The organism is Streptomyces sp. JK94, from assembly GCF_053613315.1.
This window is the reverse complement of record NZ_JBSICH010000009.1, coordinates 57,672-173,014: the sequence shown is the minus strand read 5'-3', so window position 1 is coordinate 173,014 and position 115,343 is coordinate 57,672. Positions and strand designations below refer to the sequence as shown.

Genomic DNA, 115,343 nt, shown 5'->3' with positions numbered 1-115,343 from the left:
AGGTACCTCGCGGACGCGGTGCGCCACGGCGACGAGATGCTGCCCCGGTTCGAGACCGGCTGCGCGGCGTACGAGGGCTGGTGGGGCGATGAGGGCGGCGACGACGAGTTCGCCAACGCGGTCGGTGAGCAGGTCCGGCGCGAGCAGCAGCAGGTGGCGGACACGGTCACGTCCATCACCAGCGGTTTCCTGGCACTCGTCGACGCGGTCGCCGCCGAGGCCGACCATGTGCAGCGACCGCAGACCCAGGCGCTGGACGACATCGAGGCGCAGGGCTCCGAGAGCGAGAACAGGCGCTGAATGGCCATCATGTTCCCGCCCGGCCTGCGGGAGTTCATCGAGGTCTGGGTGGGCGCGAACGTCGCCACCGGCAACGAGGACCGGGGCTTCGACAGCCGCAACCCCTACAAGCGGCTGGCGGACGACGTCAGGGACCTGTCCGACGCGATGAAGGGAGCGATCTCCACCGCCGGGAACTCGCTCCCGCCGCGGATCGCCGACGAGTTCGTCGCCGCGATGAGGCTCTTCGTCGACGACAACGGCCAGAACCACCTGCAGAAGTTCTCCGACGAACTGCGGGACATCGGCGCCCGGCAGGTGGACCGCTCCATCAAGCTGTCCGAGGCGAAGTACCAGATCCTCCTCGAGTTCATCCTGATGAACATCGAGCTGGCCCTCATCGCCGCGCTGGCCGTCTTCACGGGCGGTACGTCGCTCACCGAGATCGTTATCCAGAAGGCGCGCACCGCGCTCACCATCCTGCTGCTCCTCCAGCGGCTGGGACGCGCCGTCCCCACGCCGTTGTCGGCGCTGCTGGAGGCGATCCAGGAGGCGTTCGTCTCGTTCGCCGCGCAGCTGATCTCCATGACCGCGCCGGACGACCCCGAGCGCCGGCGCGACAGGTTCGACTGGAAGGACATCGGCCAGTCGGCGGTCGCCGGTGCCTTCGCGGGACTCTTCGGAGGCGTGTTCTCGCAGTTCAGCGACCCGATCGTGAGGAACATCGTCAAGAACGACCGTACGTGGAAGGAACTCTCCGACCTTCCGCTCGGTTTCATCAACGAGGGGCAGGCGGAAACCTTCGCCGAGGCCTTCACCGGCCTGATCTTCCTGGGCACGTTCACGCTCAATCCCAGCACGTTCGTGAGCGCCGGACTCAGCGGCCTCCTCTTCGAAGCGGCCTCGACCGCCGCGGAGTACGGCGGGAAGTGGCTCAACGACGCGTTCTTCCGGGGCCTCTTCGGCCGGGACGGCGTCAACGGCGTGCCGGGCGGCGGAGACCCGGACGGTGACAGGAGCGGACGCACCGACCGGTACGGGTCCGGGAACCGGTACGCGAACCCGTACGACGACGGCAGCCCGTACCGGGACACCTACGGCGACGCGTACAGCGACACGTACAGCGACACGTACGTGGACCGAGGCGGCGCGTACGCGGACCTCGGCACGCACGCGGACCGCGACACGTACGGGAACCCTCTCGACGGCACGTACGGCAACGGCCCCGTCCTCTCCGCCGGCGACACGGGCGACACCGCGCCGTTCCTCGGCGAGAGCACCGGCTCCGGCGACGTCTCGCCTGTCTCCGCCGTCCCGCCCCTCCCGGTCCACGGCGCGGCCCTCGGCGCCGGCACCCCCACCGGCGCGTACGGGCGCCCGGGGACGGCGGACGGGGTCCAGCCGTCGTACCCCGCCCCCGTGCCGAACGGGTACGAGACCCCCTACCGGGACTCCTCCGCGGACACCCCGGACACCGCCACCGTCCTGTCCGCCCTCAACCCGCCGGCCACCGCGCCCCCGGGCCAGGCCGCACCACACGCCGGCTCGCAGCCACGGCCGCAGACCACCTCCTCCGACGACCCGACGGACACCGCCGGGCCGCCCGCCCCGGGTACGGCCACCACCCCGGACGACCTCCGCACTCCCTCGCCCGAGGTGCCCGCGCAGCCCCGCCCGGCCTCCGTGGTGCCGGGCGACGAGACCCGGGCGACGCCCGACGTCCCGCAGCCCCACCGGCCGGTCCGCACCGAGTCCGAGGACCTGCCGGCCACCACCGGCGTCCCACGGGGGACGGCGGAGCAGCCGGCCCCGGCCGTCCCCCGCGGGACGCCGGCCACCCACCCCGTCGCCTTCGACGAGACGCCGCTCAGTTCCCGGGCGCCGGCCGGCACCCCGACCGGCGACCCGTCGGAGCCCGGTTCCCCCGACTCGGTCGACATGATCATGGACTGGGAGGAAGACCAGGATGCGCCCGAGCCCGGGTCCGAGTTCGAGCCCGAGTTCGAGCCCGGGTCCGAGTTCCAGCCCGAGTCCGGGTCCGGGACCGGGTCCGGGGCCGGGTCCGAGTTCCAGCGCGTGCCCGAGTCCGAATCCGGTTCCGGGGCCAAGGCCCAGCCCGGGTCCGAGTTCCAGCCCGAGCCCGAGCCCGAGCCCGAGTTCGAGCCCGGGCCCGAGTTCCAGTCCGAGTCCGAGTCCGATTCCGAGTCGCGCCTCGGGACGTCCCCGGAGCCGGACCCGGCCACCGAGGCGCTGTACGACCGGCTGCTGACGGACGTGTTCGGCCCCGGCATCGCGACGCATCACCTCCAGCCCGCCCTCCGTGACACCCTCGCCCAGCTCGACCAGCTCCGGCAGGTCGTTCCCGCGCTCCGCGACGGCCCGCTCGACCTGGATGCCGTGACCCGCCGGGTGCTGCTCCTGGACACCGCCCAACCGGTGACCGACGCGCAGCGCAGCGAGCTGTTCCGGGTGGCGATGGACCCGGCGGTGGAATCCGCAAGCAGCCTCGCCGCCCTGTCCGCCTTCCACCTCGAACTCCGCGGCGCACTGTCCCTCACCCAGGCGCTGACCGACGACGACGGCGGCGTGCTGGGCCGCAACTGGACGAACACCACGCCCCCCGGCCTCGACCTCGCCGAGGTGGGGAAGGTGGCCCGGCAGCCCGACGGCGCCCTGGTCCGCGGTGACCTGGAGCCCGCGCCCTGGCACCGGCCCGGCGGACCGGAGCCCTACGTGGTGATGGCGCAGGGCGACCACGAACGGATCGTGGTACGCGGCTACGACGGCGCTCCGCGTCAGGTCCCCCTCGACGTCTTCGCCGAACTGCTGGCCCGTGACCCCCGGCTCGCCGCACTGCCCCCGGACACCCCCGTGGTGCTGCTCGTCCCCGACGCCGGCGCGCGCGGGCTCGATCTCCCGCGCCAGGCGGCGGACCGGGTCGGCAGGGACGTCTGGTCGGCCAACGGCACCGTGAAGATCTCCCCGCAACGCGACCCGTCGCAGCCGTACGTCGTCTCCCTGCTGTACGGGGAGGGGCTGCCCCGCGCCGACTGGATCCGCAGCACCCCCGGCCAGGTGCCCGACCCGGCGGAGCTGCGGAACGCCCCGGCCTGGGAGCGCGAGGTGCGGTCGCACAGCATCGTCGGCGAGGGGGGCACCACCATCGGCCGAGGCGTGTTCGAGGACTCCGAGGCACCGCGCCGGATCGCGGCGCTGCGGCTCGCGACGGAGTCGTCGGAGTTGTGGCACTACGACCCGGCCACCGGGGAGTCGGTCAAGGACGACCAGCCCGTCCCGTTCGCCGGCAAGCCCGTGTACGTCTTCGGCGCCCACGCCCGGCCCGGCACGACCCGGGTGCCGACCACGACGGACCCCAGGCACCACACCCGGCGGCGGGAGACCGGCGGGATGCTCAAGCGGCGTCCGAGCCTGGCACAGCTCCCCCAGGACCACGCCGTGCTGATGGAGGCGTGCTCCAGCGCCGAACCGCCGGGCGTGGTCCGCACCCGCAGGGGCATCGACGACACGTTCGTCCCCGACCCGCTGGCGGTGGTCGGCGAGAGCCAGCACGTCGCCAACGAGACCGGGCGCACGACCTACGGCGGCACCCGCATGGTCAGTTTCGCGACGCTGCCGGACGGCACGTTCGTCCACCGCCTCTACACGGACTCCCGGGGACGGCGCGGCAGGTGGGTGGAGCACCGGCCGGAGCCCGCCGGTGCTCTGCTCGACGACCGCGCCCGCGCGGCGGGCCTGCACCCGGACCCCGCGCTGCCGGTCACGGACGCCACCCGCGAACGGGCCCTGCGCCTGGTCCGCGCGCTGCGGCTGGCCTTCGGCGCGGCGATCGAGGACGACAGCCGGTACGGCGACCTCCTCGCCGGGATCGGCGCGCTGGACACCATGCGGGCGGCCGACCCGGTCCTGCGCGAGCTCGGCCCGTTCTCCATGGACCTGTTCGAACGCGCGGCCCACGCGGGCCGGCCGGGCGACCGGGGCCCCGACGCCTACCGCGACCTGCTCGTCCGGGCCGCCGACACCGTGCGCGGGCGGCCGGACACCGTACTCTCCGACTTCGTCGCCCTGCCCCACGTCACCGCCGCCGCACGGCGTCTCGGCGGTCTCCCGGACCAGGACCTGGACACCGAGGCCGCCCGCGTCCTGCGGCTCCCCGACGGCCCGGCGGCCGTCGGGGACGCCGAGCGGGCCCGGCTGTTCTGGGCGACGGTGAAGGCCCTGGAGTGGGAGAGCCGGACCCCCGACCCGGACGCCCTCACCGGCAGGATCCTGCACCTGGACCGGCCCGACCCGGCCCGGCGGCCCGAACTGCTCGACCTGGTCGCCCAGGCGGCGGCCGTCGGCGTCGACGTGGACAACCCGACCGAGCTGGGCGCGTTCCACCTGGAGACCCTGGGCGCCCTCGCGCCGCAGACCCGGCTGCTCGACCCGGGCGGCGTGCCGACCGGACGGCGCTGGTCCCCGTCCCCGCCGGACGCGGCCACGACCACGCTCACCGACCGTGTCGTCGTCGCCGCCCCGCAGCAGGGCGGCGGCTACCGGGCCGTGGGCCAGGAACGCCCGCCATGGAGCGCCCCAGGCAGGTCACCGGCCTACCTGGTGTGGGCGGGCGGCGGCCGGGACCACCTCCTCATGACCCTGCCCGGCGGCTTCCGCGCCCGGGTCCCCTACGACGAGGTCGCCGAGCTGCTGGCCCGCGACCCGGTGCTCAACACCCGCCCGCAGGACACCACGGACGTCGTCCTGGCCGTCCCGAAGGCGGCCCCGGCGGCAGCCACCGGACCGGTCGGCGGTGGCACCCCGGACACCGATCCGCGGGCCGTCGTCAGCGCCGGGACCGGCCGTACCGTATGGGCCTCGCAGGGCAGCGTGAGCCTGGCCCCGACCGGGCCGTCACGGCCGTACGTCCCCTCCCTCCTGCCCAGCGCGCCGGGGCGTCCCGCGGCGGCCGACTGGGCCGCCGTCCGGCCCGGCGACCTGACCGCGCCCGGCACCGGCGACACCGGGGTGGACGACGTCACCTTCGCGGACCGCCACGGGACCGAGGTCCCGTCCGAGCCGCCCGCCGCGCTCGCCGACCTCCTCGATCCCGGACCGGTCGGAGGGCTCGACACGCCGCTGCCGAACCTGGACGGCGTGCTGGACGGCTTCGACACCCCGTTGCCGGACCGCCGGGACGACGGCGTGGGCGGGGACCGGGCGGCGGAACCGACCCCGGAGGAGGTCCGGCACCGGGGAGTGCTGGCGGACATCTACGGCCCCGACGTCATGTCGAGCCCCCTGTACCCGGACATCCGCGAAGGGCTCGCGCGCCTCGACCGGCTCCGCCGGAACGACCCCCTGCTGGAATCCGGCCCGCTCGACCTGGACGCCGTGGCCCGCCGGGTGCTGCTCCTGGACCCCGCCGATCCGGTGAGCAACGTGCAGCGCAGCCGACTGCTGGGGCTGGCCACGGCACAGGCGGCACGGACGGCGGGCGGTCTGGCCGCCCTCGCTGCGCTCCACCTCCTGCGCCAGGGCGTGCTGTCACCCACCCACGCCATGACCACCGGCCTCGACGGGCGCCCTCGCGGCCGCGACTGGACGCGGGGCAAGGGCGCGCTCGACGACCTGGACCTCACCCGTACGGGAAGGACCGGCCCCCGGGCCGACGGCACCCTGTCACGCGACGAGGTGGGGACCGCGCCCTGGCACCGGCCCGGCGGCCCGGAACCGTACGTCGTGCGGGCGGACGGCGACCGCGACCATGTCGTCGTACGCGGCCACGACGGTGCCCCGCGCGAGGTGCCCCTCGACGTGTTCGCCGAACTGATGGCCCTCGACACCGAGTTGAGCGGACTCCCGGCGGACGTGCCGGTGCTGCTGCTCGTCTCCGACGCCGGCGGAGGAGGCCTGGAGCTGCCGCGGCGGGCGGCGGACCGGACCGGCAGGGACGTCTGGGCGGCCGACGGGGACGTGGACATCGCCGAAGGCCCGGACGACAACGCCTCCCACCCGTACGTCGTGCCCCTGCGGAGCGGCCGGGGCAGTGACCGCACCGACTGGATCCGCAGCTCCCCCGGCCTGCTGCCAGACCCCGCGGAGTCCGCCCGCGCCCCCTTCTGGGAACAGGACCTGCGGTCCCACACCATCGTCACCGACCGGGGGCCGATCGGCAGGGCCGTGTTCGAGGACGGCGAACGCGTGCGACTGCTGCCGGGGATCCGGCACTCGGCGACGGCGACCGAGCTCTACCACGTCGACCGGCAGGACGGGACCTGGACCAAGGACGACCGGCCCGTCCCGTTCGCCGGCAAGCCGGTGTACGTCTTCGCCGCGCACGGCCGGCCCGGCGAGACGGCGCTGCCGACCCGGGCGAACCCCCGCCACCGAAAAGGGGAGCGGGCGGCGGGCGGCGTGCTCAGGCGCCGTCCGAGCCTGGCGCGGCTCCCCAAGGACCACGCCATCGTGATGCAGGAGTGTTTCGCCGCGACACCGCCGGGCGTCACCCGCACGCGCAGACTGGTCACGGACGTCTTCGTCCCCGACCCGCTGGCCGTCGTCAGCCAGAGCCAGCAAGCGGCCGACGAGACCGGCCGGACCGTCTACGGCCCGACCCAGGAGGTCGGCTTCAAGTACGGGAAGGACGGCCGGGTCTCCCACTACATCCTCACGGACTCACGGGGCCGGCAGGGCCAGTGGGTGGAGCACCGGCCGGAACCCGGCGACGCCGCGCTCGACGACCGCGCCCGCGCGGCGGGCCTGCACACCGACCCGGTGGGACCGGCTTCGGAGGAGGTCCGCGAGCGGACGCTGCGGCTGGTGCGCGCGCTGCGGCTGACGTTCGGGGCGGCGATCGAGGACGACGGCCGCTACGGCGAACTCCTCGCGGGGATCGGCGCGCTGGAGTCCCTGCGCGCCGCCGGCCCGGCGCTGCGCGACACCGTGCCCTTCTCCATGGACCTGTTCGAGCGCGCGGCCCGCGAGATCCGCGCGACGGAACACGGCGAGGTGGACGGCGAGCCGGGACCCGACGCCTACCGGGACCTGCTGGCCAGGGCCGCCGACGCCGTGCGCCGGGACCCCGGCGCCGTGCTCACCGACTTCGTGACCCTGCCGCACGTGACCACCGTGGCCGAGGGACTGGACGGCCTCACGGACGAGGAAGTGAACGACGAGGCCGCCCGGTTCCTGGGGCTGGACCCGGACCGGGTGGCCATCGGGCCGCCCGAGCGGGCCCGGTTCTTCTGGGCGACCGTGAAGACCCTGGAGTGGGAGAGCAGGACCCCCGACCCGGGCGCCCTCACCGGCAGGGTGCTGCACCTGGACCGGCCGGACCCGTCCCGGCTGTCCGACCTCCTGGACCTGGTGGCGCGCGCGGCGGCCGTCGGCGTCGACGTGGACGACCCGGTCGCGCTGGGCGCGTTCCACCTGGAGACCCTGGGCGCCCTCGCGCCGGACACCCTGCTGCTCGACGACTCGGACGCCCCGGCCGGCCGGAGCTGGACACCCGGTCCACCGGGTGCGGCGGTGGACGTCGACGCCGCCCTCGTCATGGCGGCGACACCGGACGGCGGCCACCGTCCGCTGCGCCGGGCGAAGATGCCGTGGACCACCGGCACCGCCGAGCCCGCCCCGTTCCTGGTGCGGGGCGAGGCCGGTCCTGACCACCTCACCATGGAGCTGCCCGGCGGATTCCGCGCCAAGGTTCCCTACGAGGAGATCGCCGAACTGCTCGCGGTGGACCCGGCGCTGAACGGCTTCCCGCGCACGGCCGACATCGTCCTCGCCTCCACGGCCCCCACCCCGACCCCGACGGACCCGCAGGCCACCGACCGGCGGGCCCTCGTCGGCGCCGGGACCGGCCGCGGTGTGTGGACCTCGCCGGGGCCCGTGGGCCTGCTCGCGCAGAGCGCCCCGTCGCTGCCGCACGTCCTCTCCCTGCTGCCCATGGCGGACGGCCGGCGCCAGCAGGCCGACGACTGGTCGGCCGTCCGGCCGGCCGCCGCGTCCCCGGCGGACGCCCGCCTGTCGCCCACCACGGTCACGACCGGGGGCGAAACCGGCGCTCCTCCCGGCCCGCCTCCGCCCCCGGAGCCGGACCCGACGACGGCCCTCGTCACGCCGACCACCGAGCCGGACCCGCCGTCTCCTGACGCCCCGCGCCTCGACCCCGCCATGGCGCCCCCACCGAGGCGTCGCGCCCCGGCCCGGTTCCAGGACGGCCGGCGGATGCCCGCGTACGTCGACGACCTCCCGTCGCTGCTGCCGCCCGGCCTGACCACCGCAGAGATCGAACAACTCCTCGCCAATCCAGGCACGTTCGGTCAGAGCACGGTCGTCCTGCGCGGCCCCGAACAGGCCCTGGACGCCATCGACCGCGAACTGGGGCGCAGGCCGGACGCCCGGCCCGCGGACGACACGAAGCTGCTGGACGACATCCGGCAGACGCTCCGGGACAAGCCGAAGACGCTGGCGGACGGCGAGGGGCGCCCCTTCCCGTACGTCAACGCGGACGGAAGGGCGCGCGTCCTGTGGGTCAGAGCGCGTCACTACGGCAACTGGGCCCCGTTCGACGACGGCATCGGCGACTCGACGAAGATCGACAGCATGCACCGGGCGGCCGCGACCTTCGGGCTGACCAAGAACATGCAGGCCAACTCCCAGTACGGCCTCGGTGGACCGATCGGCCCGGCGGGCACCGCGGCGTTCGGCGGCTTCGGCCGTCTCGCCCTGCGGTTCGGCTTCATCAACAAGGTCGGCTACACCCTGACCGACCAGCGCATGAACCAGATGGAGACCCGGACGCTGGACAAGTCGCGGGCGTTCCTGGACGACATCCACTACGAGATCCGCGTCACCGACCCTGCCGGACGGGTCGTCACGGGCATCGACCCCGAGCCCGGCACCGCCCCCGATCCCAGGACCGACCGGGCCGTGCCCGCCCGGTTCTCCTTCGGCGTCCGAAAGGGCCTCCTGGTCCGCCTGCCCGACAGCGTGACGAAGATCCCGAAGCCGGGCCGGATCCCCCGCTCCATCGACCTGGACCGCAACTCCCAGTACCGCTTCGTCCGTATCGAGGGGTTCGGCCCCGTCGCGGCGATCCGCGACTGGGCGGCCCGGCAGATCGGAGCCCTCCCCGGCAGCTCCGCCTACACCGAGCTGGACATCTTCTTCTCCGGCGACAGCTTCCAGCGGCACGGCGGCACGATGGCGCGCGGCCGCATCACCACCCCGCCGCTGTTCGCCGACGACAAGAAGAAGTCACCGCTGGGCGTCTTCGTCGTGGAGGAGCTGATCCCGCGGACGGCGATCCTCGTCGGCGAGACCGACCAGGCCGAGATGCGGGACATCAACACCTCGACGGTCCGCAGTGAGCGGAGCCGGGCCAACGGCAGGAACCTGCTGCTGCAGGCCGTCGCCGGACCCGCCTTCAACTTCTTCGACCCCGGCACGGCCCCCTTCGACCTGCGGCTCCAGTTCGGGCCGACCGCCCAGTACTCGTACGCGAAGACCTGGTCGGTCGGACTCGGCGCGGCCGGCACCCTCAAGTCGGCCGGACAGGTGAAGGGCCCCAAGACCGCCCTCTACCTGGTCGTGAAGTCGGTGCGGGTGCGGCGGGCCGGTGACAACGCGCCGCCGACGCGCTTCCTCACCTGGAGCCTGGACCGGATGACCAGCTCCGAGGCACGGCGGCTGGCCGGATGGGACGACGGGACCACACTCGCCCTGCGCAACGGCGCCGCACCGCCGTTCGTCCCCGCCTATCTGACCGTGGACCGCCCGCGCACCCTGGGCATGCACCGGGTGAAGGAGTTCACCTTCGACGACGGCCGGCGCACCCGGGTCACCCCGGACGCGGCGGACGGCGTCGGCCGCACCCTGCTGGACCAGTTCGCGGACGGCGTGGTCGACGCCGTCTCGAATCTGAACCAGGACCTGGTGGTGCCCCTCGACCAGCTGCTGCCGCCGAACCTGCCGAAGGGCTGGCGCACCCGCTTCAACGACCTGCTGGGGCGCAAGCCCGACCAGGTGCTCCAGGCGGCCCAGAGCCTGCCCATGCCGTCCCGGTGGACCGATCCCGTCAAGTACCGGATCGCGCTCCAGAACACCCTGCAGATCCTCGGTGTGCTGTCCCAGCAGAGCGTCACCGCGAACCTGGAGGCGCTCACCACGGTCGGCCTGCCGGTCAGGCTCACGGACCCCGACTCCGTCGGGACGACCTACTACACCCTCCGCGTGCACGGGTCCCTGACCGGGCGCCGCTACGAGGGCAAGGACGTCGACGAGGGCATGCGCTTCAGCGCCCAGGGCATCGACCGGCTCGACGGCCAGGCGGGCGCGAAACGAGGCCTGGAGCTGGGCTTCGAGGGCACGTTCTCGGGCCGTGACAACAATGTCGACGAGCTGGCGGGCCTGCGCCGGAACACGCTCGGGCTGACCCTGGGCGCACGCGGGGGCTGGCAGTGGGAGACGGAGACCACCTTCGGCTCGACGGTCACCAACGAACCGATGTCGGTGACCAACCAGCCCACCCACCTGTACCGCTACGACCTCGCCCTCATCGCGAGCCTGAGCGGCTACTGGCGGCCCCGCGGCCTGATCCGCGGTCTCGGCCTCGGGCTGCCGGGGCTGCTGGTGCTGGACGAGCCGGTCAACGTGCTCTTCGGCCGGACGCCGCGGGGCCACCTGCGGGGCGGCGGCCCGATGACCGGGCAGGTGCTCATCGGTGTCCCCGTACAGCACACGCCCGAGGCGGACCCGTACGCGGACGGGGCGCTCAACCCGTACCTGTCCGACGAGCCCGCACCGACGTCCATGACCACCGAGCGGGCCCTCGCACTGGCGAGTGGCGACCTCGTCCTGCCCGCAGGCCCCGGCCCGCAGCAGCCCGCCGGACGGCTCGCCGACCGCGGGACACCGCAGTTCAAGGAGTTCCGGCAGCACCCGTTCGTCATCGTGAACGTGGTGCTGTCGCCCACGCTGACCGAGGAGGTGGACCGGGTCCTGCGGACGGCGTCGGGCAGCGCCTGGCAGATGGTGAAGGAGGGCGCCCCCACCCGGGACGCCATCGTCCGCACCTTCACCCCCCAGTACCTGACGTCGAGCTTCGACCAGAGTTCGGGGCCGCTGGGCCTGGTGGGCAGCGGCCTGCTGGGCAAGGGGCCGTACGGTGAGCTGTGGGGAACCTTCCGGTACACCACGACGGTCGGGAACCTGCGCGCCCTCACCCCGCCGATGTCCATGGACACCGAGATGACGCTCGGCGGCACCCGCCAGGCGGCCGGCAAGACCAGCAACAGCACCAGCTTCGTCTTCGGCGGCCAGCTGATCTACTCCGTCGCCCAGAATCCGGGACACGGACTCATGGGCGCGTACGGAATCGTCGCCAACCCCGTCTCGAGGAGCGGCACGCACAGTCTCAGCGTCGTCCGCACCGTCGTCGCGGACATGAACCGCAAGGGCTTCACCCACCAGGTGCTCGTGGCCGGCGATGTGCAGCACTGGTTCGCGCTGTTCTCCAGCCGGCTGGGCACCGGCCGCACCGGAACGGCCGCGGCGGGCAGCGCCCTCGTGCCGCGTTCCCTCGCCGGGGCCGCGGGGACCGCACTGACCAGCCCGGGCGGTCTGCTGGGGCATCTGCCGGAGAAGAGCGCCCACCGGATGCGGCTGATCGACGACGGGCTGGGCGACATCCCCCGTTACACGACTCAGGTCTGGACACCGCAGCCCTGGATGCGCGGCGCCGCCTTCGGCACGTACGCGGTGAACGCGCTGGACCCCACGGACGTGCTGCTCGCGTTCGACAAGCGGATCGGGAAGCTGGGGCTCGACGACGAGAGCCGGGAGCGGATCCGGCAGCTGGTGACGGGCCGTGCCACCCGGGCGCTCAAGGGGGAGATGACGACCACCGGTCCGTCGACCCTGGTCAAGGCCGGCGGCTGGGGCTGGGACAGCGTCCGGATCGGCAGCCGGCGGGTGCGGGCACGCGTCGAACTGATCCCCGGGACGCCCGTGTTCGACGGACTCGACCACAGCGCCGAACTGGAGGAGAACCGGCGGGCGATCGAGACCGCCCAGCAGAACTCCGAGTTCTCGGCCGGCGCGGACCTGGGCTTCCTGACCAGCCAGATGGTGTACACCGGCAACCCCCAGGTCCCGGCCGCCGGACCCACGTACACCGAGGGCGGCTCCAACCGGAAGACGGTCGCGTCGAGTCACACGGTCACCACCGTCACCATCTACCGGGCGGCGTCCACCGAACCGCACGCGGAGGTCGTCACCCCGTACCGGATGCGCATCACCCTGGAGGCCGACGACACCCCCAACACCGGCGCGCCGGCCGACCCGGACCTGGAAGAGGCGGAGTCCACGGCCCTCGACCGCTTCCGGGGCCGGCTGACCATCGTCGAGGAGGACGACGTCGGCGAGCTGCGCGAGCACGTGCCGCTCAGCCTGATGGAGCCGGCGCCGTCACCGACGGGGGCGGACGGGACCGGTACCTCCGGGGCCGGCCGGCTGCTGCCCGCGCCCGACCCGGCGGCCGACCCCGCCCTGGCCGGTCCGCCCCGCCCGGTGCCGCTCTCCGGGGTGGAGGGGAAACTGACGGTCCGGGACGGGGACGGCGTCACGCGACCGTTCGCCTTCCCCGAGAACGGCATGCACCCGCGCGGGATCATCGGTATCGAGAACATCCGCATGGCCGGCGACCTCCTCCTCACCAAGGCCTACGACGTCGGCTTCTCCCTCCGGGCACTGGAGGCCGAGGACGGTCCCGACGACGACGCCCTCACCGATCTCCTGCGCCGGACCAGGGAGACCGGGCTGACCCGCCTCGGCACCGGCTCGGCGCAGGCGCTGGAGGACGGCACCAGCTCCACGGCGGTCACGGCGTTCTTCCCGCGCACCACCGAACCGGACGGCTACCAGGTGGCGGGGCTGACCGAGAAGTCCCTCGTGGGCACCGACACCGGACGGCTGACGCTGCGCTCGGCGCCCGACTTCAGCCGCGCGCTGCTGCTGACGGTCGCCGACGGCAAGAAGCTGGAGGTGCTCAGGCGGTACGGGGACAACGCCGGCACGTCGTCGTCCGTCGAGCACAGCCAGTCCTCGAGCTTCGGCGGCGGCTTCCTGTACGACTCGCCCAACAACGCGGGCCTCAACCAGATCGGCGTCTTCGGCCCCGGCCCCAACGACCTCGACGGTGACATCATGCCGGTCGGGGACGACCACCTGACCTCCCGCAACCTCAAGCCCAAGACGGGCCGGTCCTTCCTGTTCGCCGTCCCGGCCACCTGGATCGGCGTCGGCGACGTGCACCGAGGCATCCTGGACTCCAGGCTCGCGAACCGGATCCGGGGCGGGACCTTCGCCAAGGCCCGGTCGGGTCCGCAGGCGATGGAGTCCGAGGCGTACGTCGTCACCTGGATCCGGGAGGACGTCGCCCGCGACCTGCGGATCATCACCGACACGAACTTCCCCGAACGCGTCGCGAAGGCGTGGGACGCGGTCGAGAGCGCGAGCAAGGCGTGGGTCGACGCCGACAAGGCCTACTGGAAGAAGCGGCGTGCCTCCGGCGGCCTGCGCACCGCCCTCGACGCCGCGCAGGCCGCCCTCGACGAAGCCGCTCGGGTCGCCCGTGCCGCGGCCCGCCCGGTCGACCGGGCCCGGGCCGGCGTCGACGCCGCGGACACCGCCCTGCGGCAGGCCGAGAGCGACGCGCGCCGGGCCCACGGCCTCGCGGACGAGGCCGTGGCCGCCGCGCGGGCGGACGTCGACGCGCTCGCCGCCAACGAGGACGGCGCCGCACCCGAGCACGACGGCTGGGCGGACGTCCTGCGGGACGACCGGGAAGCCGCCCTGGCCCGCCTGGCCGAGGCGACGGCGGCGGCCGAGGCCCGGCGCAAGGCGGCCGACGCGCTGCTGGAGACGGCGCGCGCCGAGAAGGCGCGGGCCGACACGCGGCTCGACGCGGCCCTGCTGTCCGCGAGAGCGCCCGGCCGGGACGCCGACGCGGCCACCGCCCGGCGGGACGCGGCACGCGACGCCTTCGACACCCGGCGCGCCGAACTGGACGCGCTCGACGCCACCGCCGAGCGGGCCGCGGTGGAGTACCACCGGGTGCGGGCAGGGGCAGACCAGCTCACCCGCTGGCACCGGCTGGCGGCCACCGAGGAGGGCCGCGAGGAGCTGGACGGTCTCGCCGAGCCGCCCCCGGTGACCCATCGGGCCCCGCCCAAGACGCCCGCCGCCCCGCCCCCGGCCCCGCTCCGCTACACCAGGACCGGGGAGGGACCGGGCACCGTCCTCACGTCTCCCGACAACGAGACCTACACGCTCCAGGAGGTACCGAGGGACGGGGACGCCTTCTTCCACGCACTCGCCCAGGCCCTCGAACACGCCGCTCCGGGGCTGGCGGCCGCGGAGGGGATCGACCTCGCCGGCCCGCGGGTGGCGTACGATCTGCGTCGCAGAATGGCCTCCTGGCTCACCGACCAGGCCGACGAGGACCTGCTGGCCGTCGTCGTCCCCGACGACACCGACGCCTTCAGCGCGGAGGAGATCGCCGCGGCGGGCCTGGACCTGGGAACCGACACGCCCGCACGCCGTGAGTTCGACGGCCTCGGCGGTCTGATCCCGCACGCCGTCGGCCTGACGCCCGAAACACGGGCCGAACTGGCGATCGCCCAGCTCCTCCGCCGGGGCGACGCCCCGTCCGAGGCCGGCTGGAACCACGCCGCGTCGGACCTGCTCCCGCTGCTCGCCGCCCGGACCTTCGGCGTGCGCGTCACGGTGGTCAGGAGCGACGGCGGCTTCCAGGTCTTCGCCCCCGAGGACCCGGCGGGCGCCGACGGCCTCCGGGCCCTCGCCGGGACGTCCGCGCCCTCCGGTGCGCACGTGGTGCTGAGCCTCGACGACCGCCACTACGAACCGGCCATGCCGCAGCCGCGGGGTGCGCTGTCGCCGGAGGGCACGCGGCCTCCGGTACCGGAGGCGAAGGCGCCGGAGCCGGGGTCCGAGGCGTCGGGCGTCCCGCCCGCCCCGCCCCTTCCGGCACCACCGCCGGGGGACACGCTGCTTCCGGAACCGGAACCGGAACCGGAGCCGGGGCCCAAGGTGCCGGAGCCGGGGTCCGAGGCGTCGGGTGTCCTGCCCCTGTCGTCGCTGCCGCCGGGGGGCACGCTGTTCCCGGAAGCAGAGGTGAAGGCACCAGTACCGGAGGTGAAAGCCCCGGAGCCGGAGGCGAAGGCGCCGGAGACGGGGCCCAAGGTGCCGGAGCCGGGGTCCGAGGCGTCGGATGTCCCGCTCCTTCCGCCCCTGCCGCTCCTTCCGCCCCTGCCGCTCCTTTCGCCCGTTCCGCCTGTTCCGCCCGTTCCGCCCCAAGGCGACGGCGGCGGGAAGGACGCCGGGCCGCGGAGCGCCGACGGACGGCCGAGAGGCCGCCGGGTGCCGGTGCCCGGCACGGGCGAGTGTCTCCTGTACTCCTTCATGGCCGGCGACCCCGTGCACCTCCGCAGCCGTCTGGGCGGTCTGGCCGCCACCGACCGGGCCGCGTACGACTTCCTCGGCGACCCCGACGCCGTACACGCCGAACTGCACCGTCTGAGCGCGCTCCGCACCGGGACCGGCGGGCTTCCGGCCGGACCCGCACAGGCCGTGCTCCGGGCCATGCGGTCCCACGTGGAAAACTACGTGGGCCGCACCGCGGGGCGGCTGCATCCGCAGGTCGTCGGCCAGTTCCGGCAGACGGTCACCGACGCCTTCGCCGCACGCGTCCGGGAGATGGACCGGGCCGAGATGCTCGCCCTCCTCGCCCACCACGGCGTCCGGCACGTCCCCGTCCCCGAGGCCCTCGATCCCGCCGGACTGCTCAGGCGGTACGTCGACGCCCGCGTGGAGTCGTGGCCCGCCGGCCCGGGCGACTCCTCGGGGGACGCCCGGGACGCCCGGGCCGTCGTGGAGGCGGAGGCCGAGGAGCTGGGTCCGCGCGGGATGTTCGAGTACCTGGAGGAGCACGGCCTGCTGCCGGTGCCCGAGGACCTCGACGACCGCGCGCTGTCCCGTCTGCTCGCCACTGTCTACCCCCAGAGCACCGCGCCGTTGGACGACACGGAACTGCCCGTGCTCCTGGACGCCGTCGCCCACTGGGAGCGGCGCTGGTGGACCCCGGCGGGGGAGATCTTCCTGCCCCTCCTCGCACACGTGTTCGGTCTGCGGGTCGACGTGGTGCGGGCGCTTCCCTCGGGCGCCCGGCGGGTCAGCAGTGCCGGACCGGACGACGCCACCCGGCAGGCGGAGGTTTACTACGACGGCGGCAACCACTACGACGGCAGTGACGCCGGCCCCCGCGACCGGTTCGGCGGCCCGGTCCTGCCGAAGCGGATCAAGGCGGAGGAGCGGGACCAAGACGGCGACGTACGGCTGAACCCCCTGTGGGTGCCGCTGGACGAGGTCGATCCGGACCTGCTGGTCACCGGAGACCGGGACGCGGTATGGCTGTACACGGTCACCGATGACGGGCGGGTGGTGCTGGGCACGGAGGACCTGAGCGGGATCATCACGCCGGAGCAGTTCGACGCGCTGCTGGCGGGGATGCGGGAGAAGACCCCCGAACTGACGGCGGAGGAGCTGCGCACGTCGCTGGACGGCCTGGGCCACACCGGCATCGCCGCCGGTTTCACCGACGGCGGGGAGACGGCCGGCCGGACGCTGCCGGGCCGCAGCCGGGTGTCCGGCGAGTTCCGCTGGAGCGCGGCGCGGGGTTCCTGGGTGGTGAACGACAAGTCGGGGCGCTACATGAGCGAGACGGTCCGCCCGGACCTGGACGCCGCGGAAGCCGCCGAGTGGCTGACCAACGTGGCGGCCCTGTTCAGCGCCCGGCTGGGCGTCGTCGTCCGGACCGACCAGGTGAAGACCGCCGCGGCCGTACCCGCACCCCCGGCTCCGCCGGAGACCGGCCCGGGGCCGGAGGCGGTGCGGGCGATGGCACTGGGCCCCGCCACGCCGTCCGGGGAGCGGGACACGGCCGCCCCGGCGCCCCGGCCGGAAGCCGGGGCCCAGGACGCCCCGCGCGACGCCGCCGTCGACGACGCGGCCGGGAGCACGGCGGTGGTGGAGGGCGACGGAGTGCCCGCCGAGCCCGCCGCGCCGCAACTTCCCCCGGCCCGGTCCCGGATCGCCTTCGAGCACCGTCACCGGGAGGTCACCGATCCGGACCAGCGCCGCCGGCTCGCCGACCTGGCCGGGCAGGTGGTGGTGTCCGGTCTGCGGGACCTCCGGGCCGGTCTCCGTATCCCCCGGATCACGGTCACCGGTTACAGCAACGGCCCGCGCTTCGCGCTGTCCGGTGACGCCGTCGAGCACGCCGGGACGGTCGGCCGGCAACGGGCGGAGGCCGTGCGGGCCCTCCTCCTCGACGAGATCCGACGGCACCTGGAGGCGAACGAGGGGGCCGTGCGCGACGTCGCCGACGTACGCGGCGGCACGGTCCGGGCCGAGGACTTCCCGATCACCACGGAGAGCGGCGGCCGGGACCTCGGTGCCGTCGGTCCGGTCGACGGCACCAGCGGGAGGGCGGCACGGCGACAGGCGGTCATCACGGTCGACCGCTCCCCGCTGTCGGGGGCGGTCGCCCGGCTGGCGGAACTGAGTCCGGAGGACTTCGGCCGCGCGGACTACTTCACCGGCCCGGACCGGCTCGCCACGGCCCTCCTGCACCTCGACGACAACCCCGACGACGACCCCGACACGGACGAGGACTCGGACGACGGCTCGGACGGCGAGTCCACGGACGGCGACTCGGACGGCGAGTCCACGGACACCGCCCCCGCGCCGGTGCGCTTCGACGCCGACGACCTGACCAGCCGCGTACGCAGGTTGTACGAGCTGGTGGACGACGCCGTCGCGGCCGGCCGGGCGACCAGCAGGGTGTCGCTGACCGCCTACCACCTGGGCAGGCAGGGCCTGCTGTCCGACGCCACCCGGCTGACCGCACCGGACGGCACCACCCCGCTGGGCCGGAACTGGACGGGCCGGCCCGCCGGGGACATCGACGTCTCCTCGTACGACGTGGTGGACGGCGGCGGACGCACCCCCCAGCCGCCGCCGTGGGCCCGTCGGCCCGGCGCACCCCTCCCGTACGTGATCGGGACGAAGGACGGAGACCACACGAAGGTCGGGCTGACCCTGCCGGACCGCAGCAAGCGGTGGCGGCTGTCGCCGGAGGAGTTCGCCGAACTGCTCGCCCAGGACGCGCAACTGACGGGTCGTGAGGATGACGCCGAGGTGGTGCTCGTCGCACCGAACGCCGGTGCCATGGGACTGGACCTGCCGCGCAGGGCCGCGGCCCGGTCCGGAAGGACGCTGTGGGCGCACAGCGGCGAGGTCGCCCTGAAGCCGCCCCCCGGTACCGGCCGGCACCGCATCGAGGTGACCGACGACCGCGCCTTCGACGACGAGACGGGCGAGTCGATGGGCGAGCCGGTGGGCGAGTGGATCGCCAGTGAACCCGGCGACCTGGGACCGGACGAGGGACGGCCCGGAACCGACGAGGGCGTCCTGCGCACCGTCGACGGCAGAACCCTCCGCGACACGGAGGTCATGTCGGTCACCCTCACCGACGAGGGCCGGCCCGTCGGCCGCGCGGTGGTCGACGGCTCGGACCTGCTCCGGCGCGAGCCGTTGCTTGGGCAACTGACCCGGTCGACGCAGTGGTCCGTCTACGACCCGGTCACCGGTGAGCCGGTCGGGAGTCCCCGGCCGGTGCCGTGGAAGGGCCGGCAGCCCTACTTCTTCCTGGTCCACGGCCTGCCGGGGCAGACCCTCATGGTCGAGCGGATGTTCCAGAACAGTGTCCCGGTCCGGGGCACGGAAACCGGCGGCTACCTCCGGCGGCGCCGCAGCGTGACGCGGCTGGACCAGGACACGCCTCTCGTGTTCCTGTCCTGCTGGGGGAGCGGCCCGGAAGGCCACACCGCCACCGCCTTGAAGCGGAGCCGCCCGTTCGATCCCGACCCGCTCGCCGTCACGTCGGCGGCCCAGGACGTCTCCAACGCGACACGACGCGACGTCTACGCCCCGAACAGGGAGCACTGGAGCCGCTACGCGCACGGGAAGCTCTACGACCACGGCATCCCCACCACGCCGGCGAACGACCCGGTGGACTGGGTGAAGCTGCGTCCCGAACCTGCCCCGGAGGAACTCGACGCCCTGGCCGCGCGGGCCGGTCTCGGGACGCCCCCGGACCTTCCCCCGGACACGGCCCGGGACACGGCGCTGCGACTGGTGCGCGCCCTCCGGGCGACGTTCGGTGCCGACGTGGAGAGCGACGCCGACGACCCGGCCGGCAGGTACCGCCGGCTGCTGCGCGGCATCGGCGCCCTGGAGGTCATGCGCCGCGGGGACGAGAGCCTGCGGGAGTACGGGGAGCTGACGCTCGGCCTGCTCGACCGGGTCACCCGCGCGCACCACGGCCTGACGGCCGACCCCGGCGCCCGGCCCGCGCCACCGGACCCCGAGGCCGTACGGACGATGCTCGAAGCGGCGTCGGCGCGGCTGGCCACCGACCCCCGCGCCGCGCTGTCCGACTTCACCCCCCTGCCCTCCGTGGACCGGGCCCGCGAGGTGATCGGACAGCACGGTCCGGACCGGTGGGCCCGCCTGGTGCTGGGGCTGCGCGCCTCGGAGCCCGTCACCGCCGTCCACCGGCAGAACGCGCTGTGGGCCACGGTCCAGGCCGTGGAGAGCGTGGAGCACCATCCCGACCCCGACGCCCTGACGAGGAAGGTGCTCCACCTGGGCACCGGCGGGCATCCGCCGGACGAGACCCTGCGGGCGGACCTCCTGCGGACGGCGGCCGAGGCGGCGGCTCTGGGCCGCGACGCCCACGATCCCACCGTGCTCGCGGCGTACGACCTCGAACGCAACGGCGCGCTGGACGACCGCACCCTCCTCACGTCCGTGCACGGGACGCGGACCGGCCGCGGCTGGTCGGGAAGGCCCGCCCCGAGCCCCTTGTGGGCGGACCGCTACGTCATCTCCCCCGACGGCGGACTGAACGGCAACCGCGGGGCCATGGCCCCCTGGCACCGGAAGGGCGCGGGGAGGAGCACCCATCCCGGCGGCTATCTGCTGGACCTGAGCGGCACCACCCCGGGGCGGGTCGACATGCCCTGGCCGGACGGCACCACCCGGGCGGTGCCCTACGACGAGATCGCCGTACTGCTCTCCCACGATCCCGTCCTGGCCGGGCTGGACCGGGACGTCGCGGTCGTCCCCGTCGGGGCGGGGACGGGAGACGCCGGCCTGGCCGAGGCGATCGCCGCCCGGACGGGGGCCGCCCGGACGGTGTGGCTGCCGGCGCGGCCCCTGAGGCTCCTCGACCGGCGGCCGGCGGTGGCCGAGAGTCTCCTCGTACTGACCTCGCCCCAGGACGACACGGGAGCGCACTGGTCACGGACCGTTCCGCCCGCGCTTGCGGCCCAGCCCTCCGGCCCCGCCCCCGACGTCCTCACGGCCGGCGACGGCCCCCTGCCCGAGGGGCCGTCGTCCGAGGGGCTCCCGTCCGAGGGGCCGTCGTCCGAGGGGCTCCCGTCCGAGGCGCCGTCGTCCGAGGGGCTCCCGTCCGAGGCGCCGTCGTCCGAAGGGCTCCCGTCCGAGGCGCCGTCGCCCGAGGGGCTCCCGTCTGAGGCGCTCCCGTCTGGGGGGCCGTCGTCCGAGGCGCTGCCGCCCCAGGCGCCGCCGTCCGACGGGCTCCCGTCCGAGGTGCCCCCGTCTCAGGCGCCGCCGTCCGAGGAAGCCCGACGCCGGTGGATCGCCGGGCAGGTGCGGGCGGAGGATCTGCCCGGCAGCCCGCCGGGGCTCTCCGGCACCGAGACCGTCACCCTGGCCGCACTGAGGGACGCGGGTGTCGGGATCACGCCCGGAATGGACGTCGAGGCACAACTCGGCGGAGGCGTGCGGGGCAGCGGACTGGCACCGCTCGACCAGGTGCGGTTGCTGTTGGCCCGCCCCGGCCTCTGGCCGGACGCCCTCGACACCGTCGCGTCCGCGGTGTCCCGCCGGACCTGGCACGCGGCGTTCACGCGGTTCGAGAGCGCGGCCCCGGACACGCGTACCGCCCGGACCTGGTACACCGCCCTCGGGCTGCTCCTGCCCGGCGAACCGGAGTCCGCGCTCGCCGACTGGCGCTACGCCGGGCCGGAGTACCGCGACGCCGTGCGCCGGCTCGCCCTCCTCCTCGCGGCAAAGACGACGGACCCCCGGACGGTCGCGCGCCTCGCCGCCCGGCTCCGGGAGGACCTCGGCCTGCCGCCCCTCGGGGCCACCGGCCCGAGCAACGGATGGACGAAGCAGGCGGACGACTGGGAGGCCGAACGGCAGTGAACAGGGTGAACGAGCGCAACCCGGCGGCGATGCCCACGCCGCCCGAGGACATCGTCGCGGCCGCACGGCTCGCGCCGGACCACTGGATCAGCATGGTCGACCCCGGCTGGGACGGCGAGGGCGTGCCGCCCGACCGCGTCGTGGTCGGCCGCTGGCGCACCGGAGCGAGTGGCGAGATCGAGGAGTGGGAGGACAACGAGGCGTACCGCCCCTCCCCGGAGGCGCAGGGCTGGCCCGAGCCCACGGACGACGTCGACGCGGCCCTCCAGCTCGCCGTCACCGGTTACGGACCGGTCGAGGACGCGCTGCGCGCCCTGGCCACCGCCGAGGTGGCGGTGCTCACCCTGCCGGACGGTACGCCGGTGACCGCCGCGGTGCGGGACGGCAGGCGCGTGGTCCCGGTCTTCACCGCCCCGCCCCACCTCGACGGCGTCGGCGGCCTCGCCTTCACTCACGTCACCGTCCCGTCCCTCCTGGACCGCCTGCCGCCCGGCCACGCGTTCTACGTCAACCCGGCCGGCCCCGCGGGCACCGTGCTGGAGCCCGGGCAGCTCCGGGCGCACCTTTCCTAGCCGGGGGCGCGGAGGCGTCGCCCCGGCCGAAGGCGTCGCCCCGGCCGAAGGCGTCGCCCCGGCCGAAGGCGGAGCCTTCCGTCATGATCCGGTTCCGGGCCGGTCCGCGGCTTCGGCGGTGAGCGGTGCCCCGCCGTGCCCGGCCGCCAGCAGCCGCCGGCGCTTGCCGCCCCCCGGGATCCGGTGCAGGCCGTACGAACCGGGCTTGCGCGCCTCGGCCGCCAGGTGCCTGACGGTCCCCGAGCACACCATCTCCTTGAGCCGCGCGCCCGGCCGGCCGTCGATGTGGAACCACACCGCGACGTCGTACCGGTGGGCGAACTGCAAGATGCCGCCGCCCCGGCCCAGGCTGATGCACTGACCGGCGAACGCCTGGTTGAGGGGCGAGGGCGGCTCGCCCGCGATCCGGCTGAGCACCGTGTCGGCGGCGCGTGCGCCCAGCGGAATGGCGGCCTGGCAGCTCATCCGCAACGGCAGCCCCGACGGCGCCGCCGAGTCCCCGGCCGCGACGATCCGTACGTCGTCCACGCTCGTCAGCGTCTCGTCGGTGAGCAGCCGGCCCACGGCGTCGGTGCCGAGCCCGCTGCGCGCGGCCAGGTCCGGCACGCCGAAACCCGCGGTCCAGACGGTCACCGCACTCGGCAGCTCGCGGCCGTCGTCCAGCCGCACGGCATCACGGGTCACCTCCGTCACCTTCGTTCCGGGCCCGTCGAGCACGGTCGCGCCCAGTGCGGCCAGCCGCCCGGCGACCGAGCGGCGGCCCCGGGGGTGCAGGTACGGGCCGAGCACCCCGCCGCAGACCAGGGTCACGGCGTGTCCCGCCTCGGCCAGCTCGGCGGCGGCCTCGATACCCGTCGGACCGGCGCCGACCACCGTCACCGGGGCCGTGGCGGGCGTCGCGTCGATGAGCGCCCGCAGCCGCTGGGTCTCCTCCAGGGAGGCGATCGGATGGGCGAACTCGGCCGCGCCGGGCACGCGCGGGTCGGCGCTGCCGCTGCCGGCCGCGTAGACCAGGTAGTCGTAACCGAGCGTGCCGCCGGCCGCCAGCGTCACGCCGCGTGCGTCCGCGTCGATGCGTGTCACGGTGTCGACCACCAGCCGGACACCCTCGGCCAGCACCTTCCGGTAGTCGACGACCGCGTCGTGGGTCCCGCCCGCCATCAGCTGGTGCAGGCGGATGCGCTCGACGAAGGCCGAACGCGGATTGACGAGCGTCACGGTCACGTCGTCGCGCTGGGTCAGGCGGTTGGCCGTCATGACCCCGGCGTAACCGCCGCCGATCACGACCACCTGGGTGTTCCCGGTCATGGTGTCTCCTTCGCTTGGGGCCTACAGCCTCAAGACACCGGAGGACCGTCCCGTGTGACAGGTGTGACGCGGATCGCAGGCGGTGGTCGGCGGGTGACGCGGCCCCCGACTACTCGACGAAGCCGGCGACGGCGTCCAGCCCGGCGTGCCGCAGGGTGCGGTGCACCGCCGGACGGGCCCCGCGGACGGTCAGGACGGCCGGTACCGGGGCCCGGGTGACCGCACGCAACAGTGCGTAGGCGCAGGCGAGGTCGATGCGCGCCAGGTCGTTCATGTCCAGGGTCCACGCGCCCGGCCGCCGCAGCCGGTGGTCGAGGAGCAGCTCTTCCAGGAGGCGCAGCGCGGACGCGTCCAGGTCGCCGGCGAAGGCCAGAACGGCGTGCTGCTCGTCGGCCTCGACGATCGTCACGGGGGCGGGCCGGCTCGGGCGATGAGGGTCGACGGTCACGACGGCCTCCTCGGCGGCGCGTTGCGGGCGGGCGTGCGTGTCTCCCATTGTCCCTCCAACGGCGCCGGACGGAGCGCCCCGGAGGCTGCCGGCCACGAGAAGGTACGGCGGGCGTCCCGCCGCAGGCCCCCGCCACTGCCGGGGCACCCGGCGCCGGCCGGCTCGGCGGTCGTACACGGCTACCGCGCGCCGCGTCGGCCGGTCGGTCGCCGAGCACCTGTACCGCATCCGTACGGCGTACGGTCCGCGCGACGCGGAGGGCGGCCTGCGGGAGGCCGGGGTCACCATGCGAGGAAGACGGTCCAGGCGTCGGGCGCGACGGTGATGGGGGGGGCGGTGGGGGAGTCGGTCTTGGAGTCGCGGATGTGGATGGTGGCGGGTTGGTAGGCGACTTCTACGCAGTTGCCGCCTTCGCTGCCGCTGTAGCTCGACTTGACCCACTCGAGTGCGGTGCTGCTCGTTGCTCTCCCAGGAGACGGCCCAGAAGACCTCTCGTGCTCCTCGGGTGTGAGGGCCTGTGATCGCAGCATCGCACGTTTCCGGGTGAGGACCGCCACCTCGTCCGGGTCGGCGACCAGTTGGCCGCCGCGTTGGGTTTCCGTGTAGGCGAGTCGCTGATGTTGGGGTGTCTCCAGTGATCGGCGGTTCCTCGCGGTGCAGGATCGCCTGTCGTTCGATACGTGCCGTCGCCAAACTGGGCGATCCTGTCTTCGCCGTAGAACGGCACACGGCTGCGGAACACCGCCCAGGCGTACGCCTCCCTCTGAAGCAGGCCGGGCAGCACCTGGTTCCCGTACGGCGAGATGGCGAGGGCCTCCCGTTCCCGGTCCAGGTACTCCTCGGCCCACAGGGAGACCAGATCCACCTCCGGCATCTTGCTCGGCGCCGGCGACAACACCCCTTGCGTGCCGAGGAGTTCGTCGAGCTGCGTGCACGACAGCGGGGCGGCGTGCCGGTGGTGCCGTCGGTGTTCGGCGGGGAGCCTCGAGAGGGCGGGCGGGGGTTGTTGCTCGTGTCGGAGCCGGCGGACGCGTGGGGCGTGGGGGAGCGGGACCCCGGCAAGGTGGTGTGGTGCGAGGTGGGTTTCGCCCAGGGTGCTGGAGGAGGGGCCGTGGGGGCCGCCCGCTTCCTCGTCGGTGTCGTGCTTCCGCGACCCGAGTAAAGGGCGCTGCGCGTCGCCTTCGGCGATGGCCCTGCGGGCCACCCTTGACTCGGCCCGCTCCAGCACGGGTGAGAAGCGGGCGGGCGGCCCGGGGAGACGGGTGGCCGAACCGGGTTCGCGGTCGGGCGCAGGTTGTGCCGTGGCCCGGCGTCGGCGGTGCGCGCTCGCGCCTCGCCTGCACGCCGGGCCGTCTCGGCGGCTGACGGCGGGTGAGGGGTGCGGTGGTGGTGCGATGGTTCCGGTGGCGGCACGCCGGGTTGCTTCGGCGGCTGACTGCGGGTGGGCGGGTGAGTGAGTGGGTGGTGTGGGAGCGCGGCGGTCGGGTGGTGGTGCACCGGGTCGTCTCGGTGACTGGCGTCACGGTCCGCTGCCGACAGTCCGTTCCTCCTGTACGGAAGGGCCGGGCGGGGGCCTGTACGGCGGACCCCTCTCGAAAAGCGTGAACACTTCGGCCCGAAGTGTTCACGCTTTTCGAGAGGGGTGGGGGACCGGCACCCGCCCGCCGCCGTCGTCATCGTCGGTGCGGCGGGAAGGGCGCGCGTGCCACTGTCTGCCGTCGACCTGACCGCACGCCGCCCACGCAGCGCCGGGTGGCGCGGCCTGCCGTCCCGGCGGGGGCGTCGCGTCACCGCACCATCCACCATCCGTCAGCCGCCGAGACGGCGCGGCGTGCTGGTGAGGTGCCGGCGCGCCTCGGCGTCCGGGGACTGTTCAACGGCGGACGGGACCGTCGGGGAAGGGCCACCGCCTTCCCCGGGCCGCCCGCTCGCTTCTGACCCGTGCCGGAGCGGGCCGGGGCCAGGGTGGCCCGCAGGGCCGTCGCCGAAGGCGACGCGACCGCAGGGAGCGCCCTTGACGCGGCCCGTGGAGGCACGACACCGACGAGGAAGCGGGCGGCCCCACGGTCACGGCCGACGAACGGTGAGCATCCGCGCGATCGACGTGATCGTGTCCGGCCCCACCCGGCAGCAGCCGCCGACCACTCGGGCGCCGCCCGCCCGCCAGGCCCGTACCTGCTCCGCGGCGAACGACGAACGCCCCCGCCACGTCCTGGCGTGCGCGTCCCAGGCCTCCCCGCTGTTGGGATACACCACGACCGGCTTGCCGGTGACCCGCGCGGCGGTCCCGACCGCTTCCGCCACGTCCTCGGGGGCGCAGCAGTTCACCCCCACCGCGATCACCTCCTCCGCATCCGCGGCCAGGGCGAAGGCCTCCTCCAGCGGTTGGCCGGCGCGGGTGCGGCCGCCCGCGACGGTGTACGACAACCAGGCCGGCACACCCAGTCCCCGCACCGCCCGCAGCAACGCCGCGGCCTCCTCGGTGTCGGGGACCGTCTCCAGTGCGAGCACGTCCGGCCGGGCGGCGGCCAGCACCTCCAGGCGGGGCCGGTGGAAACGCTCCAGTTCCCCGGCGCCGAGTCCGTACCGGCCCCGGTACTCCGAGCCGTCCGCGAGCATCGCCCCGTACGGGCCGGCCGAGGCCGCCACCCACAGGCGGCGGTCCACCCGGGCCCGGCGGGCGGCCTCCCGGGCCGCTTCCACGCTGAGCGTGAGCAGGTCGGCCGCCCGCTCCCGGCCGATGCCGCGTCGGGCGAAGCCCTCGAAGGTGGCCTGGTAGCTGGAGGTGATCGCCACGTCCGCGCCCGCCTCGAAGTAGGCGAGGTGGGCCGCGGTGACCGCCTCGGGCTCCTCGGCGAGCAGCCGCGCCGACCACAGGTCGTCGCTCAGGTCGTGCCCCGCCGACTCCAGCTGGTTGGACAGGCCGCCGTCGAGCACGAGCGGGTGGCCGGAGGCGAGGGCGTCGGCGAAGTCGCTGGTCATGTCACGAGGCTAGACGGGCCGGGGACGGCGGTCTTGTCCGGGCGCCGCTCCTTCCCTCCCCGCCGCCGGACGCCCGGCAGCCGACGCGTCGCGGACGGCCGGCGCCGGACCCGTTGACCTCTCCCTGCCACGCCCTTACCTTTTCGACGTTCGTCATCGCAGATGGCGTTCGGCATGACGAACGAGCTGTGTCGCGCGCCCTGTCGCCCCTCGACGCCACCACCTTCACCCACCGCGGCGTCCGCTGGCTCGCCTGGGCGCAGCACGAGCCCGGCATGGACAACAACACCGCCCTGTGGCTGTCGGAGAGGGCGAACCCCTGGACGCTGAAGGGCCCCCAGGCACGCATCTCCACGCCCGAGTACGACTGGGAGTGCGTCGGCTGCAAGGTCAACGAGGGCGCGTCGGTCGTCGCCCGCGACGGCCGGCTGTTCATGACCTGCTCGGCCAGCGCCACCGACGCCAACTGCTGCATGGGCCTGCTGACCGCCGACGCCGACGCCGACCTGATGGACCCCGCGAACTGGTCGAAGTCGCCGGTCCCCGTCTTCACCAGCAACGACGCCAACGGCCAGTACGGCCCCGGCCACAACTGCCTCACCGTCGACCGGGACGGCCGCACCGACGTCCTCGTCCACCACGCCCGTTAGTACAAGGAGACCGACGGAGATCCGCTGCACGATCCCAACCGGCACACCCGCGTATCCAGAGGCTCCGCCGGAAGGCGGACGGCACCCCGGACTTCGGCGTTCCGGTCGCCGGCACGGCGGACACGCCCCGCCGACCGGGCGCCCGGGGACGGGGCTCAGGCCCGCAGCCGGTGCCTCATCTGCGTCAGACGCCGGTCGAAACGGAGGTGGGACCAGGTCATCCAGCCGAGGGAGACGAGCGCGAGGACGAGGGTCAGGCTCCCGGCCGTGACGGACCCGACGACGAACCACAGGACCGACGTACCGAAGAAGATGAGGGCCAGGAGCGGGAACGCCCACCAGCGGTGGCGCCGCAGTCGCCGCTGACGGGACTCGACCAGCACGGCCATGGCCTGCCGGCGCCGCGGATCCTCGGGGGGCGGCCCGCCCTTGAGGATCCGCCGCTCCATCGCGGGCACGTCCTCCGGCTCCGCGCCGGTGTCCCGTGCGTCGTGCCGGCGGCGGCGCCGCACCAGGAACACGGCCCAGACGCTCATCAGCGCGGCACCGAGGAGGGCCGACGGCCACGCCGCCGCCCCGTCGAAGAACAACCGGACCACGACCCCGACGGCCAGGGCCCCCAGGCCGATCGCCCACAGGCTGTCCCGCCGACGCCGCGTGAAACCGTCGTCGCGGTGCTCGGGCCTCTCCATGCACACCCCTCGGGTAGTAGTGGCCTCGTGATGACGTCGCACGACGGTGCGGGTACCCGCCCGGGGACCAGGACACTTCGGCCGCCACCGAAGCAACCGGCGCATAGCGTCGGGGAGATGAGCGACACGCACACCGCCACCGCCCGTACGTCCGCCGGCGCCGTCACCGGCATGGTCGACCACGTCCTCGCGCTCGCCGCCACCTGGCCCGGCCGGGACGGGCGTCCCGTGCACGCCGACGGCCGCGTCCACACGCCGCACAAGGCGATCCGGCGGACGGCCGACCACGTGACCGACCACCTCGCCGAGCTGGAGGCCCGGTTGGCCGGACAGCGGACGCAGCCCGACCACTGGCACGCCTCCGCGGTCACCACGGCGGCGGACCGCGCCCCCTTCACGCCGCAGGACCTCGACGAGGCCCGCAGCCGCCTCACCCGGCTCGCCCGCATCTGGGCCAACCGCCTCGACGCGCTCACCGACGAGCAGCTCGACCGCTCGCCGGGCGAGGGCTGGAGCTTCCGCGAACTCGCCGCGCACCTGGAGGAGTCCGTCCACTACGCCGACGCGGTCGGTGACCTGTCGTGACCGCCTTCGCCCGCCTGCACCGGGCAGGCGCGCCGCTGCTCCTGCCGTGCGCCTGGGACCACGCCTCGGCCCTCGCCCTCGCCGGGCGGGGCTTCGCGGCGGTCGGCACGACCAGCCTCGGCGTCGCGGCGGCGGCCGGCCTGCCCGACGGCACCGCGGCGACCCGTGACGAGACACTGCGGCTGGCCCTGGCCCTGGGGTCGGAGCCGTTCCTGCTGTCCGTGGACGCGGAGGACGGCTGCAGCGACGACCCCGACGAGGTGGGGGAGTTCGCACGGGAACTGGCGACGGTCGGGGCCGTCGGCATCAACCTGGAGGACGCTCTGGGCCCCGTCGGCCGGCACGCCGCGAAGATCGCCGCGGTCCGGTCGGCGGCCCCGGGCCTGTTCGTCAACGCCCGTACCGACACGTACTGGTCGGGCGACGGGTCCTTCGCCGAGACGATGCGCCGCCTCGACGCCTACCGCGAGGCCGGTGCCCACGGCGTCTTCGTCCCCGGCCTCACCGACCCCGGCCGGATCGCGGCCCTCGTCGCCCGTCTCGACGTACCGCTCAACATCCTCCACTCGCCCGCCGGCCCGACCCTGGCGCACCTCGCCGACCTGGGCGTGCGCCGCGTCAGCCTCGGCTCGCTGCTGTACCGCCGGGCGCTGGGCGCCGCCCTGGAGACGGCGGCCGACATCGCCGCGGGCCGCACCCCGGGCGGTGCGGCGCCCACGTACGAGGAGGTGCGGCGGCTGAGCGGCTAGCTCCCGCTCCCGCCGGGCCGCTCGCGGGGCCAGTGCTCCAGCGCCACGTGCAGGGCGTCGACCGCCTTGTCCCAGGAGGCCTGCACGTCGCGCGGGGCACCGAAACCGCCGGTGGCCTCCAGGGCGCAGTAACCGTGGAAGGTGCTGCGCAGCAGGCGGACGGCGTCCGTGAGGTCGGGTTCGGTCAGGCCGTAGGCGCGGAGCATCCCGTAGGTGATCTCGGCGGTGCGGCGCAGGGCGGGGGAGCCGGCGACGGCGGACTGGCCGACGCGGATCCGGGTCGCGGCGTACCGGCCGGGGTGGCGCAGGGCGTAGGCGCGGTAGGCGCCCGCGAAGGCGGCGAGGGCCTCCTTGCCCGTCCGCCCGGCCACTGCCGACGCCATCTCGTCGATCAGCTCGCCGCCGGCCAGCAGCGCCACCCGGACGCGCAGGTCCTGGAGGTTCCTGACGTGCGTGTACAGACTCGCGTCCTTCACCCCGAAGTGCCGGGCGAGCGCGGAGACGGTGACGCTCTCGAACCCGGTCGCGTCGGCGAGGTCGGCGGCGGCCGCGACGACGCGGTCGGTCGTGAGACCGGCTCGGGGCACGGACCACCTTCCCGTTTCCTAGGAATCCTAGGTTTCTTGTTAGGGCAGGCAGGGTGGCAGGTGGGGCTCATCCCCACGTCGTTCAACGTTCATCTTTTGCGTCGATTCTCCTCGAAGCCGCGCACGGCGGCGGTATCCAGGAGGATCTTCATGGGGCACGGACACGGGCACACGCACGGCCATCACCACCACGGACACGCACACCCGCACGACCACGAGACCGCGCCGGCCCTGCCCGCCGCCTTCGACACCAGCGTCCCCGACGAGGCACTCAACCCCGAACAGCAGTCGCGCCGCGGGCTGCTGCGCCGCGCGGGCCTGCTCGGCGCCGGACTCGCCGCCGGCTCCGTCCTCGCCCAGACCGCGACCGCCGCCCCCGCGCAGGCCGCGGGCAACGGCCGCAGCAAGAAGGGCTTCCTCTGGCTCGCCGGCGACCACCACATCCACACGCAGTACAGCAGCGACGGCAAGTACCGCGTCGTCGACCAGGTCCGCCAGGGCGCCCGGCACGGCATGGACTGGATGGTCATCACCGACCACGGCAGCACCACGCACGCCAAGATCGGCGTCGAGAAGGTCAACCCGGACATCCGGGAGGCCAGAACCGCCCACGAGGACACCCTCGTCTTCCAGGGCCTGGAGTGGAACATCCCGGCCGCCGAGCACGGCACGGTCTTCGTCCACCCGGGCAAGAACGAGGTCTCCGTCCTGAAGCAGTTCGAGACCGACTACGACGGCAGCGTCAAGGGCGCCGGCGACTCCACGCCCGCCAACGAGGCCCTCGCGGTCGCCGGTCTCTCCTTCCTCGCCGACCAGGTGAAGCGGCGCAAGGTCGAGGACGCCCTGATGCTCGCCAACCACCCGGCGCGCAAGGGCATCGACTCCCCGCACGAGATCCGCGCCTGGCGCGACGCCACCCCCCGGCAGCACCAGATCGCCGTCGGCTTCGAGGGCGCCCCCGGCCACCAGGCCGCCGGCCTGCCGCAGCCGCTCGGCATGGGCCGCGCCCGCGGCATCTACGACGGCAGCCCCGGCGCCAACTCCTTCGCCGGCTACCCGCTGGAGAGCTACCGCACCTGGGGCGGCTTCGACTGGATGACCGCCACCGTCGGCGGCCTGTGGGACAGCCTCATCGCCGAGGGCCGCCCCTGGTGGATCACCGCCAACTCCGACTCCCACCAGGTGTACGCCGACACCGCCGCCCGAGGCGGCGGCGACTTCGCCGCCAACGGCCGTTACGACGACCCCGTCTACGCCGGGCAGATCGACGTCACCCAGGGCGACTTCTGGCCCGGCCAGTACAGCCGCACCCACGTCGGCTCCGACGGCTTCTCCTACGCCGCCGTCATGGACGGCATCCGCGCCGGCCGCATCTGGGTCGACCACGGGCAGCTCATCAGCGGCCTCGACGTCCGCGTCTCGGGCGGCGGCCGCTGGGCCACGCTCGGCGGCGCCCTGCACGTCCGCAAGGGCACCCGGGTCACCCTCTCGATGGACGTGGCCATGGCCGGCGGCCCCAACTGGGCCGGATTCACCCCGAAGCTGGCCCGCGTGGACGTCATCCAGGGCGACGTGACCGGCCTGGCCGCCGACAAGGACACCTTCACCGCGCCGACGGCCCGGGTGGTCAAGTCGTACGAGGTGAACAAGGACTCCGGGACCGTCCGGCTCACCTACGACCTCGGCCGCGTCGACCACCCCGTCTACCTCCGCACGCGCGGCACCGACGGCAACCGGTCCGCCGTCGGCGCGCTGGGCGCGAAGGTCGACCCGGCGGGCCCCGCCATCGACGTCGTCGGCGACGCCGACCCGTGGCGCGACCTGTGGTTCTACTCCAACCCGGTATGGATCCTGCCGTCGTGACGCCGCCCTCCGCGCCGTACGCCATCGGCATCGACACCGGGACGACGACGCTGCGCGAGGCCGATCACCTGCTCCAGGCCCTCGCTGCCGAACTCGCCCTCCCCGAGGACGTCTTCGGCTGCACGCACCTGGTCCGGGACGACCGCCCGCGCGTGGTCCTGTCCCTGGCCTCCGATGCGGAGCCGGTCCTGCGCACCGCCCGGGACCGGCTCACCGCCCAGGGGTACGACGTCCGCGACGGGGCCCCGGACGAGGCCGGCCGCGCCGTCCTCTACCCGGGCGCGGACGCCCTCACCGGCACGCTCACGCTCGCCGAGCTGCTCGCGCGCTCCGCGATCGACCGCGTGACCGTACTGGGCACCCCGGACGAACCCTCCCCGGACACCCGGCTGGTCACCCGGGAGCACGTCCGCCCGCAGTGGCGGGACGGACGCCTGGTCCTGGCCGCCATGCCCGCCGCGGGCGGCGCCCTGGTGCCGTTCGAGGACCCGGACCCGACCCCGTGCTGCGCGGACCACTGAGGGCCGGGGGACGACGGGAACGGGGGCCGGCCCGCTGACGGCGACCAACGGGAATGCGGGCCGGAGACTAACGGGAACGCGGGCCGGTGCGCAGGACGGCGAACAGCCCCCGCGCGCGGGTGCCGTCCGGCAGCCGCCAGGAGCCGGCCACGTGACCGGCCGCTTCCGGCGGCAGGGCGGACGCGACGTCCGGGACGGGGTGCAGGACCCGGTACAGGCGCAGGCTCGCGCCGTGCGGTGCGTGCAGCTCGGTGCCCGACGGGTCGTCGGCGGGCGGGCTGCCGACGACCGTGGGGACGGGACCGTCACCGGTGCGGGAGCGGGTGACCTCCCGGTCGGGGAGGTCGCTGGTGTCCTGGTCCTGGGCCTGCACCCGGCCCTCGACCAGGGCCGTGAACTGGGCGGCCCACACCGGGTCGTGGCAGCCGTCGTACACCCAGCGCCGCCCCAGCACCCCGTGCTCCATGGTGCCGACGAGGGCGTGCCCGGCCCCGTCCAGCGGGGCACCGCGATAGGTGAGAGGCACCAGATAGGTGGCCGGGCGGGCGCCGGAGGCGTCGTTGACCACCAGGAACTCGATCCCGACCTCGCCCCGCGGGTCGTCCAGCCGGAAGCCGCCGGCCTTGGACAGCTCCGGTTCGTCCCCGCCGGAGTACCACGGCCGGGAGGGCAGCCAGGCGGCGAGCAGCTCCAGCTTGGTCGGACGGAGCGTGGTGTGGTGGATGACGGCCATGCCGGCAGTCCCCTTTCGTCGACCGGACGCGTGGTGCCCACCCTGCCATCCACCGGACCCGGCCGCGCGGTGCCGCCTCCCGCCGGACGCGCCCCAGGACGCGCAGGACCCGCAGGTCGCGCAGGTCGCGCAGGACCCGCAGGACGCACACGAGGTGCCGGCCCGCGCCCGGCCGCGGCGACCGGAGCCGCTCAGCCCTCCAGCACCCCGCGCACGAACGCGTTCGTGAACTTCCCCGCCGGGTCCAGCGCCCCGGCCAGCGCCCGGAAGTCCCCCAGCCGGGGGTAGAGCGCGCGCAGCCCGCCCGCCGGCGTCGTGAACACCTTCCCCCAGTGCGGCCGGGCCGCGAACGGGGACAGCGCCTCCTCCAGCCGCCGCACCACCGGCAGCACCGCCGCCGTGTCCTCGACCCAGGTGAAGTGCGCCGCCACGGTGTCCCGCCCGTACGCCGGGCTCAGCCACTGCTCGTCGGCGGCGACCGTGCGCACCTCACAGGTCTGGAGCACCGGCGCGACCGTCTCCCGTATCGCGTCCACCGCGCGCAGGGCGTCCAGGGCGTGCGCGCGGGGCATCAGGTACTCCGACTGCAGCTCGGCGCCGCTGCTCGGCGTGAACTCGGCGCGGAAGTGCGGCAGCCGCTCGTGCCACGGCCCCGGCACGCCGAACTGCTCGGTGCAGTTGACCGCGGGCATGCCCGGCACCGGATGCGTCTTCACGGCCGCCGGCGCGGCGTACGGGAACTCCGGCAGCGGCTGGTCGGTGCGCCGCTTCAGCCACACCTGCCGGAACCCGGGGGCCCGCCAGTCCGTGAACAGGCTCACGCTGTACGCCGCCGCCATCACCGTGTCGAAGACCGCCGTGTCCAGCCCGGCGAGCGGCAGCTCCGTGAAGACGTGCTGCTCGACCTCGTAGGCGGGCTCCAGGTCGAGGGTGAGCGCCGTCACCACGCCCAGCGCGCCGAGCGAGGTCACCGCGCCGCCGAACCGCTCGTCGCCCCGCGCGACGGTCACCGTCGAGCCGTCCGCCGTGACCAGCTCCACCTCACGCACCGCCGACGCCAGCGAGCCGTTGCCCACCCCCGAACCGTGCGTGCCGGTCGCCACCGACCCGGCGACCGAGATGTGCGGCAGCGACGCCATGTTCGCCAGCGCCAGCCCCCGCCCGTGCACCCGCCGCGCCAGCTCCGCGTACCGGACACCGCCGCCCACCCGCACCGTACGGGCCGCGGAGTCGACGTCCACCTCCGCCGGCAGGCCGGCCAGCGACAGCAGGACGCCCTCGGCGCCCGGCTCGGCGATCTCGTTGAAGGAGTGCCCGCTGCCCAGCACCCGCACCCGCGCGCTGTCCGCCACCAGGGCCCGCAGCGCGCCCGGTGAGTCCGGCCGGAGCAGCTCCTTGGCCGCGTAGGTGATGTTGCCGGCCCAGTTGGTCACGGTGATGTCGGTCATACCGCGGAAACCTACCCGGCGCGCCTGGAGGGGCCCCGGGCGGGAAGCCGCACGGGCGGGGGCATACCGTGAGAAGTCGAACGCCTGAGCCGGGAGGAGACACGGATGGGCAGCCGCACCGCGCTGGTCGAGGATCTTATGGAGCGCTTTCCGCATGTGCCGCGGGAAGCCGTCTTCAAGGAGGACCTGCTCCGCGGCGGGGTGGCCTTCGACCCCTCCGCACTCAGTGACAACGAGGACGGCGAGGTCAAGCCGAAGTCGTACTTCATCTTCTCCTTCGACCACGGCACCCTGCCCGAGCTGGGCGAGGCCGCGCTGCGCCGCCCGCCCGAGGAGATCATCCTCACCGGCGGCCCCTACGACCTGCGCCGCACCGTCGTCTCGGTCCGCGTGAACCCGTCCTCCCCGTACCGCGTCGCGGCCGACGAGCACGACCAGCTCGGCCTGTACCTCGACGGCAGGCGGATCTCGGACGTCGGCGTGCCGCCCATGCCCGAGTACTACCGGCACACCCTCTCCAACGGGAAGTCGGTCATGGAGGTGGCCCCGACCATCCAGTGGGGCTACCTGATCTACCTGACCGTCTTCCGGGTCTGCCAGTACTTCGGGGCCAAGGAGGAGTGCCAGTACTGCGACATCAACCACAACTGGCGCCAGCACAAGGCGGCCGGGCGGCCCTACACGGGCGTCAAGGACGTGGAGGAGGTGCTGGAGGCCCTGGAGATCATCGACCGCTACGACACGGCGAAGGCCTCCACCGCCTACACCCTCACCGGCGGCGCGATCACCAAGACGGTCTCCGGCCGCGACGAGGCCGACTTCTACGGCCACTACGCCAAGGCCATCGAGGAGCGCTTCCCCGGCCGCTGGATCGGCAAGGTCGTCGCCCAGGCACTGCCCAAGCCCGACGTCCAGCGCTTCAAGGACTACGGCGTGCAGATCTACCACCCCAACTTCGAGGTGTGGGACGAGTACCTGTTCAAGATGTACTGCCCCGGCAAGGAGCGGTACGTCGGCCGCGACGAGTGGCACAAGCGCATCCTGGACTCCACCGACGTCTTCGGCGCGCGCAACGTCATCCCCAACTTCGTCGCGGGCGTCGAGATGGCCGAGCCCTTCGGCTTCAAGACGGTCGACGAGGCCATCGCCTCCACCACCGAGGGCCTGCGCTTCTTCATGTCGCAGGGCATCACCCCCCGCTTCACCACCTGGTGCCCCGAGCCCACCACCCCGCTCGGCAAGGCCAACCCGCAGGGCGCGCCGCTGGAGTACCACATCCGGCTGCTCCAGGCCTACCGGCAGACCATGGAGGAGTTCGGCCTCTCCTCGCCCCCCGGCTACGGCCCGCCCGGCGCCGGCAACGCGGTCTTCTCCGTCAGCTCCTTCATGGACAGCCTGCCGGAGGACGCACCCGTCGAGGTGTGAGCCGACGTCCCTGCCGGCGGGCCGCGCCCCGCCCCGCCGGTTGCGGGCACCCTGCGCACGGCGGCCGGCTGCCCGGGGCCCTCGCCGCCGTCGTGACCGGCTGGGGCGGTCCCGCGCACCCGGCACAGCGCCGCCGCGCCGCCGAGGCGCGCCCCGGCGCCGGGAGCCCGGCGACGGACGACGACCGCGCCGACCGGACGCGACGGACGGCGGCCACCGGGCCCGCGTCGTGTGCTACGGCCGCCTCGCCCCTCGTCCGGCCCCGGACGAGGGGCGAGGCGGCCCCCCTGCCGGGCCCGCTGCCTCGTCGACCAGTGGCCCGACGGCTTCCAGGACACCACCGCCACCGGTCACCGCCACCACCGTCGGCGCCCTCGCGTCCTGGCGCGGCAGGAAGGCCCCGCCGTACGACGTCACGCTGAACGGCCGGGAGTGCGGGAGAGAGCGGGAGCGCGGGAGCGCGGGAGCGCCTGACGCTGCGGGCCCGGGACGCGGACCGGAAAAAGCCGTTGACGGGCCGTGGCGCCCACCGGCTACTGTGGCGGCACACCATGCGGTGATCGCCGTGCGGTGGGGGCACAGGATCGAGAAGGAGGTGTCGACCGATGGCTGTCGTTGCGACGGGCGCTGCCCGCAACCAGGAAACCATCAAGTCCACCTCCGTGGCCGCCGGCTGACCTCAGCCTTCCTGAGTCTCGCGCCGGGGCCGCCCCTCGAAGGGCCACCCCTTGACTTCCACCTCCGTCTTCACCGCCCACTCCGCTCTGACCCCCTACGGCTGGGACGAGGACTGGGCCGACGCCTTCGCCCCGTACACCGCCGACGGGCTGCTGCCCGGCCGCGTGATCCGGGTCGACCGCGGCCAGTGCGACGTCGCCACCACCGGCGGGGTCCTGCGGGCCGACACCGCGTTCGTCACCCCGCACGACCCCCTGCGCGTGGTCTGCACCGGCGACTGGGTCGCCGTCGAACCGGACGGCACCCCGCGCTACGTACGGACGTACCTGCCGCGCCGTACCGCCTTCGTGCGCTCCACCTCCTCCAAGCGGTCCGAGGGGCAGATCCTCGCGGCCAACGTCGACCAAGCGATCGTCGCCGTGTCGCTCGCGGCCGAACTCGACCTCGCCCGCGTCGAACGGTTCCTCGCCCTCGCCTGGGAGTCCGGGGCGCAGCCCGTGGTCGTCCTCACCAAGGCCGACCTCGTCCCCGACCCGGTGACCCTGGCGCACCTCGTCCAGGACGTGGAGACCGCCGCGCCCGGCGTGCCGGTGCTGGCGGTCAGCGCCGAGCGCGGGGAGGGGCTCGACGTCCTCGCCGCCGTCGTGTGCGGGGGCACGGCGGTGCTGCTCGGGCAGTCCGGCGCAGGCAAGTCCACCCTCGCCAACGCGCTGCTCGGCGAGGACGTCATGGGGGTCCAGGCCATCCGGGAGGTCGACGGCAAGGGCCGGCACACCACCACCACCCGCAACCTCCTCGCCCTGCCCGGCGGGGGAGTCCTGATCGACACCCCCGGGCTGCGAGGCGTCGGGCTCTGGGACGCGGGCCACGGGGTCGGGCAGGTGTTCGCCGAGATCGAGGAACTGGGACGCGGGTGCCGGTTCCACGACTGCGCCCACGAGAGCGAGCCGGGCTGCGCCGTCCTCGCCGCCATCGACAGCGGTGAGCTGCCCGAACGCCGGCTGGAGAGCTACCGCAAACTCCTGCGGGAGAACCAGCGCATCGTCGCCAAAACCGATGCCCGCCTGCGCGCCGAGATCCGCAAGGAATGGAAGCGCCGGGGCGCCATCGGGAAGGCGGCGATGGAGGCCAAGAGGGGCCGCGTACGGTAGCGGTCCCATGGGACGCGTGCGGTAGCGGCCCCGGGACCGCCCCGCACGCGCCCCCTCGGCGCGGCCTCCGACGCGATGTCCGATTTCCGCCAGCCCGGTCCTCCGGGCCGGCGGAGACTGGACGGCGTGACGGAGAACGTGAGGGAGCACGCCGCGTGCGCGGAGCCCGAGGGCAGCAGGTACGAGGACAGCAGGTACGAGGCCGTGCGCAGCCGGGACGCCCGGTTCGACGGGGCGTTCTTCTTCGCGGTCGAGACGACCGGCATCTACTGCCGGCCCAGCTGCCCGGCGGTCACCCCGAAGCGGCGCAACGTGCGGTTCTTCGCGACGGCCGCCGCCGCCCAGGGCTCAGGCTTCCGGGCCTGCCGGCGGTGCCGCCCGGACGCCGTACCGGGCTCGGCGGACTGGAACGTCCGCGCGGACGTCGTGGGCCGGGCCATGCGACTGATCGGTGACGGCGTCGTCGACCGCGAGGGCGTCGCCGGACTCGCCGGCCGGCTCGGCTACAGCGCCCGCCAGGTGCAGCGGCAGCTCACCGCCGCACTCGGCGCCGGGCCCGTGGCCCTGGCCCGCGCCCAGCGGGCGCACACCGCGCGCATCCTGCTGCAGACCACCGGCCTGCCGGTCACCGAGATCGCGTTCGCCTCCGGATTCGCCAGCGTGCGGCAGTTCAACGACACCATCAGGGCCGTGTACGCGGCCACCCCGAGCGCGCTGCGCGCCGCCGCCCCGGCACGCGACCGGAACGCCCGGCTCGGGGCCACCCCCTCCGCCGGCATCCCCCTGCGCCTGGCCCACCGCGGCCCCTACCGGCGCGGCCCCGTCTTCGACCTGCTCCAGCACGAAGCGGTGGCGGGCGTCGAGGAGATCAGCGGCCCGCCCGGCCGCCGGATCTACCGGCGCACCCTGCGCCTGCCGTACGGCACCGGGATCGTCGCCGTCGACGAACGGCCGGGCGGACCGCGCACCGGCCCCGGCGGCTGGCTCGACGCCCGCCTCCACCTCACCGACCTCCGCGACCTGACCACCTCCGTGCAACGGCTGCGGCGGCTCTTCGACCTCGACGCCGACCCGTACGCCGTCGACGAGCGGCTCGGCGCCGACCCCCGCCTCGCCCCCCTCGTCGCCGCCCGCCCCGGGCTGCGCTCACCCGGCACCGCCGACCCCGGCGAACTCGCCGTACGCGCCCTGGTCGGGCGGGCGCAGGCCGAGCGCCTGGTCCAGCGGTACGGCAGGGCGCTGGACGCGCCGTGCGGCACCCTCACCCACCTCTTCCCCGAACCGGCCGTCCTCGCCGGGGCCGAACCCGGCGGCACCCCGGGCGCGCTCGCCGCCGCGCTCGCCGACGGCACCGTACGCCTGGACCCGGGCGCGGACCGGGACGACGCCGAGCGCGCGCTGCTCGCCGTGCCCGGCGTGGACGCCCGCACGGCCGCCGTCGTCCGCACCCGCGCCCTCGGCGACCCGGACGTCGCCCCGCCCGGAACCGCCGTGCCCGACACCTGGCGCCCCTGGCGCTCGTACGCCCTGAACCACCTGCGCGCAGCAGGAGAGTGGGAGCAGAACCGATGACGACCACCATCCCGACCCCGGTCCCGACCTACTGGACCGAGGTGGACAGCCCCCTCGGCCGGCTGCTGCTCACCGCCGGCCCGGACGGGGCGCTCACCTCCCTGTCCGTGCCCGGGCAGAAAGGCGGCCGGAGCGTCCAGGACGGCTGGCGGCACGACGCCGGGCCCTTCCGGGCGGCCGAGGAGCAACTCGCCGCCTACTTCGCCGGGGAGCTGACGGAGTTCCGGCTGCCGCTGCGCGCCGCGGGCACCGTCTTCCGGGAACGCGTGTGGGCCGCCCTGGACGCCGTCCCCTACGGCGCGACCACGACGTACGGCGAGATCGCCGCGCGCATCGGGGTCTCCCGGCCGGCGGTACGCGCGGTCGGCGGCGCGATCGGCGCCAACCCGCTGCTGATCCTGCGCCCCTGCCACCGGGTGATCGGCGCCGACGGCTCCCTGACGGGATACGCGGGCGGCCTCGACCGCAAGACCCGGCTGCTCACCCTGGAGGGCGTCGGCGCCGCCGGTACGCAGCGCCCTTCGGGTGCGGGGCGGGTGCCGGTGACCGGCGGAGGCAGGGAGGGAGGCGCTCCAGGTCGGCAACGAGACGGCAGCACTCCTAGCCGCCCAGCACCGCCCCGAGCCATGCCCCGGTGATGAGCAGGCAGGTGAAGAGTTCCGTCAGCAGGTCGCCGCCGCCCGAGCGCATCGTCGTCCGCAGCGCCGCCATCGCCTCGCCGTGCCGGCCGAGCCGGATCCGCTCGGCGAGGTAGATGCCGCCCAGGAAACCGGGGATCGCGCCGAGCACCGGGAGCAGCACGAAGCCCAGGAAGGCGCCCGCGCCCGCGTACGCCGTGACCCGGCGGGTGGCGTCGTCCCCGCGCAGCCGCCGGGAGGGCAGCGCCCAGCGCACCGCCTGGGACAGGAGCAGGACGGCCGTGGCGCCGACCAGTACGGCCCACGCGAGCGGCTGCGGATCCTCCAGCGTCCACCACAGGACCCCGGCCCACACCAGCCACGACCCGGGCATGCCGGGGAGCAGCACGCCGCACAGCCCCAGCAGGATGACCAGGCCGGACAGCAGGAGGTTCCACGCTCCCATCTGTCCAGGGTGCCGGAGCCGGGTGCGGTCCGCAGATGTCCGGGGCGGCGGCGGGGGCGGTCAGCGCTTGCGGGCCACCCAGTCCCGCTCGTAGGCGTGCCAGCCCAGCTGGAGCCGGGTGGTGACCCCGGTCAGCTCCATGAGGCGCTTCACCCGGCGCTGTACGGTCCGCAGGCCCAGGTCGAGCTGTTTGGCGACGCTGGCGTCGGTCAGCCCGGCCAGCAGCAGGGAGAGGATCTCCAGGTCGGTGCCGTCGGGCCCGTTCGGGCCGTGCTCGGTCACGCCGGACACGCCGAGCCGCAGCGGCAGCGCGTCCTGCCAGACCGCCTCGAACAGGCCCGACAGCAGCTCCAGCAGGCCGCTGGCGTGCACCACCAGCGCGGCCGGCTCCGAGGAGCGGGCGGTGAGCGGTACCAGGGCGAGGGCCCGGTCGGCGACCACCAGCTTGGTCGGTACCCGGTCCACCACCCGGACCTCCTCGTCGCGGCCGAGCGCGGCGGTCAGCTCCGTGATGCCGGTGGGCAGGTCCAGTACCGAACGCTCGACCACCACCCGGTAGCGGACCCCGCGTCCGGTGGCCTGCTCCTCCGCGTCGTTCTCCATTCCGGTGACGGCGACCGGGTTGCCGGTGACCAGCGCGCACACCTCCTCGCTCGCCCCCAGCTGGAGCTGGAGGAAGCGCTGGGCGACCGCCGCCGCACCGGTCACCACCTCCACCAGGTCGTGCACCGCCGGCTCGGACGCCGCCGCCCGGTACTCCTGGGCCAGCAGCGCCGCCGCCAGTTCCGCCTTCTCCAGCTCGTGCCGCTGCTGGGTGAGCAGCGCGCCCAGTGCCACGCCCGGCGGCGCGGCGACCCAGCGGCCGGGCCGGGCCGAGGACTGGGCCGCGAGCCCGTTCTGTTCCAGCCGGCGCAGGGCACGTTCCGTCTCTTGCTCGCCGAGTGCCAGCCGGCGGGCCAGATCGGGCACGTCGGCCGCGCCCACGGACACCAGCGCGCGGTACGCCGACTCATGGGTGTCCTTGAGCCCCAACACTCCCAGCATCAGGCGTCGTCCCTCCCCGAGAACCAACCTCACCACCATCCGGGCGGCGTCCGTGGCGGGAAACGGCCACGGCGCAAACCCGCCTCCGGACATCATCGCCGTACCACCGGTCACTCTGCCAAGGTGGCGTCGCCGGGCGGTTCTCCCGTGGGGGGTGGGACCGCTCGGCGACCTCGCTGCGCAAGGCCGTGCGACGCGTCGCACGAACGTGTCCGGCGCGTGCCGGTACGCCGGACTTTCCGGATGCCCCGTTCTCCTACGGTCCCCTCGGTGGACAATCGGGAGCATGAGCCAGCAGGGGGGAAACCCCACCGGTCGGGACGACGACTGGTGGACACAGCTGTACGACGACTCCACCGACGACGCCGGTCCCACCGCCGCGCCCGATTCCCTGGACGACCGTTTCGCCTCGGCAGCGGGGACGGTGTCCCGCGGGCCGGGCCACGGCGCCCGGAGCGGTACGACACCGTCACCGCCGACGGACCGCACCCCGGACCCCACTCCACCGGCGGCGCCCGGCCCCACTTCGCCGGCGGCGCCCGGCGTCCCGTCGCCCGTCGTGCCCGGCCCCCGTGCCGCGGGTTCGTCGCAGGCCGGCGACACCCGTCAGGGCGGCGGCACACCACGCCGCCCCGGACCGGCCCGGTCCCAGTCCCAGTCCCCGTCCCCATCCCCGCCCCCGTTCCGGGCCCCGGGGGAACCACCACCCTCCACACCCCCCGGCCCCACGGGCTTCCCTCCCGGTCCTGAACGGTCCGGGGCGCGGCCGACCGAACGCCGGGCCGGCCCCCACGGGCGCACCACCTCGGGAAGCGGGGCCGCCGATCTCACCGAACCCCCCGCCCCGGCCGCCCCACCCGCTCCCGACGCCTCCCCACCCCTGCCCCCGCTCCCGCCTCCGTTCCTCCCGACGCCCCCGACGCCCGCGCCGTCCCGGCCCGGGCGGGCGCAGGACGGCGGGGACGGGTCCTCGTCCTCCCCGCGGGACTACGTCGGCTCCCGGCCGCCGACCTACGACGCCGAGCCCACCGCGCTGCCGGCCGCCGACCCGGACGGGCTCGACGGGCTGGTGGCCGACACCGTGCTGGACGGCGCCCGGTACGGGACCTGCACGCTGCGGGCCGTCTCCGCACGGGGGGACTCCGCGCGCTACCGGGGCGACCCGCGCCGCGACGCGCTGCTCGTCGCCCGCTTCGGTGCGGGCGAACAGGCGCTGGTCCTGGTGGCGATGGCGACCGGCGCCCGCGCGACGGCCGGGGCGCACCTCGCCGCCGCCGAGGCGTGCCGGTGGATCGGCCGTGCCGTGGGCCGCAGCCACGCACGGCTCGCCGAGGACCTCCGGGCCGGCCGGCGCGGTGACCTGAAGTCCGGCCTGCACCGGCTCACCGACCGCAGCCTCGGACGGGTCCGCGCCGCCGCCGCGGAACAGGGCCTGCCCCCGGAGGGGTACGAGGCCACCCTGCGCTGCCTGCTGCTGCCCGCCGACCCCGCATGCCGCACGAGGGTCTTCTTCGGCGTGGGCGAGGGCGGACTGCTGCGGCTGCGGGACGGCGCCTGGCAGAACATGGAGCCGAAGGCCGGTGATGTCACGGGTGAGCCCGTCGTGGGATTCGGCGGCCCGCCCCGGAGCGGTACGGCGAGCGGGGCGCCGAGCGAGACACCCGACGGCGACCGGCTCACCATGGACCTCGGGGTCGCGGCACCGCCCGGCCCGCACCCGGGACCGCCCGCCGGGCCGCCCCGCCGGCCCTTCCGCTTCCGGGCCTCCGTAGCCCGGCCGGGTGATGTGCTCCTGATGTGCACCGCGGGCCTCGCCGAGCCGCTGCTGAGCGAGCCCGAACTGGGCCGGCTCCTCGCGCGGCGGTGGGCGGGCCGTACGCCGCCCGGCCTCGCGGAGTTCCTCGCCGACAGCCGTCTCCGGGTCAAGGGGTACGCCGACGACCGCACGGCCGCCGCCGTGTGGGAGGCGTGACACCGCTCGCTGTGCCATACGTAGAGCCATGGCCAAACAGAACGTCGCGGAACAGCTCGTCGACATCCTCACCCGTGCCGGGGTCGAACGCCTCTACGGAGTCGTCGGCGACAGCCTCAACCCGGTGGTGGACGCCGTGCGCCGCCACCCCGGCATCGAGTGGGTGCACGTCCGGCACGAGGAGACCGCCGCCTTCGCCGCCGGGGCGGAGGCCCAGATCACCGGGAAGCTGACCGCGTGCGCCGGCTCCTGCGGCCCCGGCAACCTGCACCTCATCAACGGGCTCTACGACGCCCACCGCTCCATGGCCCCCGTCCTCGCCCTCGCCTCCCAGATCCCGTCCAGCGAGATCGGCCTCGGGTTCTTCCAGGAGACCCACCCCGACCGGCTCTTCCGCGAGTGCAGCCACTACAGCGAGCTGATCTCCAGCCCGCGGCAGATGCCGAGGCTGCTGCACACCGCCATCCAGCACGCCGTCGGCCGGGGCGGCGTCAGCGTCGTCTCCCTGCCCGGCGACGTCGCGGACGAGCCCGCTCCGGAGAAGGCCGCCGAGACCGCGCTCGTCACCTCCCGGCCGACGGTCCGTCCCGGCGACGAGGAGATCGACCGGCTGGTACGGCTGATCGACGACGCCGACAAGGTCACCCTGTTCTGCGGCGCCGGCACGGCGGGCGCGCACGCCGAGGTGATGGAGTTCGCCGGGAAGATCAAGTCCCCGGTGGGGCACGCCCTGCGCGGCAAGGAATGGATTCAGTACGACAATCCGTACGACGTGGGGATGAGCGGGCTGCTCGGCTACGGTGCCGCCTACGAGGCCACCCACGAGTGCGACCTGCTGATCCTGCTCGGCACCGACTTCCCGTACAACGCCTTCCTGCCCGACGACGTGAAGATCGCCCAGATCGACGTCCGGCCGGAGCACCTGGGCCGGCGCTCCAGGCTGGACCTCGCGGTGTGGGGCGACGCGAAGGAGACGCTGCGCTGCCTGATCCCGCGAGTGAAGGAGAAGAAGAGCCGCCGCTTCCTGGAGCGCATGCTCAAGAAGCACGCGGACGCCCTGGAGGGTGTGGTCAAGGCGTACACGCGCAAGGTCGACAAGCACGTCCCCCTGCACCCCGAGTACGTCGCCGCCGTGCTGGACGAGCTGGCCGACGACGACGCCGTCTTCACCGTCGACACCGGCATGTGCAACGTCTGGGCCGCCCGCTACATCTCGCCCAACGGCCGCCGCCGCATCATCGGTTCCTTCTCGCACGGCTCGATGGCGAACGCGCTGCCGATGGCGATCGGCGCCCAGTTCACCGACCGGCGGCGGCAGGTGGTCTCGATGTCCGGCGACGGCGGGTTCACCATGCTGATGGGCGACTTCCTCACCCTCGTCCAGCACGACCTGCCGGTGAAGGTCGTGCTCTTCAACAACTCCTCGCTGGGCATGGTCGAGCTGGAGATGCTGGTCGCGGGCCTGCCCTCGCACGGCGTGGCCAACACCAACCCCGACTTCGCGGCCGTCGCCGAGGCGTGCGGGGCCTTCGGGGTGCGGGTGGAGAAGCCCAAGGAACTGGCCGGGGCGCTGAAGGCCGCGTTCAGGCACAAGGGGCCGGCCCTCGTCGACGTCGTCACCGACCCCAACGCCCTGTCCATCCCGCCGAAGATCAGCGCCGACATGGTCACCGGCTTCGCCCTGTCCGCCTCCAGGATCGTCCTGGACGGCGGCGTCGGGCGGATGCTCCAGATGGCCCGCTCGAACCTGCGGAACGTGCCCCGGCCTTGACCGGACGGACGGTCGTTGACTTTTCGACAGGACTGTCCGGGCTCCGGATGACTGCCCGGGGCCCGAACGGGCAAGGCTTCTCCCGTGAAGTTGTTCGAAGAGGAGGGGAAGCGACATCGGCGCGCGGACGGGGGACATGGAGAGGGAGACGGCGCCGCAGCTCAGCCGGCGGCTCGGGCGGGCGGACCTGCGGGCGGTGCCCGAGACCCGGCGGGCCCTGCGTGAGCTGCTGCGGCACTGGGGCGGGCCCGGACGGTCGGAGATAGCGGAGCTGCTGACCAGCGAACTCGTCACCAACGCGCTCGTGCACACCGACGAGGGCGCCGTCCTGACCGCCACGGTCGGGCCGCGCGCGCTGCGGGTCGAGGTGCGGGACTTCGTCGGCCGGCTGCCCCGGCCGCGGGATCCCGATCCGCAGGAGAGCACCAACGGCAGAGGCCTGGTCCTGGTGTACTCCCTCGCCGACGACTGGGGCGTGCGGCCCTGCGACGCGGGCAAGTCGGTCTGGTTCGAGCTGGACGCCGAGGCCGCCTGAGCCGCCCGGGACCGGGCGCCCGGGCGGCATCCGGCTAACCGAACTGCTGCTCCAGGTCCTTGAGCTTGCGCTCCAGGGAGTCCAGACGCGGCAGGGCCTGGGTGTCGTCCTCCGCGGTGAGGTCCACGGTGATCTGGTCAGCTCCGTTCCGCACGGGCTGCAGGGAGGGCCGCTGGCGTCCGGGCAGGGGCTCCGGGGCCGCTATGGCAGGCTCCGCGGTGGCTCGCTCGGTGCCGCGCTCCACCTGCTGCACCTCGACCTCGACCTGACGGCCGCCGCGCCCCCCGGGGAAGCCCCGGTGGCCGTGGCCCCGGCTGATCGCCTTGAGCTGCGCCCGCTCCAGACGCTCCTGCTCGCGCCGGCGCTGCTTGGCCTCCTCCTTGCGGCGCCGGTCGTCGCGGACCTCCTCGACCGCCTCGTCGAGGCTGCGCACACCCTCCAGGAGCATCAGCGACCAGGCGCGGTACGTCTCCCGGGGGGCCCGCAGCCAGCGGACCATGCGGATCTGCGGCAGCGGACGCGGCACCAGACCCTGCTCGCGCAGCGCGGCCCGGCGGGTCTGCTTCAGGGCCCGGTCGAACAGGACCGCCGCCGACAGGGACATGCCCGCGAAGAAGTGCGGGGCACCCGCGTGACCGATGCCGCGGGGCGCGTGGACCCAGTTGAACCACGCCGCCGCGAACGCGAAGGTCCACACGAGTATGCGCGAGCCGAGCGCCGCGTCACCGTGACTGGCCTCGCGCACCGCGAGGACGGAGCAGAACATCGCCGCCCCGTCGAGCCCGAACGGCACCAGGTACTGCCAGCCGCCGCTCAGGCCGAGGTTCTGCTCGCCGAAGCCGACCAGACCGTGGAAGGAGAGCGCCGCGGCGACCGCGGCGCAGCAGAAGAGCAGGACGTAGGAGACGCTGCCGTAGAGGGCTTCCTTGCGCCTGCGCCGCTCCTCCATGCGCTCCCACGAGTCGTCCGCGCCCGCGTCCTTCCCCGAGGAACGCTTGCCTCGCGCGAGCACCGCCACCGCCGCCAGCATGCCCAGGAGCAGCACGGCGCCCGGAAGCAGCCAGTTCAGCGATATGTCGGTCAATCTCATCTGGGGTCCCTTGCATTGGGATAGGGCGTAACGCCCGCCATGGTGGCCCAAACCCAGCGGCCCTCAGGGGGTTTCGGGGCAAGAGGCCGCCAAGGGAGTGAGAGGGGGTGCCCAGGGCGGCGTTCTGCTCGAACTGCCGCATGAGGGGCGGGAGTTGAGTTCGATTAAGAATACCCGTACGGGTGGTTCCACGGAAAGTTCCCGCGACGCGTGGGGAAGTTGTGAAACGACATCGATGATCTTAACCGACGTTCGCTCGCCCCGCGGTGGCGGGCAGTTCTCAACCCGCGGTGGCGAGGAGCTTGTTGACGCGGTCCGCGTCGCAGGTGCGCGGGCAGGTGGCGCAGGTGTCCTCGGGGCGCAGCGTGTAGAACATGCAGCAGCTCGCCCGGTCCCGGGTGTGCAGCGGTTCGCCGTCCGGGCCGGTCAGCTCGCGGAACGCCGCGTCGCCGACGTACGGCTTGGTCGCGCCCGGCAGCAGCAGCTCCAGCTCGTGCCGTGCCCGTTCCTGCTCGCCGAACAGGTGGGCGACGTACCAGAGGCCCTCCACGACCTCGTCGGTCGCCATGCCCCACAGAGCGCGTCCGCGCCGCCGCATGCGGGGGCCGAAACCCGCCAGCACCGGCTCCAGGTGCTCGGCGACCGAGGCGCGCACCTCGGCCCGCAGCGCCTCCTCGTCGGCGACCACGCGGGCGCCCGGCAGTGCGGCGGCGGGGTCGCCGGGCAGGCAGGCGAACCCGGCGGAGCGCACGGCCATGCGGCCGAGGGGGAGCCCGGCGGCGCCGCGGTCGTAGGCGACCTGGGCCGCGGGGTAGCGGGGCACCCGGCGGTGCAGGAACCACGGCACGGTGATCAGCAGGCAGGCCGGCCAGGCGTACCGGTGCAGCCCGAAGCTCGCGACCACGTCCGGCCGGGCCCGCTGCCCGTAGTCCCGCAGCACCTGGGCGTCGTCCCAGGCGAGGAACGACTCCAGCTCCGTCCCGCCGGCGGCGAGCGCTTCGGCCCCGACCCATCCGCCGCCGTGCGGGAACGCTCCGGCCGCGTCCAGCTCGGTGACGCCCAGCCCCGGGAGGACCTCGGACAGGCGCGCGTAGGCGTCCGTGAAGGCCGAGCGGGTGACAGGCATGCGGGACCACCGATCCGGGTCGGAAACATCGGATTGCTTGAGGTAAGCCTTACCTTACCCAAGATCTCCGGGATGTGAACTGGCGGCCGGTGCCCTTATGGTGCTTGACGGACAGGCGACAACCCGCCGTAATGACCCCAAGTACCGACACGTCCCGCAGGAGGACCCGTGAAGCCGAGCGCGCAGGGGCCCGCCGGGACGGGCGGCGGGCGGCCCCGCACCGCCGAGCGGGCCGGACGGTCCGGATCGGTACGGCTCCCGGCGCAGCCCGGCGCCCCGGACGGGAACCGGGAGCGAGGCCGCGACCGAGAGCTGGACCGAGACGGCGATCGAGACCGCGACCGGGCTCCGGAGAGCCGGGGAGCGGGCGAGGGCGTGCGCGGTGAGCACACGCACGGCGAGAACGCGCCGCCCCGGCCACGGGGCCTCGTCCAGCGCTCCTCCGTACGCGGGCAGGTCCTCGCCGCCCTGCGCACCGCTCTGGTGGCCGGCGAGCTGCGCCCGGGTGAGGTCTACTCGGCACCCGCGCTCGGCGAGCGGTTCGGCGTCTCCGCGACGCCGGTGCGGGAGGCCATGCAGCAGCTCGCCCTGGAGGGCGCCGTCGAGGTCGTCCCCAACCGGGGTTTTCGCGTCGTCGAACGCGGCGACCGGGAACTGGCCGAACTCGCCGAGGTCCGGGCCCTGATCGAGGTGCCCGTGCTGCTCCGCCTGGCCCGTACGGTGCCCGCCGAGCGGTGGGCGGAGCTGCGCCCGCTCGCCGAGGCCACCGTCCGGGCCGCCTCGTCCGGCTGCCCGGCGGCCTACGCCGAGGCCGACCGCGCCTTCCACCGCGCGGTGCTCGCGCTGGCCGGCAACGACCAGCTCGTCCGGATCGCCGGTGACCTGCACCGCCGCGCCCAGTGGCCGCCGGCCGGCGCCCCCGCGGTACGGGGGCGGGTCGACCTGATCGCCGACGCGCACGAGCACACGGCACTGCTGGACGCGCTGATCGCCGGCGACCTGGACGTGGTGCGGACCCTGGTGGGGGAGCACTTCGCGGGCGCGTGAGCCGTCCCCCGGCCCGTGGACCCCGCCGAGGGGCCCAAGGCCCGGGGACCGGGAGCCGGTCTCCGGCCGGGCGGCTCGACGGCCGGCCGAGCGGCGGCGCACACCGACGTGACCGGGCGCGTCCTCAGTCCCGGCGCGACCGGGCGCGTCCGCGGCCCCGGCGTGACCGGGCAGGCCCCCGCGACGTGCGTCCCGGGCCCCGGCGTGACCGGGCAGGCCCCCGCGACGTGCGTCCCGGGCCCCGGTCCGCCGGTCACGCCGTCGCCGCGCCCGCGGCCGGTGGCGCCAGGTGCCGGGCCAGCCACGTCGGTACTCCGCCGAGCAGCCGGAACAGGCGTCGCGCCTCCTCCCGCAGCCGCGACGCCTCCGGTTCCGACTCGGCGTCCGCGAGCGAGACCAGCGCGGGCGCCGTACCGACCAGGTATCCCAGCTCCTCGCGGATGCGCAGCGACTCGGCGAAGCCGTGCCGGGCCTCCGCCAGCTCCCCTTCGCGCAGGGCGAGTCCGGCCAGATGCCGCCAGGTGGCGGACTGCAGCAGCGGGTCGGCCTGAGCCGTGGCCCCGGCGTGGGCGCGCCGGTACGCCGCTCGGGCGGCCTGCGGCGAGCGGGTCAGGTTCTCCGCGAGGAGCCCGCGCCGGAAGTCCAGCAGTGCCCGCCCCCGGGCACCGGGCGCGATCAGCGCCGCCGCCCGGCCCAGTGCGGCCCGCGCCTCGTCGGACCGGTCGCGCACCCCGTGCACGGTGGCGGCGTACGCGAGCTGTCCGCGTTCGCAGGCGGCGGCCCCGCGCTCGTCGTCGCCGTCGGCCAGCGCCTCGGCGGTGCGCAGCGCGTCCTCGGCGTCCGCCCAGCCCTGCTCCGTGTACAGGCACCGCTCCACCAGCAGCGCGGCCCGCTGCAACGCGGCGGCCGCGGTGTCCGGCGCCAGCAGGGCCGCCGCGTCGGTCCAGCAGGCGCGCGAGCGCAGCCGCCACACGGCGGTCTGGAGCGGATCGTCACCTTCGGTCGTTCCCCAACCAGAACCGGCCATGGCGGAATGCGCCACGTCGCCCTCCCCTTAGCACGCCGTCGAGCTCCCGAGTGGTGGCCGCATCTCAGCACGGATCCGGCAGCCCGGCCAAGAGGCTGGGTGAAACTTTTCACAAAGTCGTGGACCTGACGGCCCCGGGGCGGGGGGCCGCCGCGGAAGCCGTCACGGGCCCGCGGCTCAGCTCATCCGCAGGGCCAGGAAGAAATCCAGCTTGTCCTCCAGGCGCGACAGGTCGCGCCCCGTCAACTGCTCGATCCGCCCGACGCGGTAGCGCAGTGTGTTGACGTGCAGGTGGAGCCGGGCCGCGCAACGCGTCCAGGAGCCGTCGCTGTCGAGGAAGGCCTCCAGCGTCGGGATCAGCTCGGCGCGGTGGCGGCGGTCGTAGTCCCGCAGCGGGTCCAGCAGCCGGGCGGTGAAGGCCCGGCGCACGTCGTCGGGGACGAAGGGGAGGAGCAGGACGTGCGAGGCCAGTTCCTGGTGGCCGGCCGCGCAGACCCGGCCGGGGCGCGCCGCGGCGACCCGCCGCGCGTGCCGCGCCTCCTCCAGCGCGCCGCGCAGCCCCTCCGCCGAGTGCACGGCCGCGCTGACGCCGAGCGTGACCCGCCCGTCGCCGTCCAGCCCGGCCGACAGCGGCTCCCGTACGGCCGCCAGGAGCGCGTCCGCGAGGACGCCGGTCTCGGAGCCGTCGTGCTCGCTGGAGACCGCCGGCAGCGGCACCAGGGCGACGGCCTCGTCGCCCGTGTGGGCCACGGCGATGCGGTCGGAGTGCTCGGGGCCCGTGGTGAGCGGGTCGACCAGGATCTCCTCCAGCAGCGTCTGGGCGACCGGGCCGGTGTCCGGTTCGCCGTTCTCCCACTCGACACGGGCGACGACCACCTGCCAGTGCGGGGCGGCGCCGAGGCCCGGCAGCAGTACCGGCGCCGCGACGCGCAGCCGGGCCGCGATCTCGGCGGGTGCGGCACCCGTCTGCACCAGTTCCAGCACCTCCTGCGCGAGCCGCCGCCGCACCGTGCGCGCCGCGTCCCGCCGGTCCCGCTCGACCGCGATCAGCTGCGTGACGCCGTGCAGCAGGTCGAGCCGCTCCTCGGCCCAGTCCCCGGCGTCCGCCTCCACCACCAGCAGCCAGTCCGACAGCACCGTCTCGCGCACGTCCCGGGCGGCCTGCGGGGCGCGCGCCGCGCCGGCCACCGCCGTACGGTGCCCCGAGGCGCGCACCGGGAAGAGGCTGTACGCCGTGGGGCCCAGGGGCACCCGGTGCGGTGCGCGCCGCCCCGCTCGGATGGCCGCGAGGTGCTCCGCCGCCAGCTTCGCGCACACCTCGGCGGACAGCGCGGGCCCCGCGTCCCTCGGGCCCGCCACCGGCCGCCCGGTCGGGGAGAGCACCCAGGCCCGCAGGTCCAGGTCGGAGCCGAGCAGGTCCAGGACCACGTCGGGGCCGCCGCCCGCCGGGCCGGAGGTCATCATCCGGCGGTGCCGGTCCACCACCGCCGCCAGGTCCCCGGCCCGCTCGCCGGAGACCTGGCGGACCACGTGCTCGGTGATGGTCGCGAAGGCGACCGACTCGTTCACCGCGAACAGCGGCAGACGGTGCCGCGCGCACGCCACCACCAGGTCCTCCGGCACGCTCCCCAGCTCCGCCTCACCGGCGGCGAGGGCGGTCACGCCGGCCTGCACCAGGAGACGGACGAAGGGCTCGGAGTCGTCGGCGTCCCGGCGCCAGGCCAGGCCGGTCAGGACCAGCTCCCCGCCGGACAGGTAGCGGCTGGGGTCCCGCAGGTCGGTGGTCATCACGCCCCGCACGGAGCGGTCCAGCTCGTTTTCGCCGCCGAGCAGCCTGAGGCCCAGCGCGTCGGTGTCCAGCAGTGCGCGCAGCCGCATTCTCGTCGCCGCCGTTCTTTGTCTCGAAGTGTTCCAGGTCACGCGGCTGTGTCGCCCGTTGCCGGAGGAAAGCGAGGAGGTTACTGAGGACCTCCTTTCATACGAATCTACAAGATGCCCGCGCTGGCCAGCCAACTCCTTCATGGTTTCTGCGACTGACCCTGGTGGAGCAGCGGGCGGTGTACTGAGGCCACTCCACGTGAACCGCACATGAACGAGCCGGCCCCGCCGCACACGGATTGGCTCAATCTGCACGACCACCAGACGAAGACGAAGAAGAGAGCCGGTCATGGACTTCCTTCGCCCCGCCAGCTGGGAGGAGGCGCTCGCCGCGAAGGCCGAGCACCCCACCGCTGTGCCGATTGCGGGTGGCACCGACGTGATGGTCGAGATCAACTTCGACCACCGCAGGCCCGACTACCTGATGGACCTCAACCGCATCGGCGACCTCTTCGAGTGGGAGGTCGGCGAGGACGCCGTGCGGCTCGGCGCCTCCGTCCCGTACACCCGGATCATGGACGGCCTCCGCACCGAACTGCCCGGACTCGCCCTCGCCTCGCACACGGTCGCCTCCCCGCAGATCCGCAACCGCGGCGGCGTCGGCGGCAACCTCGGCACCGCCTCCCCGGCCGGCGACGCGCACCCCGCGCTGCTCGCCGCCGGAGGAGAGGTCGAGGTCGAGTCGGTGCGCGGCAGACGCCTGATCCCGATCGACGCGTTCTACACGGGCGTGAAGCGCAACGCGCTGGAGCCCGACGAGCTGATCCGCGCCGTGCACGTCAAGAAGGCCGACGGCCCGCAGCAGTTCTCCAAGGTCGGCACCCGCAACGCCATGGTCATCGCCGTGTGCGCCTTCGGCCTCGCCCTGCATCCCGCAACCCGCACGGTCCGCACCGGCATCGGTTCGGCGGCCCCCACACCCGTACGGGCGAAGGCTGCCGAGGAGTTCCTGAACTCCGCGCTCGAAGAGGGCGGCTTCTGGGACAACGGCAAGATCATCACCCCGTCGGTGGCCAAGCAGTTCGCCGATCTGTGCTCCGCCGCCTGCAACCCGATCGACGACGTCCGGGGCACCGCGAGCTACCGCCGCCACGCCGTCGGCGTCATGGCCCGCCGGACGCTCACCTGGACCTGGGAGTCGTACCGCGGCGCCCGCCACACCGCCGAGGGAGCCGCGTAATGCGTGTCAACTTCACTGTCAACGGACGTCCGCAGGAAGCCGACGACGTCTGGGAGGGCGAGTCCCTCCTGTACGTCCTGCGCGAGCGGATGGGCCTGCCCGGCTCCAAGAACGCCTGCGAGCAGGGCGAGTGCGGCTCCTGCACGGTGCGCCTGGACGGCGTACCGGTGTGCTCCTGCCTGGTCGCGGCCGGCCAGGCGCAGGGCCGCGAGGTCGTCACCGTGGAGGGCCTGGCCGACTTCGCCAAGGAGCGGGCCGAGGGCTGCGCCACCGGCGCCTCCCGGGGCACCACGCTCGACCAGGCCGAGCGCCGGCAGGCCAAGGGCACCGACTCGCAGACCGGCGAGGGCACCGAACTCGCCCCCGTCCAACAGGCGTTCATCGACGCCGGCGCCGTCCAGTGCGGCTTCTGCACGCCCGGCCTGCTGGTCGCCGCCGACGAGATGCTGGAGCGCAACCCGAATCCGACCGACGCGGACATCCGCGAGGCGCTGTCGGGCAACCTGTGCCGCTGCACGGGCTACGAGAAGATCATGGACGCGGTCCGGCTGGCCGCGGCCCGCCAGTCCGAGGGGGTCTGAGCATGGCTGCCAACGGCGCACCCACCGAAATCACCCAGGGTTCGAAGACCAAGGGCGGTGTCGGCGAGTCCACCCTCCGCCCGGACGGCACCCTCAAGGTCACCGGGGAGTTCGCGTACTCGTCCGACATGTGGCACGAGGACATGCTCTGGGGCCAGATCCTGCGCTCCCCGGTCGCGCACGCCGAGATCGTCTCCATCGACACCGGCGAGGCCCTCGCGACGCCGGGCGTCCACGCCGTCCTGACCTACGACGACCTGCCGACCGAGGTGCGCACCTACGGCCTGGAGATCCAGGACACCCCGGTCCTCGCCCACGGCAAGGTCCGCCACCACGGCGAACCGGTCGCCATCGTCGCCGCCGACCACCCGGAGACCGCGCGCCGCGCCGCCGCCAAGATCAAGGTGGAGTACCGGGAGCTGCCCGTCATCACCGACGAGGCCTCCGCGACCGCCCCCGGCGCGATCCTCGTCCACGAGAACCGCGACGACCACCACATCGGCCACGTCCCGCACCCCAACATCGTGCACCGCCAGCCGATCGTCCGCGGCGACGCCGACGAGGCCGCCAGGAAGGCGGACGTGATCGTCAGGGGCGAGTACTTCTTCGGCATGCAGGACCAGGCCTTCCTCGGCCCCGAGTCCGGACTCGCGGTGCCCTCCGAGGACGGCGGCGTCGAGCTGTACGTCGCCACCCAGTGGCTGCACTCCGACCTGAGGCAGATCGCCCCGGTCCTCGGCCTGCCCGAGGACAAGGTGCGGATGACGCTGTCCGGCGTCGGCGGCGCGTTCGGCGGACGCGAGGACCTGTCCATGCAGATCCACGCCTGCCTGCTGGCGATGCGCACCGGCAAGCCGGTGAAGATCGTCTACAACCGCTTCGAGTCCTTCTTCGGGCACGTCCACCGCCACCCGGCGAAGCTCTCCTACGAGCACGGCGCCACCAAGGACGGCAAGCTCACCCACATGAAGTGCCGCATCGTCCTGGACGGCGGCGCCTACGCCTCCGCCTCCCCGGCGGTCGTCGGCAACGCCTCCTCGCTGTCCGTCGGCCCGTACGTGATCGACGACGTGGACATCGAGGCCGTCGCCCTCTACTCCAACAACCCGCCCTGCGGCGCGATGCGCGGTTTCGGCGCGGTCCAGGCGTGCTTCGCCTACGAGGCGCAGATGGACAAGGTGGCCGGGGAACTCGGCATGGACCCGGTGGAGTTCCGCCGGATCAACGCCATGGAGCAGGGCACGGTCATGCCCACCGGCCAGCCGGTCGACTCGCCGGCGCCGGTCGCCGAACTGCTGCGCCGCGTCAAGGCGATGCCGATGCCGCCCGAGCGCCAGTGGGAGTCCAGCGAGGGCTCCGACGTGCGCCAGCTGCCCGGCGGTCTGTCCAACACCACGCACGGTGAGGGCGTCGTGCGGGGCGTCGGCTACGCGGTCGGCATCAAGAACGTCGGCTTCTCCGAGGGTTTCGACGACTACTCCACCGCCAAGGTGCGCATGGAGGTCGTCGGCGGGGAGCCGGTGGCCACCGTGCACACCGCCATGGCGGAGGTCGGCCAGGGCGGCGTCACCGTCCACGCGCAGATCGCCCGTACCGAGCTGGGTGTCACGCAGGTGACCATCCACCCGGCCGACACCCGGGTGGGCTCGGCCGGCTCGACCTCGGCCTCCCGGCAGACGTACGTGACCGGCGGCGCCGTGAAGAACGCCTGCGAGCTGGTCCGCGAGAAGGTCCTGGAGATCGGCCGCCGCAAGTTCGGCTCCTACCACCCGGCCTGGGCCACCGCCGAGCTGCTCCTGGAGGGCGGCAAGGTCGTCACCGACGGCGGCGAGGTCCTCGGCGACCTGGCCGACGTACTGGAGGGCGAGGCCGTCGAGGTCGAGGAGGAGTGGCGGCACCGGCCGACCGAGGCCTTCGACCTGCGGACCGGCCAGGGCAACGGCCACGTCCAGTACTCCTTCGCCGCGCACCGCGCCGTCGTGGAGGTCGACACCGAGCTGGGCCTGGTCAAGGTCGTCGAGCTGGCCTGCGCCCAGGACGTCGGCAAGGCGCTCAACCCGCTCTCCGTGATCGGCCAGATCCAGGGCGGCACCCTCCAGGGCATGGGCATCGCGGTGATGGAGGAGATCGTCGTCGACCCCAGGACCGCGAAGGTCCGCAACCCGTCCTTCACGGACTACCTGCTGCCCACCATCCTCGACACGCCGACCATCCCGGTCGACGTGCTCGAACTCGCCGACGAGCACGCCCCGTACGGGCTGCGCGGCATCGGCGAGGCACCCACCCTGTCGTCGACTCCGGCGGTCCTCGCGGCCATCCGGAACGCGACCGGGCTGACGCTCGACCGTACGCCGGTCCGACCGGAGCACCTCACCGGCACGGCGTGACAGGACCCTCCGGGCGGCGCACGGAACGTCACACACTCCGCGCCGCCCGGAGCACCCCCCGGGTTCCGCTCCGCTCGCGGGCCTCCACGTACGACCACCCATGCGTTCGTCTCGGGCCGTCCCCCGGGTCGTGCACATCCCAAATCCCGCAGCCGCCCCGGCGGACCGCGCGGGTGCCCCTTTGAACCTTGGGAGACGGCCCCATGACCCAGCAGTCAGTGGAGCCCGAGATCACCGCCAAGGACGCGGGAGCGGGTTCCCGCGTCCCCGCCGGCAGGTCTTGGCTCGACCGGTACTTCCACATCACCCACCGAGGATCCACGGTCGCGCGCGAGGTGCGCGGCGGCATCACCACCTTCATGGCGATGGCGTACATCGTCCTGCTCAACCCCGTCATCCTGTCCGGCGAGGACGCCGCCGGGGACACCCTGGGCCAGAAGGCCCTGATCACCGCGACGGCGTTCGCCGCGGCGCTCACCACGCTCCTGATGGGCTTCGTCGGCAAGGTGCCGCTCGCCCTGGCCGCCGGGCTCTCGGTGTCCGGAGTGATCGCCGGGCAGGTCGTGCCCCAGATGACCTGGCCGCAGGCCATGGGCATGTGTGTGATGTACGGCGTCGTGATCATGCTGCTCGTCATCACCGGGCTGCGCGAGATGATCATGAACGCGATCCCGCTCGCCCTCAAGCACGGCATCACCATGGGCATCGGCCTGTTCATCGCCATCATCGGCCTGGTCAAGGGCGGCTTCGTCCACCCGGGCGAGGCGACCCCGCTCACCCTCGGCCCCACCGGGGAGCTCGCCGGCTGGCCGGTCCTGCTCTTCGCCGGCACCCTGCTCCTGATCTTCATGCTCCAGGCGCGCCACACCCCGGGCGCGATCCTGATCGGCATCATCACCGGCACGGTCGTCGCCTCCGTGCTGAACGCCACCGGGGTCGTCGATCCCGGGCAGTGGGCCAACGGAGCCCCCGAACTGCACGGCAGCGCGGTCTCCATGCCGGACTTCTCGCTCTTCGGCGACCTGGAGTTCGGCGGCTGGGGCGAGGTCGGCGCGATGACGGTCGGCATGATCGTCTTCACGCTGGTGCTGGCCGGGTTCTTCGACGCGATGGCCACCATCATCGGCGTCGGCACCGAGGCGAAGCTCGCCGACGACAAGGGCCGTATGCCGGGTCTGTCGAAGGCGCTGTTCATCGACGGCGCCGGCGGTGCCGTCGGCGGTGTGGCGGGCGGCTCCGGCCAGACCGTCTTCGTCGAGTCCGCGACCGGCGTCGGCGAGGGCGCCCGCACGGGGCTCGCCTCGGTCGTCACCGGCCTGTTCTTCGCGGCCTGCCTCTTCTTCACGCCGATCACCGCGATCGTGCCGCAGGAGGTCGCCTCGGCCGCGCTGGTCGTCATCGGCGCGATGATGATGATGAACGCCCGGCACGTGGACTGGGCCGACCGGGCCACCGCGATCCCGGTCTTCCTGACCGTCGTCCTGATGCCGTTCACCTACTCCATCACGGCGGGTGTCGCCGCCGGCGTCATCTCCTACGTCGCCATCAAGGCCGCCCAGGGCAAGGCCAGGGAGATCGGCGCGTTCATGTGGGTCCTGACGGTGCTCTTCCTCGTCTACTTCGCCCTCAACCCGATCGAGAGCTGGCTGGGCGTGCACTAGCCGCAGCCTCGGGAACCCCTTCCGTATCACCGCTCTGTGAGGAGACCGACAGATGCTGGACATCGCCGAAGAGCTGAACCGGTGGGTCGAGCAGGGACGCGACTTCGCCGTGGCCACCGTGGTGGCCGTCGGCGGCAGCGCACCCCGCCGGCCCGGCGCCGCCCTCGCGGTGGACGCCGAGGGCACGGCGATCGGCTCGGTCTCCGGCGGCTGTGTGGAGGGGGCCGTGTACGAGCTGTGCCGGCAGGCGCTGGACGACGGCGAAACCGTCCTCGAGCGCTTCGGCTACAGCGACGAGGACGCCTTCGCCGTGGGCCTGACCTGCGGCGGGGTCATCGACATCCTCATCACGCCGGTACGGGCGGACGACCCCGCCCGTCCGGCACTGGCCGCCGCGCTCGCCGCCGCCGCCCGGGGTGAGGCGGCGGCTGTGGCCCGGATCGTGAGCGGCCCCGCGGAACGGAGGGGCCGCGCGCTCGTCGTCCACCCGGACGGCACGTCCGAGGGCGGCTTCGGGGCACACCCCGAACTGGACCGCACGGTGGCCGCCGAGGCGGGCGCCTTCCTGGACGCCGGCCGCACCGGCACCCTGGAGATCGGAGAGCAGGGCTCGCGTTGCGGAGCACCGCTCACACTTCTGGTCGAGTCCTCCGTCCCGGCACCCCGCATGATCGTCTTCGGCGCGATCGACTTCGCCTCGGCACTGGTCCGCGCCGGCAAGTTCCTCGGCTACCACGTGACGGTCTGCGACGCGCGCCCCGTCTTCGCGACGAAGGTCCGCTTCCCCGACGCCGACGAGATCGTCGTCGAGTGGCCCCACGAGTACCTCGCACGCACCGAGGTCGACGCGCGCACGGTGCTGTGCGTCCTGACCCACGACGCCAAATTCGACGTACCGCTTCTCAAGCTCGCCCTGCGCCTGCCGGTGGCCTACGTCGGCGCGATGGGCTCCCGCCGCACCCACCTCGACCGCAACGCCCGCCTGCGCGAGGTCGGCGTGAGCGACCTGGAGCTGACCCGCCTCAGGTCCCCCATCGGCCTCGACCTCGGCGCACGCACCCCCGAGGAGACGGCGCTCTCCATCGCGGCCGAGATCGTCGCGACCCGCCGCGGGGGCAGTGGTGCCCCCCTCACCGGCGCGCACACGCCGATCCACCACGACGGCCCCTCGGCACCGGCCGGCCGCATCGGCTCGGTGGCGTAGGGCTCCGGGGCCGAGGTCTGGGTGGCGGGTGGTCTCAGTCCTGGCCCGAGACCCGGGCGGCGGGCGGTCTCAGTCCCGGCCGGAACTGCTCCGGAGGAGGGACACGTCCGCGACCACCGGCCGGTGGTCCGAGGCCGCGGCCTCCTCCGGCACGAAGGCCCCCCGCACCCGCACGCCCCCGCCCACGGCCACGTAGTCGATCCGCTTCACGGGCGCCGCGGCCGGATAGGTGCAGCCGGTGCCCGTCCCGGCGTCCCGCACGTCCGCCCACAGCGGGCGCAGCTCGGGCGCCGGGGGCTCGGCGTTGAAGTCTCCGAGCAGTACCTGCCGCGCCCCCGGCAGTGCCGCCCGCTCCCGCGCCATGATCCGCCGCGTGTCGGCCACCTGCGCCGTCCGCACCGCCGGGTCCGACCGGTGGTCGAGATGGGTCACGAACACCTGCACCGGCACCCCGCGCACCCGGAGCGTCACCTCCCCGAACCCGGGCGCGGGGGCCGGCACCGGGTTCTCGTCCTGCGTGGACAGGCGCGTGATCTCGTGGTTGGCCGCCGCACGGACGGGGAAGCGGGAGAGGACGGCCACGCCGTACTCGCGCCGCGGGCCTCCGGCCTCCGCCGGGTCGAGGCTGTAGATCGGCGCGAACGACACCCGCATCCCGAGCCGCCGCGCCAGCTCCCCGGCGACGTCCAGCCCCTGGCTGCGGGAGCCCCAGTGCACGTCGACCTCCTGGAGCCCGATCACGTCCGCGTCGAGCGCGCGCAGCGCGGCGGCCTGCCGGTCGAGGTCGAAGACGCCGTCCGATCCGGTGCCGGCGTGGATGTTGTACGTGGCGACGCGCAGCGGCACGGGGCCCTGCCGGCCGGCGGAGGCGGGCGCCGCCGCCACCGTCAACATCGCTCCGACGAGCATGAGTTGGGCGAGTACGCGTGCTCCGGATGCCATGGCGGCACGGTACGCGGGAAGCGCCCGCGCCGGGGCGCGCGGCGCGCACGCAAGCCGTACTCCGCCGGCCGCCGGTCGTTCACGGGTGCCGCAGCAGGTGGTTGACCGTGCGGCCGAAGACGTACCGCCCCGACCGGCCGAGGACGCCGTCGAAGAGGGAGGGCAGCGGGCGGACGTCCAGGTCCTCGCGCCACAGGACCCGGGCCCGGCCGCCGGGGCCCGGCCGGACCTCGATCTCCGCCCAGCCCCCGACCAGCCGGCCGCGCTTCTCCAGCCGGCACAGGCCGGGGGTGCCGTCGTCCAGCGGTGGCTGCCAGACCGTCACCTCCATCCTGTCGTCGAAGGCGAGCGGGCCGGCGCCCGTGCGGGCCACGATCACCGTGCCCGTGCGCGTGGGCCCGGGGGTGGCGGCGGTGACCCGGGTCAGCGGCACGGTGTCGCCGTGCCGGTGCCACGCGGTGAGCCGGCGCCATGCCTCGTCCAGGGGGAGCGGGGCGGTGCGTTCGAGCGAGAAGGTGACCACGGGCACGATCGTAGGGAACGGGCCGCGAGGAACGGTCGCGGCGGGGCGGGGGCCGGGGGCGCCGGCGCCGACCGGGCGCGTGCCGGGGCGCGGCGCCGACGGGCGCGTCGCTCGCACGCCAACCGGTCCCCGTGTCCGTCGCCTTCCTGGTCGGCGAAGGCACGCGAGGGCATGCGGGGGCTGTACAGGGCGAGTACAGACGCAGTTCATAGTGCCCCTCGAATGGCAGTTCGGGGTAGGGGGTCGTTCGCCGGGCTACTCAGCCGACACGCAAGTGACGGCGAGAGTGAGGAGGACCCCGTGAGCGAGAGCCCCCTGAGCGGCGGCACCGTGGGCGGCCGTGCCTGGCGCCGGGCCCTGGTGACCGGCGGCGCCGGATTCGTGGGATCCCACCTGTGCGGCCGGCTGCTCGACGCCGGCGCCGACGTCGTGTGCCTCGACAACCTGGCCACCGGCTCCCGCGCGAACGTGGCCGAGCTGGAGCGGCGCCGCGGCTTCCGGTTCGTCCGGGCCGACGCCACCGACCCGGCGGCCCTGCGCGGGCTGCCCGGCCGGTTCGACCTGGTCCTGCACTTCGCCTGCCCCGCCTCGCCCGCCGACTACCTCCGGCTGCCCCTGGAGACCCTCGACGTCGGCAGCACCGGCACCCGCAACGCCCTGGAACGCGCCCGTGCCGACGGCGCCCGCTTCCTGCTCGCCTCCACCTCCGAGGTCTACGGCGATCCGCTGGAGCACCCGCAGCGCGAGACGTACTGGGGCAACGTCAACCCGGTCGGCCCGCGCAGCGTCTACGACGAGTCGAAGCGCTTCGCCGAGGCCCTGGTCACCGCCCACCGCCAGGTGCACGGCACCGACGCCGCCATCGTGCGCATCTTCAACACCTACGGCCCCCGCATGCGCACCGGCGACGGCCGCGCCGTCCCCACCTTCGTCGCGCAGGCACTGGACGGCATGCCCCTCACCGTCGCCGGGGACGGCGGCCAGACGCGCTCCCTGTGCTACGTCGACGACACCGTCGACGGCGTCCTGGCCCTCGCCGCGTCCGGTGAGAACGGGCCGGTGAACATCGGCGGCGCCGACGAGATCACCATGCTGGAACTGGCCCGCCGCGTCATCGAGCTCACCGGCTCCGGTTCCCGCATCCGCTTCGTCGACCGCCCCGTCGACGACCCCGGCCGGCGCAGGCCCGACACCACCCTGGCCCGGGAGCGGCTCGGCTGGCGGCCGAAGGTCGGCTGGAGCGAGGGGCTGGAGCGGACCATCGGCTGGTTCGCGCACACCGTCGCCGCGTAGGTCCCCGGGGCCGGCGGAACTCACCGCTGCACACTACTCAGGGTGATTTGTCCGCTCTTCTGTGGAATTGAGTTGTCTCCAAGTGTTTGAGGCGACTTCGCTGCGGCACCCGCGACGCCAGGCAGACCCCAGCAGTCCCCCGGGACGGAGCACACCCCATGCGCATCCTTGGTATCAACGCCCTGTTCCACGACCCGGCCGCCGCGCTCGTCGTCGACGGCCGGACCGTTGCGGCCGCCGAGGAAGAGCGCTTCAGCCGCCGCAAGCACGGCAAGCGTCCGGTGCCCTTCTCCGCGTGGGAGGTACCGGAGCTGTCGGCACGCTGGTGCCTGGAGCACGCCGGGGTACGGCCCGGGGAGCTCGACGCCGTCGCGTACTCGTTCGACCCCAAGCTCGCCCGGCCCGCCCGCGACATGGGCCTGGACGACCCCTGGGACCCGCTGCGGCTGGAGTACGCCCGCCGGGCGCCCGAGTTCCTCGCCGAGGCCCTGCCCGGGCTCGACCCCGACCAGGTCGTCTTCGTCCCGCACCACGTGGCGCACGCCGCCTCCGCCGGACCGGCCTCGCCCCACCCCGACAACGACGTCCTCGTCCTCGACGGACGCGGCGAGTCCGCCTCCCACCTGGCCGGCCGCTACCGCGACGGCAAACTCGACACCCTCGCCACGCAGGCGCTCCCGCACTCGCTCGGCCTGGTCTACGAGGAACTGACCGAGCACCTCGGCTTCCTGCGCAGCAGCGACGAGTACAAGGTGATGGCCCTCGCCTCCTACGGCACCCCCCGCCACCTGGACCGCCTGCGCGAGCACGTGCACGCCACCGGCGACGGCGGCTTCCGCGCCCACGGCGTCGACTGGGTGGCCCTCGCCCCGGCCCGCGCCAAGGGCGAGGACTGGACGAAGGACCACGCCGACCTCGCCGCGAGCACCCAGGCCGTACTGGAGGAACTCCTCCTGGAACTCGTGCACTGGCTGCACCGCGAGGCCCAGGGAGAGGCCCTCACCATGGCGGGCGGCGTCGCCCTCAACTGCGTCGCCAACTCGAAGATCGCCGCCCAGGGCCCGTACCGGCACGTGTGGGTGCAGCCCGCCGCCGGCGACGCGGGCACGGCCCTCGGCAGCGCCCTGCACGTGGCCGCCCAGACGGCCGCCCCCGAGCCCATGCCCGGCGCCGACCTCGGCCGCGGCTGGAGCGACGAGGAGATCCGCGCCTGGCTGGAGACGGCCGCGATCCCCTACGAGGAACCGGACGACATCGCGGAGACGGTCGCCGAGGAACTGGCCCGGGACGGGATCGTCGCCTGGTTCCAGGGCCGCAGCGAGTTCGGACCGCGCGCCCTCGGGCACCGCTCCCTGATGGCCCACCCGGGCCGCGCGGAGAACCTGGAGCGGCTCAACCACGTCAAGGGCCGCGAGGAGTTCCGGCCGGTCGCGCCCATGGTGCTGGCCGACCGTGCCGCCGGCATCTTCACCGGGCCGCTCCCCAGCCCGTACATGCTCTTCGTGCACGACGTCGCCCCCGCGTGGCGCGACCGCATCCCGGCCGTCGTCCACGTCGACGGCACGGCCCGCATCCAGACCGTCGAGGAGCGCCGCGAGCCGCTCGTCGCCCGGATGCTGAACGCCTTCGAGCGGCGCACCGGGCTGCCCGTCGTGGTCAACACCAGCCTCAACACCGCCGGACGCCCCATGGTCGACGACCCGCGCGACGCGCTGGAGTGCTTCGGCTCCGCCCCCGTGGACCTGCTGGCCATCGGCCCGTTCGCGGTGCGCAGGGGGAGGGCGTTCGCATGAGCGGCGCACCCGTGAACGGCGTCCCCCCGACCGGCTACGCCGTCGTCGTCCCCACCCTCGTGCGCGACACGCTGGCCGACTGCCTGGCCGCGCTGGCCGCCGCGACCGGCCCCGGCCCCGACGAGATCGTCCTCGTCGACGACCGTCCCGGACCCGGTGCCGGCCCCGGCGCGCTGGAGCATCCGCTGAGCGTCCTCGGCGACCTGCGCGAGCGCACGGTGGTGCTGCGCAGCGGGGGCCGGGGCCCGGCCGCCGCCCGCAACACCGGCCTCCGCGCGGTCACCTCGCCGTGGACCGCCTTCCTCGACGACGACGTCCAGGTCGGCCCGCACTGGTGCGACCAGCTCGTGCAGGACCTCGCCGAGGCGGCGCCCGACACCGGGGCCGTGCAGGGGGTGATCGCCGTGCCGCTGCCGGGCGAGCGCCGCCCCACCGACTGGGAACGCGGCACCGCCGGCCTCGCCCGGGCCCAGTGGATCACCGCCGACATGGCCTACCGCACCGACGTGCTCGAACAGGTCGGCGGTTTCGACGAACGCTTCACCCGCGCCTTCCGCGAGGACGCCGACCTCGCGCTGCGCGTCCTCGACGCGGGCTGGCGCATCCGCCGGGGCCGCCGCACCACCCGCCACCCCGTACGCCCCGCCTCCCGCTGGGTGTCCCTGAAGCAACAGCGCGGCAACGCCGACGACGCCCTGATGCGTCGGCTGCACGGTCCCGGCTGGTGGGCCAAGGCGGTGGCGCCCAAGGGCCGGATCAGGCGCCACGCGGCGATCACCGCGGCCGGCGCCGTGGCCCTCGCCCTCGCCGCCGCCGGCCGCCCCCGGGCCGCCGCGGCCGCCGGGCTGGGCTGGGCCGCGGGTACCGCCGAGTTCGCCTGGGCGCGGATCGTCCCGGGACCGCGCACCCGCCACGAGGTCACGACCATGCTGGTCACCAGCGCCCTCATCCCGCCCGCCGCGACCTGGCACCGGCTGAGCGGACGGTGGCGGCACCGCGCCGCCCCCGCCTGGCGGGAGGTGGCCGCATGAGCCCCGTCAGGGCCGTGTTCTTCGACCGCGACGGCACCCTCGTCCACGACGTCCCCTACAACGGCGACCCGGAACGGGTCCGGCCCGTCGACGGCGCCCGTGAGGCGGTGGCGCTGCTGCGGGAGCACGGCGTGGGCGTCGGCGTCGTCACCAACCAGTCCGGCGTCGCCCGCGGTCTGCTCACCGGCACCGACGTCCGTCGCGTCAACCGGCGCATCGACGAACTCGTCGGCCCCTTCGACGTCTGGGCGGTCTGCCCGCACGGCCCCGAGGACGGCTGCCGGTGCCGCAAGCCGCAGCCCGGCCTGGTCCTGTGGGCGGCCGGACGCGTCCGCGCCGCGCCCGCCGACTGCGTGGTCATCGGCGACATCGGCGCCGACGTGGAGGCCGCCGGACGGGCGGGCGCCCACGGCATCCTCGTCCCCAACGACCGCACCCGCCCGCAGGAGACGGCCGCCGCCCCCCACGTCGCCCCGGACCTGCTGACCGCCGTACGCGCGGTCCTCGACGGTCCGCCCCGGGGCAGCTGCCTGGTGAACGAACGCCCCTTCGAGGCGGCGTTCACCACGGGCACGGCCACGGATGCGGGCGCGGGCGCGGGTGCGCGTACCGCCGCGGAGACGGGCGTGGCCTCCGCCACCGGTGCGGGCACCACCGTCGCCACGGGCACCGGCCGGAGCGAGCCCGTCCCAGGCACCGGGCAGCGCACCCGCGCTCCCGGGGCGGCCCGGGCGCGTGCCGCCGGCGACACCGGTGGGAGGCCGCGATGAAGGCGCTCGTCACCCGGCTCGACAGCTTCGGCGACGTACTGCTCGCCGGGCCCGCCGTCCGGGCCGTGGCCGCCCGGGCCGGCCACGTCACGATGCTGTGCGGGTCGCGCGGCGCACCCGCCGCCCGGCTGCTGCCCGGCGTGGACGAGGTCCTGGTGTGGGACGCGCCGTGGGGCGGGTTCCAGCCGCCCGACGTCAGCCGGGAGGACGTCGACCGGCTGGTGGACCGGATCGACGCCGACACGGCGCTGATCCTCACCTCCTTCCACCAGTCCCCGCTGCCCACCGCCCTGGTGCTGCGTCTCGCCGGTGTCCGGCACATCGCCGCGGACAGCGTGGACTACCCCGGCTCCCTGCTCGACCTGCGCCACCGGCGCGCCCCGCACGCCCACGAGGCGCAGGCCGCGCTCGACCTCGCCGAGGCCGCCGGATTCCCCCGGCCCGACGACGGGCGGCTGCGGGTGCACGCGCCGCCCGACACCGGGGAACTCACCGGTCCCGGCCCGTACGTGGTCCTCCACCCGGGCGCCAGCGTTCCGGCCCGCGCCTGGAGCCCGGAGCGGTGCGCCGAGGCCGTGCGCGAACTGGCCGCCGCCGGGCACCGCGTGCTGGTCACCGGCGGCCCCGACGAGCGCGACCTCACCGCCCACGTCGCGGGCGAGCACGGCACCGACCTCGGCGGCCGCACCGAGGCCCCCCAACTGTCCGGTGTCCTCGCGGGCGCGGACGCCGTCGTCACCGGCAACACGGCGCCCGCACACCTCGCCGCCGCCGTCGGCACCCCGGTGGTGTCCCTGTTCGCGCCCGTCGTACCGGCCGAACGCTGGCGGCCGTACGGCGTCCCGTACGTCCTGCTCGGCGACCAGGACGCGCCCTGCGCCGACACCCGGGCCAGGGACTGCCCCGTCCCCGGCCACCCCTGCCTGAACACCGTCACGGCGACCGACGTGGCCGCCGCCGTCGAGAAACTCCTGGGGGACGCATGAGGATCCTCATCTGGCACGTGCACGGGTCGTGGACCACGGCCTTCGTGCAGGGCCCGCACACCTGCCTCGTTCCCGTCACCCCGGACCGCGGACCCGACGGCCTCGGCCGCGCCCGCACCTGGGACTGGCCCGACTCCGTCGTCGAAGTACCGCCCGAGCGGCTCCGCGACGAGCACATCGACCTCGTGATCCTCCAGCGCCCGCACGAACTCGCCCTGGTCGACCGGTGGCTCGGCCGCCGCCCCCCGCTGGTGTACCTGGAGCACAACGCCCCCGACGGCGACGTGCCCGACACCCGCCACCCCGCCGCGGACATCCCCGGCGTCACGCTCGTCCACGTCACCCACTTCAACCGGCTGATGTGGGACGCGGGAAGCACGGAGACGACCGTCGTCGAGCACGGCATCGTCGACCCCGGCCACCGCTGGACCGGCGAGCTGGAACGCGCCGCCGTCGTCGTCAACGAGCCGATCAGGCGCGGGCGCACGACGGGCACGGACCTGCTCCCCGCGTTCGCCCGGACCGCGCCGCTCGACGTGTTCGGCATGCGCACCGAGGGGCTCGCCGGCCACATCGGCGTCCACCCCGACCGGTGCCGCACGCGGGACGTCCCCCAGAGCGACCTGCACACCGAGCTGGCCCGCCGCCGCGTCTACGTCCACCCCGTCCGCTGGACCTCCCTCGGCCTGTCCCTGCTGGAGGCCATGCACCTGGGCATGCCCGTGGTCGCCCTCGCCACCACCGAGGTCACCGAGGCCGTGCCCCCGGGCGCGGGAGTGGTCTCCAACCGCATCGACGTACTGACCGACGCCGTACGCGGCTTCCTCGCCGACCCGCCGCACGCGCGGGCCGTCGGTGACGAGGCCCGTGCGGCGGCCCTGTCCCGCTACGGGCTGTCCCGCTTCCTGGACGACTGGGAGCGGCTGCTGAAGGAGGTGACCCGATGAGGATCGCCATGGTGTCCGAGCACGCGAGCCCCCTCGCCGCGCTCGGCGGCGTCGACGCCGGTGGACAGAACGTCTACGTGGCCCGTCTCACCGAGGAGTTGGCCCTGCGCGGCCACGACGTCACGGTCTACACCCGCCGGGACGCCGCGGACCTGCCCGACCGGGTGCCGCTGCCCGGCGGCGCGGTCGTCGAGCACGTGCCGGCCGGGCCGCCCCGGGCCGTGCCCAAGGACGAGCTCTTCCCGCACATGCCCGCCTTCGGCGCCCACCTGGCCCGCGCCTGGGCGGGCGAGCGGCCCGACGTGGTCCACGCGCACTTCTGGATGTCCGGCATGGCCTCGCAGATCGGCACCCGGCCGCACGGCATCCCGCTCGTGCAGACCTTCCACGCCCTCGGCACCGTCAAGCGACGCCACCAGGGCATGCGGGACACCAGCCCGTACGAACGCATCGGCATCGAACGCCAGATCGGCCGGACCTGTGAACGCGTCCTGGCCACCTGCACCGACGAGGTCGTCGAACTCGGCGACATGGGCGTGCCGCCCCGACAGGTCTCCGTGGTGCCCTGCGGCGTGGACGTCGAGCACTTCCACCCCGCCGCCGACACCGGCCGCACCCCCGAAAGGCGCCGGCGGCACCGGCTGCTCGCCTGCGGCCGGCTCGTGCCGCGCAAGGGCTACGACCAGGCCGTCCGCGCCCTGGCCCACATCCCCGACACCGAACTCCTGATCGCGGGCGGCCCGCCCGCCGGCGGCCTCGACGCCGACCCCGAGGCGCGGCGCCTGACCGCGCTCGCACGCCGGACCGGCGTCGCCGACCGGGTCCGGCTGCTCGGCGCCGTCGACCCGGAGGACATGCCCGCCCTGCTCCGCAGCACCGATCTGGTGCTGTGCACCCCGGTCTACGAGCCGTTCGGCATCGTGCCGCTGGAGGCCATGGCGTGCGGCGTGCCGGTCCTCGCCACCGACGTCGGCGGCCACCGGGACTCCGTGGCCGACGGGACCACGGGCCGCCTGGTCCCCCCGCAGGACCCCGAGGCCGTCGCGGACGCCGCCCGGGAACTCCTCGCCGACGAACGGCTGCGCCGCCAGTACGGCAGGAACGGCCGCGAGCGCGTCCTCAGGCACTACACCTGGGCCCGCGTCGCCGACGGCGCGGAACAGGTCTACCGCCTGACCCTCGCCGACCACGCGCTGTCGAAGGAGGTCGCGTGATGACCGTGCACCCGCCCGCCGTCGGGCACTGCGACGAACTCCAGGACGCCCTGGGGGCGTTCCGCGCCTCCGCGCACATCACCGAACGCTGGGGCGAGCAGCTCGCCGCCGTCCTCGCGGGCGGCGGCCGGCTGCTGGCCGCGGGCAACGGCGGCAGCGCCGCCCAGGCCCAGCACCTGACCGCCGAGATCGTCGGCCGCTACCGCGACGACCGGCCGCCGTTCTCCGCGATCGCCCTGCACGCCGACACCTCCAGCACCACCGCCATCGCCAACGACTACGGCGTCGACGAGGTCTTCGCCCGCCAGGTCCGCGCCCACGGTCGCGAGGGCGACGTACTGATGCTGCTCTCCACCAGCGGCGCCAGCGCCAACCTGCTCTCCGCCGCGGACGCCGCGCGGTCGGCGGGGGTGCGGGTGTGGGCGCTGACCGGCTGCGAGCCCAACCCGCTCATGGCGGGCAGCGACGAGTCCCTGTGCGTGGCGGCCCCTTCGACGGCCACCGTGCAGGAGCTCCACCTCGTCGCCGTGCACATGATCTGCGCGGCCTTCGACGCGGCCCTGGAACGGGGTGTACGTGGCACGGGAACACGGAGGTGACGGGACCCATGGCTGACCGGACGCCCTTGGTCGTCGTCGGCGACGCCCTCCTCGACCGCGACCTCACCGGCTCCGCCGACCGGCTCGCCCCCGACGCACCGGTTCCGGTGGTCTCCGAGTGCGCCGAACGCGTACGGCCCGGAGGCGCCGCCCTCGCCGCGTACCTCGCCGCCCGCGACGGCCGCGAGGTCACGCTGATCGCGGGGGTGGGCGACGACCCGGCCGGCGCGGCCCTGCGCGAACTGCTGGAACCCTGGCTGAGGCTGATCCCCCTCCCGCTCACCGGCACCCTGCCGGAGAAGACCCGCGTCCTGGCGCAGGGCACCCCCGTCGTCCGCCTGGACCGCGGCGGCGGCCGGGTCCACGAGACCACCGGGGAAGCCCGCGAGGCGCTGCGCGACGCCCGGGCGGTCCTGGTCTCCGACTACGGCCGCGGCGCGGCGGACGCCCTGCGCGACGTCCTGGCCGCGCGACCGCCCCTGGTCTGGGACCCGCACCCGCGCGGGGGGCCGCCGGTGCCCGGCACCCGGCTGGTGACACCGGCCGAGAAGGAGGCGCACGGCTTCGCGCCGCGCGGCGGTCACCCGGGCGGCGGCCTGCGCGCCGCCGCGCTCGACGCCGCCGCGCTCGTACGGGACTGGCGCGTGGCCGCGGTGACGGTGACCCTCGGCTCCCGCGGAGCCCTGCTGTCGTACGGTGAACACCCGCTCCTGGTCCCCGCCCCCGCCTCCCACCACGGCGACTCGTGCGGCGCGGGGGACCGGTTCGCCGCCACCGCCGCCGGACTGCTCGCCGACGGGGCGCTGGTCGGGGAGGCCGTCGAGGGCGCGGTGGGCGCCGCGACGGCCTTCGTCGCCGCGGGCGGCGCGGGTGCCCTGCCCCCCGCCGGCTCCGGCCCGGTGCACGCCCCCTCGCCCGACACCGACGACCCGCACGCCCTGGCCGCCCGCGTCCGCGCCCAGCACGGCACGGTGGTCGCCGCGGGCGGCTGCTTCGACCTGCTGCACGCCGGACACGTCGGCCTCCTGCAGGCCGCCCGGCGACTCGGCGACTGCCTCGTCGTCTGCGTCAACTCCGACGCCTCCGTCCGGCGCCGCAAGGGCGACGGCCGCCCGGTCAACCCCCTCACCGACCGCGTCCGCGTCCTGCGCGCCCTCGCCTGCGTCGACGCGGTCGCCGTCTTCGACGAGGACACCCCCGAACGCCTTTTGGGCGACCTGCGCCCCGACGTCTGGGTCAAGGGCGGCGACTACGCGGGCGCGGACCTTCCCGAGGCCGCCCTCCTCCAGGAGTGGGGCGGCCAGGCCGTCCTCCTGCCCTACCTGGACGGCCGCTCCTCCACGGCCCTGATGGCGCGGGCGGCAGAGGGGGTCCGGTGACCCCCGGGACGCCGGGCACGGGACGCGGCCGGGCGACGGCGCCCCCGCCGCCCGGCACCACGGCGACGGCCGCGCGTCCCGACCGGCGCATGCCGTCCCCGGGGCCGGCGCGGGACCTGCGGCCGGGGCGGGACCCGGCCGGCGGCGGGGCGCGTCCGCGGGTGCTCGTCCTGCGTGCCCTCGGGCTCGGGGACCTGCTCGCCGGGGTGCCCGCGCTGCGCGCGCTGCGCCGGGCGTACCCGGGGCACGAGCTGGTGCTGGCCACCCCCGCCGAGCTGGCGCCGGTGGTCGCGGCGACCGGGGCCGTGGACCGGCTGCTGCCGGCCGCCGAACCCGGCCGTGCCGTCCCGCGCACCCTCGACTGGACCGGTCCGCCCCCGGACGTCGCCGTCGACCTGCACGGCAACGGCCCGCCCAGCCACCGCCTGCTGGCACGCCTGCGCCCGCTGAAACTGCTGGCCTTCGCGCATCCGCTGACGCCGGAGGTGGACGGGCCGCCCTGGTACGCCGAGGAGCACGAGCGCGAACGGTGGTGCCGCCTGCTGCGGGCCTACGGCATCGACGCCGACCCGGCCGACCTGCGGCTGCCGCCTCCCGGCACGCCGTCCCCCGCCCCCGGAGCGGCGGTCCTGCACCCCGGCGCCGGCGCGCCCTCCCGCTGCTGGCCGGTGGAACGGTACGCGGCCGTCGCCGAGTCGCTGCGCGCACGGGGACACCGGGTGGTCGTCACCGGGGGAGCGGAGGAGGGGGACCTGGTCGCCCGGCTGGCCAAGCTCGCCCGCCTGCCCGACACGGACGTGTTCGGCGGCGGCCTGCCCCACGACCGGCTCTCCGCCCTGGTGGCCGGAGCCGGCGTCGTCGTCAGCGGCGACACCGGCATCGCCCACCTCGCCGTCGCCCACGCCACCCCCTCCGTCACCCTCTTCGGCCCGGTCCCGCCCAGCCGCTGGGGCCCGCCCGGCCACCCCCGCCACCGCGCCCTGTGGCACCCCGGCCCGGACGGCGACCCGCACGGCCGCGAGACGGACCCCGCGCTGCTGCGCATCGGCACCGACGACGTCCTGGCCGCACTCGACGCCCCGGCCATCCTGGGAGAGGCACGATGAACCACGGCACGCCCCACCCCACCCCCCGACAGACCGGGCGGCCCGGTCTGTCGGCCACCCGCGAACGGCCCCGCACCGCCCCCGCCGGGCACGCCCCCGTCGGCGTCGTCATCGCCACCCGCAACCGCGCCGCGAGCCTCGCCGTCACCGTACGGCACCTGCTCGCCCTGCCCGAGCGGCCCGAGATCCTCGTCGTCGACAACGCCTCCACCGACGGCACCCGCGCCATGCTGGCCCGCGACTTCCCCCGGGTCCGCGTGCTCTCCCTGCCGTTCAACCGCGGCGCGCTCGCCCGCACCCACGGCGCCCGCGCCCTCAACACCCCGTACGTGGCGTTCAGCGACGACGACTCCTGGTGGGCGCCCGGCGCGCTCGCCACCGCCGCCCGGCTGTTCGACGAGCACCCGCGGCTCGGCCTGCTCGCCGCCCGGACCCTCGTCGGCCCCGCCGAGGACGCGGACCCCCTCAACGACCTGCTCGCCGCGTCCCCCCTCGGCCCGGCCACCGACCTGCCCGGCACCCAGGTGCTCGGCTTCCTCGGCTGCGCCGCCGTCGCCCGGCGCACCGCCTACCTCGACGCGGGCGGCTACCACCCCCTGCTCTTCTTCGGCGCCGAGGAGACCCTCCTCGCCTACGACCTGGCCGCCCGCGGCTGGGGCGTCACGCACTGCCCCGACGTGACCGCCCACCACCACCCGGACCCCGCACCCCGCACCGGCCGCCCGGCCGTCGTGCGCCGCAACGCGCTCCTCACCGCCTGGCTGCGCCGCCCCCTCCCGCACGCGCTCGCCCGCACCGGTGCCCTCGCCGCCGAGGCCCGCCACGACCCGCACGCCCGGCGCGCCCTGCGCGAGACCCTCACCCGCCTGCCCGCGGCCCTGCGCGCCCGCAGGGCCCTGCCCCCGCACGTGGAGCGCGCCGCCCGCCTCCTCGACGCAGCCGACGGAGCCCACGGAGCCGACGGAGCCCATGAAGCCCACGGAGCGACCTCGTGACCGACACCCGGACCACCGTCGTCGTCATCACCCACAACCGGCGCCCCGAACTCCTGCGTACCCTGGACCGCCTCGCCGAACTCCCCGAAAAGCCCCCGGTGATCGTCACCGACAACGCCTCCACCGACGGCACCGCCGCCGCCGTCGCCCGCCACCACCCGGAGGTACGGCTGCTGCGCCCCGGCCGCAACCTGGGCGCCGTCGGCCGCAACCTGGCGGTCCGGCACGTCCGCACCCCCTACGTCGCCTTCTGCGACGACGACTCCTGGTGGGCGCCGGGCTCCCTGCCCGGGGCCGCCGACCTGCTCGACCGGTACCCGGCGGTCGGCGCGGTCACCGCCCGCATCCTCGTCGAGCCGGGCGGCACCGAGGACCCGATCGTCGGGGAACTGCGCGACTCACCCGTGCCCCGGCCCGACTGGCTCCCGGGACCGGCCCTCGGGTCCTTCCTGGCCGCCGCGACCGTGCTGCGCACCGACGCCTTCCGGGCCGCGGGCGGCTTCCACCCCCGGCTGTGGCTGGGCGGCGAGGAGGAGCTGCTCGCCGCGGACCTCGCGGCGAACGGCTGGTGGCTGACGTACGCCGACGACCTGACGATCCATCACCATCCCTCCGAGGTACGGGACCCGACGCTGCGGCGCGCGCACGGCATCCGCAACACCCTGTGGTTCACCTGGCTGCGCCGCCCGGTCGGTCCCGCCCTGCGCCGCACCCTCCACCTGGCCCGTACCGTCCCCCGCGACACCGCGTCGCTGCGCGCCTTCGCCGAGGCGACGGCCGCCCTGCCGTGGGTGCTGCGCGAACGCCGGGTGCTGCCGCCCGAGGTCGAGGCCCGCCTGCGCTCGCTCGAACCCGCCCAGCGCGCGTCGACGGCCCGCAGCTACACCGGCTGACCGCAGCCGCAGCCGTAACCCGGCGCCGCAGCCATTCAGCCGCAGACCGGCGCCGCACCGGATGGGCCGGCGCCGCACCGGATGCGTCGGCCCCGCACCGGACGGGCCGGCCCCGCGCCGAGGGGACGCGGAGCCGGCCGCCGCGGGGCACACGCCGGGCGGCGGCGGCCCGAGGACGGGCGACGGTGGCCGACGACGGGCGGCGTCGGGCGGCGTCGGGCCCTACCCCTCCGTCCACCGGCACAGCAGCCGGAACGCCGTGAACAGCGTCACCGGCCACATCGCGGCGAAGGCCCAGATCACGGCCGGTGCGGACGTGACGATGCCGGTGACCAGCAAGGCCACCGACAAGGTGAGCAGCAGCAGGACGGCCGGGGTGCGCGGGCGGCACACCATCAGACGGGTGAGGCCGGGACAGCGGTGGAGCCGCAGTGTGCTCAGGCGCCGGTCCAGCCGGCGGTCGCGGCGCAGCTCCCGCTCCACCTCGTCGAGTACGCGTCGCTCGTAATCGGAGAGCCGGTCGGTGCTCATGTCTCCTCCTGGGGGGGGCGGACCGACGCCCGGCCGAGTGCCCGCCCGGCCCGGAGTCAACCGGCCGGCCGTGCCCCGAGCGCCGCCAGGAGCCCGTCCGCGGCGTCCTCGGCCGCGTCCACCGCGCGGAAGGCGGCGCCGATCCGCCCGGCCTCCTCCCGTCCGGTCGTCAGGCACCAGTCCCACCAGTGCTCCAGCACGTCCCGGGCCAGTCGCTCGGCCGCCACCAACGCGGGCCAGCCGCAGGCGCGGACCTGCGCCGTCACCTTCGCGCCGCCCGCGACCGGGTCCACCGCCAGCGCCGGCGTCCCCGCCCGCAGCGCCAGGACCAGCCCGTGCAGTCGGTCGGTCACGACCAGGTCCAGCCGGGCCAGTACCGCCTCCAGCTGCGCCGGCGTGCCGCACAGGCGCCAGTCGTGTGCGTCGAGCCGGGTCTCCAGCTCCAGCCGGGCGCAGTCCTTGCCGGCCAGCCAGCCCGTCAGCTCCGCGGCGACCTCGTCGTGCCGTCGCCGGCCCTCGTACTCGTGCTGCCCGTGAGTGAGGACCACCCCGACGACCGGGCGGACGGGCAGTGCGGGCGCGCGGGCCGCGAGGTCCACGGTCGGCACGGCGCCGGCGGCGTCCCGGGCCAGCACCCGGTGGAAGCCGGTGACGGCCGGGGAACCCGGGTCGACGACGGAGACGCCGACCGCGATCCGCAGGCAGTGGGCGAACCGACGGTGCAGCTCCTCGACGCGCGGGCCGTGCACGGGCCCGCACACGAAGACCAGCCGGGAGTACGCGGCCGGGTCCACGTCCTCGAAATGTGCCCCGTCCGCCCGGAACCCCGGGCTCCACACGACGTCGTACGCGAGCCCCGCCTCCCGCAGCACGTGCTCGACCCGTCGCAGCGCCAGCACGTCCCCGGCGGTCGCCTCCCCGTGCAGGAAGCTGAACCAGCCGGTCACCAGGATCGCGTCTCGTCCGTGCACAGTGCCCCCGGGTGCCCCTCGGGGAGCACGGCAACCCCCCCCCGGGTGCGCACGGCGCTGCACCACCGGCGAGCGGATCGGGCTCACGAGGAGCCGCGAGGCGGCGCGGGCGGCCGGCCCGGCCAGGGAACGCCGGCAGGGAACTCCGGCCAGGGCACGCCGGCAGGGAACTCCGGCCAGGGCACGCCGGCAGGGAACTCCGGCCAGGGCACGCCGGCCCGGGATCACGTCCCGGCCCGCTCCCCGCTGCGGGCCCGGACGTACGCGTCGGCGGCGGGCAGGTACAGCAGCACCACACCGGGGACCGCGAGAAGGACGGCGAGGAGGAGGGTGGCGCCGCCGTACGGCGGGTCGTCGAGCGCGAACGGCGACACGAACACGAGCATCAGCGCGGTCAGGCAGGCGACCGTGGTGCGGGCGACGCGCCGCCCGCGACCGGCTCGGACGGCGAACCAGAGGCAGGCCGCGAAGAGCAGCAGCACGAACGCCGGTGCCTCGTCCGGTTCGACCGCCGTCGACGCCGCCGTCCACGTCCCGAGGACCGACAGCACCACCGCCAGCGTCACGCTGCGCGGCCGGCGGGTCGTGTCCGCCGTCATCGGATCACCTTCTCTCATGGGCCTTCCCTGGGTCCCGGACCGTGCCGACGGCCGTCGGCACGCGCGAAGCGGGCGCGGGGCGGAGCGGCCGTGACGCCCACGGCGTCCGCGCCGCCCCGCACTCCCCCGGCCACCGATTCCACCGCCTCCCACCGTTGTTCAGCAGCCCGGAAACGGCACTGAACAACGCGGAACGACGTGGACACCGCCGAAACGACGCGGAAGCGCGGTGAAGGCGCCGTGAACTCCCCGTGCGCCCTCCGCCGGCGAACCCCTCCCCGCTTGCCCGCCCCACCGGCGGCTCCCTACCGTGGGCGTCCGGAAGGGGACCGAGAGCGACGGCGGGGCGGGCGGGACACGTGAGCGGACGGGGAGCGGGACGCCGGGAGCGGGGGCTCGACCCGGGGGCCGGCCCGGTGCAGCGGTTCGCCGCGGAACTCCGCGTCCTGCGGGAGTCGGCGGGGCGTCCGACGTACCGGACGATGGCCCGGAAGGTCCCGTTCTCGGTGACCGCCCTGTCGCAGGCGGCGGCCGGACGGCAGCTCCCCACCCTCGCGGTGACCCTCGCCTACGTCGACGTCTGCGGCGGCGACCGGCAGGAGTGGGAGCGGCGCTGGCGCGAGGCGAACGCGGAGGCCGCCGCACGCGCCGCCGCCGACGAGGACGCGCGACCGCCCTACCGGGGCCTGACCCGGTACGAACCGGACGACGCCGCCCTGTTCTTCGGCCGCGACCGGCTGGTCGACCGACTGACCGAACTGACCCGCCGGCACCGTTTCACCGCCGTCTTCGGCCCCTCGGGCAGCGGCAAGTCCTCCCTGCTGCGCGCCGGTCTGATCCCCCGCCTGCGCACGCCCGCAAGCGGCACCGACGGCTCGCCGCCGCCCGCCGCCGTACGCGTCCTCACCCCCGGCGCCCTCCCGCTCGGCACCCACGCGGACCGACTGTCCCCCGTGCCGGACACGGACGCGGACACCTGGCTGATCGTCGACCAGTTCGAGGAGCTGTACACCCTCTGTGCCGACCCGGCCGAACGCGACGCGTTCGTCGACCGGCTGCTCGCCGCCGCGGCCCCCGGCGGCTCGTCGCGGGTGGTGATCGCCGTGCGCGCCGACTTCCTGGGACGGTGCGCCGAGCACCCCGGGCTCACCGCCGCGTTGCAGGACGCGACCCTGCTCGTCGGCCCGATGCGCCGGGACGAGCTGCGGGAGGCCGTCGTCCGGCCGGCCGCGGCGGCGGGACTGGTCGTCGAACGCGCCCTGACCGCGCGCCTGCTCGACGAGGTCGAGGGCGCGCCGGGCGGACTGCCGCTGATGTCGCACGCGCTGCTGGAGACCTGGCGGCACCGCACCGGCCGGAACCTGACCGAGTCCGCCTACGAGGCGGCCGGCGGACTGCGCGGCGCCGTCGTCCGCACCGCCGAGGAGGTGTACGGCGGACTCGGCGCGTCCCAGGCCGACCTGGCCCGCCGCGTCCTGCTGCGGCTGGTCGCCCCGGGAGACGGCACCCCCGACACCCGGCGGCCCGCCGAGCACGCCGAACTCGACCTCGGCGACCCCGCCGGCACCCGGGACGTGCTGGACCGGCTGGTCCGCGCCCGGCTGCTCACCCTCGACGACGGCACCGTCGAACTCGCCCACGAGGCCCTCATCACGGCCTGGCCCCGGCTGCGCGGCTGGATCGACGCCGAACGGGACCGGCTGCGCGTCCACCGGGCGCTGTCCGAAGCGGCCCGCACCTGGCTGGCGCTCGGCCGGGAGGGCGCCGCGCTCTACGCCGGCTCGCGGCTGACCGCCGCCCACGACGCCTTCCCGCACGATCACCGGAGCACGGAACTCACCGCGGTGGAGCGCGAGTTCCTGGGCGCCTCGATCCGCCGGCACCGCCGCGCGGTGTGGCTCCGGCGCGGCCTGTCGGCGGCGCTCGCGCTGCTGGTGCTCGTCGCCTCGGGCACCGCCGTCGCCGCTCTGCGGGCCCGAGCCACCGCCCAGGCCGAGCGGGACGACGCCGTGTTCGGCCGGATCACCGCGGAGGCCGACCGGCTGCGCGGCACGAACACGGCACTGACCGCGCGGCTCGACGTCGCCGCGCTCGGCATGCGCTCCACCCCCGGCCTGCGGACCCGGCTCACCACGGACGCGGGCCGGGTGCTGTCCACCCGGCTCCCCGGACACCAGGACATCGGCAGCGCCGTGGCCTTCGCCCCCGACGGCCGGACGCTTGCCAGCGGCGGCCACGACGGCACCGTCCGCCTGTGGAACACGGCGGGCGCGGACGAGCAGCTCGGCGAGCCGCTGCGCGTCAACGGCGACCCGGTGGGCGCCGTGGCCTACTCACCCGACGGCACCCTGCTCGCGGCGGCCGGGCACGGCGGCGGCATCCGGCTGTGGGACGCGCGCGACCGCGCCCGGCCGCAACCCGCCGGCGTACCCCTGGTGAGCCACCGGGGGGAGTCCGTCGTCGCCGTGGCCTTCGCCCCGCACGGCCGCACCCTCGCCACCGCCGGCGACGACGGCACCGTACGGCTGTGGGACGTGCGCGACCCGGACCGGCCCGCGCCGCTCGGCGATCCGGTGTCCGCCGACCCCCGCAGCGTCCGCTCCGTGGCCTTCTCCCCGGACGGCCGCACCCTGGCCACCGCCGGTCACACCGGGACCGTACGCATGTGGCGGCTGGACGGTGCCGACGGCGCCACCCCGCTCGGCGAGCCGCTGCGCGCCCACGACGCGCCGGTCTGGTCGGTGGCGTTCTCCCCGGACGGCCGCACCCTGGCCACCGCCGGCTACGACGAGACGGCGCGCCTGTGGGACGTCTCCGGCACGGGCGGCCCGCGCCCGCTGGACGCTCCCCTCACCGCGCACTCCGCCGCCGTGTGGGCCGTGGCCTTCAGCCCTGACGGACACACGCTGGCCACCGCCGGGCAGGACGACACCGTCATCCTGTGGAACGTGGCCAACCCCGAGTACCCGCAGCAGATCGGCGAGCCGCTGACCGGTCACACGGAGGGCCTGTGGGACCTGGCGTTCGCCCCGGACGGCCGCACCCTCGCCACCACCGGCGCCGACCGCGGCGTCCGCCTCTGGCACCTGCCGGAGACCGTGCTGACCGACTTCACCAACCCGCTCACCTCCGTGGCCTACGCACCGGACGGCCGCCTGCTCGCCGCCGCCAGCACGGACGACGCCCTGGTCCGGCTCTGGGACGTGAGCCGGCCGGGACACCCGCGTCCGCTGCCGCGCCACCTGACCGGCCACGAGGCCCCCGTCCTTTCCGTGACCCTCGCCCCCGACAGCCGTACGGCCGCCGCCGGCGCCGAGGACGGCACCGTACGGCTCTGGGACGTCTCCGAGCCGTCCCGGCCCGCCCCCGCCGGCACCCTCCCGAACGCGCACCCGGGCGGTGTCCTCACCGTCGCCTACGCGCCGGACGGCCGCACCCTCGCCACCGGCGGCGCGGACGGCCGGATCCGGCTGTGGGACGTTCGCGGCCCGGACGACGTACGTCCCGTCGGCACGCCGCTGGTGGCCCACACGGACTGGGTCACCTCCGTCGCCTTCGCGCGGGACGGCCGCACCCTGGCCTCCGGCAGCCAGGACGGGACGGCCCGGCTGTGGGACGTGGGCGACCGGAGCCGGGGCCGGCCCCTGGGCCGCCCCCTGACCGCCCACGGGGACTGGGTCAACGCGGTGGCGTTCGCGCCGGACGGCCGCACCCTCGCCACCGGCGGCCGGGACCGCACGGTACGGCTGTGGGACGTCACGGACCCCGGCCGCGCCCGCCCCCTGGGCGAGGAACTGGCCGGACACCGCGGCGGCGTCACCTCCGTGTCCTACTCCCCGGACGGCCGCACCCTCGCGAGCGGCGGCGAGGACCACGCGGTACGCCTGTGGAGCGTCGTGGACCCCGCCCACGCCGAGCCCTTCGGCCACGCACTCGACGGCCACCTGGAGACGGTCACCTCGGTCGCCTTCCACCCCGGCGGCGACACGCTCGCCTCCGCGGGCAACGACCTGACGGCCCGGCTCTGGACGCTCGACACGGACCGGACGGTACGCCTCATCTGCGCCCGCACGGGCGGCGACCTCACCCCGGCCGCCTGGAGCGGGATCCTCCCGCGACTCGCCTTCCGGCCCACCTGCCGGGACACGTGACCCGGCCCGGCCGCGCGGCACCCGCGCGCACCCGCGCGCCGCGCGGACGGAAGCGGACGGAACCTGTCCGCGACCCCCGGGACCGTACGCGGCCGACATGGAAAAGGGGCGCTGCGGGCCGCTCGTGGAGGCCCGCAACGCCCCCCGGTCTGTTGGCCTGAGGAGTACTCAGGTGTCCCGTGCCCGGGGCTGGGAGGCGACCTGCGCGGCCACCAGGCCCGAGAACGTGGTCAGCCGGGAGTAGACACCCGGCTGGCCGGCCCGGGCGCAGCCCTCGCCCCAGGAGGTGATCCCCGCCAGGACGCCCCCGATGACCAGGGGACCGCCGCTGTCGCCCTGGCAGGTGTCCACGCCGCCGGAGGCGAGCCCGGCGCACACCATGTCGCTCGCGACGAAGCCGGAGCCGTAGGAGCCGCGGCAGCTCGCGTCCGACACGACGGGCACGGTCGCGGTCCGCAGCTGCTGGGAGGCGGCGCCGTTCTCCCGGGTGGTGCCCCAGCCGAGGACGCGGGCGGTGGTGCCGGCCGCGTAGACGGAGGTGTCCGAGGAGGAGACGTACTTGACCGGGGTGTGCGGCATCGGCGCCGACAGGGTCAGTACGGCCACGTCGTCGCCGTCGGTGACGCGGGTGTAGCCCGGGTGCACCCAGATCCTGTCGACCCGGACGACCGTGCCGTCGGTGCCGTTGCGGTAGGTGCGTCCGCCGACGACGCGCACGCTGCGGGGGGTCTCACCGGCCATGCAGTGCGCCGCGGTCACGACCTTGGTGGGGGAGACCAGGGTGCCGCCGCAGAACTGGTTCTGCGAGGCGTCCGTGATCTGCATGACGAACGGGTACGCGCCCGTCGTGGTGGTCGAACCGCCGACGACCGGCTGCGGAGCGGCGACGGCGGAGGGCGCGGCCAGCAGCGCGGTGACCGCGGCGCCGGCGGTGGCCAGGGCGGCGAAGGTCCCTCTGGCGCGGACGAACCCGGACATGAGTCTCCTCAAGGGGGGTGGCCGGTGGGGGGTCGCACGGGCGTGGGGGGTGAGCACGGGGGCCTCGGGACAGACCCCCGTGCCGCCCGGGCGAGCGGCACGTGCTCACGCTAGGACCGACGGCGCGGCCGCCCAATGAGGGAACCCCCTACCGGAACCGGGCAGGGAAAACCCTCGGCCGATTCCCGGCGAACCGCCGGGGACCACCGGCCGGCCGGCGGGTGCGCGTCACTCGGTCCGCCGGCCCGCCGCCAGCCGCACGATGTCCACCCGGGACCGGATCCCGAGTTTGCGGTAGACGCGGGTCAGGGTCGCCTCGACCGTCTTCACGCTGACGAACAGCCGGCCGGCGATCTCCCGGTTGGTCGCCCCCTCCATGACGAGCGCGGCCACCTGGCGCTCCATCGAGGCGAGCCCCGCCAGGCCGTCGGGCACCACGGGGGCCTGCGCGGCCGGCGGGGCAGCCGCCCGCGCCGCGACCGACGCCTCCACCTGCCGCAGCCAGGGCAGCGCCCGGCAGCGCCGGAAGAGCCGGGCCGCGTCGTCGTACGACGCCGGCCCCGGCGCCCGCCCCGGCCGGCCGGCCCGCAGCTCCGCCAGCGCGAAGGCCGTCCGCGCCTCCTCCAGGCCGTAGCCCAGCCCGGCCAGCCGCTCCCGGGCCGACGTCAACCCGGCGACGGCGTCCCGGTGTTCGCCCCGCGCCGCCCGCACCAGCGCCTCGGACCGGTCCAGCACGGCGAGCACACCACCGCGCCCGAGCCGCCGCGCGTGCGCGCGGGTGACCTCGATGACCTCCTGGGCCTGCGCCGGCGCCCCGGTGCGCACCAGCGCCTCGGCCAGGTCGCCCTGCCACCGGCCGCGCGCCGGGTCGACGATGCCGGCACCGGCCTCCAGCTCCCGCACGCGGCTCAGCGCGCGCACGGCCGCCTCCGCGTCGCCCGCCACCAGGCTCGCGTGGCCGAGCGCGGCCAGTGCCCGCGACAGGTACACGGCGTCGCCGTCCTCCTCGGCCCGCCGCACCGCCTCCCGCGCCAGCGCCAGCGCCCGTTCCCGGTCCCCGCCGGCGGCCTCGGCGAGTGCGGCCTGCATCGCGCCCGCGCCCTCGCCGATGCCCGCGTCCCGGGCCAGCGTCAGGCTCTCCCGGGACAGCTCCAGGGCCCTGCCGCAGTGCCCGGAGTGCAGTTCGGTCTCGGCGAGGAAACGCAGGTAGTGGACCTCGCTCTCGGCCATGCCGCGCCGCCGCGCCTCGCGCAGCAGCGTGGTCGCGGCCGTCCGCGCCTCGGCCAGCCGGTCGCTCATCACCAGCCACCGGAACCGGGACGAACCGGCCCCGTTGTGATGGCACGCCACCCGCGGGTCCTGCGGCTCCTCAAGTGCCCGCCGGATCGTCGCCGGGGCGTCCGGATGCCCCATCAGCGTCTCGGCCTGCGCCTGGAACGCCAGCGCGAGCAGCTCGGTGCGCCGGTCCCCGGCCCGTGCCGCCAGCCGGGCCGCGTGCGCCGCCTCCTCCCGGCCCTGGGCGAAGTCCCCCTGCGCCACCAGGCCGCGCCAGGCCAGCTGGTAGTGGACCAGGGCGAGCAGCCGGGGGTCGTGCCCCGCGTCGGCCAGCGCCTGCGGGAAGACGGCGTCGACCTCGCCGATGGCCTGCCCGGCCGCCTCGATCACCACCATCCAGGCCCGCACGCGCTCACCGGGCGCGGTGGCCCGGGTCAGCACCTCACGGGCGATGTCCCGGGCGAGGTCCGGCTCACCCCCGGTGATCGCGTCCTCGGCGGCCTGGAGCCGGCGCTCGTCCGGTCCCGGCGTACCGTCCGCCGGGGTGCGCCGGGCGGCGAGCAGCCCCAGCGACGCGGCCACCGACGGCGCCCCGCGGTCCCGGGCCAGCGCGGCGGCCCCGGCCAGCCGGGCCGCCACCTCCGGATCGGTGCCGGTGGTGGCGAGGGCCAGGTGCCGGGCGCGCTCGATCGGGTCCGAGGCGGCCGTGGACAGCGCGGCGTGCGCGGCCCGCCGCTCCGGCGCCGGGGCCTCCGCGTACAGCGCGGCCGAGATCAGCGGATGCGCGAAGCGTACGGCCGGCCCCTCCGCGGCGGTCGCCAGCAGGCCCAGCGCCGCCGCCTGGGCGGTCTCGGCCTCGGCGTTCTCCCGGCCGGCCGCGTGCAGCAGGGCCGGGGTGGGGCGGGCACCGGCACTGGCCACCAGGAGGGTGCGGCGCGCCTCGTCCGACAGCATCTCCAGGCGGGAGAGCACCAGGGCGCGCAGCGAGGTCGGCACCGGCAGCGGCTCGCCCGGCCGCGGCGGGGTGGGGCTCTCGGCGAGCGCCCGGCCCAGCTCCAGCGCGAACAGCGGATTGCCGCCGCTGGTGCGGTGGATGTCGCGGACCGTGGAACGGGGCAGGCCGACATACCCGCGATCGTCGAGCAGGGCCGCCACCTGGGCGCGGGTGAGCGGCCCGAGCCGCACCGCGCGGGTGTCCGGCGGGGACGCGCGCAGATGGCGGCCGTACTCCGCGCCCTCCGTCTCCGGTCCCTCGGTCCGCACCGCGCACAGCAGCCGCACCGGGGTCCCGCCCAGGCGGCGGGCGGCGAAACCGAGGAGTTCGGCGCTGGCCGGATCGAGCCACTGCAGATCGTCGGCGACGATCAGGACGGGCCCCTCGGCGGCGAGCGCACGCAGCGCGGAGAGCACGGCCAGGCGCAGTGCGAGACCGTCGCGCTGCAGCGTGGACTCGCCGCGGCCGGTGAGCGCCGACTCCAGCGCGGTGCGCTGGGCGGCGGGCAGCGCGTCCGACACCTCGTCCAGCACCAGCCCCAGCAGGTCGGCGAGGGCCAGGAAGGGGAGATGGGACTCGGACTCGGTGGCCGAGCAGCGCAGCACGGTGCGGGCCGTGCCGGCGCATTCGGCCGCCAGGGTCCGCAGGACGGTCGACTTCCCGATTCCGGCGGGGCCGTGCAGCAGCACACTCCCCCCGCGGGTGAGCTGCTCGCGCGCGGCGCCGAACGCGTCCTCCCGCCCGACGACCAGGTCGGAGCGGCACCCGGCGAACTCCGCGAAGTCCCGTCGCACGGTACCGCTCCCCTCCGCACGTCCCGCCCCGGCCCTGTGTCGTGCCCCGGCCAATACTAGGCAACGGCCCTCGCATCACGGAGGGACGCGGAGGTGACGGAAACGACGAGGGGACGGTCCGCAGGCAGCGGGCGGCGCCGACAGACCGGGACGCCCTCCGGCTACGGCAGCCATCCCGCCCGGCGCGCCGCCACGACCGCCTCCCCCCGCGTCCGGGCGCCGAGCTTGCGCATGGCCGAACGGAGGTAGGCCTTGACGGTCTCCGGAAGTACGCCGAGCCGCCGCGCGGCCGTCGCGTTCGTCGCCCCGGCGGCCACCCAGGCCAGTACGTCCACCTCGCGGGGAGCGAGCCGGACCGCGGCGGCGGGCCCACCACCGGCCACCAGCAGACCGCACGCCCGCAGCAGCTCGTCCCGCAGCGCCGGGTCCGCGATCCTGGGCGCCAGCGCGCGCAGCGCGGCGTGCGCCTCGCGCACCTGTTCCCGGGCCGGGGAACCCCCGGGGCCGCACGCGGGGCGCGGCCGGACCGCCGTCAGCAGCGCACCCGCCTCGTCCCGCAGCACCAGCGCCTGTTCCACGTCCCGCGCCGCCTCCACGGCCGCGCTCAGCGTGCGGTCGCCCAGCGGCCGGGCCGTGCGCAGGGCGCCGTAGAGGACCCCGCGCACCCGGCGCCGCACGACCACCGGCACCGCCACCACCGAGCGCAGGCCCTCGGCGGCGACGGGGAGGTCGTACTCGTGGCTGATCTGCCGCGAGGCGGAGTAGTCGGTCACCGCGCACGGCCGCGTGAGCGCCACCGCCTTGCCGCCCAGGCCGTTGCCGGAGGTCACCGCGAGGGCGCTGAGCGCGGCCGTGGCGGTCCCGCTCAGCTCGCTGATGCGCACCCGGCGGCGTCCGGACTCCACCAGCCCGCCGAAGGCGACCGGCAGCCCGGTCGTCCGCCGCAGCCGCACCAGCGCGCTGCGGATCTCCACTCCGTCGGCCGTGTCCACCGCCACCCGCTCCGCCCTCCTCGCGCCCGTCCCGGGACGCACACCCCCGTTCGGGGGTAGTGAGACCTGCATCACGGATTACACGATGGCAGAGAGCCGCCCGGCAAGGTCCGGCACGAAGGAGGACAGATGACGACGGCCACGGAGCTGTTCCGCAGCGCACGGGACTTCCTGCTGGAGCACCGCGAGGACTACGCCGCCGCGTACGAGGGCTTCACCTGGCCCCGCCCCGGGAACTTCAACTGGGCGCTGGACTGGTTCGACGTCATCGCCGAGGGCAACCAGCGCACGGCGCTGCACATCGTCGAGGAGGACGGTTCCGAGGTCCGGGTCTCCTTCGCAGAGATGTCCGCCCGCTCCGACCGGGTCGCGAACCGGCTGCGCGAGTGGGGCGTCGGCCCCGGGGACCGCGTCCTCGTCATGCTCGGCAACCAGGTCGAGCTGTGGGAGACCGCGCTCGCCGCGATGAAGCTCCGGGCCGTGGTCATCCCGGCCACCCCGCTGCTCGGCCCCGCCGACCTGCGCGACCGCGTCGACCGCGGCCGGGTGGACCACGTCGTCGTCCGCGCCGAGGACACCGGCAAGTTCGCCGACGTGCCCGGCGACTACACCCGCGTCGCGGTCGGCGGCACCACGGCGCCGGGCTGGTCGCGGTACGAGGACGCGTACACCGCCTCCGACGTCTTCGCCCCGGACGGCCCGACCACCGCCGACGACCCGCTGATGCTGTACTTCACCTCGGGTACCACGGCCCGGCCCAAGCTGGTCGAGCACACCCACGCCTCGTACCCGATCGGGCATCTCGCGACCATGTACTGGATCGGGCTGAAGCCCGGCGACGTCCACCTGAACATCTCCTCGCCCGGCTGGGCCAAGCACGCCTGGTCGAACCTGTTCGCGCCGTGGAACGCCGAGGCGACCGTCTTCCTGCACAACTACACGCGGTTCGACGCCTCCCGCCTGATGGCCGAGATGGACCGGGCCGCCGTGACCACCTTCTGCGCCCCGCCCACCGTCTGGCGGATGCTCATCCAGTCCGACCTGAGCCGGCTCGCCACCCCGCCGCGCGAGGTCGTCGCCGCTGGTGAGCCGCTGAACCCCGAGGTGATCGAACAGGTGCGCCGCGCCTGGGGCGTGACCGTCCGGGACGGCTTCGGGCAGACCGAGACGGCCGTCCAGGTCTCCAACAGCCCCGGCCAGCTCCTGAAGACCGGCTCCATGGGCCGCCCCAGCCCCGGTTACCGCGTCGAACTCCTCGACCCGGTCACCGGCGCCCCCGGCGCCGACGAGGGCGAGATCGCCCTGGACCTGTCCCACCGCCCCGTGGGCCTGATGACCGGCTACCACGGCGACCCCGACCGCACGGCGGAGGTGATGGCCGACGGCTACTACCGCACCGGCGACATCGGCGCCCACGACGCGGACGGACACCTCACCTACGTGGGCCGGGCCGACGACGTGTTCAAGGCCAGCGACTACAAGATCAGCCCCTTCGAGCTGGAGAGCGCCCTGCTGGAGCACGAGGCGGTCGCCGAGGCGGCCGTCGTGCCGGCCCCGGACGAGCTGCGCCTGGCCGTGCCGAAGGCGTACATCGTGCCGGCGGCAGGCTGGGAGCCCGGACCGGACACCGCCAAGGCCCTCTTCGAGCACTCCCGGCGGACCCTCGCCCCCTACAAGCGCCTGCGCCGCCTGGAGTTCGGCGAGCTGCCCAAGACCGTCTCCGGCAAGATCCGCCGCATCGCACTGCGCGAGGCCACGGCGGCCGGCTCCGCGAACGAGTACCGCGAGGAGGACTTCCGGTGACCGCGCTCTCCTACGCCCACGGAACCAGCACCGCGCCCCTCCTCGGCGACACCATCGGCGCGAACCTCGACCGCGCGATCGCCGCCCACCCCGGCCGCGAGGCCCTGGTCGACGTCCCGTCCGGGCGGCGCTGGACCTACGCCGAGTTCGGCGCCGCCGTCGACGAGGTGGCGCGCGGCCTGCTGGCGAAGGGCGTCGCCAAGGGCGACCGGGTCGGCATCTGGGCGGTCAACTGCCCCGAGTGGGTCCTCGTCCAGTACGCCACCGCCCGCATCGGCGCCGTCATGGTGAACGTCAACCCCGCCTACCGGGCGCACGAACTGGAGTACGTGCTCAACCAGTCCGGCGTCACCGTGCTCGTCGCCTCCCTCGCCCACAAGGGCAGCGACTACCGGGCGATCGCCGACCAGGTCCGCGGCCGGTGCCCGGAACTGCGCGAGACCGTCCACATCGGCGACCCGTCCTGGGACGCTCTGACGGCGGGCGCCGCCGCGGTGCCGCACGAACGGCTCACCGCCGCGGCGGCCGAGCTGAGCTGCGACGACCCGGTCAACATCCAGTACACCTCCGGCACCACCGGCTTCCCCAAGGGCGCCACCCTCTCCCACCACAACATCCTCAACAACGGCTACTGGGTGGGCCGTACGGTCGGCTACACGGAGCAGGACCGGGTGTGCCTGCCGGTGCCCTTCTACCACTGCTTTGGCATGGTCATGGGAAACCTGGGCGCCACCTCCCACGCCGCCTGCATCGTCATCCCCGCCCCCTCCTTCGACCCGGGGGCGACCCTGAAGGCGGTGCAGCGGGAACGGTGCACCTCCCTCTACGGCGTCCCGACCATGTTCATCGCGGAGCTGAACCTCCCCGACTTCGCCTCCTACGACCTCTCCTCCCTGCGCACCGGCATCATGGCGGGCTCACCCTGCCCGGTGGAGGTGATGAAGCGGGTGGTCGCCGAGATGCACATGAAGGAGGTCTCCATCTGCTACGGCATGACCGAGACCTCGCCGGTCTCCCTCCAGACCCGGATGGACGACGACCTCGAACACCGCACCGGCACCGTCGGCCGGGTCCTGCCGCACATCGAGGTCAAGGTCGTCGACCCGGTCACCGGCGTGACCGTGCCGCGCGGTGAGGCCGGTGAACTGCGCACCCGCGGTTACAGCGTGATGCTCGGCTACTGGGGGGAGCCCGGGAAGACCGCCGAGGCGATCGACCCGGGCCGCTGGATGCACACCGGGGACCTCGCGGTGATGCGCGACGACGGCTACGTCGAGATCGTCGGCCGCATCAAGGACATGATCATCCGAGGCGGCGAGAACATTTGTCCGCGCGAGGTCGAGGAGTTCCTGTACGGTCACCCGAAGATCGCCGACGTCCAGGTCGTCGGCGTACCGCACGAGCGCTACGGCGAGGAGGTCCTCGCCTGCGTCATCCCGCGCGAGGCGGCCGGTCCGCTCACCCTGGAGGAGCTGCGCGCCTACTGCGCCGGGCGGCTGGCCCACTACAAGGTCCCCAGCCGCCTCCGGATCGTGGACGCCTTCCCGATGACCGTCTCCGGGAAGGTGCGCAAGACGGAACTGCGGGAGCGGTACGGCGTGTAGCGCGTGCGCGGACCCTCTCACCCGGCCGTGGCGTCCAGCGCCACGGCCGGCGCGTTGACCGGGCGCGGTACGCCCGCCGGGTCCAGGACGCAGAGCGGCACGCCCAGCGAGTCGGCGCGGGCGCGGGCCTCCTCGGCGTACCCGGCGACGGAGAAGCGGACGCAGCTCGCGGACTGCGCCATGGCGGTCAGCCACAGGCACTCGACGTCCCGCGCCGAGGCCGGTACCGCCGTCGGGTCGACCTGGACCACGATGCCGGGTGCGGCCAGGGCGATGCCGGACACGGGCCGCCGGCCGGCGCGGTGGACGTCCCGGTGCCCCAGACCGCGCGGATGCAGCACGGCGGCGGTGACCGCGTCACGGGCGGTGCGGATCGGGACGGCGCGCTGGGCCGGGACCCGCGATCCGGGGGCACGCCCGGCCCGCCCGCCGGCCGCGCGGTCCACCGGCACGCGCAGCACCGTCCCGCAGGGGCAGCCCGGTTCCGGCCGCGGCCAGCGGCTCTCCACCCCGCAGGCCGCGCAGCGCACCCCGATCCACTCCTCGTCCCACGCCCGGTGGGTGACCGCGGTCGCGGCCCCGCGCGGATCGAGCGTGGGGGCGACGGGCGCCCCGCACGCGCAGGGATACGACGGTGCCGTGTAGCGGTGCCGGCGCCCGCAGGCGGTGCAGCACACCGGGACGGTCTCGGACATGCCCCCATCGTCCTCTCTTGACGGCCCTCGGCCGCCCACTTACATTACTTCCAGATCGTAGAAAATACATTCCGCAATATGGAAGTCGCTACGGAAGAAGCTCACCGCGGGGCGCGACGGGAGTGCGAATCCGACAGCCGAAGCAGGAGTACTCGATGGCTCGTATGACCGCTGCCCGAGCGGCAGTTGAGATCCTCAAGCGCGAGGGCGTCACCGACGCGTTCGGTGTGCCGGGCGCGGCGATCAACCCCTTCTACGCGGCGCTCAAGGCCTCCGGCGGCGTCCACCACACCCTCGCCCGCCACGTCGAGGGCGCCTCGCACATGGCCGAGGGCTACACCCGGGCCCGGGCGGGCAACATCGGCGTCTGCATCGGCACCTCCGGACCGGCCGGCACCGACATGATCACCGGCCTGTACTCGGCGATCGGCGACTCGATCCCGATCCTGTGCATCACCGGCCAGGCGCCGACCGCGGTGATCCACAAGGAGGACTTCCAGGCCGTCGACATCGCCTCGATCGCCAAGCCGGTCACCAAGATGGCCGTCACCGTCCTGGAGGCCGCGCAGGTCCCCGGCGTGTTCCAGCAGGCCTTCCACCTCATGCGCTCCGCCCGGCCCGGCCCGGTCCTGATCGACCTGCCCATCGACGTCCAGCTGACGGAGATCGAGTTCGACCCGGACACCTACGAGCCGCTCCCGGTCTACAAACCGGCCGCGTCCCGCGCCCAGATCGAGAAGGCGATCGGCCTGCTCAACGCCGCCGAGCGCCCGCTGATCGTGGCCGGCGGCGGCGTCATCAACGCCGACGCCGCCGACCTCCTGGTGGAGTTCGCGGAGCTGACCGGCACTCCGGTCGTGCCGACCCTGATGGGCTGGGGCCTGCTGCCCGACGACCACGAGCTGAACGCCGGCATGGTGGGCCTGCAGACCTCGCACCGCTACGGCAACGCGACCTTCCTGGAGTCGGACTTCGTCCTCGGCATCGGCAACCGCTGGGCCAACCGCCACACCGGCAGGCTCGACGTCTACACCGCGGGCCGCACGTTCGTCCACGTCGACGTCGAGCCGACCCAGATCGGCAGGATCTTCGCCCCGGACTACGGCATCGCCTCCGACGCGAAGGCGGCCCTGAAGCTGTTCGTCGAGGTGGCCGAGGAGCTGAAGGCGGCCGGCAGGCTGCCCGACCGCTCGGCGTGGGCGGCCTCCGCGCAGGAGCGCAAGGCCACCCTCCAGCGCCGTACGCACTTCGACGACATCCCGATCAAGCCGCAGCGCGTCTACGAGGAGATGAACAAGGCCTTCGGCCCGGAGACCCGGTACGTCTCCACCATCGGCCTCTCCCAGATCGCCGGCGCGCAGATGCTGCACGTCTACCGCCCGCGGCACTGGATCAACTGCGGCCAGGCCGGCCCGCTCGGCTGGACCGTCCCGGCCGCGCTCGGCGTCGCCAAGGCCGACCCCGAGGCGCAGGTCGTGGCACTCTCCGGCGACTACGACTTCCAGTTCATGATCGAGGAACTGGCGGTGGGCGCGCAGCACAAGATCCCCTACGTCCACGTCCTGGTCAACAACTCCTACCTGGGCCTGATCCGCCAGGCGCAGCGGGCGTTCGAGATCGACTTCCAGGTCAACCTGGAGTTCGAGAACATCAACTCGCCCGAGCTGGGCGTCTACGGAGTCGACCACGTCAAGGTCGCCGAGGGCCTCGGCTGCAAGGCGATCCGGGTGACCGACCCGAACGAGCTGGGCGCGGCCCTGGAGCAGGCCAGGAAGCTCGCCGCCGAGCACCGGGTGCCGGTCGTCGTCGAGGCGATCCTGGAGCGGATCACCAACATCTCCATGTCGGGGACGAACGACATCTCGCACGTGGTGGAGTTCGAGGAGGTGGCCACGGAGCCGGGGCACGCACCGACCGCGGTCAGGACACTGAAGGCCTGATCCGCACCACCTGCACTGCCCGCACCACCTGCGGGCGAGGGCGGTCCGTCACCGGGACGGGCCGCCCTCGCGCGTGTCCGGGGCCGGTCCCCGCCGCCCCCGCCCCGAGCCGCCGCCGGATGCGCTCCGGCGGCGGCGCCGGCCGCACGCACGCGGGCGTACGCGCGGTCAGCCCCGACGGTGCTCCTGGTGCTCGTGCAGCCCCGGCCAGTCGTCCGGGCCGCCGCCCCGCCACTCGACCAGGTCGCTGTCCCCGACGTCGGTCACGTACAGGTCGGCCAGTCGCAGCAGCTCGGCGACGTCGTCGGCGTGCGAGGCGACGCCGAGGGTCTCGTCGTCGGAGGTGACCCGGCGGGAACCGTCCAGGGCAGGGGAGTGGACCACGATGTGCGGATGCTCGGGTGGGTGTGCCATGACTCCAGGCTGCTGCGCGGGCACGCGATCCGCACCCCGGCGGGGGCCGGTGACGTCGGTGCTGCACGACGGAGAGCGCCGGATGCGGGACGGTCCGCATCCGGCGCTCTTCGGCCGGTGAAAGGCCTGAGGTCTCTGAGGTCTCTGAGGGTTCTTCACGTGGTGTCCGTCCGACGGCGCGAGGCTGGGCGCGACAGGTCATTCGCGCCGCCGGACGGAGTCGTGGGCCTCTTGTGTGAAGAGGCGGGTGGTGGCTGGGACCGCGACGGTGCGACGGGACCGGAAGCCTCTCCCCTCAGGTCGTAGGAGAAGCCCCGGGCCCTTCACCACCGCACTGGCTCGCAGGCCGTCGCGGTCCTCGCCCTTCCCGCGCCGGCTCCGGGCGGCCACCCCTCATCCGGGCCGTTCCGGTGCCCGCGCGGGCCGCGCGCACGGTCCCGGCCTCCCCGCCGGGTCCCGTGCGCGAGCCTTGCGGTCAGTCCTCGCGCAGGGCGCGGACCGCCTCCTCCAGCCGCCTGCCGTACTCCGGGTCGGCGGCGTGGAAGTGCGCGAGGTTCTTCTCGACCACGTCGTTGCGGGAGACCTGGGACAGGCCGCCGGCGAGGTTCGCGATCAGACGCCGCTTCTCGTCCTCGGACATCAGGCGGTACAGCTCACCGGCCTGGTAGAAGTGGTCGTCCTTGGTGTGCGGCGGCGTCTCGTGGGTGCCGGTGTGGCCGGACACCGGGAGCGGCGCGGCCAGTGGGCGGCCGGTCTCGACCGGGCCGTCGTACGAGTTCGGCTCGTAGTTCCTGGCGCCGCGGCCCTGGGAGTTGGACGCCATCAGGCCGTCCCGGCCGTAGTTGGCCGCTCCGCCGGGCACCGCCTTGGGGGCGTTCACCGCGAGCTGGGTGTGGTTGACGCCCAGGCGGTAGCGGTGGGCGTCCGCGTAGGCGAACAGACGGCCCTGGAGCATCTTGTCGGGCGAGGGGCCGATGCCCGGGACGAAGTTGTTCGGGGAGAACGCGGCCTGCTCGACCTCGGCGAAGACGTTGTCCGGGTTGCGGTCCAGCACCAGTCGGCCCACGCGGCGCAGCGGGTGGTCCGCGTGCGGCCACACCTTGGTCACGTCGAACGGGTTGAAGCGGTAGTCGGCCGCCTCGGCCACCGGCATCAGCTGCACGTACAGGGTCCAGGACGGGTACACGCCCCGCTCGATCGCCTGCACCAGGTCCGTCTGGTGCGAGGCCGGGTCCTGGCCCGCGAGCTTCGCGGCCTCGTCGGCGGTCAGGCAGCGGATGCCCTGGTCCGTCTTGAAGTGGTACTTGACGAAGAAGGACTCGCCCTTGGCGTTCGTCCACTGGTAGGTGTGCGAGCCGAAGCCGTCCATGTGGCGGTACGACGCCGGGATGCCGCGGTCGCCCATCAGCCAGGTCACCTGGTGCGTGGCCTCGGGGGAGTGGGCCCAGAAGTCGAAGACGTTGTCCGGCTCCTGGCGGCCCGAGAAGGGGTCGCGCTTCTGCGAGTGGATGAAGTCGGGGAACTTGACCGGGTCCTTGATGAAGAACACCGGGGTGTTGTTGCCGACGAGGTCGTAGTTGCCCTCCTCGGTGTAGAACTTCACCGCGAAGCCGCGCGGGTCGCGGACCGCGTCCGCGCCGCCGAGCGAGTCGGCCACGGTGGAGAAGCGCAGGAAGACCTCGGTGCGCTTGCCGACGGTGTTCAGGAAGTCGGCGTGCGTGTAGCCGGTGACGTCGTCGGTCACCTCGAAGTGGCCGTAGGCGCCGGAGCCGCGGGCGTGCACCACGCGCTCCGGGATGCGCTCGCGGTTGAAGCGGGCGAGCTTCTCCAGGAGGTGCTGGTCCTGGATCAGAAGGGGGCCGCCGATGCCGGCGGAGGCGGAGTTCTGGTTGTCGGCGACCGGGGCGCCGGACTCGGTGGTGAGCACGCGCTGCGACATCGGGGACCTTCCGTGCGAGGGGTCAGCGGAAAAAGATTTCCGCTTTGTGGAGCCTAAGTTCGGGTGAAGGGCACGTCAACAGTTTGTTGAAGCGGGTTCCGGGCGGCGCCGCCGCTCGGGCGCGACAGGACAGGTGTCGGCGACGGCGCCGCCCGGAGGTCTCGTGGTCCGCGGCCGGTCAGACCTGGGCGCCGGAGAGGCGCTCCACGGCCCGCAGCAGGGCCGAGTGGTCCAGGCCGCCGTCGCCCTGGGCGCGCAGGGAGGCGACCAGCTGGGCGACGACGGCGCCGACCGGCAGCGCGGCGCCGACGTTGCGGGCGGCGTCGGTGACGATGCCCATGTCCTTGTGGTGCAGGTCGATGCGGAAGCCCGGCTTGAAGTCGCGGGCCAGGAAGTTGTCCTTCTTGCGCGTCAGTACGGTGGAGCCGGCCAGGCCGCCGTTGAGGACGTCCAGGGCGGCCTTCAGGTCCACGCCCGACTTCTCCAGGAAGACCACGGCCTCGGCGCACGCCTGGATGTTCACGGCGACGATCAGCTGGTTGGCGGCCTTCACGGTCTGGCCCGAGCCGTGCGGACCGCACCGCACGATGGTCTTGCCGAGCGCCTCCAGCAGCGGCCTGGCCTCGTCGAAGTCGGCCTGCTCACCGCCGACCATGATGGACAGCACCGCCTCCACGGCGCCGGCCTCGCCACCGGAGACGGGGGCGTCCAGCACGCGGACGCCCTTGTCCTTCGCGGCCTCGGCCAGGTCGACCGAGGTCTGCGGGGTGATCGAGGACATGTCGACCAGCAGGGCGCCGGGCCTCGCGTTCTCCAGGATGCCGTCGGGGCCGTAGGCGATGGCCTCGACCTGCGGCGACGCGGGCACCATGGTGACGACGACGTCGGCCTCGCGCACGGCCTCGGCGATGGAGCCGGCCGCGGTGCCGCCGGCGGCGGCCAGGCGGTCGAGCTTGTCCTGCTCCAGCGTGTAACCGGTGACCTGGTAACCGGCCTTGATCAGGTTCTCGGCCATGGGGGAGCCCATGATGCCGAGACCGATCCAGGCGACCTTGGGGAGGGTGCTCATGATGGGTGCCTCTCTGGAAAAAGTGTTCTGCGGGTGGCGCTCAGCGGGCCGCGCGGGCCTCGGCCGGCAGCCAGGAGAAGGAGTCGGCGCTGGGGCCGCCGCCCGGCTTGTACTCCAGGCCCACCCAGCCGTCGTAGCCGGCCTTCCGCAGCCGGTCGAGCAGGTCCGCCAGCGGGAGGGAGCCCGTGCCGGGTGCGCCGCGGCCCGGGTTGTCGGCGATCTGGACGTGGCCGGTCTTCGCGGCGTACGCGTCGATCACCTGCGGCAGGTCCTCGCCGTTCATGGACAGGTGGTAGAGGTCCATGAGGAACTTGGCGTTGCCGAGTCCGGTGGCCTCGTTGACCTTGTCCACGACCGCGACGGCGGCCGGCGCCGACACCAGCGGGTACAGCGGGGACTCGGGCTCGTTGAGCGCCTCGACCAGCAGGACCGCGCCGATCCGGTCGGCCGCGCGGGCGGCGAGGACCAGGTTCTCCAGGGCGAGCCGGTCCTGCTCGGCCGGGTCCACGCCCTCGACGCGGTTGCCGTACAGGGCGTTGAGGGCCGTGCAGCCCAGCGACTTCGCGAAGTCGGCGGCCACGTCGATGTTGGCGCGGAACCGGTCCGACTCCTCGCCCGGCACCGACAGGGCGCCGCGGTCGGGGCCCGGAAGTTCTCCGGCGTAGAAGTTCAGCCCGGTGAGCCGGACGCCCGCGTCCTCGATCGCCTTCTTCAGGGCGGCGAGTTCGGACGGTCCGGGGGTGGGCGAGTCGGTCCAGGGCCACCACAGCTCGACCGCGGTGAAGCCGGCCGCGGCGGCGGCCGCGGGGCGCTCCAGGAGCGGGAGTTCCGTGAAGAGGATCGACAGGTTGACGTTGAAGCGCTGGTCTGCGAAGCCCATCGGGTGCCGCGCTCCTTCCGTTTCGATCACTGTTCCGCATTGCGGAATTTCATTTCTGCCTAATGGAAGATTGCCGGTGGGGTTCGGTCCTTGTCAAGAGGGGGCGGCGGAATACGGGCACCGCGCGTTAGGTTGACCGGGTGCGATTGAGAGTGGAGTTCACGACCGAGCCCTTCGACCTCGACGAGGCGCCCGCGCACGCGGTGGTCGCCCGGGAGGTCCTCGAGGCCGCGGAGCTGGACGCGGTGGACGTCGGCCCGTTCGGCAACACGGCCGAGGGCGGCGCGGACGCGGTGCTCACCGCCGTGGACGCGCTGCTGCGCCGGTCCCTGGCGGCGGGCGCCACCCGCATCTCCCTCCAGGTCAACGTGGTCGGAGAGGGTGAGCGGTGACCGGCGCCGGGGAGGAACCCTTCATCGCGGCGGTCAAGCCCCTGGTCGACGCCATCGGCGGCGAGCTGCTGCCGGCCGACGAGGCGGGCCAGGACGACGTCGTGCTCACCTGGGAGGGCGCCGACGTGGTCGCCGTGCGCCTGCCGCAGCTCGCCGACTCCCTGGACCACATCCTGGCCGCCCTGGAGCGCCGGCAGGGCAGGCCGCTCGCCGACCTGGACCGCCGGGCCAAGCAGGAGGTCGTGCGGATGCTGGAGGCCCGGGGCGCCTTCTCCGTGCGGCACGGCGTGGAGACCGTCGCGAGCGCCCTCGGCGTCAGCCGCTTCACCGTCTACAACTACCTCAACCGCGAGAAGGGTGCCTGAACGGACGAGGGGCACCTGACCAGGCACGACCTCCTGAACGGCAAGCCGCCGCCCGGTGACCGGGCGGCGGCTTTTGTTGCCCCGAATTTTCAACAAAGTGTTGACGCGTTGTTTCCGAGGGCGTTAGCTATCGGCACGCCCGTTCAGCACAAGGCCACGGAGGCTCCCGTGACGTCCACTTCCGCGTCGGGCCTGGCCCGTTTCAACACCCTCGAGGAGGCCGCGGCGCTCGCCGAACTCCACGAAGCGTGTGCCTCCACGGCGTGGGCCCGGCACCTGCTCGCCGCTCGCCCCTTCGCCACCCCCGAGGACCTGTACGCCGCCGCCGACGCCGCCATGGCCCGGCTGACGGCCGAGGACCTCGCCGAGGCGATGGCCGGGCACCCGCCGATCGGCCGTCCCGAGCCGGGCGACCCGACCTCGTCCCGCGAACAGGCGGGCATGGCCGGCGCCTCCGAGGACCTCAGGGCGGAGATGCTCGACCTCAACCTGGCCTACCAGGACAGGTTCGGCCATGTCTTCCTCATCTGCGCCACCGGCCGGACCGGGGAGCAGATGCGGGACGCGGTCAAGGAGCGGATCGGCAACTCGCCCGAGCAGGAGCGGGAGATCGTCCGCACCGAACTGGGGAAGATCAACCGCATCCGCCTGACCCGACTCGTCGAACAGGACGCCCGACCATGAGCACCAGCACCACCGCCTCCGTGTCCACGCACATCCTGGACACCAGCGCCGGCCGCCCCGCCGAGGGGGTCGCCGTCCGGCTCGCCGCCCGCGCGGGCGCCGGTGCGGACTGGCGGAACCTGGGCGCCTCCGCGACCGACGCGGACGGCCGGTGCAAGGACCTCCCGGCCCTGCCGGAGGGCACCACACACGTACGGCTCGACTTCGACACCGAGACGTACTTCGCCAGGAAACAAGCCGCGGCCCAGCAGGACGCCCCCGCGCTCCGGGACAGCGAGAACGGCCGGCCCGTGTTCTTCCCCGAGGTCACCATCACCTTCGCGGTGGTGCCCGGCGAGCACTACCACGTTCCGCTGCTGCTCAACCCGTTCGGCTACTCCGTTTACCGAGGGAGCTGACCGACACATGACCCGTTTCGTCCTGGGACAGAACCAGTACGGCAAGGCAGAGAACCGCGTCGTCAAGATCACGCGGGACGGCGACACGCACCACATCAAGGACCTGAACGTCTCCGTCGCCCTGTCCGGCGACATGGAGGAGGTCCACCGCAGCGGGTCCAACGCCAACGTCCTGCCGACCGACACCACCAAGAACACGGTGTTCGCCTTCGCCAAGGAGCACGGCATCGAGAGCGCCGAGGACCTCGGCGTCAAGCTCGCCCGCCACTTCGTGGACGACAACGAGCCGATCCACCGGGCCCGCATCCGCGTCGAGGAGTACGGCTGGGAGCGGATCGAGACCTCCAAGGGCGGCGCCCGCTTCGTCGGTTCCGAGGAGATCGCGCACTCCTTCGTCCGCACGGGCCAGGAGACCCGCGTCGCGCAGATCACCTACGACGGCCACGGCATCCAGGTGCTCTCCGGCTTCAAGGACCTGACCGTCCTGAACTCGACCAACTCCGAGTTCTTCGGCTACCTGAAGGACAAGTACACCACCCTCAAGGAGGATCACGACCGGATCCTCGCCACCACCGTCTCCACCTGGTGGCGGCACAACTGGGACGGCGTCGACTCGCACGCCCCGGACTGGGACCGCTCGTACAGTGGAGTGCGCAAGCACGCGCTCCAGGCCTTCGCCGAGACGTACTCGTACTCGCTGCAGCAGACCCTCTTCGAGATGGGCGTACGGGTGCTCAACTCCCGCGACGAGGTGGACGAGATCCGCTTCTCCATGCCCAACAAGCACCACTTCCGCTCGGACCTGTCGCCCTTCGGGATCGACAACGAGGCCAAGGACGGCGCCGTCTACTACGCCGCCGACCGCCCCTACGGCCTGATCGAGGCCACCATCCTGCGCGACGGCGCCGAGCAACTCATCCCGGTCGACATGACCAACCTCTGACGCGGAAAGCGCGCCCCCGGCCCGGCTTCGGGACCCGGGGGCGGGCCACACCGGAGGAAACACCATGGCACTGCCTGCGAAAGGGCCCGCCACAGGCCCGGGTTCCACCCCGCCGGAGCACACCGAGGGCGCCGTCACGTCCGTGCACCCGGTGGACGAGAGGCTCCACCCCTCGCGGCTCGTCCCCGCCGCGCTCCAGCACATCGCCGCCATGTACGCGGGCGTCGTCACTCCTCCGCTCATCATCGGCCAGGCCGTCGGCCTCGACGTCGAGGGCCGCACCCGGCTGATCGCCGCGAGCCTGCTCATCGCGGGCATCGCCACCCTGGTCCAGACGCTCGGCGTGAGGAACTTCGCCGGCAACCGCCTGCCCTTCGTCAACGCCGCCTCCTCGGCCGGCATCGCCCCCATCCTCGCCATCGCCGAGACGAACGGCGACGGACGCCAACTCCCCGCCGTCTACGGTGCGGTGATGGTCGCCGGTGTCTTCTGCCTGGCCGTCGGCCCGTTCTTCGGGCGGCTGCTCCGCTTCTTCCCGCCCCTGGTCACCGGTGTGGTGATCACCCTCATCGGCGTCACCCTGATGCCGGTCCCCGTCGTCTGGGCCCAGGGCGGCGACGAGAGCGCCGCCGGCTTCGGCTCCACGGGCAACCTCGCGCTCGCCGCGTTCACCCTCGCCGTCGTCCTCGTCGTGCAGCGCTTCGGCAAGGGCTTCCTGAAGCAGGTCGCCCTGCTCTTCGGCCTGCTCGTCGGCACCCTGGCCGCCGTCCCCCTCGGCATGGCCGACTTCAGCGGCCTGCGGTCCGCGCCACTGGCCGCGCTGCCCCCGCCGTTCGCCTTCGGCGCCCCCGAGTTCCAGCCCGCCGCCATCCTGTCGCTGTGCATCGTGATGCTGGTCCTGATGACGGAATCGTCCGCCGGCATGCTCGCCCTCGGCGAGATCTGCGACCGCCGCGCCGACTCCAGGGTCATCACCCGCGGCCTGCGCACCGACGGCCTCGCCACCCTGGTCGGCCCCGTCTTCGGCGGCTTCCCCACCTCCGCCTTCGCCCAGAACGTCGGCGTCGTCTCCCTCACCCGGGTGCGCAGCCGCTACGTCGTCGCCGTCGCGGGCGCCACCCTGCTGGTCCTCGGCGCCTTCCCGGTCCTCGGCGCGGTCGTCTCCCTGGTCCCCATGCCGGTCCTCGGCGGCGCGGGCATCGTGCTCTTCGGCTCGATCGCCGTCAGCGGCATCCGCACCCTGTCCGAGGCCGGACTGGACGACAGCTCCAACATCATCCTGGTGGCCGTGGCGCTCGGCGCGGGCATCATCCCGCTGGCGGCGCCGGCCTTCTACGCCCAGTTCCCCGCGTGGGCCCAGACCGTGCTCGGCTCCGGCATCAGCGCCGGCGCGCTCACCGCGGTCACGCTCAACCTGTTCTTCCACCATCTCGGCACCCGCAGCCGCCCCGCGGCCGCGGCACTCAAATCCTCCTAGGGTCCTGCCGTGCCCTCCCCGTGGGTACTCACTCCCCGCCCATGGGCCGCACTGAAAGACAAGGAAGCAGCATGGCAGCATCATCGGCAGCCGAGCGCGTGGTCGTCGAGAACTGCGCGATCGCCACGGTGGACGCGAGCGACACCGAGTACGCCTCGGGCCACCTCGTCCTCGCGGGCAACCGGATCGAGTCCGTGGGAGCGGGAGCGGCGCCGCGGGACCTCGCCAACGTCGTACGCCGTATCGACGCGACCGGCCACCTGGCCACGCCCGGCCTGGTCAACACCCACCACCACTTCTACCAGTGGATCACCCGGGGCCTGGCCACCGACCACAACCTGTTCAACTGGCTGGTCGCGCTGTACCCGACCTGGGCGCGCATCGACGAGCCGATGGTGTACGCGGCGGCCCAGGGCTCCCTCGCCATGATGGCCCGCGGCGGCGTCACCACCGCCATGGACCACCACTACGTCTTCCCGAAGGGCTCCGGCGACCTGTCCGGCGCGATCATCCGCGCCGCCCGCGAGATGGGCGTCCGCTTCACCCTCGCCCGCGGCTCCATGGACCGCGGCGAGTCCGACGGCGGGCTGCCGCCGGACTTCGCGGTGGAGAGCCTGGACGGCGCGCTCGCCGCCACCGAGGCCACCGTCGAGGAGCACCACGACGCCTCCTTCGACGCGATGACCCAGGTCGCCGTCGCCCCCTGCTCCCCGTTCTCCGTCTCCACCGAACTGATGCGGCACAGCGCGGAGCTGGCCCGCCGGCTCGGCGTACGGCTGCACACCCACGGTTCGGAGACCGTGGAGGAGGAGAAGTTCTGCCACGAGCTGTTCGGCATGGGCCCGACCGACTACTTCGAGTCCACCGGATGGCTCGGCGAGGACGTGTGGATGGCGCACTGCGTCCACATGAACGACTCCGACATCGCGGCCTTCGCCCGCACGGGGACCGGCGTCGCCCACTGCCCCTCCTCCAACGCCCGGCTGGCCGCGGGCATCGCGCGCGTCCCCGACCTGCTCGCCGCCGGCGTCCCGGTCGGCCTCGGCGTGGACGGCACCGCCTCCAACGAGTCCGGCGAACTCCACACCGAGTTGCGCAACGCCCTGCTCGTCAACCGGCTCGGCGCCCACCGCGAGGCCGCGCTGGACGCCCGCCAGGCGCTGCGCCTGGGCACTTACGGCGGCGCCCGGGTCCTGGGCCGGGCCGCCGAGACCGGTTCCCTGGAGCCGGGCAAGCTGGCCGACCTGGTGCTGTGGCGGATGGACACCCTCGCCCACTCCTCCATCGCCGACCCGGTGACCGCCCTGGTCCTCGGCGCAGCCGCCCCGGTCACCGCGTCGTTCGTGAACGGCCGTCAGATCGTCGAGGACGGCAGGCTGCTCACGGCCGACGAGGACGCCATCGCCCGCTCCACCCGGAACGAGGCCCAGCGCCTGGCGAGGATCGCCGCCCGGGCCTGAACGACGTACACCCCGACACCCCTTGATCTCCGGCCGGGAGGGACGGCTCCCGGCCGGTAGCCGTGGACCCGAGCGGGGTCCATGGCGGCCGTCTCCGGGGCGTGCGCCCATGCGCACGCCTCCGGAGCGGTCACCGTTTCCCCAGACGGTCCGTCACGGTCCCGCACGACCGTCACCACCCGCACCACCTCCATGACACCCGCGTCAGAGCCGACGTGTACCCGACCGGAGGGACGCCGCCGTGGCAGACCACCCCGTAGACGAGAAACTCCCGCCCCTCAAGATGGCGACGACCGGCCTGCAGCACGTGGCCGCCATGTACGCCGGAGTAGTGGCACCACCCCTGATCGTCGGTGCGGCCATCGGCCTCACCGCCACCGAACTCACCTTCCTCACCGGCGCCTGTCTGTTCACCGCGGGCCTCGCCACCTTCCTGCAGACCCTCGGCATCTGGAAGATCGGCGCCCGGCTGCCCTTCGTCAACGGCGTCACCTTCGCCGGCGTCGCCCCCATGACCGCGATCGTCGCCGCCACCGAGGACAAGTCCGACGCGTTGCCGATCATCTTCGGCGCGGTCGTCGTCGCCGGACTCCTCGGTTTCCTCGCGGCCCCCGTCTTCTGCAAGGCGATCCGCTTCTTCCCGCCGGTCGTCACCGGCACCGTCATCACCCTCATAGGCATATCCCTGCTGCCCGTCGCCTTCGGCTGGGCGCAGGGCTCCAGTCCCGAGGCGGACGACTTCGGTTCGTCGACCAACCTGGGCCTGGCGGCGGTCACCCTCGTCATCGTCCTCCTGCTGCGCCGCTTCACCCGCGGCTTCGTCAAGCAGATCGCCGTGCTGCTCGGCCTGGTCGCGGGCACGCTCATCGCGATCCCGTTCGGCGTCACGGACTTCGGGCCGGTCGCGGACGCGAGCGTGGTCGGCTTCCCGGCCCCGTTCCACTTCGGCGCCCCGCAGTTCCAGCTCGCCGCGATCCTCTCCATGTGCGTGGTGATGGTGGTCTCGATGACCGAGTCCACCGCCGACATGCTCGCCCTGGGCGAGATCGTGGACCGCAAGGCCGACGAGAGGACCATCGCGGCCGGCCTGCGCGCCGACACCCTCGGCTCGGCGATCAGCCCGCTCTTCAACGGCTTCATGTGCAGTGCCTTCGCGCAGAACATCGGCCTGGTGGCGATGACGAAGATCCGCAGCCGCTACGTCGTCGCCGCGGGCGGCGGTTTCCTGGTGCTGATGGGGCTGTGTCCCATGGCGGCCTCGCTCATCGCCGTCGTGCCCCGGCCGGTGCTCGGCGGCGCCGGGGTGGTCCTCTTCGGCTCCGTCGCGGCCAGCGGTATCCAGACCCTGGTCCGGGCGAGCCTGGACAAGGACAACAACGTCCTGATCGTGGCGGTGTCCCTGGCCGTCGGCGTCATCCCGATCGCGGCGCCGGAGTTCTACCACTCGTTCCCGGAGAACGCGAAGATCATCCTCGACTCGGGCATCTCGACCGGCTGCGTGGCCGCCGTCCTGCTCAACCTGGTCTTCAACCACACGGGCCGGGGACGGGACGCGGAGGACGTGACCCATCCTATGGAGGCGGGGGAGGAGATCACCGGAGCGTCCCGGGCCCCGGCCACGTCGTGAGGCCCACCCCGGGCGGGCCCCGGGCGTTACGGGGGCCGGCGCCTCCCCCGGAGGCGCCGGCCCCGCATGCCGTCATGGCCGCTTCCGGGACCCCGCGGTGCGGGCAGTGATCGGCCACCCGCCCACCGCCTGAGGCCATGCCTGCCCGGGGAGGTGCTTGACGTCATGCCAGCCCGGGGGGTGCTCGACGTCATCCCTGATCGGGGGAGTTGCCTGACGCCATTCCCGTGCAGGGTGCCTGACGCCACCTCCGCCCGAGGCGCCGGCCCGAGGCGCCGGCCTGGCGGACGGCTGGTGCCGGGCCGGCGGGCGTCACGGGGCACGGCTGCGTGTGGCCGTGTGGCCGTGTGGCAGTAGGGCCGTACCGGACCAGCACCGGGCCGGTAACGGACCGGGGCCGCGGAACCGGTCCGGCCCCCGGCACCGGTTCCGACCGGAGCAGTCGGCCGAGCACCCGCCGCCGGGGGAGGCGCCGGGTCACAGACCGAGCAGCCCCGGTTCCGAGGCCAGTTCCTTGAAGCGCTGCCGCGGATCGGCCACCAGCTTGCGCGCGGTCAGGTCGATGAGCCCGCCGACGCCCTCGATCTCGGCGGCGACGGTGCCGTCCGCCTTGCGGATGACCTGCACCATCCGGAACGTCCTGCCCTCGCCCCACTCGAAGGCGCAGGTCACCTCGGCCTCGTCGCCGGCGAGCAGCTCCCGCCGGTAGCGGACCGTCGTCTCCAGGGAGACCGGGCCCACGCCCCGGGCCACGAGGCCGGCCTGCCGGATGCCGGCCGCCTGGAGCAGCGACCAGCGGGCGTGCTCGGCGTAGTTGAGATACACGGCCTGGTTCAGGTGGCCCTGGGTGTCGGTCTCGTACCCGCGGACGGTCACGGGAACGGAGAACGGTTCGCTCACGGCTGGTGCCTCTCCTCGTACCGGTACGGCGCCTGCTGACCCGCCGATCCTGACACGGCGGTTCACACCTTCCGCGGGGAGGCCAGCAGGTAACGGTCCCGGGTGCGCGGCTCGGTGTGCTCCCCGACCTGCCAGCCCGCCCGCTCCAGCGTCGCCGCACAGTCCCGCAGCGCCGCTCCGTCGGGCTCGTGCACGGCGACGGCCTCCGGCTGGGGTGTCGCCCGCACCCGGTACCCGTCGCCGCCACCGGGCCCCGCCGGGCGGTGCCCGGCCGCCTCCAGGGCGAGCGCGGCGGCCTGTACCAGGTGCGTACGCTCCCATGCGCAGGGCCGGTCCGTGCTCCCGTCGGAGTGGGTCATCCGGCGCAGCTCCAGCAGCCCCTGCCAGGCGCCGCGCACCTCGCGCAGCCGCGCCGGCCCGGCACCGCCCGGCACGGGCTCCTCCCCGCCCACCCGCGCGGCGAACACCCCGTCGGCGGCCGGTGCGGCCGGCTCACGGGCCGGGAGCGCCTCCGGCCCGGCCGGGGCCTGCCGTATCCGGTGTCCGGCCGGCGTCAGGAAGTGGTCGTGCGGCGGCCGCGGATGACGGAAGGCCAGCCCCCGTTTCACCAGTCCGGTGAGCTGCGCCTCGGTCCCTCTCAGGCGCCCGGTCACGGGATCGGCGGCATCGATGACACGCCGCTGCGCGGGGGTGGGCGACAGAGCCACGGCGTCCTCCCTCCCTCACCGGTGACGCCTTCGAAGACTACGCGGGGGGTCTGACATTCCAGGCGGCGACCACCGGCCGCCCGTGCTCCGTGCCCAGCCGGCACAGCGTGCCCGTGCCGAGCTGGAACAGCGCCCCCTGGGCGGGATCGAGCCCCAGGTGCCGGGCGGTCAGCACCCGCAGGAAGTGTCCGTGCGCCACCAGCACCACACATCCCTCGGTGTCGGCGAACGCGGCCTCCACCCGGGCCAGCACGCGGTCGGCCCGCTCGCCCACCTGCTCGGGCGTCTCCCCGGGGTGGTCCGCGGGTCCCGGTGTGACGCCGTCCGTGAACAGGAACCAGTCCGGCCTGGTCCGGTGGATCTCGACCGTCGTGATGCCCTCGTACCCGCCGTAGTCCCACTCGTGCAGGTCCGGATCGATCCGCGTCTCGTGCAGCCCGATCAGCTCGGCCGTCTCCCGGGCCCGTTGGAAGGGGCTGACGAACGCGGCCCCGATCCGGTGCGACCGGATCAGCGGCACCAGGCTCCGGGCCTGCGCCCGCCCCCGTTCGGTCAGTGGAACGTCCGTCAGTCCGGTGTGCCGCCCGGAACGCGACCATTCGGTCTCACCGTGCCGGACGAGAAAGAGATCTCCCATGCCTCCAGGCTATGCGTCCGGCCGTCGGCCGCTCACTGCCGGTACCCGCCCAGGAACCGCCCGATCCGCCCGATGGCCGCCTCCAGGTCGTCCGCGTGGGGGAGGGTGAGGATGCGGAAGTGGTCGGTGCCCGGCCAGTTGAAGCCGGTCCCCTGGACCACCTGGATCTTCTCGCGCAGCAGCAGGTCGAGGACGAACCGCTCGTCGTCGTGGATCCGGTGCACCTTGGGATCGATGCGCGGGAAGGCGTACAGCGCGCCCTTGGGCTTCACGCAGGAGACGCCCGGGATCTCGTTCAGCCGCTCCCAGGCGACGTCGCGCTGTTCGCGCAGCCTGCCGCCCGGCGCGGTCAGTTCGCGGATCGACTGGCGGCCGCCGAGCGCGGCCTGGATGGCGTACTGGGCGGGCGCGTTGGCGCACAGGCGCATGGAGGCCAGCATGGTCAGGCCCTCCAGGTAGTCGCGCGCGTGCTGCCGCGGTCCGGTGACCACCAGCCAGCCGGAGCGGAAGCCCGCCACCCGGTAGGTCTTCGACAGGCCGCAGAAGGTCAGGACCACCAGGTCGGGGGCGAGGGCGGCGGCCGAGTGGTGCACGGCGTCGTCGTACAGGATCTGGTCGTAGATCTCGTCGGCGAAGACCATCAGGCCGTGCCGGCGGGCGAGGTCGAGGATGCCCTCGACGATCTCCTTGGGGTAGACGGCGCCCGTCGGGTTGTTCGGGTTGATGATGACGACCGCCTTGGTGCGATCGGTGATCCTGGACTCCATGTCCGCGAGATCCGGGTACCACTCGGCCTGCTCGTCGCACAGGTAGTGCACCGCCCTGCCGCCCGCGAGCGTGGTCACCGCCGTCCAGAGGGGGAAGTCGGGGGCGGGGATCAGGACCTCGTCGCCGTCCTCCAGCAGGGCCTGTACGGCCATGGAGACCAGCTCGGAGACGCCGTTGCCGAGGAAGACGTCGTCCACGCCCACCTCCAGGCCGAGGCCCTGGTAGCGCTGGGCGACGGCGCGGCGGGCGGAGAGGATGCCGCGCGAGTCGGTGTAGCCGTGCGCCTGCGGCAGCATGCGGATCATGTCCTGGAGGATCTCCTCCGGCGCCTCGAAACCGAAGAGCGCGGGGTTGCCGGTGTTCAGGCGCAGCACGCTGTGCCCCGCTGCCTCCAGCGCGTCGGCCTGCTCGATGACCGGGCCGCGGATCTCGTAACAGACCTCGCTGAGCTTGTTCGACTGCCGGAACTCCATGCGGCGCTTCCCCTCCGGTATCTGATGATGCTTGGTTTTACCAAGCGGGAGCTTGGAAAGTCCAACAACTTGTCTAGACTGCGTCGCATGTCACCTCGCCGAAGCTACGACCAGTACTGTTCCGCCGCCCGTGCGCTCGACGCCGTCGGCGACCGCTGGACCCTGCTGATCGTCCGGGAGCTCCTCGCCGGTCCGCGGCGCTATACCGACCTGCACGCCGACCTGCCCGGCGTCAGCACCGACGTACTCGCCTCGCGGCTCAAGGACATGGAGCAGGGCGGGCTGACGACCCGGCGCCGGCTGCCCCCGCCGGGAGCGGCGTACGTCTACGAACTGACCCCGCGGGGCCGCGGGCTGCTGCCGGTGCTGGAGGCGCTCGGCGCGTGGGGTGCCGGCGAGCTGGGGGAGCGGCGGCCCACGGACGCTGTGCGGGCGCACTGGTTCGCGCTGCCCCTGCGGCGGGCCCTGCGGGAGGCCGGGGCGGGGGAGGGGCTCGTCGAAGTCGGGCTGGACGAGGGAGAGTTCCACCTCCACGCGGGCGCGGACGAACAGGGGCCCGTGTACGGCGACGGGCCCGCGCCGGCGAGGCCCGACGCCCGGCTGGTGCTGGACGCCCGGACCTGCGCGGCGCTCGGCCGGGGAGAGCTGGGCCTGCGGGACGCGGTACGGGACGGCCGCGTCGAGGTGACCGGCGAGGGCACGGCGGCCAAGGCGCTCCGGGAGGGCTGAGACGACGGAAGGCCCGCCGGGGCGGGCCTTCCGGGGAACGTCGCCGTCAGGCGGCCGGAGGCACCCGCGACGGCCGCCCCGAGCCGCGGGTCAGCGCGTACCCGCCGACGCCCGCGAGCGCGGCCAGCACACCCCCGATCCCGGTCCACACCCACCGGTCGGACCACCAGCCGGAGGACCAGCCGTCCTCGGGCTCGATCGCGGACAGCACGGCGACGCGGTCCGAGTCCTCCTCGTCCGCGCCGGACCGCACGGCCACGCCCGGCACCAGCGGCTCGGCCAGCGAACCGTCCACCGCCGACGCGCCGCCCATGTCCTCGGCGTCCACCTCGACCTCCGCGCCCACCCGGACACCGAGGTCCGACGTCGGCAGGTCGACGACCGTCAGCCGGACGTAGTACGTCCCCGGCAGCGGGTCGTTCGCCCACGGCTCCGACCAGGCGCGCACGGTGCGCAGCACGCAGGCCAGCTCCACGGACGCGGCACCCGCCGCCGCCGTGCGGGTCTGTGCGCCGTACTGGCAGGCCTGGCGGCGGCGCAGGCCGTCGTAGACGTCGATGCGCCAGGTCTCGGCGGCGTGCGTGGCGGGCAGCCGCACCGTGGCCCGCACGGTGGGGCGCTGGCCGGCGTCGGCCGGGAACGACCAGTACAGGTAGTCGCCCGCGGCGCCGTTCGCCGTGGCCGGCCGCCCCTGTTCGATCTCGGTCGCCGTCCGGAACGAGGTGCCCGCCGTCGTCGGCGTACCGCCGTCCTCGGACGGGCTCGCGGAGGGGGACGCGTCGGCCGCCGCGGGCGACGCGGCGAGGCCCAGCAGCAGTACCGCCGAGGTCAACGCTCGGGTGAAACGCATCAGTGGGTCCTCCAGACCGCGAACCGCAGGCGTGACAGCCAGCCCCACAGCAGGCCGGCGAGGAATCCGGCGAGCACCAGCACGCCGAGCAGCCACCAGCCGCGTCCGAGACCGAAGGAGGCCACGTCGTCGGCGTCGCTCGGACCGTCCACGACGTCGACGGTCAGCTCCAGCGGCAGCCCGGGCGTGGTCTTCACACCGGAGGCGACGGAGAAGGAGTTGGTCACCTGGAGGCACACGGTCTCCGCGGCCGGCGTGCCGGCGTCCGCGTCGTCGCGGTCCGCCTTCGGGTACCGCAGCCCCGTCGAGATCACGTCCGTACGGCCGTTGCCCGCCGCCTCCCCGCGCACGATCTCCCGGCCGTGCACCGTGACCGCCCGCAGCAGCAGCCCGTAGGACGGGTTCACGGCGCGGTCGGCACCGACGCTCACCGAGGCCCGCAACTCCTGTCCGGGCAGCACGTCCACCCGGTACCAGCGCTGCTGCCCGAACTCCTCGCGGTCGGTGTACAGACCCGACTCCAGCGTCGGCGCCTTCGCGCAGGCGTCCGCGCCCTCGGTGGCGACCGGTGTCACCACCGGGTCGGCCGCACGGTCCACCAACTGGTTGACCCGGTCGGTCAGTTCGTCGGTGTGCTCGATGGAGGTGTACGTCCCGCCGGTCGCCTCGGCGATGCAGCTGAGCTGCTGCCGCATCGCGGTGCTGGGGACCAGGCCCAGCGTGTCGATGGTCAGCCCGATGCCCTGGGCGGCGATCTCGCGGGCCACCTCGCACGGGTCGAGCGGGGCGCAGGTGTCCTCGCCGTCGCTGATCAGCACGATCCGCTTGGAGCCGTCGCCGCCGTCGAGGTCGTCGGCCGCCGCGAGCAGCGCGGGGCCGATCGGCGTCCAGCCGGTGGGCGCCAGCGTCGCCACCGCCGTCTTGGCCTCGGTGCGGTCCAGCGGGCCGACCGGGTAGAGCTGCGCGGTGTCCTTGCAGCCCTTCTCGCGGTCGTCGCCCGGGTAGTCGGCGCCCAGGGTCCGGATACCGAGCCGCACCTCCTCGGGCGTCGCGTCGAGCACCTCGTTGAACGCCTGCTTCGCCGCGGCCATCCGCGTACCGCCGTCGATGTCCCGTGTCCGCATCGAACCGCTGACGTCGAGCACCAGGTCGACCTTCGGCGCGTCCTCACCCGTGGGTTCCCCGGTGCTCGCCGCGGCCGGGAACGCGATCCCGCCCGCCAGCGCGGCGAGCAGGGCACAGGCACCCGCCGCCAGCCGTGTTCTTGTGATCATCGGCGGATCTTATTGATCCAGAGCGCCTCGCTCCAAAACCGCCGCGATCACCGCCCCGGTTCCCATGAAGGCCGGTGTTCACCCGGACCCCGGCGATCCGGTCGTCAGAGGGTTGGGCAGTACGGTCCAGAGGTCGCCCGTACGCCCGGGCGTCAGACGCATCACCGTCAGCGCCTTCACCGGCAGCGGCTCCTCGCCCAGGGCCACCGCGTCGGCGGTGCGCGGGAGTTCGGGCAGGGCCGCCTCCAGGGTCCTGCGCAACGCCGGGGCGGAACCGGCCGTCGCCGCCAGGGCGCCTGCCACCAGTGAGCCGAACAGTTTGCGGCGCAGCGCCGTCGGGTCGTCGGTGAGCATCCGCGCGGGCAGACCGGGGGCGTCGATGCCGTGCCGGGCCAGGCGGGCCGGGGAGACCCGGATGTCGGCCAGGTCGCGGTAGACCAGGCGCACCGGGTCGCCCGTCGAGGACAGGACGACGAGGAGGTTCTGGCCGTGCGCCTCCAGGGCCACGCCCAGCTCCAGCGCGCGCAGCCCGACGGTGAGCGCGAGACGGGCGAAGGCCGCGCGCCACGCGGGGGAGCGGGGCAGTCGGGTGGTCGCCAGCGCCGCCACCGGGACGATGTACTCGCCCGCAGCCGCGTACACCCGTGGCGACTCGCGCAGTACGGCGGCCAGGTCGGGGGAGTGGGCGGTGGCCGCGCCCAGCGTGCGGGTGACGTGCAGCAGGCCGTCCGTGCGTGCCGCCAGCTCCTCCCCGAACGCCGACAGGTCCGCCGACGCGGCGACCGACGCGACCGAGATGTCCCGCACGGAGGACGTCAGCCGGGCGCTCAGCGCGGTCTTGACGTGTGGTCCGCCGGGTACGGCGAGGGTCCGCAGGGACATCAGCGGGTGCGCGGCGAGTTCCTGGTCGCAGGGCCGGCCGAGCACGTGCGCGGACTGCCAGGGGTGCACCGGGACCAGCAGCCGCGCCCCGTCCCGCAACTCCCGCGGCCACGCCCCCGTCACCAGGCACTCGGCCGCCGCCACCGGCATCAGCCCCAGCCCCACCACCGGCCCGTGCTCGGGCCCGTACGCCAGCTGCTCCGCCACCGAGAAGCCCGGCCGCGCACGGCACCCGGGATGGTACGGGTGCCCGTCGACCACCCGCTGCTCCCAGCCCCAGTCGCTGTCCGGCCACTCGTCCGGGTGATCCCTCGGCGTCGTCTCCTTCCCCGCCGGCGGGGGCTGGGCTGCGCGCGACAGCGCCAACGACGCCGTACTGTGCCCGAGTTCGGCGGCGAATCCCGCCGAGTGCGGTACGGCGAGGTCACGCATCAGCCGCTCCGGGGCGTCGTACGGGACCTCGTCCAGCCGTACGACCGGGACGTACGCGTCCGTGCGACAGGGGTCGGCGGCCGGGCCGGTCAGCCGACGGCCGTCCCGAAGACGCAGGGCGAGTCCGTCCCCGCAGGACTCCCGGCCCCCGATCCACGGCAGTGGTTCGAAGGCGAGGGCACGCCACAGCCGGGTCAGCACGGCCGCGCGGGCGCCGGGCAGCTCGGCCGCGAACCGGGCGGCCAGAGTGGGACGGACGGCCGCCAGCTCGTCGGCGACCTCGGCCTCTGCGCTGCGGGGACGATGCACGTTCTGCTCCTCGGGTACGAATGCGGCGGCACGGTGGAGGGACGACGAGAGACATACTGATCGTCGTGATCGTCTCCGTCCTCTCCGCGATGGACCGACCGTAGGGAACGAGTGGAACGCGTGGATCTCCTGCCCCCGCCCGCCGGCGCCGCCCGGGACGCCGACACCCGGGACGACGTCGCGCGCCGCGCCGACGCCTACGCGGGCGCACCGCTGCTGAACTGCCTGCTGCGCGAAGTGGCCGAACCGCTGCCGGACCCCGGAGCCCGGCCGGTGTACCGGCTGCCCGGCGGCGGACTGCTGCGGGTGCGGGGCGGCCGCCGCCCCGCCGAACCGGAGATCTGCACGGCGGACGGCTGGCACCGCGTCGACCACGCCGGACTGGTGGAGCTCGTCGCCGATGAACTGCGCCGGCACACCGGTGTGTCCAACCACGAACTGCCCGCCGAGATGACCGGCAGCCGGGACGCGGTGGCCGCCCTGCTGACGGCACGGGCGCGGGCCACCCCGCCCGGGGACCCGTACCTGCGCTCCGAGCAGGCCCTGCTCACCGGCCACACCCACCACCCCGCCCCGAAGGCCCGCGGCGGCGGCCCGCCCGCCGCCTGGCTGCCGTACGCGCCCGAGGCGCACGCCCGCTTCCCGCTGACCCTGCTCGGCGTGCGCGAGGACACGGTCGTCGACGAGGGCGACACCGCCGCCCTGGACGCCCTCGGTCAGGCCCCGCCCGGGTACCGGCTGCTGCCCGCCCACCCCTGGCAGCTGGAGCTGGCCGCGAGCGCCCTGGCCCCGGCCTTCGCCGACGGGCGGATCGTCCGGTTCGGCACCACCGGCTTCCCCGTCTGGCCGACGGCCGCGATCCGCACGGTGTACGCCCCCGAGTACCTTCCGGGGCGCGACCTGTTCCTCAAGTTCAGCCTCGACGTCCGCATCACCAACGACATCCGCCGTCTGTGGCGCCACGACCTGCTGAAACTGCGCCGGACCGACACGGCGGTCACCGAGGCCTTCGACGCCGTCGGCCCCCCGGCGGCCTGGCTCTCCGACCGCGGCCACCGCACCGCGGACTTCGCCTTCGAGGAACTGGCCGTCGTCGTCCGCGACGGACTGCGCGACCGCGTCCCGCCGGGCGCGACCCCGCTGCTGGCCGCCGCGCTCGTCGAGGGCTTCGAGGGCAGCCCGCTGGAGGCCACCACCGACCCGGCGGCCTGGTGGGACGCCTACCTCGCGGCCGTCGTCCCGCCCGTCCTGACCGCCTTCGCCGACGACGGCGTCGTCCTGGAGGCGCACCTCCAGAACACACTGGTCGCCGTGGACGCGTCCGGAACACCGGTGCAGGCCCTCTTCCGGGACGCGGAGGGCGTCCGGCTCCTCCCGGAGACCTCCCGGGCGGCCGGCTGGGAACGGCTGGTGTACTGCCTGGTCGTCAACCACCTCGCGGAGATCGCCGCGGCCCTCGCCGAGCCCCGCCCCGGCTTCGACCCCTGGCCCGCCGTCCGCCGGGAACTGGCCCGCCACGCCCTGCCCGAGATCCCCGCCCTCCTCGCCTCACCCACCCTCCCCGGCAAGACCAACCTCCTGCTCCGCTGGACGGGCGCGGACGGCGCCGACGCCCGCTACCGGCCGCTGGCCAACCCCCTCCTCGGGGCGTGAGGGCCGGCGGTCCGCCGGGTGCCGCGGCCCGGGACCGCGGGCGGGCGCCCACGGGAGCGTGCCTCGTCACGCCCGGTTGCCACGCGGCCGGGTGCTTGTCGGGCGGGCCCATCGGCCGTGCTTCCGCGCCCCCTTCACGGACGCCCCTGCGCGGGTGGAGGGTGCCGGGGGGGACTGCGTTGAATCGCCGGCTGTCCCGGGCGCCTGGAATCCGGTCCGGATTCCGAAGGCGGGTGCGATGCCCGTGTCGTCCTCTTCTGACCACATCCGTGCTGTGCCTCTTCACCGGGTTCTGGCTGATGTGACGCGTAAGGGCCCTCCGGGGCTGGTGGAAGGGGCGGGCCGGCAGACACGGGGAGGGCTGGTCCGGCTGGGACTGGGGCCTTTTCAACCGCTGTTGATCACACATCCCGGCCGTCCCGCAGCACGTGCTGCGGGACGGGCCGAGCCCCCCGCATCCGGCACCCGAACTCCCACAGCACGCCGTAGAACCAGCCGCGGTGCGCCTCGACCATGCGCGCCACCTGCGCCGGGCTGCCCCAGGCGTGGGCGCGCTCGGCCAGATCACGCACCGCGGCCAGGAACGCGTCGCCCGGCGGCCCCACCACCGCCTCCGGCACCTGAAGAACCCGCACGACGCGCGACGCGGTCTCGGCGAAGTCGCCCGGGCGCACGCTGGCCGCGCCCTCGTCGCAGTGGACGTCGTCGAAGGCGAACATCCGCTACGTACCTGCGACGGCTGAGGGCGGGCGCACGGCGGGGGAGCGTGAGCGCGTGATGCGCCGACGACGAGAGCGGACAGCAGCGCGGCGGAAGCGCCACCGCGATCTCACACGCTCCCTTGCCTTCTCGTACCGTCACCGTGAGGCCCTCCCGCCGACGGTCAGTCGCTGCCGGCGTTTGTGGTCGGCGAGGGCGTGTTCGACGGTGACGCGCGCGGGGACGGCGGTGACGGGCCCGCGGCATCCGACGCCCTGGAAGCACCTGACGAGCGCCGGGCGCGGGTACGCGGGTCTTGCCCGGTACTCAGGAGCCGTCGATCTCGTCAAGACCAAGGGGCCGAAATTTCTGCGTGGAGCAGGTAACGCGATGATGGTCAGCCATGACACAGCCGACGACCTCGCGGGTGGCCAGGTCCAGCCGGCAGGCGAGGCAGAGCCAGCCCGCGGCGGTGGAGGCAGGTGGGTGATGTCACCGACCGGCTTGGTCCCGGGCCGCTCGGCGTGGAAATCGCGGCCGATCAGGTCCGGGGCCGGCGTCGCTCTCTTGTCCGGCCGGTCGACCGACCTGGCTGGGCAGTACAGCTAGGTCAGCGACGAGTGAACCCCGTGAGCTCTTGGTCAACATTTGGCCCTATGTAGACAACCTTTACTGAAGCTTTGACTCGGACATATTCGAGGAAGGACCACGTGGGGCCACATCCGGAGCACCAAGATCTTCAGGTCGGCCGTGTCAGATCAAGTCAGAATATCGGGGTGGCCTGTTGCGGACGATCGAGCATCGGCTAGCGTGATCCGCGCACCTTGGGAACAGACGCTCGAAAGGTGGATGGTGACGCCTTTACGAGCCGTCGGGCATTCGTTCTGGGTGGCATCGATGTGGAACCGGATTGTAAGTCGTCGCGCGTTGATGAAACCCTCGGAATCGGAAATTCCGATCTGTTTGTGCCGTGCGTAGGTAAGAGCCGTGTACCTCGCTCGACGAGCTCTCCGGCTTTTCCAGCTCAGTGCGGGGGGCAATCCATTTCATGTCGCGTGGCCCAGGGAGGGCTGTCGGTCCCGGATCGGACGTCCAATTCGCTATCAACAGACGGGAGATACAGGTAATGGAGCACAAGATCGCCGTATTCATGAACACGCAGGACCTCGGAACCCTGGAGCAGGGCTACCAGGACGACGACGCGGCGCCGGTCCTGGCCACCCCGGCCGCGGTGGCCACCTGCTGGTACGTCGGCGGTGCCGTCGCCGGCGCCGGCGCCGTGGTCGGCGCCTACGTCACCGGCCGCGTCGTCGGCTGACCCCTGTAACCCCGCACGACCGACCCCTAGGAGGACATCGCAATGAGCAGGATCGTGGACAGCGTCGTCGCTGTCACCCCGCAGCACCTCTCGGACGAGGCGCACGGCGAGTTCGGCGTCATGATGCCCGTGCAGGCCACCCCGACGCTGATCGCCTTCGGCGTCGGATTCGCGGGCGGTGCGGGTGCGGCGTGGGTCACCGTTCAGGCGTACGAAGCCGGAGCGAACGACTGAGTGCTCGCGTCCGACTGAGCACCGCATGAGGAGCCTTGGCGGCTTCTCGGGAACGTCTCCCGGGAGCTGAGTTCGGAGGCGAAGAGACCTGCCGGGCCACGCTGGAATCGTGGCCCGGCAGGCGCTCGATCCTACCGTTCGGCGGCGCCCACGGCCGATTCGACGCGGAGTAAAACTTCGGTATGAATGTCTTAAAGCGGCTTCCCCGTGCGATTTTTTCCCCGATTCCGATTTCACGAACTCGCGCGATCGGCATATCGGAACGCCTGGCAGCCCTCTCCAGTCTTTCCTCGTCCCTCGAATACCTGCATCAGCACCGGAACCTGAAGCCTGGTGGCCTCAACGACTGGGACATCATGAGGCAGACGCCGGAGAGCAGGATGCCGGCCATCCAGAAGCTCACCGATCTGGTGAGCGGCAGGCGCACCACGATGGCCCTGCACGCCTCGCGCGTGGCGTGCAGCCTGGCGATGCTCGCCCCCGGCAACAGCCGGTGGCGAGCGGCGGGCGACCTCTACCTCGGCGTCACCACCACCGTCCTGCAAGCCCGCCACCGCTACGGCACGGACGGCTCCGATCAGGTGGCCACCCAGGTCCAAGCGGTCACCGGCCTCGCGCGGCTGTCCCGCAGCCCCGAGGTCCAGGATGCCCTGATGTGGTACCTCGCGATGCAGGCGAACATGTCCTACTCGCTGTCCGGCCTGGCAAAACTGGCCGGGACGAAGTGGCGTGACGGCTCCGCCCTTCCCGGCGTCCTGCGCACCCGCACTTACGGATTCGAGCGCGCGTACCGGCTCACGCAGCGCTACCCCCGCGCCAGCA

82 protein-coding genes and 5 pseudogenes (2 of these 87 cut by a window edge) are annotated in these 115,343 nt (G+C 74.4%); 51 read left to right on the top strand and 36 right to left on the bottom strand.

The window, feature by feature from the left end; translation table 11 throughout:
- The 3 genes in view from ACVV2G_RS09815 to ACVV2G_RS09805 are tightly spaced (each overlapping or abutting the next) and all read left to right on the top strand, a layout consistent with a single transcriptional unit that may run on beyond the window.
- On the top strand, nt 1-300 hold the 3' portion of the coding sequence (locus tag ACVV2G_RS09815; protein ID WP_453842230.1) for a GCIP family protein. 48 nt of this gene lie to the left of the window's left edge; 300 of the gene's 348 nt are visible here — the last part of the coding sequence; its start codon lies off the left edge, out of view; the stop codon is at nt 298-300.
- On the top strand, nt 301-21,660 hold the full coding sequence (locus tag ACVV2G_RS09810; protein ID WP_453842229.1) for a lonely Cys domain-containing protein: 21,360 nt from the start codon (nt 301-303) through the stop codon (nt 21,658-21,660). It begins immediately after the preceding gene.
- Nucleotides 21,657-22,232: a type VII secretion system-associated protein gene (locus ACVV2G_RS09805; protein WP_453842228.1), complete on the top strand. Its 576-nt coding sequence runs from the start codon at nt 21,657-21,659 to the stop codon at nt 22,230-22,232. Before ACVV2G_RS09810 ends, ACVV2G_RS09805 begins: the two co-directional genes overlap by 4 nt.
- Nucleotides 22,233-22,313: 81 nt before the next feature.
- Here the strand turns inward: ACVV2G_RS09805 and ACVV2G_RS09800 are convergent, their stop codons facing one another.
- The 4 genes and pseudogenes from ACVV2G_RS09800 to ACVV2G_RS09785 all read right to left on the bottom strand — a co-directional run.
- Entirely contained in the window at nt 22,314-23,540 is a 1,227-nt protein-coding gene (locus ACVV2G_RS09800) for an NAD(P)/FAD-dependent oxidoreductase (protein WP_453842227.1), read from the bottom strand.
- Between the two features lie 109 nt (nt 23,541-23,649).
- Nucleotides 23,650-24,036, bottom strand: a complete 387-nt coding sequence (locus tag ACVV2G_RS09795) for an STAS domain-containing protein (RefSeq protein WP_453842226.1) — start codon at nt 24,034-24,036, stop codon at nt 23,650-23,652.
- Nucleotides 24,037-24,269: 233 nt separating this feature from the next.
- Nucleotides 24,270-24,422, bottom strand: a pseudogene (locus ACVV2G_RS09790) (DUF397 domain-containing protein); the annotation flags it as partial.
- A gap of 26 nt (nt 24,423-24,448) precedes the next feature.
- Nucleotides 24,449-24,943, bottom strand: a pseudogene (locus ACVV2G_RS09785) (Scr1 family TA system antitoxin-like transcriptional regulator); the annotation flags it as partial.
- On the opposite strand from ACVV2G_RS09785, the pseudogene ACVV2G_RS09780 reads away from it, so the two are divergent.
- Nucleotides 24,932-25,150 (top strand): annotated as a pseudogene (locus ACVV2G_RS09780) (hypothetical protein); the annotation flags it as partial. The pseudogenes ACVV2G_RS09785 and ACVV2G_RS09780 overlap by 12 nt on opposite strands.
- Nucleotides 25,151-26,055: 905 nt before the next feature.
- Here ACVV2G_RS09780 and mmuM read toward each other — a convergent pair.
- Nucleotides 26,056-26,970, bottom strand: a complete 915-nt coding sequence (gene mmuM, locus ACVV2G_RS09775) for a homocysteine S-methyltransferase (RefSeq protein WP_453842225.1) — start codon at nt 26,968-26,970, stop codon at nt 26,056-26,058.
- Nucleotides 26,971-27,179: 209 nt separating this feature from the next.
- On the opposite strand from mmuM, the pseudogene ACVV2G_RS09770 reads away from it, so the two are divergent.
- Nucleotides 27,180-27,739, top strand: a pseudogene (locus ACVV2G_RS09770) (glycoside hydrolase family 43 protein); the annotation flags it as partial.
- 36 nt (nt 27,740-27,775) lie between these two features.
- Here the strand turns inward: ACVV2G_RS09770 and ACVV2G_RS09765 are convergent.
- The gene (locus ACVV2G_RS09765) at nt 27,776-28,312 is read right to left on the bottom strand and encodes a hypothetical protein (protein WP_453842284.1); all 537 of its coding nucleotides are present in this window, start codon (nt 28,310-28,312) and stop codon (nt 27,776-27,778) included.
- 117 nt (nt 28,313-28,429) lie between these two features.
- On the opposite strand from ACVV2G_RS09765, the gene ACVV2G_RS09760 reads away from it, so the two are divergent.
- Together ACVV2G_RS09760 and ACVV2G_RS09755 are read left to right on the top strand one after the other, a co-directional pair.
- Nucleotides 28,430-28,897, top strand: a complete 468-nt coding sequence (locus ACVV2G_RS09760) for a hypothetical protein (RefSeq protein ID WP_453842283.1) — start codon at nt 28,430-28,432, stop codon at nt 28,895-28,897.
- Nucleotides 28,894-29,646: an isocitrate lyase/PEP mutase family protein gene (locus ACVV2G_RS09755; RefSeq protein ID WP_453842224.1), complete on the top strand. Its 753-nt coding sequence runs from the start codon at nt 28,894-28,896 to the stop codon at nt 29,644-29,646. The genes ACVV2G_RS09760 and ACVV2G_RS09755 overlap by 4 nt, the downstream gene beginning before the upstream one ends.
- Here ACVV2G_RS09755 and ACVV2G_RS09750 read toward each other — a convergent pair.
- Nucleotides 29,643-30,233 carry a TetR/AcrR family transcriptional regulator gene (locus ACVV2G_RS09750; protein WP_453842223.1) on the bottom strand — a complete coding sequence of 197 codons (591 nt, stop codon included), beginning with the start codon at nt 30,231-30,233 and terminating at the stop codon, nt 29,643-29,645. The genes ACVV2G_RS09755 and ACVV2G_RS09750 overlap by 4 nt on opposite strands.
- A 150-nt stretch (nt 30,234-30,383) precedes the next feature.
- Between ACVV2G_RS09750 and ACVV2G_RS09745 the strand changes: the two genes are divergently transcribed.
- Nucleotides 30,384-32,096: a PHP domain-containing protein gene (locus tag ACVV2G_RS09745; RefSeq protein ID WP_453842222.1), complete on the top strand. Its 1,713-nt coding sequence runs from the start codon at nt 30,384-30,386 to the stop codon at nt 32,094-32,096.
- A complete protein-coding gene (locus tag ACVV2G_RS09740) occupies nt 32,093-32,617 on the top strand; it encodes a hypothetical protein (RefSeq protein WP_453842221.1) in 525 nt (174 codons plus the stop codon). The genes ACVV2G_RS09745 and ACVV2G_RS09740 overlap by 4 nt, the downstream gene beginning before the upstream one ends.
- Before the next feature lie 67 nt (nt 32,618-32,684).
- On the opposite strand, the gene ACVV2G_RS09735 is transcribed toward ACVV2G_RS09740, so the two are convergent.
- Nucleotides 32,685-33,350 (bottom strand): maltokinase N-terminal cap-like domain-containing protein, encoded by a 666-nt coding sequence (locus ACVV2G_RS09735; RefSeq protein ID WP_453842220.1) that lies wholly within the window; start codon nt 33,348-33,350, stop codon nt 32,685-32,687.
- 191 nt (nt 33,351-33,541) lie between these two features.
- Nucleotides 33,542-34,798 (bottom strand): FAD-binding protein, encoded by a 1,257-nt coding sequence (locus ACVV2G_RS09730; RefSeq protein ID WP_453842219.1) that lies wholly within the window; start codon nt 34,796-34,798, stop codon nt 33,542-33,544.
- 105 nt (nt 34,799-34,903) lie between these two features.
- Between ACVV2G_RS09730 and ACVV2G_RS09725 the strand changes: the two genes are divergently transcribed.
- The 4 genes and pseudogenes from ACVV2G_RS09725 to ACVV2G_RS09710 form a co-directional block, all read left to right on the top strand.
- Nucleotides 34,904-36,223: a radical SAM protein gene (locus ACVV2G_RS09725; RefSeq protein WP_453842218.1), complete on the top strand. Its 1,320-nt coding sequence runs from the start codon at nt 34,904-34,906 to the stop codon at nt 36,221-36,223.
- 728 nt (nt 36,224-36,951) lie between these two features.
- Nucleotides 36,952-38,052 carry a ribosome small subunit-dependent GTPase A gene (gene rsgA / locus ACVV2G_RS09720; protein WP_453842217.1) on the top strand — a complete coding sequence of 367 codons (1,101 nt, stop codon included), beginning with the start codon at nt 36,952-36,954 and terminating at the stop codon, nt 38,050-38,052.
- Between the two features lie 75 nt (nt 38,053-38,127).
- Nucleotides 38,128-39,624 (top strand): bifunctional transcriptional activator/DNA repair enzyme AdaA, encoded by a 1,497-nt coding sequence (locus ACVV2G_RS09715; protein ID WP_453842216.1) that lies wholly within the window; start codon nt 38,128-38,130, stop codon nt 39,622-39,624.
- Nucleotides 39,621-40,121, top strand: a pseudogene (locus ACVV2G_RS09710) (methylated-DNA--[protein]-cysteine S-methyltransferase); the annotation flags it as partial. The gene ACVV2G_RS09715 and the pseudogene ACVV2G_RS09710, both read left to right, overlap by 4 nt.
- Before the next feature lie 103 nt (nt 40,122-40,224).
- On the opposite strand, the gene ACVV2G_RS09705 reads toward ACVV2G_RS09710, so the two are convergent.
- Nucleotides 40,225-40,707, bottom strand: a complete 483-nt coding sequence (locus ACVV2G_RS09705) for a DUF456 domain-containing protein (protein ID WP_453842215.1) — start codon at nt 40,705-40,707, stop codon at nt 40,225-40,227.
- A gap of 60 nt (nt 40,708-40,767) precedes the next feature.
- Complete coding sequence (locus ACVV2G_RS09700; protein ID WP_453842214.1) at nt 40,768-41,751, bottom strand: helix-turn-helix domain-containing protein; 984 nt, start codon at nt 41,749-41,751, stop codon at nt 40,768-40,770.
- Between the two features lie 286 nt (nt 41,752-42,037).
- Between ACVV2G_RS09700 and ACVV2G_RS09695 the strand changes: the two genes are divergently transcribed.
- The 3 genes from ACVV2G_RS09695 to ACVV2G_RS09685 all read left to right on the top strand — a co-directional run bounded on the left by ACVV2G_RS09695 (nt 42,038) and on the right by ACVV2G_RS09685 (nt 46,029).
- Entirely contained in the window at nt 42,038-43,723 is a 1,686-nt protein-coding gene (locus ACVV2G_RS09695) for a protein phosphatase 2C domain-containing protein (RefSeq protein WP_453842213.1), read from the top strand.
- A gap of 28 nt (nt 43,724-43,751) precedes the next feature.
- Nucleotides 43,752-45,494, top strand: a complete 1,743-nt coding sequence (locus tag ACVV2G_RS09690; protein ID WP_453842212.1) for a pyruvate dehydrogenase — start codon at nt 43,752-43,754, stop codon at nt 45,492-45,494.
- Nucleotides 45,495-45,630: 136 nt separating this feature from the next.
- Nucleotides 45,631-46,029 (top strand): ATP-binding protein, encoded by a 399-nt coding sequence (locus ACVV2G_RS09685; protein ID WP_453842211.1) that lies wholly within the window; start codon nt 45,631-45,633, stop codon nt 46,027-46,029.
- Between the two features lie 34 nt (nt 46,030-46,063).
- Here the strand turns inward: ACVV2G_RS09685 and ACVV2G_RS09680 are convergent, their stop codons facing one another.
- Nucleotides 46,064-47,119 (bottom strand): DUF2637 domain-containing protein, encoded by a 1,056-nt coding sequence (locus tag ACVV2G_RS09680; protein WP_453842210.1) that lies wholly within the window; start codon nt 47,117-47,119, stop codon nt 46,064-46,066.
- Nucleotides 47,120-47,399: 280 nt separating this feature from the next.
- The gene (locus ACVV2G_RS09675; RefSeq protein WP_453842209.1) at nt 47,400-48,245 is read right to left on the bottom strand and encodes a (2Fe-2S)-binding protein; all 846 of its coding nucleotides are present in this window, start codon (nt 48,243-48,245) and stop codon (nt 47,400-47,402) included.
- 168 nt (nt 48,246-48,413) lie between these two features.
- On the opposite strand from ACVV2G_RS09675, the gene ACVV2G_RS09670 reads away from it, so the two are divergent.
- Complete coding sequence (locus ACVV2G_RS09670; RefSeq protein ID WP_453842208.1) at nt 48,414-49,292, top strand: GntR family transcriptional regulator; 879 nt, start codon at nt 48,414-48,416, stop codon at nt 49,290-49,292.
- Nucleotides 49,293-49,545: 253 nt separating this feature from the next.
- Here the strand turns inward: ACVV2G_RS09670 and ACVV2G_RS09665 are convergent, their stop codons facing one another.
- Nucleotides 49,546-50,334, bottom strand: a complete 789-nt coding sequence (locus tag ACVV2G_RS09665; RefSeq protein ID WP_453842207.1) for a hypothetical protein — start codon at nt 50,332-50,334, stop codon at nt 49,546-49,548.
- Between the two features lie 162 nt (nt 50,335-50,496).
- Entirely contained in the window at nt 50,497-52,197 is a 1,701-nt protein-coding gene (locus ACVV2G_RS09660; protein ID WP_453842206.1) for a PucR family transcriptional regulator, read from the bottom strand.
- Between the two features lie 289 nt (nt 52,198-52,486).
- On the opposite strand from ACVV2G_RS09660, the gene ACVV2G_RS09655 reads away from it, so the two are divergent.
- The 5 genes from ACVV2G_RS09655 to ACVV2G_RS09635 all read left to right on the top strand — a co-directional run bounded on the left by ACVV2G_RS09655 (nt 52,487) and on the right by ACVV2G_RS09635 (nt 59,210).
- A complete protein-coding gene (locus ACVV2G_RS09655; protein ID WP_453842205.1) occupies nt 52,487-53,377 on the top strand; it encodes an FAD binding domain-containing protein in 891 nt (296 codons plus the stop codon).
- Nucleotides 53,377-53,958, top strand: a complete 582-nt coding sequence (locus tag ACVV2G_RS09650; protein ID WP_453842204.1) for a (2Fe-2S)-binding protein — start codon at nt 53,377-53,379, stop codon at nt 53,956-53,958. Before ACVV2G_RS09655 ends, ACVV2G_RS09650 begins: the two co-directional genes overlap by 1 nt.
- Before the next feature lie 2 nt (nt 53,959-53,960).
- A complete protein-coding gene (locus ACVV2G_RS09645; RefSeq protein ID WP_453842203.1) occupies nt 53,961-56,345 on the top strand; it encodes a xanthine dehydrogenase family protein molybdopterin-binding subunit in 2,385 nt (794 codons plus the stop codon).
- Nucleotides 56,346-56,548: 203 nt separating this feature from the next.
- A complete protein-coding gene (locus tag ACVV2G_RS09640; protein WP_453842202.1) occupies nt 56,549-58,006 on the top strand; it encodes an NCS2 family permease in 1,458 nt (485 codons plus the stop codon).
- Nucleotides 58,007-58,058: 52 nt separating this feature from the next.
- Complete coding sequence (locus ACVV2G_RS09635; protein ID WP_453842201.1) at nt 58,059-59,210, top strand: XdhC family protein; 1,152 nt, start codon at nt 58,059-58,061, stop codon at nt 59,208-59,210.
- A 69-nt stretch (nt 59,211-59,279) separates the two neighbouring features.
- Here ACVV2G_RS09635 and ACVV2G_RS09630 read toward each other — a convergent pair whose 3' ends face one another.
- Together ACVV2G_RS09630 and ACVV2G_RS09625 are read right to left on the bottom strand one after the other, a co-directional pair.
- A complete protein-coding gene (locus ACVV2G_RS09630; protein ID WP_453842200.1) occupies nt 59,280-60,152 on the bottom strand; it encodes an endonuclease/exonuclease/phosphatase family protein in 873 nt (290 codons plus the stop codon).
- Nucleotides 60,153-60,231: 79 nt separating this feature from the next.
- On the bottom strand, nt 60,232-60,675 hold the full coding sequence (locus ACVV2G_RS09625) for an SRPBCC family protein (RefSeq protein WP_453842199.1): 444 nt from the start codon (nt 60,673-60,675) through the stop codon (nt 60,232-60,234).
- A 300-nt stretch (nt 60,676-60,975) separates the two neighbouring features.
- On the opposite strand from ACVV2G_RS09625, the gene ACVV2G_RS09620 reads away from it, so the two are divergent.
- The 12 genes from ACVV2G_RS09620 to ACVV2G_RS09565 all read left to right on the top strand — a co-directional run bounded on the left by ACVV2G_RS09620 (nt 60,976) and on the right by ACVV2G_RS09565 (nt 73,681).
- Complete coding sequence (locus ACVV2G_RS09620; RefSeq protein ID WP_453842198.1) at nt 60,976-61,968, top strand: UDP-glucuronic acid decarboxylase family protein; 993 nt, start codon at nt 60,976-60,978, stop codon at nt 61,966-61,968.
- 158 nt (nt 61,969-62,126) lie between these two features.
- A complete protein-coding gene (locus ACVV2G_RS09615; RefSeq protein WP_453842197.1) occupies nt 62,127-63,761 on the top strand; it encodes a carbamoyltransferase family protein in 1,635 nt (544 codons plus the stop codon).
- Complete coding sequence (locus ACVV2G_RS09610; protein ID WP_453842196.1) at nt 63,758-64,792, top strand: glycosyltransferase; 1,035 nt, start codon at nt 63,758-63,760, stop codon at nt 64,790-64,792. Before ACVV2G_RS09615 ends, ACVV2G_RS09610 begins: the two co-directional genes overlap by 4 nt.
- On the top strand, nt 64,789-65,562 hold the full coding sequence (locus ACVV2G_RS09605; protein WP_453842195.1) for a D-glycero-alpha-D-manno-heptose-1,7-bisphosphate 7-phosphatase: 774 nt from the start codon (nt 64,789-64,791) through the stop codon (nt 65,560-65,562). Before ACVV2G_RS09610 ends, ACVV2G_RS09605 begins: the two co-directional genes overlap by 4 nt.
- Nucleotides 65,559-66,548, top strand: coding sequence for a glycosyltransferase family 9 protein (locus tag ACVV2G_RS09600; protein WP_453842194.1), 990 nt, complete (start codon nt 65,559-65,561; stop codon nt 66,546-66,548). The genes ACVV2G_RS09605 and ACVV2G_RS09600 overlap by 4 nt, the downstream gene beginning before the upstream one ends.
- The gene (locus tag ACVV2G_RS09595) at nt 66,545-67,495 is read left to right on the top strand and encodes a glycosyltransferase (RefSeq protein WP_453842193.1); all 951 of its coding nucleotides are present in this window, start codon (nt 66,545-66,547) and stop codon (nt 67,493-67,495) included. The genes ACVV2G_RS09600 and ACVV2G_RS09595 overlap by 4 nt, the downstream gene beginning before the upstream one ends.
- The gene (locus ACVV2G_RS09590) at nt 67,492-68,709 is read left to right on the top strand and encodes a glycosyltransferase family 4 protein (RefSeq protein WP_453842192.1); all 1,218 of its coding nucleotides are present in this window, start codon (nt 67,492-67,494) and stop codon (nt 68,707-68,709) included. The genes ACVV2G_RS09595 and ACVV2G_RS09590 overlap by 4 nt, the downstream gene beginning before the upstream one ends.
- Nucleotides 68,709-69,308: a D-sedoheptulose-7-phosphate isomerase gene (locus ACVV2G_RS09585; protein ID WP_453842191.1), complete on the top strand. Its 600-nt coding sequence runs from the start codon at nt 68,709-68,711 to the stop codon at nt 69,306-69,308. The genes ACVV2G_RS09590 and ACVV2G_RS09585 overlap by 1 nt, the downstream gene beginning before the upstream one ends.
- 8 nt (nt 69,309-69,316) lie before the next feature.
- Nucleotides 69,317-70,687 carry a D-glycero-beta-D-manno-heptose 1-phosphate adenylyltransferase gene (gene rfaE2 / locus ACVV2G_RS09580; RefSeq protein ID WP_453842190.1) on the top strand — a complete coding sequence of 457 codons (1,371 nt, stop codon included), beginning with the start codon at nt 69,317-69,319 and terminating at the stop codon, nt 70,685-70,687.
- 89 nt (nt 70,688-70,776) lie between these two features.
- Nucleotides 70,777-71,793 carry a glycosyltransferase family 9 protein gene (locus ACVV2G_RS09575; RefSeq protein ID WP_453842282.1) on the top strand — a complete coding sequence of 339 codons (1,017 nt, stop codon included), beginning with the start codon at nt 70,777-70,779 and terminating at the stop codon, nt 71,791-71,793.
- Entirely contained in the window at nt 71,790-72,788 is a 999-nt protein-coding gene (locus ACVV2G_RS09570; RefSeq protein ID WP_453842189.1) for a glycosyltransferase family 2 protein, read from the top strand. Before ACVV2G_RS09575 ends, ACVV2G_RS09570 begins: the two co-directional genes overlap by 4 nt.
- The gene (locus ACVV2G_RS09565; RefSeq protein WP_453842188.1) at nt 72,785-73,681 is read left to right on the top strand and encodes a glycosyltransferase family 2 protein; all 897 of its coding nucleotides are present in this window, start codon (nt 72,785-72,787) and stop codon (nt 73,679-73,681) included. The genes ACVV2G_RS09570 and ACVV2G_RS09565 overlap by 4 nt, the downstream gene beginning before the upstream one ends.
- 222 nt (nt 73,682-73,903) lie before the next feature.
- Here the strand turns inward: ACVV2G_RS09565 and ACVV2G_RS09560 are convergent, their stop codons facing one another.
- The 3 genes from ACVV2G_RS09560 to ACVV2G_RS09550 all read right to left on the bottom strand — a co-directional run bounded on the left by ACVV2G_RS09560 (nt 73,904) and on the right by ACVV2G_RS09550 (nt 75,782).
- Nucleotides 73,904-74,212: a DUF3040 domain-containing protein gene (locus ACVV2G_RS09560; protein ID WP_453842187.1), complete on the bottom strand. Its 309-nt coding sequence runs from the start codon at nt 74,210-74,212 to the stop codon at nt 73,904-73,906.
- 56 nt (nt 74,213-74,268) lie between these two features.
- Nucleotides 74,269-75,183, bottom strand: a complete 915-nt coding sequence (locus ACVV2G_RS09555; protein WP_453842186.1) for a polysaccharide pyruvyl transferase family protein — start codon at nt 75,181-75,183, stop codon at nt 74,269-74,271.
- 224 nt (nt 75,184-75,407) lie between these two features.
- On the bottom strand, nt 75,408-75,782 hold the full coding sequence (locus tag ACVV2G_RS09550) for a hypothetical protein (RefSeq protein WP_453842185.1): 375 nt from the start codon (nt 75,780-75,782) through the stop codon (nt 75,408-75,410).
- A gap of 359 nt (nt 75,783-76,141) precedes the next feature.
- Here ACVV2G_RS09550 and ACVV2G_RS09545 point away from each other — a divergent pair, with 359 nt between their 5' ends.
- A complete protein-coding gene (locus ACVV2G_RS09545; RefSeq protein ID WP_453842184.1) occupies nt 76,142-79,933 on the top strand; it encodes an nSTAND1 domain-containing NTPase in 3,792 nt (1,263 codons plus the stop codon).
- 168 nt (nt 79,934-80,101) lie between these two features.
- On the opposite strand, the gene ACVV2G_RS09540 is transcribed toward ACVV2G_RS09545, so the two are convergent.
- The 3 genes from ACVV2G_RS09540 to ACVV2G_RS09530 form a co-directional block, all read right to left on the bottom strand.
- Nucleotides 80,102-80,911 carry a S1 family peptidase gene (locus tag ACVV2G_RS09540; protein WP_453842183.1) on the bottom strand — a complete coding sequence of 270 codons (810 nt, stop codon included), beginning with the start codon at nt 80,909-80,911 and terminating at the stop codon, nt 80,102-80,104.
- 228 nt (nt 80,912-81,139) lie between these two features.
- Nucleotides 81,140-83,974 (bottom strand): AAA family ATPase, encoded by a 2,835-nt coding sequence (locus ACVV2G_RS09535; protein ID WP_453842182.1) that lies wholly within the window; start codon nt 83,972-83,974, stop codon nt 81,140-81,142.
- 161 nt (nt 83,975-84,135) lie between these two features.
- On the bottom strand, nt 84,136-84,972 hold the full coding sequence (locus ACVV2G_RS09530) for a helix-turn-helix transcriptional regulator (RefSeq protein ID WP_453842181.1): 837 nt from the start codon (nt 84,970-84,972) through the stop codon (nt 84,136-84,138).
- Between the two features lie 123 nt (nt 84,973-85,095).
- Here ACVV2G_RS09530 and ACVV2G_RS09525 point away from each other — a divergent pair, with 123 nt between their 5' ends.
- The gene (locus ACVV2G_RS09525; protein WP_453842180.1) at nt 85,096-86,769 is read left to right on the top strand and encodes an AMP-binding protein; all 1,674 of its coding nucleotides are present in this window, start codon (nt 85,096-85,098) and stop codon (nt 86,767-86,769) included.
- Nucleotides 86,766-88,373, top strand: coding sequence for an AMP-binding protein (locus tag ACVV2G_RS09520; RefSeq protein ID WP_453842179.1), 1,608 nt, complete (start codon nt 86,766-86,768; stop codon nt 88,371-88,373). The genes ACVV2G_RS09525 and ACVV2G_RS09520 overlap by 4 nt, the downstream gene beginning before the upstream one ends.
- 17 nt (nt 88,374-88,390) lie before the next feature.
- Here the strand turns inward: ACVV2G_RS09520 and ACVV2G_RS09515 are convergent, their stop codons facing one another.
- Nucleotides 88,391-89,068, bottom strand: a complete 678-nt coding sequence (locus tag ACVV2G_RS09515; RefSeq protein WP_453842178.1) for a hypothetical protein — start codon at nt 89,066-89,068, stop codon at nt 88,391-88,393.
- A 155-nt stretch (nt 89,069-89,223) separates the two neighbouring features.
- Here ACVV2G_RS09515 and gcl point away from each other — a divergent pair, with 155 nt between their 5' ends.
- Entirely contained in the window at nt 89,224-91,008 is a 1,785-nt protein-coding gene (gene gcl / locus ACVV2G_RS09510) for a glyoxylate carboligase (RefSeq protein ID WP_453842177.1), read from the top strand.
- Nucleotides 91,009-91,176: 168 nt separating this feature from the next.
- Here gcl and ACVV2G_RS09505 read toward each other — a convergent pair whose 3' ends face one another.
- The 4 genes from ACVV2G_RS09505 to ACVV2G_RS09490 form a co-directional block, all read right to left on the bottom strand.
- Entirely contained in the window at nt 91,177-91,422 is a 246-nt protein-coding gene (locus ACVV2G_RS09505; protein WP_453842176.1) for a hypothetical protein, read from the bottom strand.
- 475 nt (nt 91,423-91,897) lie between these two features.
- Nucleotides 91,898-93,361 (bottom strand): catalase, encoded by a 1,464-nt coding sequence (locus ACVV2G_RS09500; RefSeq protein WP_453842175.1) that lies wholly within the window; start codon nt 93,359-93,361, stop codon nt 91,898-91,900.
- A gap of 178 nt (nt 93,362-93,539) precedes the next feature.
- Nucleotides 93,540-94,430 carry a 2-hydroxy-3-oxopropionate reductase gene (locus ACVV2G_RS09495; RefSeq protein WP_453842174.1) on the bottom strand — a complete coding sequence of 297 codons (891 nt, stop codon included), beginning with the start codon at nt 94,428-94,430 and terminating at the stop codon, nt 93,540-93,542.
- A 40-nt stretch (nt 94,431-94,470) separates the two neighbouring features.
- Nucleotides 94,471-95,310 carry a TIM barrel protein gene (locus ACVV2G_RS09490; protein ID WP_453842173.1) on the bottom strand — a complete coding sequence of 280 codons (840 nt, stop codon included), beginning with the start codon at nt 95,308-95,310 and terminating at the stop codon, nt 94,471-94,473.
- 140 nt (nt 95,311-95,450) lie between these two features.
- Between ACVV2G_RS09490 and ACVV2G_RS09485 the strand changes: the two genes are divergently transcribed.
- The 8 genes from ACVV2G_RS09485 (at nt 95,451) to ACVV2G_RS09450 (ending at nt 102,656) form a co-directional block, all read left to right on the top strand.
- Nucleotides 95,451-95,702, top strand: a complete 252-nt coding sequence (locus ACVV2G_RS09485) for a YkoF family thiamine-binding protein (protein ID WP_453842171.1) — start codon at nt 95,451-95,453, stop codon at nt 95,700-95,702.
- Complete coding sequence (locus ACVV2G_RS09480; protein WP_453842170.1) at nt 95,699-96,067, top strand: helix-turn-helix domain-containing protein; 369 nt, start codon at nt 95,699-95,701, stop codon at nt 96,065-96,067. The genes ACVV2G_RS09485 and ACVV2G_RS09480 overlap by 4 nt, the downstream gene beginning before the upstream one ends.
- A gap of 168 nt (nt 96,068-96,235) precedes the next feature.
- Entirely contained in the window at nt 96,236-96,751 is a 516-nt protein-coding gene (uraD, locus tag ACVV2G_RS09475) for a 2-oxo-4-hydroxy-4-carboxy-5-ureidoimidazoline decarboxylase (RefSeq protein WP_453842169.1), read from the top strand.
- Nucleotides 96,748-97,149: a hydroxyisourate hydrolase gene (gene uraH, locus ACVV2G_RS09470; RefSeq protein WP_453842168.1), complete on the top strand. Its 402-nt coding sequence runs from the start codon at nt 96,748-96,750 to the stop codon at nt 97,147-97,149. Before uraD ends, uraH begins: the two co-directional genes overlap by 4 nt.
- A 7-nt stretch (nt 97,150-97,156) precedes the next feature.
- On the top strand, nt 97,157-98,092 hold the full coding sequence (pucL, locus tag ACVV2G_RS09465; RefSeq protein ID WP_453842167.1) for a factor-independent urate hydroxylase: 936 nt from the start codon (nt 97,157-97,159) through the stop codon (nt 98,090-98,092).
- Between the two features lie 64 nt (nt 98,093-98,156).
- Nucleotides 98,157-99,569, top strand: coding sequence for a nucleobase:cation symporter-2 family protein (locus ACVV2G_RS09460; protein WP_453842166.1), 1,413 nt, complete (start codon nt 98,157-98,159; stop codon nt 99,567-99,569).
- Between the two features lie 71 nt (nt 99,570-99,640).
- On the top strand, nt 99,641-101,029 hold the full coding sequence (locus tag ACVV2G_RS09455) for an 8-oxoguanine deaminase (protein WP_453842165.1): 1,389 nt from the start codon (nt 99,641-99,643) through the stop codon (nt 101,027-101,029).
- 241 nt (nt 101,030-101,270) lie between these two features.
- Nucleotides 101,271-102,656, top strand: coding sequence for a nucleobase:cation symporter-2 family protein (locus ACVV2G_RS09450; protein ID WP_453842164.1), 1,386 nt, complete (start codon nt 101,271-101,273; stop codon nt 102,654-102,656).
- A gap of 477 nt (nt 102,657-103,133) precedes the next feature.
- Here the strand turns inward: ACVV2G_RS09450 and ACVV2G_RS09445 are convergent, their stop codons facing one another.
- From ACVV2G_RS09445 to ACVV2G_RS09430, 4 genes are all read right to left on the bottom strand, one after another.
- Nucleotides 103,134-103,556: an acyl-CoA thioesterase gene (locus ACVV2G_RS09445; protein WP_453842163.1), complete on the bottom strand. Its 423-nt coding sequence runs from the start codon at nt 103,554-103,556 to the stop codon at nt 103,134-103,136.
- Nucleotides 103,557-103,618: 62 nt separating this feature from the next.
- Entirely contained in the window at nt 103,619-104,263 is a 645-nt protein-coding gene (locus tag ACVV2G_RS09440) for a hypothetical protein (RefSeq protein WP_453842162.1), read from the bottom strand.
- Nucleotides 104,264-104,300: 37 nt separating this feature from the next.
- Nucleotides 104,301-104,900 (bottom strand): histidine phosphatase family protein, encoded by a 600-nt coding sequence (locus ACVV2G_RS09435; RefSeq protein WP_453842161.1) that lies wholly within the window; start codon nt 104,898-104,900, stop codon nt 104,301-104,303.
- Between the two features lie 32 nt (nt 104,901-104,932).
- A complete protein-coding gene (locus ACVV2G_RS09430; RefSeq protein WP_453842160.1) occupies nt 104,933-106,141 on the bottom strand; it encodes a pyridoxal phosphate-dependent aminotransferase in 1,209 nt (402 codons plus the stop codon).
- 87 nt (nt 106,142-106,228) lie between these two features.
- On the opposite strand from ACVV2G_RS09430, the gene ACVV2G_RS09425 reads away from it, so the two are divergent.
- A complete protein-coding gene (locus tag ACVV2G_RS09425) occupies nt 106,229-106,870 on the top strand; it encodes a winged helix-turn-helix transcriptional regulator (protein WP_453842159.1) in 642 nt (213 codons plus the stop codon).
- 46 nt (nt 106,871-106,916) lie between these two features.
- Here the strand turns inward: ACVV2G_RS09425 and ACVV2G_RS09420 are convergent, their stop codons facing one another.
- The 3 genes from ACVV2G_RS09420 to ACVV2G_RS09410 all read right to left on the bottom strand — a co-directional run bounded on the left by ACVV2G_RS09420 (nt 106,917) and on the right by ACVV2G_RS09410 (nt 110,617).
- A complete protein-coding gene (locus ACVV2G_RS09420; RefSeq protein ID WP_453842158.1) occupies nt 106,917-107,720 on the bottom strand; it encodes a hypothetical protein in 804 nt (267 codons plus the stop codon).
- The gene (locus ACVV2G_RS09415) at nt 107,720-108,994 is read right to left on the bottom strand and encodes a VWA domain-containing protein (protein WP_453842157.1); all 1,275 of its coding nucleotides are present in this window, start codon (nt 108,992-108,994) and stop codon (nt 107,720-107,722) included. The genes ACVV2G_RS09420 and ACVV2G_RS09415 overlap by 1 nt, the downstream gene beginning before the upstream one ends.
- A 78-nt stretch (nt 108,995-109,072) precedes the next feature.
- Nucleotides 109,073-110,617, bottom strand: coding sequence for an IucA/IucC family protein (locus tag ACVV2G_RS09410; protein WP_453842156.1), 1,545 nt, complete (start codon nt 110,615-110,617; stop codon nt 109,073-109,075).
- 111 nt (nt 110,618-110,728) lie between these two features.
- Between ACVV2G_RS09410 and ACVV2G_RS09405 the strand changes: the two genes are divergently transcribed.
- On the top strand, nt 110,729-112,270 hold the full coding sequence (locus ACVV2G_RS09405) for an IucA/IucC family protein (protein ID WP_453842155.1): 1,542 nt from the start codon (nt 110,729-110,731) through the stop codon (nt 112,268-112,270).
- 401 nt (nt 112,271-112,671) lie between these two features.
- Here ACVV2G_RS09405 and ACVV2G_RS09400 read toward each other — a convergent pair whose 3' ends face one another.
- Nucleotides 112,672-112,989, bottom strand: a complete 318-nt coding sequence (locus ACVV2G_RS09400; RefSeq protein ID WP_453842154.1) for a terpene synthase family protein — start codon at nt 112,987-112,989, stop codon at nt 112,672-112,674.
- 1,106 nt (nt 112,990-114,095) lie between these two features.
- Here ACVV2G_RS09400 and ACVV2G_RS09395 point away from each other — a divergent pair.
- The 3 genes from ACVV2G_RS09395 to ACVV2G_RS09385 form a co-directional block, all read left to right on the top strand.
- Nucleotides 114,096-114,287 carry a hypothetical protein gene (locus ACVV2G_RS09395; protein ID WP_453842153.1) on the top strand — a complete coding sequence of 64 codons (192 nt, stop codon included), beginning with the start codon at nt 114,096-114,098 and terminating at the stop codon, nt 114,285-114,287.
- A gap of 42 nt (nt 114,288-114,329) precedes the next feature.
- Nucleotides 114,330-114,521: a hypothetical protein gene (locus ACVV2G_RS09390; protein WP_453842152.1), complete on the top strand. Its 192-nt coding sequence runs from the start codon at nt 114,330-114,332 to the stop codon at nt 114,519-114,521.
- Nucleotides 114,522-114,877: 356 nt separating this feature from the next.
- Nucleotides 114,878-115,343, top strand: the 5' end (the start) of a protein-coding gene (locus tag ACVV2G_RS09385; RefSeq protein ID WP_453842151.1) for an alpha/beta fold hydrolase. The gene runs 1,265 nt beyond the window's last position; only the first 466 of its 1,731 coding nucleotides appear in the window; it begins with the start codon at nt 114,878-114,880; its stop codon lies off the right edge, out of view.

Bases quoted from the DNA above. Each gene is read 5' to 3' on its own strand.
- ACVV2G_RS09810 (WP_453842229.1), top strand. From the start codon at position 301: ATGGCCATCATGTTCCCGCCCGGCCTGCGGGAGTTCATCGAGGTCTGG.
- ACVV2G_RS09800 (WP_453842227.1), bottom strand. From the start codon at position 23,540: ATGACCGGGAACACCCAGGTGGTCGTGATCGGCGGCGGTTACGCCGGG.
- ACVV2G_RS09795 (WP_453842226.1), bottom strand. From the start codon at position 24,036: ATGGGAGACACGCACGCCCGCCCGCAACGCGCCGCCGAGGAGGCCGTC.
- mmuM (WP_453842225.1), bottom strand. From the start codon at position 26,970: ATGACCAGCGACTTCGCCGACGCCCTCGCCTCCGGCCACCCGCTCGTG.
- ACVV2G_RS09765 (WP_453842284.1), bottom strand. From the start codon at position 28,312: ATGGAGAGGCCCGAGCACCGCGACGACGGTTTCACGCGGCGTCGGCGG.
- ACVV2G_RS09760 (WP_453842283.1), top strand. From the start codon at position 28,430: ATGAGCGACACGCACACCGCCACCGCCCGTACGTCCGCCGGCGCCGTC.
- ACVV2G_RS09745 (WP_453842222.1), top strand. From the start codon at position 30,384: ATGGGGCACGGACACGGGCACACGCACGGCCATCACCACCACGGACAC.
- ACVV2G_RS09735 (WP_453842220.1), bottom strand. From the start codon at position 33,350: ATGGCCGTCATCCACCACACCACGCTCCGTCCGACCAAGCTGGAGCTG.
- ACVV2G_RS09730 (WP_453842219.1), bottom strand. From the start codon at position 34,798: ATGACCGACATCACCGTGACCAACTGGGCCGGCAACATCACCTACGCG.
- ACVV2G_RS09725 (WP_453842218.1), top strand. From the start codon at position 34,904: ATGGGCAGCCGCACCGCGCTGGTCGAGGATCTTATGGAGCGCTTTCCG.
- ACVV2G_RS09715 (WP_453842216.1), top strand. From the start codon at position 38,128: ATGTCCGATTTCCGCCAGCCCGGTCCTCCGGGCCGGCGGAGACTGGAC.
- ACVV2G_RS09705 (WP_453842215.1), bottom strand. From the start codon at position 40,707: ATGGGAGCGTGGAACCTCCTGCTGTCCGGCCTGGTCATCCTGCTGGGG.
- ACVV2G_RS09700 (WP_453842214.1), bottom strand. From the start codon at position 41,751: ATGCTGGGAGTGTTGGGGCTCAAGGACACCCATGAGTCGGCGTACCGC.
- ACVV2G_RS09695 (WP_453842213.1), top strand. From the start codon at position 42,038: ATGAGCCAGCAGGGGGGAAACCCCACCGGTCGGGACGACGACTGGTGG.
- ACVV2G_RS09690 (WP_453842212.1), top strand. From the start codon at position 43,752: ATGGCCAAACAGAACGTCGCGGAACAGCTCGTCGACATCCTCACCCGT.
- ACVV2G_RS09685 (WP_453842211.1), top strand. From the start codon at position 45,631: ATGGAGAGGGAGACGGCGCCGCAGCTCAGCCGGCGGCTCGGGCGGGCG.
- ACVV2G_RS09680 (WP_453842210.1), bottom strand. From the start codon at position 47,119: ATGAGATTGACCGACATATCGCTGAACTGGCTGCTTCCGGGCGCCGTG.
- ACVV2G_RS09675 (WP_453842209.1), bottom strand. From the start codon at position 48,245: ATGCCTGTCACCCGCTCGGCCTTCACGGACGCCTACGCGCGCCTGTCC.
- ACVV2G_RS09660 (WP_453842206.1), bottom strand. From the start codon at position 52,197: ATGCGGCTGCGCGCACTGCTGGACACCGACGCGCTGGGCCTCAGGCTG.
- ACVV2G_RS09655 (WP_453842205.1), top strand. From the start codon at position 52,487: ATGGACTTCCTTCGCCCCGCCAGCTGGGAGGAGGCGCTCGCCGCGAAG.
- ACVV2G_RS09650 (WP_453842204.1), top strand. From the start codon at position 53,377: ATGCGTGTCAACTTCACTGTCAACGGACGTCCGCAGGAAGCCGACGAC.
- ACVV2G_RS09645 (WP_453842203.1), top strand. From the start codon at position 53,961: ATGGCTGCCAACGGCGCACCCACCGAAATCACCCAGGGTTCGAAGACC.
- ACVV2G_RS09640 (WP_453842202.1), top strand. From the start codon at position 56,549: ATGACCCAGCAGTCAGTGGAGCCCGAGATCACCGCCAAGGACGCGGGA.
- ACVV2G_RS09635 (WP_453842201.1), top strand. From the start codon at position 58,059: ATGCTGGACATCGCCGAAGAGCTGAACCGGTGGGTCGAGCAGGGACGC.
- ACVV2G_RS09630 (WP_453842200.1), bottom strand. From the start codon at position 60,152: ATGGCATCCGGAGCACGCGTACTCGCCCAACTCATGCTCGTCGGAGCG.
- ACVV2G_RS09615 (WP_453842197.1), top strand. From the start codon at position 62,127: ATGCGCATCCTTGGTATCAACGCCCTGTTCCACGACCCGGCCGCCGCG.
- ACVV2G_RS09610 (WP_453842196.1), top strand. From the start codon at position 63,758: ATGAGCGGCGCACCCGTGAACGGCGTCCCCCCGACCGGCTACGCCGTC.
- ACVV2G_RS09605 (WP_453842195.1), top strand. From the start codon at position 64,789: ATGAGCCCCGTCAGGGCCGTGTTCTTCGACCGCGACGGCACCCTCGTC.
- ACVV2G_RS09600 (WP_453842194.1), top strand. From the start codon at position 65,559: ATGAAGGCGCTCGTCACCCGGCTCGACAGCTTCGGCGACGTACTGCTC.
- ACVV2G_RS09595 (WP_453842193.1), top strand. From the start codon at position 66,545: ATGAGGATCCTCATCTGGCACGTGCACGGGTCGTGGACCACGGCCTTC.
- ACVV2G_RS09590 (WP_453842192.1), top strand. From the start codon at position 67,492: ATGAGGATCGCCATGGTGTCCGAGCACGCGAGCCCCCTCGCCGCGCTC.
- ACVV2G_RS09585 (WP_453842191.1), top strand. From the start codon at position 68,709: ATGACCGTGCACCCGCCCGCCGTCGGGCACTGCGACGAACTCCAGGAC.
- rfaE2 (WP_453842190.1), top strand. From the start codon at position 69,317: ATGGCTGACCGGACGCCCTTGGTCGTCGTCGGCGACGCCCTCCTCGAC.
- ACVV2G_RS09575 (WP_453842282.1), top strand. From the start codon at position 70,777: ATGCCGTCCCCGGGGCCGGCGCGGGACCTGCGGCCGGGGCGGGACCCG.
- ACVV2G_RS09570 (WP_453842189.1), top strand. From the start codon at position 71,790: ATGAACCACGGCACGCCCCACCCCACCCCCCGACAGACCGGGCGGCCC.
- ACVV2G_RS09560 (WP_453842187.1), bottom strand. From the start codon at position 74,212: ATGAGCACCGACCGGCTCTCCGATTACGAGCGACGCGTACTCGACGAG.
- ACVV2G_RS09550 (WP_453842185.1), bottom strand. From the start codon at position 75,782: ATGACGGCGGACACGACCCGCCGGCCGCGCAGCGTGACGCTGGCGGTG.
- ACVV2G_RS09540 (WP_453842183.1), bottom strand. From the start codon at position 80,911: ATGTCCGGGTTCGTCCGCGCCAGAGGGACCTTCGCCGCCCTGGCCACC.
- ACVV2G_RS09525 (WP_453842180.1), top strand. From the start codon at position 85,096: ATGACGACGGCCACGGAGCTGTTCCGCAGCGCACGGGACTTCCTGCTG.
- ACVV2G_RS09515 (WP_453842178.1), bottom strand. From the start codon at position 89,068: ATGTCCGAGACCGTCCCGGTGTGCTGCACCGCCTGCGGGCGCCGGCAC.
- gcl (WP_453842177.1), top strand. From the start codon at position 89,224: ATGGCTCGTATGACCGCTGCCCGAGCGGCAGTTGAGATCCTCAAGCGC.
- ACVV2G_RS09505 (WP_453842176.1), bottom strand. From the start codon at position 91,422: ATGGCACACCCACCCGAGCATCCGCACATCGTGGTCCACTCCCCTGCC.
- ACVV2G_RS09500 (WP_453842175.1), bottom strand. From the start codon at position 93,361: ATGTCGCAGCGCGTGCTCACCACCGAGTCCGGCGCCCCGGTCGCCGAC.
- ACVV2G_RS09495 (WP_453842174.1), bottom strand. From the start codon at position 94,430: ATGAGCACCCTCCCCAAGGTCGCCTGGATCGGTCTCGGCATCATGGGC.
- ACVV2G_RS09490 (WP_453842173.1), bottom strand. From the start codon at position 95,310: ATGGGCTTCGCAGACCAGCGCTTCAACGTCAACCTGTCGATCCTCTTC.
- uraH (WP_453842168.1), top strand. From the start codon at position 96,748: ATGAGCACCAGCACCACCGCCTCCGTGTCCACGCACATCCTGGACACC.
- pucL (WP_453842167.1), top strand. From the start codon at position 97,157: ATGACCCGTTTCGTCCTGGGACAGAACCAGTACGGCAAGGCAGAGAAC.
- ACVV2G_RS09460 (WP_453842166.1), top strand. From the start codon at position 98,157: ATGGCACTGCCTGCGAAAGGGCCCGCCACAGGCCCGGGTTCCACCCCG.
- ACVV2G_RS09455 (WP_453842165.1), top strand. From the start codon at position 99,641: ATGGCAGCATCATCGGCAGCCGAGCGCGTGGTCGTCGAGAACTGCGCG.
- ACVV2G_RS09435 (WP_453842161.1), bottom strand. From the start codon at position 104,900: ATGGGAGATCTCTTTCTCGTCCGGCACGGTGAGACCGAATGGTCGCGT.
- ACVV2G_RS09430 (WP_453842160.1), bottom strand. From the start codon at position 106,141: ATGGAGTTCCGGCAGTCGAACAAGCTCAGCGAGGTCTGTTACGAGATC.
- ACVV2G_RS09425 (WP_453842159.1), top strand. From the start codon at position 106,229: ATGTCACCTCGCCGAAGCTACGACCAGTACTGTTCCGCCGCCCGTGCG.
- ACVV2G_RS09420 (WP_453842158.1), bottom strand. From the start codon at position 107,720: ATGCGTTTCACCCGAGCGTTGACCTCGGCGGTACTGCTGCTGGGCCTC.
- ACVV2G_RS09415 (WP_453842157.1), bottom strand. From the start codon at position 108,994: ATGATCACAAGAACACGGCTGGCGGCGGGTGCCTGTGCCCTGCTCGCC.
- ACVV2G_RS09400 (WP_453842154.1), bottom strand. From the start codon at position 112,989: ATGTTCGCCTTCGACGACGTCCACTGCGACGAGGGCGCGGCCAGCGTG.
- ACVV2G_RS09395 (WP_453842153.1), top strand. From the start codon at position 114,096: ATGGAGCACAAGATCGCCGTATTCATGAACACGCAGGACCTCGGAACC.
- ACVV2G_RS09390 (WP_453842152.1), top strand. From the start codon at position 114,330: ATGAGCAGGATCGTGGACAGCGTCGTCGCTGTCACCCCGCAGCACCTC.